Source organism: Brevibacillus sp. M2.1A (genome assembly GCF_013284355.2).
Classification (GTDB): domain Bacteria; phylum Bacillota; class Bacilli; order Brevibacillales; family Brevibacillaceae; genus Brevibacillus.
This window is the reverse complement of sequence record NZ_JABSUY020000001.1, coordinates 1761182-1876524: the sequence shown is the minus strand read 5'-3', so window position 1 is coordinate 1876524 and position 115343 is coordinate 1761182. Positions and strand designations below refer to the sequence as shown.

Here is a 115343-nt window from a genome sequence, read left to right as displayed (position 1 = left end):
GATGACAGAGACTGGCGTATGTGGATCGCGTCCGTGCTTGATTAATTGGGTGCGGATCAACGGCAGATTGGCTACTCCCATGTAAAAGGCAACCGTGTCGATACCATTTGCGAGAGCACTCCATTTTTCTACCGCCAGCTCCGGCTTGTCTTCGCGCAAATGTCCCGTCACGACAGCGAATGAAGAGCCGTGATCGCGGTGTGTCACCGGAATACCCGCGTACGCCGAGGCTGCAATTCCAGCTGTTACTCCCGGGACGATTTCAAAGGCAATTCCTCGCTCAGCCAAATGCTGCGCTTCTTCTCCGGCACGTCCAAACACACAAGGATCGCCCCCTTTTAGCCGTACGACGACTTTTCCTTCCAGCGCTTTTTCCGCTAACAGTTCGTTAATCGATTCCTGTCTCATCGTGTGATGATCCGGCAGCTTGCCGCAGTAGATGCGTTCTGCCGTCTGTGGCGCGTACTCCAGCAGGGCTGGATTTGCCAGACGATCATACACAACCACCTCTGCCTTTTGCAGGCATTCCATTCCTTTTACGGTAATCAGCTTTGGATCGCCAGGGCCAGCTCCTACGAGATAGACTTTCCCCGCGCCGCTCATCGGTCACTTACCCCTGCTGATGCAAATGTCGCCATCTCACGGACCATCCGTGTCGCCGCTTCCACGATTGGAAACGCCAATGTTGCTCCGCTTCCTTCGCCCAGTCGCAATTTCAGGCTGAGCAGTGGCTCCTTGCCTAATGCTTGCAGGACAAAATCATGCCCCGGCTCCTCAGAACGGTGACCCGCGATCAAGTAATCAGCAACGAGTGGCTCCATTCGAACAGCAAGCAAAGCCGCTACCGTAGCGATAAAGCCGTCCAGCAGCACAGGGACACGGCGAGAGGCTGCTCCCATGATCGCACCAGCCATTGCTCCGATTTCCAGTCCGCCGACTTTTGCCAAAACGTCCAACGGATTAGTTGCATCCGGGCGATGCAGGGCAAGTGCTTCACGAACAACTGCCTTTTTACGCTGCCAGCCCGCGTCATCCAGCCCTGTTCCTCGTCCGACGATTTGCTCAGGATCAGCTCCGGTTAATGCTGACAGGATCGCACTGCTGGCTGTCGTGTTGCCAATGCCCACTTCACCGACGATCAGGACTTTGGCGCCTTCCCCGATCATCGCTTCCGCCATCTCGAGGCCAACTGCGATGGAGCGCTGCGCTTCGTCTGCGGTCATTGCTGGTTCTTTCAGCATATTGCCCGAGCCTGCTCTGATTCGCTTGTTGTAAACACCCGGTGCTTCGATCTCGACCGCTACACCGACATCGACGATTTTTTGAATGGCTCCGATTTGTCTGGCAAAGACGTTGACTCCAGCTCCGCCATGAATCATATTCAGCACCATCTGCGCTGTCACTTCCTGCGGATAGGCAGAGACACCTTCCCGTGCCACACCGTGATCGGCCGCAAAAACAAGCACGCCCGGCGGGGTTACAACAGGCATCGTCTCACCTGTCATCCCAGCCAGCTCAATAGCCAATTGCTCCAGGCGTCCAAGGCTGCCAAGCGGCTTGGTCAACTGATCCACATGCTGTCTCGTTTGCTCACTTGCTTCCTGATTTCGTGGCTCAATCGCCGGATAAATGACTGCCATTATATTTGCACCTCTTTTTCTTGAAAAGCCTTCATGTACTCTTCGATCGTATCCAACCTCACATGGCGACGAACAGTATCCGCCAACAGATCGTACCCCTGCTCTCGTAGAGCGACAAAAGATGGGCGATCCGTAATGGGTGAGAGTCCTTTTTGCTCACGGATGGCATTCAGCAACAGCGTGCGGAAGTGGTCATTGTGGAACAGCCCATGAAAATACGTACCGATCAACTGCCGCTCCTCCTGACAATAGCCCTCCGTACGCCCCTCCATCTGGATAAAAGGAAAATCATTGCGCGAATAAGCGGATTGCCCCATGTGAATCTCGTAGCCTTCCACCGTCAGCTTTTCCTTCGCAAATACTGCTTCCCCACGGGACAAAACGGTCGTTTTCTTCTGCTCCATCGTCGTGATCATCGGGATGAGACCCAGCCCATCAAGCTGCTGCAACGGAGACTCGACCCCAGCCGGATCATGAATGGCTTCTCCCAGCATTTGATAGCCGCCGCACAAACCGACGATATACGTCTTCCCTTTATGATGAAGGTCTTTGACCGCCGCAGCAAGACCCGTCTCTCGTAAGAAATGCATATCCTCGATTGTATTCTTGCTGCCCGGCAGGACAATCAGGTCAGGTTCCCCCAGCTCTTCCAAACGTGTCACAAAGCGCATCCGGCAATCCGGCTCTACAAAAAACGGGTCCACGTCTGTAAAGTTGGAAATTCGCGGGTAGCGCAAAACCGCAATGTCAATCTCCCGCGGCGTCTCACGCTGACCTTGATAACGGTGCAAAATCAGCGAATCCTCTGCATCGATCCACAAGTCTGGAATAAATGGCACGACACCAAGAACAGGTTTGCCCGTATATTCTTCGAACCAGTCGAGTCCCGGCTGCAAAAGTGTCAAATCACCGCGAAAACGATTGATGATGACGCCGATCACGCGATCCCGGTCTTCGGGTTCAAGCAGTTGGAGAGTACCGACCAAGCTGGCAAACACACCCCCGCGCTCGATGTCTGCCACCAAAATGACGGGCGCGTTCGTGAGACGAGCGACTCGCATATTGACGAGCTCGCGGTCATTCAGATTGACCTCTGCCGGACTGCCAGCCCCTTCAATGACGATCCGCTCATAGGAGCTGGCGAGTCGTTGATACGCTTCCTCAATGATCCGCAAGCCCTCGTCATAAAATTCCGTTCGATAGGCAAAAGCTTTCATGTTGCCGTATGGCTCGCCGTTGACGACAATTTGCGATTCAGAATCTCGTGTCGGCTTGATCAAAATGGGGTTCATGTCAGTCGTCGCCAGAATTCCCGCTGCCTCTGCCTGAACGCCCTGCGCCCGCCCGATTTCTTTTCCATCCAGCGTCACGTAGGAATTCAGGGCCATATTTTGCGATTTGAACGGAGCTGTCTTGTAGCCATCTTGGGCAAAAATACGGCAAAGCGCTGTTGCAATCGCACTTTTTCCTGCATCCGAGCTGGTACCTTGCACCATCAACGGGAGGGATTTAGGCACGAGCGGCCACCTCCGCGCATCGGTTCAGCCAACGCTCAACCAGTTTGGGGTTGGAGCCGAAATGCAAGTGAGTATAGCCTGCGACCAGATTATCTTGGGCATAGCCCTCCGGCTTCGTACCGCGAAGCCCTTTCGTCTCATATGCTGCTGGCAGCTCTTGATCCGAAGCATACGTAGAGTAGTGAAATTCATGCCCTTTTGCCTGTTCTTCGGTACCGAGCAAGAAATTGCCTTCCTTGCCGCGCACTTCCCGATAGCCAAGCGCTGCGAGCTTTTTCTGCATGGTCACCTTGCCTGAGATGAGCCCCACCATTGGATAGCTGTCGCCATCGGTTGTGACGATCGCCTCTGTCAAAAACATGTAGCCGCCGCACTCAGCCAAGGTAGGCAAGCCTTTTGTGATCGCTGATCGGATCGATTGTTTCACCGCTTCATTTTGCGATAGCTCTGCTGCAAATTCCTCCGGGAAGCCTCCCCCGATGTACAAGCCATCTGCGTCCTCAGGCACTCCCTCACCGGCCAGTGGGGAAAAGAACGCGAGCTTCGCGCCATATGCTTCGAGCAGCTCCAAATTTTCCGGATAGTAAAAATGAAAAGCAGGGTCCTTCGCTACAGCAATGGTGACAGTGGCAGACGCTTCTCGCGGAGCAAACAACGTAGGTTTGGCTTGCAGCGGCTCTGCCTTTGCCAACTCCCAGATTTGCTCCAAATCGACTGTCTCCGCAATCAGATCAGCCAGCTTTTCAAACAAGGGAGTCAACTCTCCACGTTCGACAGATGGCACCAACCCGAGATGACGTTCCGGTATTTCCAGCTCGTTCTCCCGTTTCAGGTAGCCCACGACCGGAATCCCACACTCCTGCTCGATCGCTGCCTTCACGATTTTGTGATGCCCTTCACTGCCGACCTTGTTCGCGATGACACCGACGATTCTCGCCTGTGGATTAAGCAGTTGAAAGCCTTTGACAATCGCAGCCGCACTACGCGCCATGCTCTGACAATTGACCACCAGCAGAACCGGAGAGCCAGTCAGAATGCTGATTTCTGCGGTGCTGCCTTTATCGCTGGTCGCTTCCTTGCCATCGTACATGCCCATGACACCCTCGATAATCGAGATGTCTGCACCCTCGCTGCCGCGGACAAAAATCTCCTTCACGATCTCGTGCTCTAGCATAAAGCTGTCCAGATTGCGCGAAGCTCTGCCGGTCACAGCCGTATGATACGTAGGATCGATATAGTCAGGACCACACTTGAAGCCCTGAACGGTATGCCCTTTTCTTTTCAGAGCAGCCATCAGTCCGATGGTAACGGTTGTCTTGCCCGCTCCGCTGCCTGTTCCGGCAATCACAATACGGCGGCTGTCCGTCATGCGCGCTCCTCCTCGTGATAGGGAATCAATCCGACCGAAATGGTAGTGTTGCCCGACTTCTTCTTGGTCAAAACGAGTTCGCCCACGCCAGCGTACAGCTTCGCGGCAGGCTCACTCACTCCGTACGCTCCCGTGAACTTGAAGACGGTATCAGACGGATCGCTGATTTCGACCTTGTTTAATTCTTCAGGCGAATACCAGACGAACGGCCAGCCGTATTTTTCGCAAACGGCGATGAGACCCGCTTCATCCTTTTTCAGCTCGATGGTCACCAGTGCTTTTACACTTTTGATCGAAAATTGCAGTTCATCCAGCGTTTCCTTGATGACTGCTTCGATCTCCTCTGCGGAGGTTCCCCGGTTGCAGCCCATCCCGAGCACGATTACCTTCGGACGATAAAGGACGCCATTGTCCAAAATCGATTGTTCCTCCGGTGTGAGCAGGCGATGAGAAACGACTAGAGCAGCTTGCGGCTGATCGGCTTTGGCCTCAGCGATTGTCGCGTATTCCTTGATGGACGGTGGCATTGGGGTGTCATGCATCCACCAGTCGCGTTCACCGGATTCATTGATGACGGCTACACGCTCCTCGTTAACAACGGAAGCACTGACAGGAGTCAGCTTATCAGCGGAATCCCACTCCCAGCCAAAACGTCTACCGAATAGATCGACGGGAATGGTCTTTTGTACATCCGATGCTGTGGTGATAATCGGACGAGCACCCATGACTGCCGCTACCTCGCGAGCCAGCTCATTGGCACCGCCCAAATGGCCGGACAGCACACTGATGACATTCTCCCCACGGTCATCGACGACGACGACACCCGGGTCTTTCTTTTTGTCTTCGAGCAAAGGTGCGATCATCCGAATAACCGCACCCAGTGAAATAATGATGATCAAACCTTTATAAGCAGGCCAGAGAGCGGGAAACAGCATCCGCACACTGTTGGAAAACAGCTGGATGCCGCGCGCTTCCTCATCTCCGCGTTCGAACTTGCTCATGTAGTACAGGTCTGTCCCAGGAAATTTCTGTGCCAGATCTCGGGCCATCTCTACCCCGTGCTTCGTGATTGCGACAATGGCATAGTCTCCGCGCTGCTCGATAACAGGGATTTCTCCCTCGATCAGTTCGATGATCTTCATTATTCCTTCACACCTTTTCTGAACCCGTGTGTAAATGTTTTATCGTACAGCTTGGAACGGTATTGCTCGCTCTTGTCGTGGATGTTCGGGTCCAATGCCCAGCCAGCCAAAATCATCGCGTGCTTGCGAATGCCGTTTTTGCCCATGTCTTCGTCCAAATTTTTCAGCGTGGTGCGAACGATCAATTGATCCGGCCAGCTTGCACGTTGTACGACTGCTACTGGCGTATCCTCGCTCCAGCCTGCATCGACCAGCTCGCGGACTACTTTTTTCGTCAACGTCGCGCTAAGGTACAGAGCCAACGTGCAATGATGCTCAGCGAGCGCACGCAGCTTTTCTCTTTCAGGCACTGGTGTGCGACCCTCCGCACGGGTAAGGATGATCGTTTGTGTCAGATCAGGAATCGTCAACTCGGCTCCTACTGCTGCCGCTGCCGCAAATACAGAGCTCACACCTGGAACGATTTCTACCTCGATGCCTTTTTCTTTTAACAGGGCGATCTGTTCCATGATCGCGCCATAAATGGACGGATCACCTGTATGCAGACGTACAACTGTTTTTCCACTGCTAATCCGTTCTACCAATTGTTCTACCATTTCTTCCAGTGCCATCCCCGAGCTTTGCAGTACTTCTGCATTCGGATTGCCGAGCGCAACCAAATCCTCGTTCACGAGAGAGTCGGTATACATAATGACGTCTGCCTTTTGCAGCAGCTTTAAGCCTTTTACCGTAATCAATTCGGGGTCACCAGGACCCGCTCCCACTATGTACAGTTTCATTACTTTTTCACCACCATCAGTGTAAGATAGCTGAGCTCTGCCCGCTCCAGTTCACGCATATCGGTCCAAACCATTTCCTCGGAGGAAGTGACCTTGGTCGCTACTGCTGCCTTTTCAGCCAGCCCCATTTCTTTCAGCAAGCCAATGATCATTGGCAGTACTTTTGCTACCTTCAAGAATACGACGGTATCGTGGTTCTCCAGCGCTTTGCGCATGGCTTCCTTGTCTTCTATTGCCGGGATGATGCCGATCTGCTCGTCGCCATCCGCCAGCGGCAGATTGAAGCGGGACGCAGCTCCCAAAAACGAAGAGACGCCTGGTACGGTTACGATTGGCACTTCCGGGTGCTCCTCATGCATAACGCGCATCATGTGGATGAACGTGCTGTAAAACATCGGATCGCCTTCTGTTACAAAAGCGACGTCTTTGCCTTCAGACAGACGCTCCCAGACGATCTCTACCGTGTTGTTCCACTCGCGTTCCAAAATTTCTTTGTCCCGCGTCATCGGGAATACGAGTCCGAGCATTTCCTTGTCTGGAGACTGCACATACAGCTCAGCGATTTGATGCGCGTAGCTTTTGCTGCCCATCCGTTTTTTCGGGTACGCAACCACTGGTGATTGCTGTAATAGACGAAATGCCTTGACGGTAATCAATTCAGGGTCGCCGGGACCTACTCCCAGTCCGTACAATGTTCCGATCTTGGTCACTTGCTGTCTCCTCCTAGTTCTTCTGCCTGCTTGGCCCAGGCCGTAATGATGTAGATCGGATTCAATGCTTCAAAGCGCGTCAGGGACAAAATCGGCTTGCTGCGCGATAGCTGTGCCAGTGTCACCGATGTCTCGAATCCTTCCTGCGCGAATGCTTGTGTCGCTTCGTACAATGTCTCAATAGTCGCCGCGTTCACCACAATCCGGCCTTTCGGACGCAGTCGTGTGCAGCAGATATTCAACAGCTCTCGCAATTCTCCGCCACTGCCGCCAATAAATACGGCATCCGGGTCCGGGAACTCATCCAAGCCATGTGGGGCACGAGCGTTAATCACTGTCAAATCCGTGCGAAACTTCGCCATGTTCTGGCGGCAGTTTTCCAGATCATCCACGTTCTTCTCTACGCCGTACACTGCACCCTCACGCGCAATCCGTGCCGCTTCAATGGCGACAGAGCCTGTGCAGGTGCCGATGTCCCAGACGATACTTTTCGCATGCAATTGCAGCTGCGCGATGCTTAAAATGCGCACTTCTTTTTTCGTAATGAGTCCCTTGTCCGGCTTGCGCTGGGAAAACTCCTCGTCTGCAATTCCAAACGGCCATACCGGGCTTGGACGGCGTTTTTTCAAAATCACGACATTCAGATCAGAAAAGATACCATCTGCCATTTCCTCAAGGGAATACCAGCCTGTCCGCTCTTCCGCACTGCCCAGATTCTCCGCCACGAACGCATCGTACTCGGTCATCTGAAACGAAAGGAGGTACTTGGCGATCGCTGCTGGCGAGTTCTCCCGATCCGTCAACAGTGCGACCTTATCCTTCCCGTCTATCCGCTGTGCCAGACCTTTGATACTACGTCCGTGCACACTAGCCAATGTCGCATCCTGCCATGCTTCGCCCATTTTGGCAAAAGCGAGCTGGATGGAGCTGAGGTGCGGGTAGATCTCCACGTTCAGCTTTTTGGAAAGCAAGCCGCCAATCCCGTAAAAGAGCGGGTCGCCTGACGCCAGAATGACCGTCTTGCGCGTCTCGGTGCGTAGCTCTTCTACCATCGCGGTCAGTCCGCCCTTTAGTACACGCTTTTCCCCTGTATACTCCGGGAAAAAACTGAGGTGTCGCTCTCCTCCAACCAACAGTTCACTTTCTTCTATCCAAGTCCGGTACAACGGCAGCAGGCTCTGCTGTCCATCATCCCCGATTCCAATTACTTTCATCGCCTGTGTCATTGATCGTCACCCTTCCCAACAGGGACCCTTTCATTGTGATGATGATGGTTTCGACCTCGATGCCGCCGCCCACTTCTTTTAATGCAGCGCGACAGCAGTTTTCGCACATGATCTCGAAAAAGGCGGGCGTGTCCACCATCATATCGCCTACCTGCGAAGCGGTGTTGGCTCCCAAAATTTCGTCAATACGCTCCTGAGAAGCTCCTGCATCTGCCGCCATTTGGGCGAGGAAGCCGAAATCGACGGGTGCGCTTTTGGAATGAACCATCATGACGCCTTGCGCTACCTTGGAAAACTTGCCCATCATCCCGACCAAGGTCACTTTGCGCATACCCTTGTTTTTGCACTGCTTGAGAGAAAAGCCGACGAAATCGCCCATTTCTACGAATGCTTCTTCCGACAGCTCTGGATAAGTAGCGACCCCGTAGGATTCACTCTTTCCGCCCGTCGACAGCACAATATGATCGCAGCCGGCTTCCTTGGCGACGTTGACCGCTTGCGCCACACTCGCCTTGTAGGCAGAAGTGGAAAACGGCACCACGATTCCACGCGTCCCCAAAATGGAGATGCCGCCGAGTATGCCGAGTCGTCCATTCAATGTTTTTTTGGCGATTTCCTCGCCTGCAGGCACAGAGATGACGATTTTGATCCCGCGCTGGGTCCCGTACTCATCCAGCACTGCCTGCGCGGTTTCCCTGATCATTTTGCGCGGGACGGGATTGATCGCTGCCTCGCCAATCGGAACGGGCAACCCTGGTTTGGTCACCCGTCCCACGCCGAGTCCGCCATCCAAAATAATGCCAGGCTGATCCGACCATTCCACAGTAGAGAGGATAAGGGCACCGTGTGTCGCGTCCGGATCGTCTCCCCCGTCCTTGATCGTGCTTGCTGTCGCCCTCTCCAAGGAAAACTCACAGCTCTCCAACTGAAAGGTGACATCCTCGCCGATTGGCAGGCGAATCGTCGCTTGGCTCTGCTCTTCCTGAGTAATCAGCGCGATCAAAGCAGCCTTGGTCGTCGCCGTTGCACATGATCCAGTCGTATATCCGTGGCGGAGGGGTTTTGCCTCTTTTTCGTCCGTTGCTGCTTTGGCTGCCATCTGCTTAGCCCAACCGTTCCGCCATGATCGAAATGGCATTCAATGCTGCTACCGTTACTGGACTTCCACCTTTGCGTCCCATGTTCGTAATGAACGGGATATCGAGCTTCGCCAGCTCTTCCTTGGATTCTGCCGCAGATACGAAGCCAACTGGCATCCCGATGACCAGACCTGGCTTTGCTTCGCCTTCCTTCACCATGCGGATCAGCTCCAGGAGTGCAGTCGGTGCGTTTCCGATGCAAAAGATTCCGCCATCCGCTTCCTTGATCGCTTTGCGCATGGAAATGATCGCACGGGTCGTGTTCAGACGCTTCGCCTCTTCCATTACATCGCGGTCGGAGATGTACACCTTCACTTGTCCGCCGAATTTTTCAATGCGGTTTTTGCTGATGCCGACTTGCACCATCTGTACATCTGCTACGACGATTTTGCCGCTGCGGATCGCTTCGATTCCCGACTTTACTGCGTCCGGGTGGAAAACAAGGCTGCGTCCGAGGTCAAAGTCTGCGGATGCGTGGATGACACGTTGTACTACCGGATATTGTTCTTCTGTAAAAGAATGCTCGCCCAACTCATCTGTAATGATTTGAAAGCTCAAGTCCTCAATCTCTTGCGGTTGTACGGTCATCGGTTTAAATTCCGTTTTGAAATCCATGGTTAGTTTCCTCCAGTCACTTGTTTGAGTTCGCCCAGCACGCTGGCGTAATCCGAAAACTTCGTTCCATAATCGATCTTTGGACGACCGATGACGATGGTTTCGATGCCCATTTCCAGTGCCGCTTCCACCTTTTCATCAAAAGCGCCTACCTTGCCGCTCTCTTTGGTGATCATCAGCGTGACACCATAATGATCGTAGAGCGCTTTGTTCAGATCCTTGGAAAAAGGACCTTGCATCGCGACAATGTTTTTTTGCTCGACACCCAGCTCTTCGCATTTCTGCATATTGTCAAGACGCGGCAGCATGCGTGCTACCAAGGTCGTGTCAGGCAAGCCCAGAAGCCGATCCGTGAACGTTTTCAGCGTTTTGCTGCCCGTCGTCAGCATGATGACGCCCCGCTTTTCTGCCGCCAGCTCAGCCGCCTGGACGTAGTCTTCTACCACAATCAGCTTCTCACTGCCCGGTGAGGAGATGCTTTCCCGCTCGTAACGAATGTAGGGAACTCCTGCGCCCTGTGCTCCTGCCATGGCGTTTTTGGAGGCTTCCTCTGCGAAGGGATGACTCGCGTCGATCACGCATTGGACGGCTCTGTCTTGGATCAGCTGCTGAATATCGTCTGCAGTCAGTCGTCCGACCTGAACAGGCACGCCTGCCTCCTCCATACTTTTCGCAGCATTGTCCGTGACGACCGTCGTCAACAGCTCGTAGCCCTTGTCCTTGATTTGCAGAGCCAACTCGCGCGCGTCGCTCGTTCCAGCCAGTACCAGAATCATGCTGTCTCCCTCCTACTTGGTAACGTGGTCGTGCTTGTGCTTGTGATCGTGATCGTGGTCGTGGTCATGGTCGTGATCGTGGTCGTGATGATGATGGTGGTGGTGACCATGGTGATGATGATGTCCATGCTCGTCATCGTGGTGGTGATGGTGATGGTCGATGTGCTCCATCGCTGCGAGCCTGTACTGACAGGTATCACAGTTCAGCTTCACTTCACCGTGCAACGCTTCCTCCACACGATCCTTGAGCACTTCCTTCAACAACGGATGGAAGCCAAAATACTCGGCCATTTCGAACTGGGCTTCTGGATATTGCTCGCGGAACTTCTCCAGCTGGTCGCTCATCCGTTTGATCAACACACCCGTGAACAGGAAGTACGGCAAGAGAACGATGCGCTTCGCCCCCAGCTTCAAGCAACGCTCCACGCCCTCATCGTACAACGGATATGTCACGCCCATGAAGGCGGTCTCTACCCACTTGGCTTTATAGCGCTCCCAGAACAGTCGGGACATTTTGTAAATATCGCTATTGGCATCTGCATCGCTGCTACCGCGTCCGATTACAAGTACAGCCAGGTCATCGTGGTCTTCTCCGGAGGCAAAGCCTGCCTCTTCCATGCGAGCGGTCAAAATATTGATGACTTCGTCGTGAATGCCGATCGGGCGTCCATAGATGAATTGAACGTGTGGGTGCAGCTCCTTCGCCTCGTCGATGGCAGCAGGAATATGAATTTTTGCATGTCCGGCAGAGAACAGGATGATTGGAATCACCGCCACGCGGGTTGCACCCCGCGCCACGCAGGTATTCAAGCCTTGCAGCATGTCAGGACGGGCAAACTCCAGAAAGCACGTCTCGATTATCGGTACATCCAAATCCGGTGTTAGCGTCGCCACAAACTGGCGAATCTCTTCATTGCCTTCCGGGTCTTTGCTTCCATGACCTACAAATAATACTGCGTCCATTTTATGTCCCCCTCGTTTTTACATGTGTTCTTGCATTAATCTCCGCATGCAGCATTCTCGATTTCAGCTTTTGCTGGCTCGTACCATGCAAAGCCCTCCAGCTCACCTACACGTTGGAAAAACTTGTGGAACCGCTCATTCGGAAATGCTTCTTTTTTGAATCGGTTCACGATTCGCTCCACGAGTGGAACAATCTCTTCTTTTTCGATGCCTTCTGCTACCGGAATACCGGAGTGTGCATTGCGTCCTACCGTTTTGGCTCCCAGGAATAAATCGAACTTTCCTTTGCGGAATACGATTCCGATATCCTCTTGAACCGCGCCGTAGCACGCCATCCCGCAGCCGTTGAAGCCGATCTTCAGTTCCTTCGGCATTTCTTTTCCACCCAGCTTTTGATGCAGTTCGTCGGCATAAGGGATGCTGTCTTTTTTCTCGCCGTCGCAGAAATCACACGCCTTTACCTGCAAAACATCTCCAATCGGACTGAGAATCAACCCAAGCTCTCGCAAGCGGCTAGTAATGCTTTCAGGGTTGGCAGTCGGCACGCGCAAAATCATTTGGTGGTGTGGGGTGTATTCGATCTCGCCTTTTTCGCCAGCCACTTCGGCAATCGCCATCATTTGCAGCGGCGTGATTTTTTTGTTGGCAACGCCCGGACTTACCGCGCATTCGAAAATCATCTCCGGCGTAAAGGTAGATACCGGACGGTGGACTTGGCCTGCAGCTGGCTTGGTTTCAATACCTTTCGCCGCATTGATAGCCGTCAACGCCTCCATGGCCCATGCGAATGGAGCTTTTGGTGCGGCTTCTTCTGTTACAGGAGGCGCTTCCAGTACTGCCGTGCTTGTTGCTGCACGATTTGCTGGTTCTGTAGCCGTTACGCTGTCCTCGGTCACAGCTACTGGTCTTTCTTCCTTCGATGTTGCTGGTGCTGCCGGAGCTGACGCTAGGCTCTCCTCGGTGGCCTCGAGCGACCAAGGCTCATTTTCTACACGCAGACGCTGATGCGGCTTCAGTGGCTGCTCATCGGCAGACAGCGTATATTTGCGCTGATAACCGCGCGGCGTAATCATTTTGCCGTCGTATACAAACGTCGATGTATTTCCGATAATCACGGTGGTCAACATGCCGATATCATGCTCCAGCATTTGTGCCAGTGTCGTCACGACAACCGTTTCACGTTCGCGATAAGCACTTTTCACGATACCGACCGGCGTATCTGGTGAGCGGTACTGCAAAAGAATGCGTTGCGCTTCGACGATCTGGCGTGTGCGTCGTCCGCTGCGCGGGTTGTACAACGCGATCACAAAGTCAGCCATCCCTGCTGCGTCAATTCGTTTGGCAATCAGTTCCCACGGCGTCAAGTGATCGCTCAGACTGATCGTACATGCATCGTGCATGATAGGCGCACCGAGGATCGCTCCACAGGAATTGATCGCCGAGATGCCCGGTACGATTTCGATGGGTACGCCGGTAGCTTCTGTCCAGCCTTTTTCCACCAACACTTCGTATACGAGACCTGCCATCCCGTAAACTCCTGAGTCTCCACTGGAAATGACCGCTACCTTTTTGCCTTCCTCTTCCGCCTGACGCACGGCTTCTCGTGCACGCGCCACTTCTTCCGTCATCCCTGTGCTGACGATTTGCTGATTCGTCAAAAGTCCGCGGATCAAGTCTACGTAGGTGGAATAGCCGATAATGACATCGGACTCCTGCAGGGCTTCCCGCGCCCGCTTGGTGATATGCTCAAAACTTCCTGGACCAAACCCGATCACAAACAATTTGCCGCTCATAAGGCCCCTCCCCTTTTCGCTTCCTGTTTATAATAAAATCGATATCATCACGCTAACGAGCAGACATAAGAGCGAAACGAGATACATCAAACGAATCGTCGCGACAATGTCACTTGCCTGCAATGGTCGCTTCGCATCTCCCATTTTTGCCCGATTCGACGCAACGCCTTGGTAATAATTCAATCCCCCGAGCTGTACGCCTAGTGCGCCAGCGACTCCGGCTTCCGGCAAACCGCTGTTTGGACTCGGATGCAAATGCGCATCTCTTCTGATCATTGCCCAGCACTGTTTCCCATCCAATCGTTGCAGCCAGCTTGCGACGACGAGCAACAAAGCTGTCAAACGGGCGGGTATGTAGTTCAGTACATCGTCAAAGCGGGCAGATGCCCAGCCGAGATTCAGATACTTCTCGTTTTTATAGCCAACCATGGAGTCAAGGGTATTGGCGGCACGGTACGCCATTGCCAACGGCGCTCCCCCAATCGCTGCGTAAATTAGCGGAGAGACGATCGCATCGACGATGTTTTCCGCCACGGTTTCCACCGCTCCCCGACATACTTCCGGTTCATCTAGCCGCTCTGTATCACGTCCGACTACCATGGACAAGGAGCGTCTCGCCGCTTCCATATCCCCAGCCACAAGATGACGGGCAATCTCCATCCCGGCATCGGCCAAGCCTTTTATCGCGATCGTCGTGGAAATCAACCAGGCACCCAAGATCCAGGCAAGCACCGGATGGATGAACGTCGCTCCCCACAAAAGCAGCCAAACAACAGCGTAGCTGCCGCCAACGATCACGACCGGGAACAGGACTCCTGCCAGCTTCAAATGCGACTCCTCTTTGACCAGAGAACGTATGACCCGCTCCAATCGTGTAATCCACCAGCCCATGATGATCACTGGATGCGGCAGGCTCCGGGGGTCTCCTACCACCCGATCAATCAAGTAGGCCGCGCATAATATCCATACTTCTGTCATGTTGTCCCTCTCTTACTCTTCAGGGGTTATCGCATCCAATTCTGCCCTTCCGCATCCAAGCATTCCGTTACCAGAGCCTTACCATGCTTAAGGCCCTCGACCTGCCAATATCGGTCGGGATTGTTTTCGAGCCACGCGGCCTGGAACCAGCGGATTACGCCGCCATGTGTGACGATGACGACTGTATTGGATGCCTCCTCCTTGCCCACTCTCTCCAACAAAGAACGTAGCCAACGATCCACGCGCATCCCCAGCTCTTCCAGACTCTCCCCACGTGGAGGTCGATTTCGAAAAGGATCGTCGTACCATCTCGTTGCCCGCACAGGGTCCAACTGCATCAGCTCATCGTACGTCATCAGTTCCCACTCGCCAAAAGACAGCTCTCTCAAGGCTGGTTCCGAAATAACCGATAGCCCCACCATAGCTGCGAGCGGTTCGGCAGTCTGCCTGCATCTGAGCAGGTCACTCGAGTAAATCGCAGCGGGTCGTCCGATGAGCACTGATAATTCCTTGGCCAAATCACTCGCGTGCAGATGCCCGCGCTCATTTAAAGGAACGTCGCTATGTCCCAAATATCGATGCTCACGATTGCTGTCTGTCTCCCCGTGACGTATCCAAACCAGTTTCATAACCACCAGCTCCCGACTAACACCAGCAGAACGACCGCTTCACTGCTTTCGATAACAGCCCCGTAGCAGTCTCCGTTTAGTCCGCCCAGTTTTTTTGCAACCGAGCGTGAAAACAGTAGAGCGAACAACAGCGACAGGAAAATAGCTGTCATGACCTGCAAGCCCCCAAGATACCAACCTGCGGCAAACACGACGATGTAGCTCACGATGATAGCGGAAACGGAAAGCCCAGCACTGATGCCTTTTCCGATTCCTTTGTCCGCCGAAAGATATGGCCAGAGCTTGATCGACAAAAGCACATGTGTCCGCGCTGCCACTGGTGCTACGATCAAAAAGCTGCCCCATCCCGGATGTGCGAGCTCTGCGACTGCACCCGCCTTCATCAGCAAAAGCATAATCGCAGCAAGAACCCCCATTGCACCTACGCGGCTGTCCTTCATAATTGCAAGCACTTGCTCTCGCGGTCTACTACTGCCAAGACCGTCCGCGAGGTCCATCCACCCATCCATATGAAGACCACCAGTCACGTAGACCCATGCGACTAGCGTCAGAATAGCGGCGATCCACGGACTAAACAACACCAGTCCCGCTTGATGCACACCCCATAGCAGTAAACCGATGACGAGACCAACTGCGGGATACCAGTTGACGCTTCTTCTCCACGCCTCCTCGGAAGGACGAAGCCACGGAACCGGAATACGCGTAAAAAACGAGATCGCGTGTAAAAATGCATTCATCCTTTGATCCTCCACGGTATCCCTGACAAAACCGCGTAGACGGCGTCCGCTTGTCGCGCACTTCTCTGATTGACATCCCCCAGAACATCCGCGAACCATCTGCCCAAACGACTCAAGGCTACACCGCCCAATCCGACCTCGCTTGTGACAGCAATGACTTTTTGCGGGGAATTCTGAACGAGGGACAGCCATGCCTCCGCCTCTTGCAACAGGGCTTGCGTGTGTGAAGCACTTCTCCATTCCGCCTCATCCACGCTCATTAATCGATTACTCACCCAGGTGGACAGACAATCGATCAACACCACATCATACTGCTCACGAAATGCGTAGTAATCGGTTAAGCGCTCTCCTACCTCTACACAGCCCCATTCCAGCGGACGACGTGCTTGATGCAGCTCGATTCTCTGCTTCATTTCATCATCCCAAGCCTTGCCTGTCGCCACGTACAGGACTCGACTGCTCAGCTTCATTGCAAGCTCTTCCGCGTAGCGGCTTTTTCCTGAACGGACACCGCCTGTTACCAGCACCAAGCTCATCGCTGTTCACTTCCTTCCGCATGAGCTTCGCGAAGCGCTTCCATAAGTCGTTCATTTTCCTCTCGTCCACGCACTGCGATTCTCACATCATGTGCCGTCAAACCGGGATACATCGCACAGTTGCGGATCAGAACGCCTTTTTTGCCGAGCCGTGCCTGCAATTGTTCGGCTGACAATCCTTCTGGCGAGCGCAGTAGCAAAAAATTTGCCTCCGAAGGCCATACCTGCCAGCCCAACTCACTTCGGATGCTATCAGTTAAATACGCACGTTCTACTTTTATGAGCCTGCGCGTCTGTTCCTCGTATCCCTGCTCCTGCAAGCACAGTTCGCCTGCCAAAAGGGCCAGTGCATTCACGCTCCAGCTCACTTGCTTTTGGCGCATTTTCGCAATGACATCCGGGTGCGCAATCGCATAGCCCAGGCGCAATCCCGGGATCGCGTACATTTTCGTCATCGACCGCATCAAAATCACACGGGGAAAGTGGTCCAGCTGCGTCGCCAATGTATACTGCCGCTTTTCCTCTACAAAATCGAGGAAAGCCTCATCCACGATGAGCCACGTATTGGTCTCTTTCGTCCATTCCGCCATTTGGCGTAGCTCATCCGGCTGATACAGAATTCCTGTCGGATTGTTTGGTGACCCGACAAATACGAGATCACACTGCGTAAAAAGCGTGTACAGCTCGGCAGGATCGGGCTTGTACCCGTTCGCTTCCTTCCCGAAGCAGCCAATGACACGGGCTCCATACTGCTCGGAAAGTTGCGCGTATTCCGAAAAGCAAGGATATACTACTCCAACTGTTTGCGGCGAAAGACCGAGGATGGCCAGTGCCATCGCCTCCGCTGCACCATTGGCAGGCAGCAACCATTCCTCCGGCACTTGCAGCCGTCTCGCCAGTGCCCGACGAAACACACGATGTCCAGGGTCTGGGTAATGCGTAACAGCAGCCAACGAAGCCAGCAGCATCTCACGGACGCTCGCTGGCATCCCCAGCGGATTAATATTGGCACTGTAATCCAGAAACTGCCCGGGCTCTCGACCAAAGCGCTGCGCTGCGGTCAGCAAGTCTCCGCCATGACCATACGTCTCTATTACACCTGCGCTTGTCAAAATTCTACCCCCAGCACAGCTGGAATCCCTTCATCGTAGTAATGCTTGATTGGCTTCATCTCTGTCACCAAATCTGCGATGTCCAAAATCTCCTGCTTTGCTGCCCGTCCCGTAATCACGAGGTGGATATGACTTGGCCTGTTTTGAATCGCTTCCAACACATCGGACAATGGCAACACATCGTCAATCGGGAAGCGGTCAATCGCCAATGCATTATTCAGCTCATCCAGAATAACGACATCGTACGCTCCGGAAGAGAGCTTCTCGCTCGCAAACGCCCAAGCTTCTTTCAATGCCTGACGATGCTCCTCCGGTGTCTTCGTCCAGGTGAAGCCGACGCCCATTTGCACGATTTCAATGCCCAATTTATCGAAAATAATCTTTTCTCCGTATGTACGCTCTGGAGACTTGATGAATTGAACCATCAGCACCTTTTTCCCGCGCCCTGTTGCCCGCACAGCCAATCCGACTGCTGCCGTTGTTTTTCCTTTGCCGTCTCCTGTGTAAACGAGGGTCAAGCCCCGCTTCTTATCGTTTTTCTCCATCGTGACCACCTCAAAAAGTGACGTATTTTACTCCGCTGTTCCATCCATACTTTCCGAAGCAACAAAACGGTCATGACCGTTTTGTTGACCGCAAGCGGTCGCATCCACTTTTGTGAAAAACGTCGAGACGTTTTTCACAGAAAAAAAGCGCTCTGTTTCCCCAGTACGTAAGGAAAAACAAAGCGCGGATAGCTGAAAAGCAACAATCCTCACCTCTTCCTTTGACCCGAAGGAAATCAGTGTAAACATAAAACAGGCAGGTCTCCTGGCTTGAGGATCATCGCTTTTCTTCTCCTTCCCGCTCCCGGATGGGCAGTGGATGGCATGGTGCCTTGAAGAATAGCTACTCTCTTACAGTGGCGGGACCGCGTTGGCTTTTCACCAAACTTCCCTTTTAACCTTGCTCCTGCGAATCGGTTTCGCAAAAACAAGGACCTGTTTCTCTTCCATATGTAAATGTCATTCGTTTCGTTGACAAGCACTTGCTTTAATAATAGCAAAAGCTACCGAGGATTCAAGCAAAAGCTGCGATTCGTCGCAGGTGTCTATTGGCAGAAAAATAAGATAATCACCGTTTACTTACCTGAAAATTTTCGTTACCCTATTGGCAAAACAATCGAAAGTGGTGTGCAGTCATGCTATTTCCTCCGATTCCAAAAATACCCGACATGATTCTGCCCAGCCCACTGCCGATCAAGGAATGCGGCGAACCGATGATCCCCCTCTCTTCCTTTACGGAGAAAATCACGGTCTATCCAGCCTACTACCACGAGGGCTATGCCGGAACACAGCCAGAAGCTTTTTTGCGAGAAGGGGCAGCACGCAGGCTCGCCACGGCAGCCGCCCAACTGCCCGTAGGCTACAAACTCGTCGTGCTGGACGGCTGGCGCTCGTTCGAGGTACAGGCATCGTTGTATGAACGTTTTCGTGAAGCTTTGCTTTTACAAGGCTGGCAGGAAGGACCTGCACTCACGGAAGAATTGAGCAAATTCGTCGCATATCCAACAACAGACCTCTCCAAGCCGTCCCCTCACCTATCCGGTGGCGCAGTCGATCTGACTATCGCAGGACCTGATGGCTGGCTGGAGATGGGAACAGACTTCGATGATTTCAGTGACAGGGCTGATACTCGCCATTATGAAGAGCTCGTACAGCCTACCCCAAAAGACATCGAGATTCGCGACAATCGACGATTGCTCTATCATTTGATGACCGCTGCCGGATTCGTCAACTATCCGCAGGAGTGGTGGCATTTTGAGTATGGTACGCGCACTTGGGGACAAAAAACGCAGCAAGAGCCGATCTATGGCGGTGTCTTGTCGATGTAACCACAAATACTCAAGTATTCAGCCGATAAAGGCATGAGCCCGGTCGATACCGTACTCATGCCCAGATGGCCGCTCACTCCTCAATAAATTCCTGTACCTTTTAGGTCACTGGTATTTCAGAAGATGCTGCTGAAATCAAAAGGCTTTTGTTGTATTCAGGTGACAATACAATATTTGTATAAGTTCCGCGACCAGACACATAGTGATAGGAATGCTCGACCCCTGCTGGGATAAAAATAGCTGCTGGACTCTCAACAGTCTTCTCTTCATCACCGAGTTGAACATGACACACTAGCCCAGTGCCATCAGGTGCATCTCCCCAAAAGAGGAAGGCACTGTCACAATGATGCGCATGTCTGTCTACATGTTTTTCAGGAATACCGGACAAATCGCATAGTCCAAACATCCTTTGGATCACATAGAATGAGGCTCGCTCATCAACACGCGAATCCATCATAACCCAGCGTATCCCTGGACCGTCACGATGATACTGTAGCTCTGAAGCACCTTTGGGAAACGGCTTTCCTACCTGTAAGGAAACAGGTAGCTTTGGACTTCCTATTGGAGGCCGCTTTTCTTCGAGAAGCCGTGTTCTTCCAATTGTTTCGGGAGGAAATGGCTCATACGCTTTGGAATTTCTCTTTACGGCTTGGACATGGTAAGCCGATGTATGCGTAAAGGCATTTTGCCCGGTGATAGGGCGCAATTCGTCCGGCCTATACCCTGTCGTCAAACGTATCGCTTGTACAAGTTCGGGAATTCTATCCAAAGAATAGCGATGATCATTTCGCAGCTTTTGCAACGCAGCAGTAAGCTGGATCAAGTCAGTAATGCCTGCTCTTTCACCGATCCCTAAAATTGTCGTATCAATGACAGAAGCTCCTGCATCAATAGCCGCCAGCGCATTCGCTTGAGCAAAACCGAAATCATTATGAAGATGAACTTCAATTTCGCATCCAAGCTCCTCAATGGCACGAGTTACGATTCTTTTGCATGTATCAGGCTCCCATATCCCGACAGTATCTGCCAGACTAATCCGATCTGCGCCTGCCTGCAAAGCGATATGACCTAATCTGGCAATCTTCTCCCACTCTGTCCTTGAAGCGTCTTCAATCGTGAATCTAACCTTTAAGTCAAGCTTTTTTGCTTCGATAACAGCTTGTCTGACTTTCTCTTGTATGTCACTTTCCTGGTGATGGCTGAATTTTGTTTGGATAGACACATCATTAATAGAAACCCATATACCCACCCAGTCGGCTTTGGCCCGCTTTGCTGCATGTACTTCTTCAACAGTAGCTCTCGCATGCATTAATATTTGCGCTCGCCTTGCTGATTGCGCCACTTTTCGGCAGATTTCTTCATCCAGGGCAGAAATTCCAGGGTGGCCCACTTCTATGAGGTTTATTTGATAGCTTTCCAAGAGATGCAGTATGCGAATCTTGTCTTCGCATGTGAAGCGAACGCCTGCTTGCTGCTCTCCTTCTCGCAGTGTTGCATCCAAAATTTGAAACGGCTTCATATCCAGCACATCCTCACCGGTTTACTTACTTTTTCAGGAATTCGTCTGTTTCACGCAAGAGCTGATCACGATTTTTTTCATACAAAACCCAATGTGTGGCATCTTTGATAACCACTTCTTGTTTTGCCGATGCCTTGGTCAGCTTATGGAAGAGGGACTTATCGGCAAAAAAGTCCATATCTCCTCGAATGATTAACACTGGCGTCGTAATTTTCGCTGCATCAAAAATGGGTCTGTCCGTCCAGATATAGTACAGATCTACTAGCGGTCCCATTGGACGGCGGATGGATTGTTCAGATTGCTTGCTGCTGTTAGGATCAGCGTTGACGAAGACCTTGGATACAGCATTCATTGCCTCATCAGAAACCAGATCACGTTTATCTAGCATCATGTGCCAATGGTGCATGGCCTTGTCAAACTGGACAACCTGATACGCTGGTAATTGGGGATTAATTTCACCTGGCTTCCCTTTTGCTTCAAATGGAGTTGCCATCAAAGGCAAGGAAAAACCATGCATAACACCATAAAGCACGAGTTTTCCAATATCATCGGAATGTTCAGTCGCGTACATTCCTGCAACAACTCCACCCCATGACCATCCTACGATACTGATTTTATCCACTTGTCGGGTTTTCTTTATGTGCTGGACGACAGCCTCCAGATCTTTTACCGCCTCAGTAGCACGGACGACAGGAGCATTCTTTACAGGTGGTTGATCCATTTCAACTGGTCGGGTAGAATGCCCAAACCCTCGGAAGTCCATCGCCCAAGTGTCGTAGCCTTGCTTTGCATATTCCTCCATCCAGGAGAATCCCGGAACATCGAAAGCTTCGGCAGTAGGTACACTAAACGGTTCAAGAAACAACACAACCTCTTTGCTGGCGAACTTTTCCTTGTTTTTGGCACTCATATGCCTCACATATAAGGAGACGTCCTGATCGATGCTTGGCACTTTCAGTTCTTCCGTTACGATCTCACTGGTTGATTCCACCACTGATTGAGCTTGTGTTGTACTATTTTGATGGGGGGAATCAGGAGTTGAACACCCTTGAACAAGCAGCCCTAAAGATATGACTAGTATAAGAAAATGATTTTTCATTTGATGATTGAGATTCATAGTTTGGCACTTCTTTCAAAGTAGATTTAGAGGGCGCTATAAATTGAAGATTCTTGACAGCAACGCAATGCATCCAGCTGCAATGATTAAGCCTGCGGGCAGCCCATTTGACAGTAGCACGGCCAAAAGTGTTCCAATTGTTACGCCTATGAAAACAACCGGTTGATCTGGCAAAATACTTAAGCCTTTTCCCCCGACATAAGAGATGATAAAACCTGCCAAAATGGCTATCGTTGCTTTCCAACTGACCATTTCCTTACCAAGGGAGATGAAATCATATTTTCCTTTGGCAATCGGAATCAACAAGAATACCATTAGACAAAACAGACCCACATGGAAAATTGGTTTTTGGATTGCATCCATGACAGGCACTGCTTTTAGCAGAGATAATCCGAGCAGCAAGAGGGAAGCGTAGACGAGAACCAGATCCTTTGCCACTACTGACAAGAGGGCGATTACCAGTAGGATAATGGTCGTATGCAACATAGGAGTCCTTTATAGTAGCGTGTTATCCCAGCTTCCCTCTGCCGGGGCTTCCACCTGTACCATTTGGACGGAAGCTAAATTGACTTTGATTAGTTTGGGAGCAACGGCTGGCAATAGGTCTGGTCTCTGAATGATTAGTTTGAATGCCTCAAAGCTAGCCAATACGCCGACGATATTCGCTACAGGAGCAAGCACTGCCCATGGAGCCTCTCTTTTTACATAGGCATCTGCCCATTCAGGCAAAGCGCCTTGCGATACGGAATACTTTGCACGCTCGTCTTTGATCTGACTAATTTTTTCACGCATCTCTGGTGTGAGAGGCTGTTGATAAGAAGGATGTCTCATGGCGACCTCATAGGGCAAGGAGTCCGGGGTCATGCACATGACTCCTCCACGGAAAGGTGGTGTTACCGCAATCCAGATGGAGGGAATACCCAGATCGGCAGCTGTTCGATGGATGATTACCCGTGCAACGAGATTATCCGTAGCATCTACAATCACATCTGTATCACCCAGCAGATCATGTGCATTTTCTTCGGTAACAAACTCCCTTGTTACCTTTACTTCCAGCTCTGGATTGATATCGTGAAGTATTTCCTTCGCTACTTCCGCCTTGGGAGAGTTAATTTTGCTGACAAAGCTGAGCATTTGTCGATTGAGATTGCTTTCCTCAAACGAGTCTTGATCGATGACATGAAGCTTCCCTACACCCATCCGGGCGAGTTGAATTAATGTGATTCCGCCCACGCCACCTGCACCTACCACCGTTACTCTAGCATTTCGCAGTTTGGCTTGCTCCTCACTCGTAATGATTCCAAAATTGCGGGTAAAACTATTGTTATATGATTGGCTATTTTCTATCAATGACACACAATCATCTCCTCTGTTCTTTCAAAATCGTTATAGCGTTGCGTAATCCCACGTTCCATCAGGGGGTGTTGTCACTTTTACCGGTGTGTCCGTATCTAGATTAATGAGAACTCCTTTGGGTGCACGTGCCAACGGTTCTCTGCCCGTCAAGATTTGCACGGCTTCATGAAAGCTGAAAAGCGATATGAGATGAGCGCGAACTGGTGTAATAATCCAGCCAGCCTTCCCCTCACAAAAATCCTCTGCCCATTCCTTTGGAGCTCCTTCTTTGACAGAGTGCCAGGCCCTGGCTTTTTTTATGTCAGCAATCTCTTGGCGTAACGCTTCATTGGTCAACTTTTCCCCTGCTCCTGGGATGTTCAATGCTGTTTCGTACGAGATGCCGTCTGGAAAAAAGGAAGAGACAAACCCTCGGGTTGGGGGGCTCCCTGACATGCCCACGCTTGGTATGCCCAGCTCACGCGCGGTGCGGTGGATGATGACGCGGGAGGGTATATCGTCTACTGCTTCAATCACTAGATCGTGCCCTTTCATCAGTTCAAGCACATTGTCTTCATCAACATTTGCCTGGACGCATCGAACCGATATGTATGGGTTGATGGATTGAAGAACTTCTTCCGCCGTGGCTGCTTTTGATTTACCCAATGAATGTACCGTAGCCAGCATCTGACGATTGATGTTAGAAACCTCGAATTCATCAGGATCTACTCCGGTGACATGCCCGATCCCCATGCGGGCGCAAAGAATCGCTTCCATTCCCCCGACCCCACCGAGTCCAAATATGATGATCTTTCCTTCCTTTAAGCGTTTTTGTTCCTCAGTGGTATACACCCCAATATTTTTCTTGACCATTTCCCAATAAAAGGAATCCGCTTCCAATTTTTCTTCCTCCTCTTTTCAAATTCAATTATCCATTTACATTTGACATTATAGAGTTCCAGTTACTAGCAAAAAAATAGCTCGTTCTGACTATTAATTGGGTTTTATTTGAAATTTTCATGAACATAGGAGAAAAATTTTTAGCTAGAATAGACAAAATGAAAAGGCTTGAGTCCGGTACAATACCGAACCCAAGCCTTACACTCCCCTAACCTTACTGCATAAAATCCGCCATGATGATCTCCGTATCAAACGGCGTAATCCCTTCCTCCAAGGAAAATACCGTATCTGCTTCCTCCGCTTGGTCAGTCAGCGTCCCTCTCGCCTGTGCATGAAGCATGAACAACTCATGCAGGGTAGGCTTCACCAACGAGGTGAGCGCTCTTCCCATCAGCTCCACCCCTCCGGCATTGGACTCCACATTGTTGGCAAAACGCGGATCGGAATTCAGGGCGATATCCGTCCAAATCACTTTTCTCTCCACGAGATCCAGAATGACCGGGATACAAATTTGCGTGTTTGCGGCGAGATCAATCTTGTCCTGTACCGTCTGCGGCTCGAAAATTTCTCCTGTCTGTGGCGCTGAACGAATCATCCAGCCGGCAAAGCATTCAGGCAAATCGCAATAAGGTTGACTCGTAAACGAATACAGGTTCATGACGACATATCGACCGCCATAGCGGATGACAGAATTAATGTCGATGTCGATGAACTCGCACGCGCCTTTGGGAGCCTCTACAATATCCCCGCTATGGCACGCTTGATACTTGTCGGAACGCAGATTGGTATAAGAAATATGCTCCATGTACTTCCAGTCTGCGTTATAGAGCACGGCAGACAAATCGATATCGACTCTGCCTGTAGGGACATCGTTGACGATCCCTTCCCTCCACCACAGGAAAAAGCGAATCGTTCCTCCATCCGGGATCGATAGTCGGGAGCCGCGTGCAATCGTGCGCAGTGCTTTGCTGGCAGATCGCATCGAAAACGGAACGAGATGCTCCTGCAGCCGCGGATCGATATAGACGTTGCCCAGCGACGGCAATTGGGCAAAACGGTTCAACAACGATGTCCGGCAAATATCCGCTGCCTTCTGTCTGATGTCCTCTTGCAAGCCTGGCACCCGGTTTTCGATTGCCTTTACTTTCGCCACTTGCCCTTTCGGAAAAAAGGTCCGCCATTCACCGTAGCTGTTCCGTTTGTCGAAGTGATTCATGACCTGCAAAAGAACTGGAGTCGATACACCATCCGCAATTTTCTCGAAGGCAGAAAGGACTGGACTCCCCTCCTCCGTCACACGCAGCAAATGATCCAGACGACGGGCAAATTCCCCAGGACGCTGTTCAAGCAGCTTGATCGCCGTATTCACATCTGCACGGACCAGCGCCTGCTCTACTTGGCTGTTGAACGTTTCGACCTTGTGATTGTTTCGCAAAATATCGAATGCTTCGGCCGCTTTCGGATAGCGATCCTTATATTCAAAAGGATGCAAGATTTCCCCGAGACGAATCCATCTGTTTTTGTAACGATTCATATCTTCTACGATATTCGAGCTGGCTTCCAGCAGGCTAAGGAGCAGTCTTCGTTCCCCGCGTTTAAACTTGCGAAATTTCGCAGGCTCCGCCAAGCTCACATCCCCATCAGACAGCGCCACCGCCAGACGCAATACATCTGTCGCGGTCTTGCAATAGTGGGCAAAAAAAGTTGCGGGAAGCTTGTCATACTTCAGCAACAAGCTCGCAGCGATTGCCACGTTTTCCTTTTGCGGAATCTCTGCTGGCAGTGCTTCTGCAATTCCTTCATAGCTCTGTATCAAGCCCTCCAGGTCTTCCTTGTCGGTAGCGGATAGCGAGCTATTGGAGCGCAGCAAATTCATTCCTATCTGAAGCAACTCTTCATCTGTGCCCAAATGAATCAGCTTCAGGCGAGATTCTCTCAGCAAGGGCAAACGTTTTTTCACTTCGTGCACAGGCAGGTCCAACGTCAAATAATGAATGATCGCATTTACAAACAGCTCACCCTCGCCAGCCTCCATGACTTGCTTGGGAAAATTCGGATACATCGGCTTGTACTGACGGGATGCCCCGATCTTGACTTTTAGCACAGCTACCACATCCGAATAGAGCGAGAAAAACTCTCCTTCCGACAGCGTGCGGATTCTTTCTAGCAATTCCAGTGAAAAGGTATAGCCCAAGCTCTCTATATTACGCAAAGCCGCAGCTAAATAAGAGGTAGGCAGTTCATGCTGCCCCAGATGTACGATGATTTTATTTTTCCTACGGAGGTAAATTTGATTTTTCATTGGCATCACGAAAAAAATCAGGAAAGCAGTACCCCTAATGGTGAACCAAACCTTTTGCTTAGAAGGAAGGTGTACAATAGCCTGATTTTTTATTCCCTTTTGTAATTTTTAACCATCTTACTTCAATTTTGTCAGATGGTAAAGCTCTCTTTCAGAACGAGACATAAATCCGTCCCCGGACCTAATTCGATTTCATTCCGCTGCCCGTTATTCTGTATTCTTCCTCCCTGTAAAGTGAGTAGCAGAGTACCAAAACTTTACAGGAGGGAGAATTCCATTCATGAATCCATCTGTTATGAAAAGTCATACTGCACCCCCTTTCTTTCAAGGGGAGAAATGGTTAGTGTATACCGGCTTGCTCGGCTTCTTGCTCGCTGCGCTATGCGCAATCTGGGTCATGCTGTACGGAGGACCCGTCGCTCCTAATGGCGATGTCTCGAAAGCGTTTTCCTTTAATGCCGCACTCGGAATATTTTTATTAACGACAGCCGCAATCATTCCGTTATCTGCCCTGGGCACGCGAAGTAGAGCTTTCTTTCGCTGGTCTTATATCCTGCTTGCTTTATACTCTTACGGAGCGGAAACGGTACAAAACTTCCGCGGCGTGGACCCGAGGTTCGTCAAAAATGGCACACCCTTCGATGTTGCTGTCGGTTCCATTTTTACTTTTGTGGCTCTTCTTCTGGTCCTTTTTTATGTATTCATTGCCATTCAGTTTTTCCGTAGAAAAGCTTATTCCCTACACCCAGAGCTGGCCGTTGGCATCCGCTATGCCATGATTGCGATTATGCTCTCGTTTGCGGCAGGTCTCTGGATTTCATTCAACGATGGTCGAGTGGTTGGACACGAAGGGAATATCATTTGGCTTCATGGCATTGGCTTTCATGCTCTGCAAGCAGTACCTTTTGTCGCTTGGTTAGCGGAACGTAAAAAACATGTGTCCAATGCTCGTACTGGATTCATCCATCTCGCCGGTATCGCCTACTTGTTCGGTTTAGCTGCAATTGGCTGGCAAACCTATCTCGGTCGAGCCGTTTTGGAAATGTCCGTATTTCCGATTCTCGCCGCCTTCTGTTTCTTGGTCGCCTTCTATCCAATCGTTTTCTTCCTTCTCCAAAAGAACGATGCAAAAAAACTCCACAACACTTTTGATATTCCGAACTAATTGATTCTCCTTATCATTCGTGATACTTTGTTACCAGTACCTGACATACGGTAACAGAAACGAGGAGATCGATTTATGACAGCACGTATTGGACTTCCTGCACCTGATTTTACGATGGACACCGTGACGTTTGACAACGGATTTCCCCTGCCAAAGAGCTTGGTTGACTATCGTGGAAAATGGCTTCTTTTGTTCTTTTATCCGTTTGACTTTTCGAAAGTATGCCCGACAGAGATCCTCAGCCTGAACCGTCGGATCAAGGAGTTCGCGGATTTGAATGTCGAAGTGCTTGGCATTAGCGGCGACAGCATACATACACACAAAGCATGGATGAGATCGAGCGACGGCATCGGTCCACTCTCGTTCCCCCTCGCTTCGGATTACAGCAAAGAAGCGACCCTGGCATACGGTGTGCTGGACGAAGCAACCAAAGCGCCGCTGCGCGGCAGCTTCATCATCGATCCAGAAGGCATCCTGCAATACGCAGTCATCTCCAATTCCAAGGTTGGCAGAAGTGTAGATGAAACGCTCCGTGTGATCGAAGCTCTGCAATCAGGCGGATTGTGCCCAATGGACTGGAAGCCTGGGCAAAACACGATATCCTAATCGATAGACAGAAACAAAGGCCGCATGATCGCTTGTACAGGATCATACGGCCTTTTTCATTTTTTCATAGACATAAGAAAACCTCTATCGAGGCCTATTCATGGAGGAGCGATCGCGTTTTAGCGGAAAGTTTTCATGCGCTCCGGAATTCATAAGCGTACCGCTAATAAATTCCTATACGTAAAAAAATCAGGAAAGCAGTACCCCTAATCTCAAGTTATGTTAGAAGGAAGGTGTACTATAGCCTGATTAATTCACCATACCATTATTTATCTTCTTTGTAAATACTTATCTTGACGCAGCCGGGTACGGAAACAAGTCAACCACACGTATTGTCTCCCCGCTTTCGTTGGTAAACACGACATGCTCTCTCCGAAGCTCAGTCGGACTCTCCAAGCCACATGCCGCCGCAAGCGAGAACAAGCCTTCCCTCAACTGCAAAATATAGTTCATAACACGCCACTGCTTTTCCGCCGGAACCAATGCTTCCTGGTACTTGGAATCCGTCGTAGTGACTCCTGTCGGACATTTCCCTGTATGGCATTGCATCGCCATGATGCAGCCAGTTGCAATCATGAACCCGCGCGCAGAGTTGACGCAATCCGCTCCCAATGCCATGGCGATCGCTACTTTGTCAGGAGTAACAAGCTTGCCGGAAGCAAAAATCCTGATACGGTCCCGGACACCGAATTTCCGCATCGTATCATCGAGAATGATGAGCGCAGCAAAAAGCGGCAAGCCCATGCCATCTGCCATTGCCTTGAACATTGCGCCTGAACCGCCCTCAGAGCCATCAACCGTAATGAAATCCGGGTAAATGGACAGCTCCAGCATTTTCTCAAAAAAATGCTCCAACCGCTTTGGATCGCCGACGACGATTTTTACTCCCACCGGCTTGCCTCCCGCCTCCTGCAAACTACCGATGAAACGCAAGGCTTCATCCGGATTGCTGAGGAACTCGAAGCGGTTCGGTGAATTGACTGTTTGTCCCACAGGTACCAGCCTTGCTGCTGCGACTTTTTCCGTGACCTTGGCGCCCTCGAGGTGCCCTCCACGTATTTTGGCCCCTTGATGAAATTTCAGTTCAAACGCTTTGATGTTCGGGATGCTTGCCTTTTTCTTGAATTCTTCGATTGAAAACTTGCCCTTGTCATCACGGAATCCAAACATCCCCGGTCCGATTTGCGAAATAATATCTACACCTGTAGAAAGGTGAACTTCTGCAACGCCACCCTCTCCTGTATTGATCCAAGAGCCGCCTGCCATACGCGCCCCATACCCAGTGGACATGATATAGTTTTCTCCCACTGCTCCAAAGGAGGTAGCTGAAGCACCGAACATCCCTTTTAGCCGCCAGGGCTGCCTTCTGTTTTCGCCCACGACAATGACATCCTCGTCATGCAGCATCCACGGCTTAACCTCTTGTTCTTCGATAAACTTTTCTCTTCTTGTAAACAGTCCCTCATGGGTAATTTCATACCTTTTGCCAGGGACGACTTTCTCGTTATCTACCCGCAGCTCACTCGTCAGCCTCGGGAACATCGCATTGGACAAATAGAAGCCGGGCTCCTCGTAATCGCGTTTTCCACCAAACGAGATCAGGTCGGTCCTGTATTTGGCCGCATAAACCATACCAACAAAGTCAGAACGGGAGAACGGCTTCCCTTCTGTATCCGATTCAAACCAATACTGACGAAACTCAGGCCCGAGCTTTTCCAGCAAATAACGCATCCACCCCAAAAAAGGGTGGGAACGAATAATGGAGTGCTTCGGCTGTTTAGACAGAGCGTACATATAACCGAAAAATACAATGGGTGGCAAAAGAAGGATGATGATAATGACGCATAACAGAGTAGGTACCACTTGTGCTTACCCTCCCCAAACACAATATTCTAGTAAATCATGTCAAGGATAGGATGCAACAAGTTCTCTGTTTTTAATCGTATTTCTCATCATCCTCCCGAATTTGCCCATCTACGATCAATTCCAGCTCCGTTTCAAAATTCAGCATGATCTCTACAGGCAGCTGCTCTGCAACCTCTGCCATGTCTGGAAGAAGCAGTGCATCCTCTAGTGTATCAGGCTTCGCTTCCAGCTGATTGTACCAGTCGCGGATGTGATCCATCATGCGGTAAAACGAAGCCTCAAACTGATTCGCATCGTCCTCCGCGTCGTCCTCGTGGCTCTTTTTCATCCGATCCCAATATTCCAGCGTCGTGCGCAGTGCTTTTTCTATGTTTGTATCCATTTATCGTCTCTCCTTTTCGTCTCTACCATTTAGTATGACTGCTTTGCGTGCACAATGCCACCTCAGGTGTAACCCTCTCGACCCTTCCATTTTTTCATAATCGTTGCGTTTTTTGACACGTTTTATAGCCCGGTTGAGTCATACGAAAATGAAAAGAGGCTGTTATCCTAAATGTAGCTAGCAGCCGATGATCCGGCAATAAACAAGAGAGCTCTCTAGTGGAATAGGGGAGGATGCACCCTGTCATTACGATGGAAAGATCGAAAATTATCTCTCCCGCTACTTTTCGTCTCCGTCATTTGTATCGTTGCTCTACAGCTGCCTATCACAGCCAAGGCGACGCCTGCGGATTCTGACTCCTTGCAGGCGATGATTGATCAAGCACGTCCTAACGATACCGTAACCATCCCGTATGGTTTGTACAAAGGTCCTATCCGCATTACCAAGCCGATTCAATTGGTAGCCAATGATCCCGTGAAGATCATCAATCCGACCGAGGAAGAGGCAACGCTCACGATTGAAAGCGACAATGTGAGCGTGCAAGGAATCCATATCGTGGACAAGCGAATCAACAGTGACGTAGCCGCCCTTGTCATCCGTGGCGATCAAAACTTCCTGGAAAATGTCATCGTTGAAACGAAAGGGATCGGTATTCAATTACGACAAGCAGACTACAACACGCTGCACAACGTTCAAGTCATCGGAAAAATCAAAGGTGATGGCAGCCCAACGACCAGTACAGGACATAATCACGGAGCACAGCCCGAAGTAAAGCCAAAGCAAACGGAAAAAGCGAAACGAGGAAACGGAATTGACGTGCGTGAATCGGATCATAACCGTTTCATTAAAAATCAGGTGACGAATGTCGAAGATGGCTTTTACGTCGAAAATAGCGATCGAAACCATCTGGAACAAAATCTGGTGACGAACTCGCGGTACGGCTATCACTTCATGGGTACCTCTGATACGACGGTCATCAACAACATTGGAATGGAAAATGTGACAGGCTCCCAGCTTATGGAGTCGCGCAAATTGACGGTTACCGGGAATCAATTTTTGAAACAGCAAAAAAATCCTGGTTCACAAGGAATTCTACTCATTACCGTACAGGGTACGCTGATTGCCAACAACACGATTGAGGGCAACCGGGTTGGACTGTATTTAGAGCAATCATCCGGAATTACGGTCAAAAACAATTTACTCAGTCTCAACTTTATCGGCATGCAGTTTTTGTCCTCTTCTGACAACGTATTAACCGATAATCAATTTGTCTCAAACGTCATCCAAGCGCAAGCCCAAGATAGTCAGAACAACAACTTAAACAAAAACTACTGGGACAATCTGCAAGGACTCGATGTGAACGGGGATTCCCGCAGTGATTTGCCGTACGAAATGAATCCTTTTTACCTGGGTTTGACCGATGCGGTTCCTGCCTATCAGTTGTTTTTCCAAGCCCCGGGATTTGTGTTTCTGGAAGGCTTGTTTACTAGCGGAGCCGGCTCAGCAATCAAGGATGCATCTCCTTTAATGCAACCCTCGGACACCGTGCTCATTGAATCGGGGCAAACGAGCAGTTGGGGCGCAGGCATTCTTGGACTTATCTTGTTAATAGGAAGCTGTTCGATCATTTATATAGGAGTGAGAAAATCATGAACAAAATGAAAAAATGGGGTACAACAATCGGAGCAATTCTCGGCATTAGCCTGCTTATGGTCGGCTGCGGAAGCGAAGAGCCAAAACCTGTAGATATCGCGGAAGGCGTAGACAAATGTGACCTTTGCAAAATGCATGTCCCTAACGATCACAATGCTACTGAAATCGTCTTAAAAGATGGAAAAGCACTGAAATTCGATGATCTCGGATGCATGTACAACTGGACGAAAGAGAATGGCACCGATAACGTGGCTGTACAATTTGTCCGCGATTACTACACAGCAGAATGGACAAAAGCAGAGCAAGCTACCTACGCTTACGACAAAGACTTCAAAACGCCAATGACCTATGGCATCTATTCTTTCAAAGAGAAGTCTGCTGCAGACAGCTTCGTTCAGGAACAAAAGAAAGGTATTGTCATGAGTGCGGATGAGTTGAAAAATCATAGCTGGGAAAATGGTATGAGCAAGCACATGAACAAAGACGGTCATTCTTCCGAAGGTCAACATAATGGCGGTCACGAAAGCAAGCCAGCCGATCACGGAAGCAACAGTACTGCCCCAACCACACATAACTAACAGAGGGAGTGGAGTCTTTGCACATCAATCTGATTGCCAAACGAGAAGTGAAGGTAGGCTTTCGCAATCCATGGTCCTACTCGTTTATGGCTCTGTTCTCCCTGTTTAGTTTGGGACTCTTGATCATCCAATCGCAGTCCTACATGAAGGGTTATACGTACACGACAGGTACCATGCTGAATCTGATTTTGTATTTGCTGCCACTGATGACGATGCTTCTCTCCTCTTTTTCTTTGACGGCGGAAAAAGAAGAGGGAAGCTGGCAGCTCCTCTCTACCTACTCCATGACGACCTTTTCGTTCTTGGTGGGGAAATACTTGGGACAAGCACTCGTGTTAGTCGCGATTGTCAGCTTCGGGTATGGGTTGTCTGGTGTGGCAGGCATGCTGTTAGGAAAAAGCTTTGCATTCTCGACACTTTTGTTTTTGCTCGCCTTTTCCATCTGTCTCATTCTGCTATTTTTAGGTATAGCCATGCTGATTGGCGCCATCAGTAAAAACCGTTGGCAGGCTTTGACAATGGGGGTCAGCATCTGGTTCTTCTATATTCTGGCATGGCCTACTCTTCTCATCTCTGTGCTCAGCTTCGTCCCTTATACATGGATCAAGCCCCTGCTTCAGCTCGCAACGTTTCTCAACCCAGCGGAGTTTGTACGAATCTTTTCCGTTGCCAGATTAGGCGGTGGCTCGATCTTTGGACCTGAATACTACAAATGGGTGTACTGGGCTGATTCTCCGCTTGGTGATCTCATCTTTGTCGCACTCAGTCTGCTCTGGATCAGCGCGACCTTGTTCATAGCCATCCGGGTATGGGAAAGAAGGTAATGCAATGAATATGTTAGGACTTACTATCGACCAGGTCACCAAGGAAATCAATGGAAAAACAATCGTCCACCCATTCAGTATGAACATTGAACCCGGTCAGGTCGTTGCCTTATGCGGCGGGAACGGCGCAGGAAAAAGTACGATCCTGCGGATGCTGGTCGGTATTCTCCCTCCTTCTTCGGGAACCATTCAGCTAAATGGGTTGAACTGGAACGATAATCGCGTAGAGTATCTGCAAGAAATCGGTTATATGCCAGATCACTTTACATTTTCTGCCGGACTTACCGCCAAAGAAACGCTCGAATTTTACGCTTCCCTACGCAATCGCACCGCAGAAGAGGCAGATCGCCTACTGAAAATGGTGGGACTGCATGAAGTGAGAAACAAACGGGTGTCTCAGTTCTCCAAAGGCATGCAGCAGCGTCTCCTGTTTGCCCAAGCGATATTGGCCAAGCCCGCACTCGTCGTCCTCGATGAACCGACCAACGGACTCGATCCGTATTGGATGGATGCCTTCGTCGATCTCGTGCGGGAAGTAAAGCTCGCGGGTCAATCCGTTCTCTTTACGACGCATCAGCTACAGGTGGCAGATGCTGTGGCTGATCGAGCGATTTTCTTGATGAACGGGAAAATCGTGCGTGATGGCTTGATAAAGGAGTACCAGCAGCAGTATGGGGCAATTGGTTTATATGGTGCCTTTTCCGAACTTGTGAATCAGGCAAAGGCATGAATAAAAAAACGCGGGAGCTTTGATCGTTTAGATCGGCTCCCGCGTTTTTGCTATTTATAGCGCCTTTGCTTCCATATAAAAGACAGATAAAAACTTTTTCACACTAATCCGGCACTTCGTCGTTTTTTCGCCCGCCTCCAGTTCTTGCATCCGTTGGCGAATTTCTTGAAAGTCAAACAGTCTTGGTGCAAAGTGTTCAAAGGTCGGGTTGGCATAATCGGTCAAGCCTAATGAGGAAAGATGCGTAAAGGCTTGCAGGACCATCCGGCGAATCCGTTGTTCCATGGCACGCACCTCTTTGGTAATTCCATGCTCATCCAAGCTGGCATGTACCTTCAGCAGAATTTGTGTGTACAGTTCCTTGAGCTGCAATTCGTGCAGCTTGTCTCCTTGTCGCTCATCCTGTTCGAGCCATTCCATGATCAATAACAGATCAGGAGCACCAGCTTCACTCGCAATCCCTAGCTGCAACAGCAGTTTTCTCGCTTTTTGAGCAAGGATGTCCTGATCGGACGACTGACTTTTCAAGCCGCTGGTATGCGGTTCTTTTGCTTTGACGTCCAGAATTTGCAAGGATTTGCGGATCGTTTGCAGAGAGGCTTCCAGCGACAAGTAATCCGATACCCGTTTCAGTACAGCCATCACTTCGAGGCGGTTGATCGGCTTTTGAATAAAGGTATCAATCCCTTGCAAATAAGCCTCCCCGATCATTTCCTTGTTCTCTACCTGTGACACCATAATGAAGCGGCCCGCGAAGCCATCTGCCTGCAACTTTTTGATCGTTTGAATGCCATCAAGCCCCGGCATCAACAAGTCGATCAAAATGACATCGACCCCATATAGCTGATCAATCGATACGTGACTGCCGTCGCTGGCTTGTCCTACAATTTCTCCCAACCCGCTGTCTTGAATAATCCGTTCGAGCATGCGGCGCACTACCGCATCGTCTTCAATTAAAAAGAAACGTATCATACCTTACACTCCCTCCTTTCCGAGCAATTGGTCGGTCGGAATTTGCACTTCTAAATGCGTCATTTGCTTCTGATCAGGTAAAATACGCAAGCTTCCTTGCAGGCTTTGGACAATTCCGCGGGCATGCGTCAGTCCAATTCCGGTAGAGGCATTTCCCTGTTCATCGTATTTCGTCGTATACCCGGGCTGAAACACCCATTCCTGTTCTTCCAGCGGGATTCCCGGACCACTGTCAAGTACACTGAACACCAGATGACGATGAATCAGTTTTACATTCAGCTCAATCCTTCCCGACGTGGGAATCGCCTCTACTGCATTGGCTACCAGGTTGTTTAGCACGGAGAGCAGCGCATAGATTTGGCTGGTAGACAGGCTGACGTTACAGCTCCACTCGATCCGAATATCCTTTCCCAACATCTCTGCGTATTTCTGATTCGCCCGAGCAACCAACTCACACAGTTCTTTGATCGGCAGCTGTGGTGCCAGTCCCTCCTGATTGATCAGCTTGGAAATGCCCGCCAGCATCCGTTGTGAATCTTTTTTCACTTCATGCACATTCTCGGCAATCGTCAAGGCCGTCGGGGATTCCGTATGATCCGAGGTGAGCAAACGCCTGTAAAGCTGGTAGCTCTCGCGCGTGATTTCCTCCAGATGCGTCATCGATTTGCGCAAGTAAAAGGCTTCTTCATACAGCTCCGTATTGATCATCCGCAGACGCTCCAACTCTTGCTGACGCACCTCTCCCACAGCCCGCAACTGCCTGATCGAAAAGCTATTGTACAAGCCGACAGCAAAAAAGCTGCGCAAGACCCCAAAGAAGAGAAGCATCAAAAAGCTCTGCCAAGTAATCGGCGGAAAATCAGTGAAATACTGTCGTACCTGAATCTCTACCACATTGGAGATAAAATCAATGGATGCACCTATCAACCCCAACCATAGAGGGAACTCGCGATATCTACGTGCGCGGAGCAAATAAAACAGAACGGTAAAGCTGAAATAGTAAAAGGCGGAGGGAAGATGCGCAGCCACACTCTCCATGTATGGACGGTACGCAAAAAAGACATCCATTACGACGCGAAATCCGAAGATAAACGTCCCTGTAAAAAATCCCGTCAACAATACAGGTACGGACGAAAACCACAGCAATCCAAAAAAGAAAGCAGCGATGCCCAAGGAAAAACGAAAAGACCCTCCTACGGGGTTTACCTTCATCTCTCCAAAAAAAGCAGTTGCCAGCATGATAATAAACAGGATCAAAAGGCGTTCTCGCATAGCTGCTCCTTTCATACGGAAAAAGATCTCCTATTCTTATTTTACTAAGAATCGGAGATCTGCAAAGATAAAACGCTTAAGCGTGCTTGTTTTCCAGTCGCTTGGAGACGACTGACAACGCGTAGTTGACGACAAAGTACATCACTGCCACCATCAGGAAGGTCGGGATGACGTAGTTGACATTGCGTCCGTTGATGATTTGCGCATGGTTCATCAGCTCAGGCAAAGCGATTACGACAGCCAGCGACGTATCCTTCAAGAGCGAAATGAATTGGCTCACAATCGGCGGAACCATTCTTCTGAGAGCCTGTGGCAGGACAACATGCCACAGTGTCTGGACATAATTCAGACCAGAAGAACGTGCAGCTTCAATCTGTCCTTTTTCGACCGAATTTAAACCGCTTCGCACGATTTCCGACAACATCGCTGCTTCGAAAATAACCAACGCCAGAACAGCGGCCCAAAACTTGTCCAGCTTGAATCCCACTTCCGGGAGAGCAAAATACGTAAAGAAAATAATCAACAAGAGCGGCAAATTGCGAATCAGCTCTACGATTGTCCCGAGAACTTGTGAGACTCCGGGAATTTTTGCGTAACGCAAAACCCCTACGATAATCGCAATAGTAAAGCTGAAGACAATTGACAAGAAAGCAACCTGCAAGGTGACCCAAAAGCCTTCGAGCAGGAAGGTCAAATGACTGGGCGCATAAGCTCCGGTAAAGTCCATGATGTCCCCTCCTTCTTAGCGGCTTCCAGCCAAGCGTCGCTCCAAATAACTGACGAACGCGCTCAACGGAAGGGTCAGAATCAGATAGAAAACAGCTACAAAAATGTACACATCAAAGGTAACAAACGTGTCAGCGGAAATCAGATCCCCAAAATACATCAGGTCAAGACCTGCAATCACACCTAATACTGAGGAGTTTTTTACGAGATTGATAAACTGGTTGCCCATCGGCGGGATCACGACCTTGATCGCTTGCGGCAAAATGATATAGCGCATCGTTTGTCCATACGTCAATCCCGAGGAACGAGCGGCTTCTGTCTGTCCTTTTGGAATCGCCAGAATGCCTGCGCGGATCGTCTCCGCGATAAATGCTGCCGTATACACTGTCAAGCCAAGCGTACCTGCAATAAAAGGCTCCAGCACGATACCAATTGCCGGTAGACCCACAAAAAAGAGGAACACGACGAGAATCAACGGGATATTACGCACAAACTCAACATAAGCCGTAGCGATCCACTTGAGTGGTCGAATCGGAGAAATCCGAAAGATCGCAAAGAGCGTCCCCAGTGCAAAGCTCCCGACGAGAGCAAGCAGGCTCGCCTGCAAGGTGTTCCAAAAGCCTTCGAGATACATATCCATGTGATCAAACAAGATAGAAAAATCGATCATCTCTTATGCGATCCTCCTTGTGTGCAAAATTCAGTTGGGGATATAAGGGAATGAGCGGCAGAGTAAACCGCTCATTCTTTATGGAGTCGAACCGCATTATTTTTTAGGTTTTGTTCCGATCCATTTTTCATAAATCTTGTCGTATTCACCGTTTTCTTTCATTTCTTTCAGCAAATCGTTCACTGTTTTCACGAATTCAGCGTCACCCTTGCTGATTGCAATACCGTATGGCTCTTCCGTGAAGGTTTCTTCTGTTACACGGTAGTTCGGATCTTGCTTCGCCATACCGTACAGGAGAGCGTTATCAGTTGTCAGCGCGTCACCTTGACCAGCTTTGAGTGCTGTGAAGGCTTCCGCGTAGTTTTCGAATTCCAGTACTTCTACGTCAGGAGCACTCGCTCTGATGTTTTTTGCAGAAGTAGAACCTTTTGCGGTCACGATTTTCATGCCTTTTTGCATGTCTTTCAGACCGTTGATTGAGCTGTCCTTTTTCACCAGGAAAGATTGACCCGCCAGGAAGTACACGTCAGAGAAGTCTACTTCTTTTTTACGGTCTTCCGTAATGGTCATCGTTGCGATGATCGCGTCAATTTCTCCGTTTTTCAGCATCGGGATACGTGTTTTGGAGGTTACTTCCTTCAGCTCGATTTTGTTTTCGTCCCCAAGCACTTTCTTCGCAATTGCCTTCGCAATATCGATATCGAAGCCTTCTACATTTCCGGTTGCCGGATCTTTCAAGCCGAACAAGTTCAGGTCGTACTTCACTCCGACTACGAATTTGTCTCTTTCTTTGATTTTTGCCAATGTGCCTGTACCTGCTGCAGCTGGTGTACCTTTTGCACCGCCTTCTGTTGCACTACCCCCACCACAGCCTGCCAACGCAGTTGCACTCAGCATGAGTACGAGACCCATACCTGCTACTTTTTTCCACAGCTTGTTTGCTTTCATCTGAATTCCCCTTTTCTCTATCGTTTTATTTTTTAGTGATTCAAAATCCGGCTCAAGAACAAACGCGCACGCTCTTCACGCGGACTTGCGAAAAACTCCTCTGGTGTAGAATCTTCGAGAATCGTTCCCTGATCCATAAACACGATGCGGTCTGCCACTTCGCGGGCAAAGCCCATTTCATGCGTTACGACTACCATCGTCATGCCTTCCTTCGCCAGCTTCTTCATGACGTCGAGAACTTCGCCGATTGTCTCGGGATCCAGTGCAGAGGTCGGTTCGTCAAACAGCATGATTTTTGGTCGCATGGCCAGTCCGCGTGCGATTGCGACGCGTTGCTGTTGACCGCCAGAGAGTTGCGTTGGGAACATTTCTGCCTTTTCCGGAATCCCTACCTTTTCCAAATAGTAGAGAGCCGTTTCTTCGGCTTCCTTCTGCGATACGCCCAGTACCTTGGTTGGTGCCAGCGTAATGTTTTGCAGTACGGTCTTGTGCGGATATAGATTGAAGTGTTGGAACACCATGCCGATGTCCCGACGCAGCTTGTTGATATCGGTGTTTTTATCGTTCACTTTCACCCCGTCTACCACCAGTTCTCCGCTTGTAACCGTTTCCAATCTGTTGATGCAGCGAACCATCGTGCTTTTACCCGATCCTGACGGGCCAATGACCACGACGACTTCTCCCTGGTTGATATGCAGGTTGATGTTCTTGAGGACATGAAAGCTTCCGTAATGTTTATTTACTTGATGAAAACTGATCAACCTTAAATCCCCCCTGCTCTATGTCTTATTTTGTATACTAATGTCGAACTACTCAAAACTACTGAAAAAGACAAAGAAAAGTTTTTTTGTTTACAATTTTCTAATAACACACAATAAAAAAACAAAGTGAACCTATCAGTCGAATGGGAGCCAATATATCATGTAAGACCTGAATGGAGGCCGGCCTATGCTTCCTGATAGCTTCTCATTCCTTGAGGGCAAACAAGGTACTCCGTATGGTCTCATGATGGGTCAAGAAGGCCAGCAGTGGCTGCATGAGCTTCAAGAAGAAAGCAAGGAAACAGGTAAAAATGTCGTATGGAAAGTTGTTCCACGGACGACTTCTCCTATCGAAGCCTATACGAGCGTGTATGAGAACGAGCAGAAAGAACGCATCTTTGTCACGGTCGAGAAATTCCCGAAAGAACAGCTAGATGTACAATTGAGCAGAAACAACAAAATACGATGCAGTAACTATCAGTGGAAAAAAAGCGCATTACACGAAAAATGACCAGTTCTTGTTCAGTGAATCCGGTCAGTATCAAGAGCTGTCTTGGTTGGATCAAGATGGAGATCAACCGATTATGTATCGTGTAGCTACCGATTCGCCAACGGTTTCCAAAGAAATGCTGCTCCAGGCTGCAAGAGCAAGCCAGCAGTAACAAATAGGAAAAAAGATAAAAAAACCAGTTAAACGCTCTTTATGCGATGACTGGTTTTTCCCTTTTACCCTATTACGCATTCAGATCATACAGTCCTGGACTGTGTTCATTTGGCTGTTCCGGCATGATAGGAACCGGGAAGCCCTCAGGTGGCGGAACTACTTCCAAACTGCCGCCATTTCTACTCGGTGACTGTCCGTTGAAGATTTCTCCAATACGAGTGTTATCCAATCGGAAATTGAACTGAGCATTGTGGAAGCCCATTTCGACATACTTGCGGCACTCAGGATACTTGTTTATGTCGTAGTTGGGGATAGGGAACAGCTTGCCCCAGTTCACGCCTAATGTCTCCAATGCCTTTGCGAAGGCGTTTTGATGGGCGTTATCCCGAACGATTAGGAAAGCAAGCGTTTCACGGAATGTTTTGTTCGAGCTCATTTCGTAAATGCGTGACTTTTGCAGGACACCGGTTGATTCCAGCACCAGGTTGTCGAGAAGATCGCTTATCAAATTTCCATGATTATACACATAATTCCCCATCCATGGATTTCCTGCTGCATCGACGGGTAAGGAGCTTTGCGCACCCACGATGAAATGGTGCGGGTTCGCGTGCTTGACTGCCTCATCAAGCGGTGCTCCGTCAACCCCCGCATTACCGGGAACATCTTCACCACTCCCCGTCAGCAATTGATTAATCGTGTGCTGTACAAGTTCCACGTGCGCTATTTCTTCCAAAAAAACACCCCGTAGCAAATCACGATACGGTATGGCATTCCCACGGAAGTTGTTCGCCTGGAAAAAATATTGCATCATGGTGCGCATTTCTCCAAAACGACCACCCAAAATCTCCTGGATGACTTTAGCTGCCGCCGGGTCTGGTTTATCTGGAACAATCATGTTAATCAAATCTTCCTTGTAAAAGTACAAAATGGATGACCTCCCACCATAGTAGATGAATGCTAGGTCTTAGTTTGGATGATGACGATCTACTTTAACCGGAAAAAGCAAGAAAACGGCACTTGAATAAACCCGACTATTTTGTAAAACAGTAAGCACCATAAGGACTATAAAGGAAGGAGAATAAAAATGACTCGATTTTTAATTAAGGCTGCTGTTAACGGTATTATTGTTGTCGCTTGTTTATGGTGGTTTGCAAATGCATCCTGGACATCCGCCATTTTAACGGCACTCGGCTTAACCGTCATCGCCTATCTGATTGGCGATCAATTGATATTACGAGCTACCAATAATGTTACGGCCACGATTGCAGATGCAGTGATCGCTGGGATTTATTTATGGGCAGTTGCCAGATGGCTGAATTGGCCACTAAGTTTTGGCGAGTTAATCATTACGGTAGCCCTTTTAGGTGTGGCAGAACTTGTATACCATCGCTATTTGGGGATATACGATCATAATCGTGTCCAGAAAGAACCCGGTAAATAATTCTCCTCTTCCTTTGAGGGGATATATCCTGTCTCCCTTGTAAATCTTATCTATGGGTTACATCACAAAGTTAGGAGAACCCGAATGGATATCAAAACTCTATTGAGTACCGGGAGGACGTTAATGGGTATTTTATCAGGCAATCCGCAAAATGAACCTATGCATTATGGCGAGGTATTTGGAGTATGGATGTATCTTTCAACAACAAAGGGCTTGCTTGCTAGTTATCAAACAGCGCTCAACCATACTGGTGATCATGATCTGAAAAGCTTTCTCGAGGACATTACGCGAAGCATGAAACAAGAAGTAGAGCAACTGGATGAATTGCTCAAAGTGAATGGGATTGGATTGCCACCTGCACCACCGGATCGACCAGTAGCGAATCTGGAAAGCATTCCAGCTGGAGCTCGTATGAACGATCCAGAGATCGCTGCCGGTGTTTCAAGAGACATTGCAGCCGGATTGGTTGCCTGCAGTCAAATCATGGCTCAGTCCATCCGGGAAGATATCGGAATGCTTTTTGGTCAGTACCATGTTGCAAAAGCCCAATTTGGCCTCAGGTTGCTCCGCATTTTAAAAGAAAAAGGCTGGTTAGTTCCGCCGCCTCTTCATATGCAAGCGCCAGAACTTGTCCATGCCTAATCTTGGTGATAAGCACTGTCTGATTGGCAGTGCTTATCGTTTTTACCTATTTTGAACTGGGGGATGCACGATTGAAAAAAACAATGATCGGTGCCTTTCTCTTTGGAGTAGGTATCATTGGCATGCTGGACGGCATTATCTTTCATCAAATCTTACAGTGGCATAGTGTCGACATGTATGGAGATCGACACCATCAGATCATGAGTGACGGTTTCTTCCATTTATTCGTGACGGTTATCATTTTCATTTCGGGCATTCTTCTGTGGAAAAGCAATCCTATAGGGACTGCGTACTATTTTTGGAGTAGTTTTTTCCTCGGAGCTGGTATATTTAACTTGATGGAAGGAATCGTTAACCACCATCTCTTGCAAATTCATCACGTTAAGCCGGGCCCGTCTCAATTCTTATACGATATTTATTATGATGTATTCGCACTTCTGCTGATTGGGATTGGATGGCTGCTGTATAGGCGCACAAAATCCAAATGAAGCCATTCCATTTTGTCGGTTAGCGAGTAGCATGCTCGTACAATTTCCGCGCGAACTCCTCCATCAACTCTCGCTTAGCCAACAGCTTGCGCATCTGTTGAGGTAAGCCCTCTACTCCGTAATAGGCACCTGCCAATTGACCGTAGACAGCTCCCGTCGTATCCGCATCATCCCCGAGGTTTACCGCCAGGAACAGGCCTTCTTCAAAAGAACTACTGCTATAAAAAGCCCAAAGCGCCGCTTCAAGCGAATCGACGACATACCCCGATCCTTTGATCTCTTTTCTCGTTTTCTCTTTATAGGAGCCATTCGCAACACGGGCGATACCAGGATCAAGCGGTTGCTTTTCCCATAGACCCGCTACAGGAGAAAACGAATCAGCAAGCAACTCCTCTTTAGAAATACCTTGTAGAGCACCCACAAGCAAAGCCCCCAAAAAACGACAGCCGTCTACTGCCTTTGCCGTCGCGTGTGTCGTGCGAGAACTTTGCGCGCAATAATCAATGGCAAGCTCCGGTTGATCGGCATAATAGAGTGCGACAGGTGCTAGCCTCATCATGGAGCCATTCCCTGCCGACATCGGATGATCCGATCCGCTAAATGGATTTTTTGTCTGCTCAAATCGCCACAGCGCTTCTTTGGTGATATTCCCGATATCGAAGCAATGATCCTTGCAGCTCATGTAACCCTCACGAAACCAAGCTACATATCGGTTCATCTGATCAACCGGATCGAAGCCGTTCTGCGTAATCAAGCTCTCAGCTAAGCAAAGAGCCATCGACGTATCATCCGTCCATTCCCCGGGTTTTAAATTGAACGGTCCTCCGCCGACCATTTCTGTAAGCGGCTCGAAGGTCCCCGGTTTGCGAAATTCTAAAGTAGTTCCGAGTGCATCTCCAACGGCCAACCCTAGCAAACTTCCCGTATAGCGGTCACGTAGTTCCACACCTGCACACACCCTTTTTCAGAATTATCTGTTCATATCAAACAAAACATCTGGCAATGACATTTTGACCAACGTATTGTTCATTCAATTCATCTGTCGCTACCTTTTCTTCTGTGCTCGCAAGCGTGATAATCTGCGGCAGAACCAGCTTGTAACGGTCCTCCATCACGGTTTCAAGAACGTACTGTTCCTCTTCGTCCCACAAAAGAATTCCTGCCAAAATTCTGGTCTCCACACAGATCCCCTCCATTTTTTCTCTTTTGAATATGTACGAAAGACGGGTACAATGACCCGCCTTCTAGTGCCTTACGTAATGTGTATACTTACTGCTCTTTTTTCAGGCGTGCATCCAGAACAAAGTTGCCGAATGGCAGTAATGAAGCGATAAATGCCCCGATTACTTTCAGGAAAGACCATTTATTGGTCATTGTAACATGTGCTAACGCCAAAATATACAGGACAAAAAACAATCCATGAAGCGAGCCAGCAATTTTTACTGCGGCTGGATAATCCCAAAAATACTTGAGCGGCATAGCAATCCCGAGAAGGACCAAATACGAGACACCTTCGATCAGGCCGATGAGACGGAAACGTCCGAGGGCAGAGTTCATCATGTGCGGGTACCATCCTTGCCATTGAAATTACCACTATTATAAATGAAAAACTATCATAATGATGAAAATGGTCCAATGTTCATAATATAGTCAAAATCAACGGCCCCAAGCTTCTTCTCGGATGCGTTCCATCCAGCGCATCTCTGCCTGCAAATGCTCAATGGCACCGATCAGAATCGCTCGTGCTCCCCAGCTGAGCCTCTCTCTTTTTTCCTCCTGGATCGATTCCAATAATCCAGCTAACCGTCTTACCTCCCGGATGTTATCTTCCAAGGCCTCATCCATTTTTTGCGGATCACCGTACGAAGCAAAAGTAAGCGCAGCGTAAATCGGATTGGTCAGCTGCATCGGTTTTTGCAGCTCTTCCAAGAGAAGCTGTTGAAATTGCTCTTCGCCTTTTGGCGTGATCCCATACATCTTCTTATCTGGGCGGCTAGTTTCACGAATGACTTCTTTGACCTCAATCATCCCGCTCTTTTCCAGTTGGTCGAAGGCGTAGTAGAGGGAGCCTTTGGCGTATTTCATGTAACAATCCATCCCTCTAGCCTTCACCTGCTGCTGAACCTCATAGGGATGCTTCTCTCCTTCCATCAGCAATCCCAGAACAAGCAATTTTAGACTCATGACGATTCTCCTCTATCCACGTTCCGGTTTCGGTGCGGAAGGCGATTTCCCCAGCGCCCGATCATTTCCCATCAGCAAAATGCACACGAGAGCAAGAACAGCAGGAACGAGTGCCCACATAAACGTATTCGCTATCGAAGAAGCGAGAATATCGATCATTTGATCCAAAACAGGAGCCGGAATGGATTCGCGCGCTTCTGGTGTCAAAATCGCTCGTGGGTCTGTCATGGCATTCGTCATCCCTTGACCCCCGAAGGCAGAGAACAAGCCGTTTTCAAACGAGTTACGTTGCAAGATCCCAAACACGGTGATCCCCAATGTCATCCCCAATGAACGGGAAAAAGAGTTCGTTGAACTGGCCGATCCTCTTTGACGCATATCAAAGCCATGAATCGCTGAAATTCCCAAGGTGGAGAAAGAGAAGCCCACGCCAAACCCTGCAATCACCATATAAAGCGTCACGATTGAACGAGGAATATCAGGCGTCAGTGTACTCAAAAGAAAAATACCTGGTATGAAAAAGGCAGCGGACAGAAGCATAATATTGCGGAAGCTGGTCTTCGTCGTCAGAAATCCTCCTACTTGGCTGCCAACAACCGAACCAAGCATCATCGGTGTCAACAGCAATCCGGCATTCGTCGCTGACCCGCCATATACCCCTTGGATAAAAATCGGCAGGTACACAGTAGCAATAATGAAAGCAGATCCATACAACAGTGCAATCGCATTTGTCGTGGCAAATAACCGCTTCTTGAACATGGAGAACGAAATAATCGGATCAGATGCCCGCTTCTCGACAAATAGAAAAATCACAAACAACAGGAAAAAGGAAGAGAACAGGCCAATAATCTGCATCGAATCCCATGCATATTGATTGCCGCCCAGCTCCAGTGCAAACATCAGACTCACTACAGCACCGACAAGCGTAATCGCTCCCCACCAGTCAATGCTTTGCTTGCGGTATTCCAACGATTCCTTGTAATACATCGAGATCAACCAGAGGGACACGGCACCAATTGGTACATTGATGTAAAAGATCCAGTGCCAGCTGACATACTCGGTAATATACGCCCCAAGCAAAGGGCCAAATACGCTGGACGTACCGAATACAGCTCCGAATAGTCCCGTCATCTTTCCACGTTTCTCCGGCGGGAATACGTCAAAAATAATCGTGAAGGCAATCGGCATCAGCGCTCCGCCGCCAATCCCTTGAATCGCCCGATAAATGCTCAACTCGACGATGCTGTTTGCCGTCCCGCATAAAATGGACCCTAACAAAAATACAATGAGACCAAATACGTAAAAACGTTTTCGCCCATACATATCGGAGAGCTTACCAAATATCGGCATCCCCGCCATCGTAGCGACCATGTACGCTGATGTCACCCAAACAAATTTATCCATGCCGCCCATCTCACCGACAATCGTACCCATCGCTGTCGCGACAATGGTGTTGTCCATGGAAGCCATCAGGAGACCTAGCAGCAGCCCGGCTAACACCATATTCACTTTACTTTCTCTTGCAATCATTACTTCGCCCTCCTGAGTGGTCAAATCAAAGTACTATACGTTATTATATTCAAATTTGACTACATCCCGAAAAAAATGCTCCTTATTCTCGGAGCATTTTTTCTGTTTATTATCGCCCGAATGGTGACGGGCTAAATGGGGATGGCTGCTGGGCTTGATTACCCTTCCACATTTTATACGCCGCTTCTGACATCGGCTCCACTGTCGGCTTAATCTCTCCAGTGAATGGATTCTTATTATAGGGGAGGTTAAATGTCCGTGTCCCGTCGCTCTTACGCAACAAAGAACCATCCGACAGCTCCACCCAACTGCTTCCTGGTCCTCCATCGTCTACGACATAGAGGCCGTTATCATCCCAGGCCGGGTTAATTGGCACGTTATTTACCGGAGGACGTGTAGTCTGCTTCTTGACTGATTTTGTTGAGGTTTTCGTCTTTTGTGTTTTCTTCTTCGGTTTACTCGTTTTTGCAGTTGCTACCGCTTTTGTTTTTGGCTTCCCTTCGCTTTGTTTTTGCGCTGAAGCTGGTGCAGGTGCTGACACAGCCACAGGCTTTTCAACCGGATAGGCGGAAACGTTTGCGGCCCGCGGACTTTGATTGGCCAAATCCATAGCACGTTTGGTGATACCTGCTTTTTGGGAAATAGACGCTGTTTTTGTATCCGTTCGTCCATCGGTTTTTACCGCGTGAATCAATGTCGGCCACAAATAGGCGTTGAAGCCTAGTAAAGCGACCATCAAGGCAATACCTATGATTTTTTTCATAATAAGGACTCCTATGACTGAATGATTGTGGTAATAAAGCAATGACTTCTGGCCTATATCAAAATTTTAGACGATTGGAAGAAAAAAGAAAACACCTTACATAAACAAACTCCTTCTCATGTTGGTTTTGAGAAGGAGTTTGTTTTGCAGGAGTTCCTTTGACAATTCATTTCTGAGCAGCTTCTTGCTTCTCGGAATGTTGTTTGATTAGCTCCATAGTGTGATCAAGCAAATTTTTGCCTCCCGTTTTCCCATGTCCGGGTACAACGGTTTCGATATGTGGATATTTTTCGATTACCTTCTGAACGGAGTCATCCCACTCCTCTACATTGGCATCAGAAAGATTTCCGAGATCCTTGGCACCCAATGCTTTGACGAAGCATCCACCAAATAATATTTTGGATTGGGGAAGCCAAACGGTAATGTTATCTTTCGAATGCCCTTCCCCAGGATAAAAGGCTTCTAAGATAGTGTCGCCTACCTTTATTACTGGCTTTTCATCAAGAGTCGGATTGGGGGAGGGATATCCATATTCTTTCGCAAGTTTTGCCGTCAAACGTGTACTGCGTACCTCTATTTTTTGATCGAGTAACGCACGGATACCTGAAATGCTGTCATCATGTGCATGTGTAATCAGCGCCAACACAACGTCTTTCTTCCAATGCTTCTTGATCATCTGTAAGAGCTCTTCCGTTTTTTGGGTGTCGCCCCAGGCTGTATCAATCAGGACAACTCCTTTGGAAGTAGAAACGATTAAGCCATTGTGGTCATAGGTTGTGCCATTCCATTCTTGATAGGATGTATGTAACCATACTTTGTCATTTAATTTTGTTAACACAATGCTTTTCCCTGGATTGGTAATCTGGGTGGGAGATGATGTTGTCGTTTGGGCAATCGTTTGATTAGAAAAAGCTGTCAAGACTACGGCCACTGTCAGGAACAAACTGCAAATCGTTTTACTTATCCATCCCTTATGAATCTTCAACCGAATCTCACCTTTCTAACGTCGATTTTACTTTTGCCTGTTTCAAACATCCAAGCGATATCCATATCGCGGAATCGTCGTGATTTGCTGCCCGTAGTGCCGAAGCTTTTTCCTTAATCGATACACGAGCGCATTGACTTCCACCCGTCCGACATCCGGGACATTCCCCTCATGTATTCGTTCCGGCCAAACGGTCAGCATAATTTCTTCAAAACTAACGGCCTTGTTCGCCTTTTGGTATAGAAGCTTCAGCAAGTCCATATCTTTTCCGGTTAAAGGCAGTCTATTTCTGTCGATACGAACTTCTCTTCTCTCCAAATGAAAATCCAAACCTGGCAAAAGCGATGCGTTCTTCAGCTGCGTGAAAGGGAGCTCTACCGTATCATCCAGTCTATTGACCTCTCGTAAAAAGACGAGCTCGGCTACCCCTTTTGACAAGCTGATTTGATCCCCGTGACGAAGAATGTGAGAGGAGTAATGAAGCGGCTTCCCGTTTACCTCTGTGCCATGCTTGCTTTCCAGATCGATAATTTTGTAATCGTTCCCGATCCTTTGAAAGGCTGCATGCATTCTCGAAATGTACGGACTGGAAAAGGTAATGTCCAGTTGAAAACTAGTCCCCCTCCGCCCGATTGTACAGCGATCCTTCGTGAGATATTTGCGCGTGGCAAATTGGCTGGGGTCCCCTTTTTTTACGAGTAAGTATGCACCATTATCTATCATCTGGTGATCACCTCACGTGTTGATCGTTTACGGTTTTGCAGCCGTCAGTGCGTCAACAACAATCTTGGTAGCTTCAGCAATGAGCGCATCATCATAAGTGGCGTCCTGCTTATCTCTGCTAGACAGTACTGCAATGACAATCGGCTTTTTATTCGGTGGCCATATGATCCCTATATCGTTTCGCGTTCCGTAACTTGCCGCTCCGGTCTTATCTCCGACCTTCCATTCTTTAGGAACGCCCGCTCGAATCAGCTTGGCTCCCGTCGTGTTGCCTTGCAGCCACTCGATAAGAATCTTCTGCTTGTCAGACGACAGCGCATCCCCTACCGTATAGGCTCGGAGGCTCGTTGCAAGTGCTTTAGGTGTGCTTGTATCGCGAATATCTTCTGGTTTTGCCTCATTCAATTCAGTCTCAAATCGCTCGGATGTCGTTACGCTATCACCAATCTGTCTCAGAGCTGATTCAAAGCCTTTAGGTCCACCCAATTCCTTGAACAACAGATTTCCCGCCGTGTTGTCGCTATAACGCACCGCAGCGTCTGCAACCTCGCGAAGAGTCATCCCGGTCGCGACGTGTTTTTCTGTGATAGGTGAATATGTAACGAGATCGTCCTTAGTGTAGGTGATGACTTTGTCGAGCTCTCCCAACGGTTTCTGATGCAAGATCGCACCTGCCGCTAAAGCCTTGTACGTAGAAGCAAAAGCGAACCGTTCATCTTCTCGGTAAGCAACTGCCAAATCTGTTTCGGTGTCGATCGCATATACGCCAAGCCTCGCATCAAACTTGTTCTCTAACGCTGCGAACTTTTGGTCCATTGCAGATGCCGGCGTTTCCGTTTTTCCGACAGGCGTTTCAGCAGAAGAGCAGCCAGTAAGCGTGAGAAGCGTGAGTAAAACCGTTTTCACTGTGAATCCGAACAGTCTCGATTGATGAACTTTCATGGATGTCAAACCTCTTTCTTGAATAGTATAGCCTTTGTATTACACACGTAATATCGTACTACATTTGTAATCAACTGATTTCACGATAATATTACACGTGTAATCCGTTGCTGTCAATCACCTTTTTCTTGCAAGATTCTTGAAAAAAAAGACGCCCTTTCAAGCAAACTGGATAACCGTAAATGGTTTTTCCAAGTCAGCTAGAAAGAGCGCACTCTATTTTTTGGGATGATCGGTCGATGATTGTTTCGCATCCAATATAGAACGAAGCTCCTGAATCTCCTCGTCCGATAAAGATTCCTTCTGAATGAACTGAACAAGCATTGATTTTAGAGCCCCGCTGTAAATCCGCTGCAGAAAAGACTGTGCCTCGGCGTGCTGGCATTCATTTTGTGAGTACAGCGGATAAAACGTATAGACTTTTTGGTTTTGATTGACGCCAACAGCATTTTTTTGAACCAAACGATTCAAAAGAGTACGTATTGTTTTTGGGTTCCAATCCGTTTGACCTTCCAAGGAGGAAATAATTTCGTTGGCCGTCAGCGGTGACCTTTCCCATAGCACATTCATCACTCGCCATTCCGCTTCTGAAATACTTGGCATGGATGTAGACACTGAAGTCTCCCCCTTTCGAAAATAATGACTGTAAGAGCAAAGGCTAGTAGAGACCTTTCGCTTTCAAAATAGATAAGGTTATTTCTGCTGCTGCAGGTCCATTCGCGTCATCTTCGCTTTGTATATTGGTAGCAAAGAAGTAGGTGCCTTCCTCGTTCTCTACATACCCGACAAACCAACCGTTCACATCTTTTTGATTGACGGTGCCCGTACCTGTTTTCCCGGAAAGAATCGCCCCCGCCTTTTTCGATAACCGGATGGAATCTTTCACCGTCTGGATATTATGTTCTTGAAAGCCAAACTGGTTCGTATAGAACGCTTTTAATAATTGTACCTGCTCCACCGGAGAAATCTTCAAGGAAGATTCTATCCAATATTCGCCGATTCCACCAGATGTATTGGCGTTCCCGTAGTTCAATTGTTCCAGAAAAGCTTGAATCATTTCCGGTGAGATGTTCTTATCCATCTCTTTGAAATACCAGGTCGTCGAGTTTCGCATCGCCGTAAATAGATCTTGATCCCGGTTCCACTGCTCATATGGATAGTGGATTCCATCCCATTTTAGCTGGGAATCTTCTCTCGAAATCACACCGGTCTCCAGACCAAACAAGGAGAGAAAAATCTTGTAGGTAGAGTTGGGTGAAACTCGTTGTGTACTTCCTGCCTCGTTATAAATTCGATACTGGTCGGCTTTCAAATCATATAAAACAAAACTGCCTTCAAAGCCACGGAAATAGTTGTCCAAATCCTCGTAAATAGTTCGATCATCTTGGAAATGATAGCGGCTGCGATCGTCGGCTAATGCGGAACCAACAAGAACCTGACTGGCAACCAACACGACCACGATGGAAAAAATGACTGTGCTTTTCAGGTGCAACAGCTTTGTTTCCGCCTTGTGAGATGCGATTTTCTCGATGCGTTTTTTAACTGCCTTTTTGGAACCGTTTAGCTGATTGGCCAAAACGAGATTCCCGGCTCGACTTTCTTTATCCAAAAACTTAATGATGGTATGACCATATTCCAAGTAATTTCGCTTGTCTAAAAAGTTCAATACCGCTACATCACAAGCAATTTCACGGTCCACTCTCATTTCCCGAAAAGCCAGCCAAACCAATGGATGGAACCAATACAAAAGCTGATACACGACGGTCACATAGTTCATGACAATATCATGGTTTTTTTGGTGCATGAGTTCATGCAAAAAGATATATTTCATTTCATTGATCGACAACCATTCATCAAAATGACTGGGAAGGACAACGTACGTCTTAAAAACGCCAAACGTCATCGGAGATTTGACCTGATTGGATTGTGCCAACACAATATGCCGCGTTATTTTTACATCCTTCTTGCATTGTTCAAACAAATCGATGATTTCTTGGTTGGTGATCACAGATGCTGTCCGCTTGATCTGCTGGATTTTTAGCCAGGCTGATAACGTGAAGGAAGCACAAACGAGCATCCCGACTACCCAAAAGCTGACGAAAATCGTAGAAAGGGAGTCTGATGTATAGCGACTTACCGACAACGTTAAATCCTGTACCCAATTCGCATTTTCAAACATAGGAGCTTGCGTGGCGAGCGTCGAGCTGCCAGCTTCATTACGTTGATGCATGCCTGAAACAAAAAGATTTCCAAAATCAAAAAAGTAGTTCGGGATGAAAGCTGGCGTCAAAGCGACCAACAAGAGAAACCACAAATTGTATTTCCATTTCGCCGATAGCTGTGAGCGAAATACTTTTCGAATCAAGAAAATAAGCGCGATCGTGCAGGAAGAAACGATCAAGCTTATCACCACATGATTGACGAACATGCTACTTGTCTCCCTCCCTACTTATACCTAGATAAAATAGAATCCGTATCAATTCTCCAGAGCAAGAGGAACGCTCTTCAACCTGACAGGATTCTTCATGTCAATTAGCACAGTAGCTTCATTATGTCAAAAACGAGACCACGATACAAGTTATCATCGATTGGGTGAAAAAGGAAAACACCTTCTTTACAAAGGTAAGAAGGTGTTTTTAACATTGATTTAGTTTGTTTTCAAAACATCGTGATCGACGTAACGCTCGCCATTCAATTCGCTGATGATATTGATTGCAACCTTGGCTCCATCACCAGATGTAATAATCGTATGTACGCTTACTCCCGCGCACGTACCTGCTGCCCAAATTCCTTCAATGTTCGTCTTTCCTTGTGCATCGACATCGACAACGGTTTTGATCCGTGGCTCCGTGCCTTCTTTGGTTTTTACCCCAATCGCTTCTGCCAAAGTCACGAGCGCTCCAGTTGCAAGAATCACATGCTTAGCCTCAAAGCTACCTTTTTCCGCTGTCTCTACAAGTAAGCCTTGCTCTGTTTTGGTAATATTGCTCACTTGATCGGCTACCAGCTCCGCACCGAATTTCGCTGCTTGCTTTTTCCCGATCTCAATGAGGTCTGGGCCTGAGATTTCCATGATGCCGTAGTGATTTTCCATCCACGCGCGCTTGGTCATGCTTTTGTCATTATCAATCAACAACGTCTTCTTCCCTGCTTTTGCAGCAAACAACGCTGCACTTCCTCCTGCCGGGCCTGCTCCAATAATTACGATATCAAACAAAGAAATCTCTCCCTTCAAAATAACTTTCACAACATAATTATATACTAAGTATGGTAAATGTGGCAACATCTATTAACTAGTTTATCCAGTGATTTTTATTTAGCTCCGAACGGAATACACCTTTATTTATTTTCAATGCAAGACCATATTCAAAAAACAATTGATATAAGCATAAGTTTATATTATTCTATTAATTGGTAAATATTTGAAAAAAGAGGATTAGAATGATTGATTTTATCAAAAAAGGAAAAAGATTGTTTTTAACCTCTCTTGCCTCAATGATGCTATTCAGCACTGTTCTTACCTCTAGTTTTGCTGCTGAGACAGATGTATTAACCAAATCATCCGTGAATGAAATGCTTCAATACGAATTTTCAAGTGAGGTCATGTCAGAAGACAAAAATGATCTTGAAAAATCACTTACCGATACTTTCGACAACCTAGACCTTGTTCTAAAAGGTATGAAATCCGATAGGGATCTTCAAGAAGCATTTTTAGAAAAGACTTCACTCGAAGATGACGTTAAAAGGGATCTGGAAGTGTATTTTTCCACCAATCAAGATGATGAAAATGAGCTCAACAAATTGGTTAATGACGTAAAAGAGCAAATAGCTGAAAAGCATTCGGTATTGCCTGAAATAACAGAAACTCTACTATTGCAAAGTGGCACAAGTTTTAGAAGCGAAGAAAAAGTTCAACCTACCATATTACCCATTTTACTAAGATTTGCTCTTAAAGAAGCAGTCAAGAAAAAAATGGGGAAAAGGATACAAAGAATGGCTTATGATGAATTTGAAGAAAGAATAGAGTCTGAAATATGGGCAGAAGTTGAAGCCTTGCACGAACAATATGATGGAGATATTGATTATGACGGGCCGGAGTCGAAAAAGCGCTAGAAATGGCATTATCCAAGGAGAAAAAGTTTTCGATATTATTGACAAGAGAACGGGAAAAGACTTATTGAGGTTCCATATGAAAAGAGTAGATAGAGGTAAAAGCATTGACTTCCATTGGCATAAAAAAGATGATAATTTTAAGTGGCATCATGGTCAGACTCAAATTACGAGAAAAAATCAATTTCCAGAGTATTGGGGAGAAGATTAATGAAGTGGTAGTTTAGTTAGCCAGATTTTCTCTTCTTTGAATAAGGAGTGTATGACAATCGAACTGCGAATAGGTTTTTTGATTGGTAAAAAGTTGGATTTGAAAAGAATCGACGAGATTTTATACACCCATGAAAACAAACAAGCTCCATCTTGCAAGGTAGTATTAGACTTTATGGAGATGGACCCAGAGATTTTTTTAAATCGCCCTTTCTCTTCCACAGAACAGGTACCCATTAAAGATCCCGATCTCCTTGAAGCTGAACTTTCCCAATTGTACGATTTTGTATGGGTTGAAGTATTAGGGGGAATTGAGAGGCACGGGCACCCTTCTGTCACTATCTCTGGTACAGAATATGAAGGTAAGCTCATCCATACATTAGACAAGCGAATGTTCATCTTTTTACGAGATATCATTAGTGACGATCAAGGGATACAACTTCTTGAGAAAATCCTTCATGTCCCAAAACCATTACAATGGCTCGTCCTCCCAAAAAAAGACGGAAAAACCCCACCCCCAGACTATATTCTTGACGAGATGGAGCAATGGGTACGCAAGTTGATTGCATACAAGGTAGACGAATAAACAGGGAAAGGGCTATCTCAAACGTCTTGTAACGGACAATGAGATAGCCCTATTCTTTTACGAAGATCGTGTAATCCAGAAGCGACGAATTAACAATCCATCGTCGTCTGTACATTCTGACTCAAAAACGCCCCCGTTCTTCCGAATCGTTTTCTCCGATGCAACATTATCATAATCGCAAATCACCAATACTTCGTTTATACCCAACTCGCTTGTGATGTTTAGGGCTTGCGCTAAAATTTCCGTCGCATATCCTTTGCGTCTCTCCGAAGGGCGGATTCCATATCCGATGTGCCCGCTGTTTTTTCGTAGACGCTCGTTGAGACGATGCCGAATATTCACCGCCCCCACTATGCGTCGCTCCTCATTCACGAGCCAATACGTCGAATGAGGAACATAGCCATCCGGAAGATTGTCCTCGCTGCTTTCACTCTCCAGAAATTCCAGATACGCAGGAAAATCATAGGGCTCTCGATCCACTACCCACGGTACGATAGGTTCTCCACTTTCTTTCCACTCTTCGTAGAAGGAAATATACTCTGCTTGAAGTTCTGCACAAGGCTTCGTTATATACAGTTGCCCAGCCATCGACTTCACTCTCCTTGCATACTTTTGCGTAAAATTCTTTCTATTATAGCGGCAAGAAGATATTGTTACCAGCTAAATAATTTTCTACCTTCTTGCATCACTTGCATTGGATGACGAAAAGCCACGTAGGAAGAAGCGCATTTCCAGTCCAAGCGCCTCTGGAGCCCAGCTCAGCTTCGGAAAAAATGGCGGGGAATTTCAGCTTCACTTATGGAATACTTCCTCGAAACTTCTACGTTTGAAGCGCTCCCGCCATTTTTTCCGAAGCGGACAGTCAATCCCCCTTGCGGGGCGTAGGCCGAAGCGTAGACTGGAAATGCGTTTCTTCCGTTCACTACCGCTACTATCAAAAAACAAAAAAACGCGGCACAAGCAACGAATCGCCTGTGCCACGCTCTTAACTGATTAATATTTGTTAAACAACATGATCCAGAGGGAACCTGCAACGATTGTAAATACAATCACAAGTCCAAGAATCAATGTTTGTACGTTGTAGCGCGGTTTTTCTCCTTCGCGGATGTGCATGAAGAAGACCAACTGAATTACGAACTGCAAGACCGCCATTACCAAGATCGCGATCATGGTCGCCGTTTTACTCAAAATCGAGTTCATGACCAGCACGAGTGGGATAATGGTGAGCACGATCGACAGGATAAAACCGATTACGTACTCTTTCATCGATCCGTGACTATGATGTCCGCCATGGTTTTGATGTTGTGCCACCTTACATCACCCCCATCAAGTAAACGACTGTGAAGAGGAAGATCCACACAACGTCAAGGAAGTGCCAGTACAAGCTAAAGTTGGTAATTTTGCGGCGAGTAACCGCAGAGATTCCACGACGCTTCAGCTGCATCATCAACGCAGTCATCCAGAACAGACCAAGCGTTACGTGCAATCCGTGTGTACCAACCAGTGTGTAGAAAGCGGACCAGTAGCCGCTAGTCGCCATGGTTGCGCCTTCACTCATCAAGTGCATGAACTCAGTGACTTCCAACACTACGAAAGACAGTCCCAAAAGACCAGTTACAGCCAGCCAAGCAATCAGCTGCTTGACATTACCTTTGTTCATTGCCAGAACAGCGAGACCACTGGTAAAGCTACTTGTCAACAAGATGAAGGTTGAAGCAATAACGCCTGGCAGCTGGAACAATTCCTGTCCAGTTGGTCCACCAGCAAAGCTATTCATCATTACTGCATATGTTGCAAACAACGTACCGAACAACACGCAGTCTGTTACAACGAAAATCCAAAAACCGAGAACCTTAAGTTGCTCATGCTCTTCATGATGGTCGTGGTCGTGGCCGTGACCATGGTCATGATTCGTAGCCATCGTTACACCACCCTCCCCAGTGAAGCCTCAGTGCGACGCACTTCCTCCACCGGTACGTAATAATCCGTGTCGTATTGGAAGGAGCGTGCCCACATGCATGCGAATACTCCAATGAATCCAATAACGGCCATCCAAACCCATCCAAATGTGAAACCAAAACCTACCAGGAACCAGAAGTTCGCCATGATAAACGGAATTCCAGAGTTCTTCGGCATATGAATCGGCTCCAATTTGGCCGGTTGTTCTTTATAGGTGCCATTTGCTTTTGCTTCTTTTGTTTCCCACCAGTCATCGAGCTCTTTCACTTGTGGAACAACAGCAAAGTTGTAGAACGGTGCAGGTGACGGAATCGACCACTCCAGCGTACGACCATTCCATGGATCGCCTGTCGTGTCGCGCTCACCATGCTTGATGCTGTAAGCGATTTGCCATACTTGGAAGATGAAACCGATACCCATCATGAATGCCCCTACAGTGGATACCAGGTTCAGGTCTGCCCAACCGCGATCCCAACCGTACGTGTAGTAACGGCGAGTCATACCCATGAAACCGAGCGCGTATTGCGGCATAAAGCACACGTAGAAACCAATATTCCAGAACCAGAAGCCCCATTTGCCCAGTTTCTCGTCGAGCTTGAAACCGAACAGTTTTGGCCACCAGTAGTAAATACCAGCCAGGTAACCGAACACTACCCCACCGATCAATACTTGGTGGAAGTGGGCAACCAGGAAGTAACTGTTGTGATACTGATAGTCTGCCGGAGCTACTGCCAGCATTACCCCTGTCGCTCCACCAATTACGAAGCACGGGATAAAGGCAATGGTCCACAGCATTGGTTGTTTAAAGGATATCCGACCACGATACATTGTAAACAGCCAGTTAAAGACCTTAACCCCGGTCGGGATCCCTACAATCATCGTTGATATCGCAAAGAAGGCGATAACACTTGCGCTCGTACCCATTGTGAAGAAGTGGTGAGCCCATGTAAAGAACGATACAACGGCAATGATCATCATCGCCCACACCATTGATTTGTAGCCGAAAATCTTTTTACGTGAGAACGTAGCCACGATTTCGGAGAAAATACCGAAAGCTGGTACTACTACGATGTATACCTCAGGGTGACCCCACATCCAGATGAGGTTGAGGTACATCATCGGATTACCGCCGCCGTCCATTGTGAAGAAGTGGGCACCTGCGAAACGGTCAAGGAACAACAGAGCCAATGTTACAGTCAAAATTGGGAAAGCGAAGATAATCATAATGCAGCTGGACAATACGGACCAGCTAAACAATGGCATTTTGGAAAGCTTCATGCCAGGTGCACGCATTTTGAGAATCGTTACGATAAAGTTAATCCCTGTCGCCAAACTACCGATACCGGAGATTTGAATCCCCCAAATATAGAAGTTCTGACCTGGTCCAGGGCTGAATTCATTTTGTGACAATGGCGGGTAAGACAACCAACCAGCGTCTGGGGAGCCCCCGATTACGAACGAAAGGTTGAACAGCATCGCACCGAGCATAAACAGCCAGAAGCTGAGTGCGTTCAAGAACGGATACGCTACATCTCGAGCACCGAGTTGAAGCGGTACTACCATGTTAAACAAGGCAAACATCATCGGCATCGCCATGAACAAAATCATGATCGTACCGTGAGTCGTAAAGATGGCATTATAGTGATCCGAGTGCAGGAATTCTACGTTCGGGAATGCCAGTTGTACACGCATCAGCAGGGCATCAACCCCACCGCGGAACAGCATCAGAAGCGATGCGATCAAATACATAATACCAATACGCTTATGGTCAACTGTAGTCAACCATTCGCGCCATAGCCAACCCCATTTTTTATACTTAGTCAGAACGAATAAGATTGCAATGATAGTCAGTACAATCGATACGTCCGCACCGTAAATCAGTGGGTCACCTGTTACAAAGAACGTGGATGCAAAATCCTTAATGTTCTCCCACACGTGGTATTCCTCCTCCCTCTCGCCTAGTGGTTCATACTGGAATGATTCATTCCAGGCATGTTGTGCGATTCAGTCTTATGCTGCGTATTTAGCGAAGTCTCACTAGAAGACTTGTCACCTGCAGGCGCAGGCATTTTCTCCATCACATAGTCCATATCGTGACCATGGCCATATTTCGCAACGATCTCTTCAAACATACCTTCTGGGAATGCAGAATACGTAAACTTATCTGTCACGCCAGGCTTGCGAAGTTCTTCATAATCTGCCTTCGTCATAGCTGGTGTCGTACCTTTTACTTCTTTCACCCATTTATCGAACTCATCTTTTGGTTTTGCGACTACATCGAACTGCATTTTAGCGAAGCCTTCACCAGAGAAATTGGAGCTAAATCCAGCGAATGTACCTGGTTCATCTGCTTGCAGATACAACTCAGTAGCCATTCCCGCCATCGCATAAATCTGTCCACCCAATTCTGGAACCCAGAAAGAGTTCATCGGTGCATCAGCAGATACCTGGAAGCGAATCGGTACGCCTGCTGGAATCTCCAAATGGTTAACAGTTGCGATATTTTGTTCTGGATACGTGAACATCCATTTCCAGTCCAAAGCCGTAACCTGAATGGTCATAGGGGCAACTTCTTTATTCGGGTTTTCTTTTAACACATAAACATCACGGACAGTAAAGTAACCCAGCAATGCAACGATAACGATAGGAATAATCCACCAAATTACCTCTAGGGTTGTACTGTGTGCCCACTCCGGCTTGTAACTTGCTTTATTGCCCGGTGTATCCCGATAGCGGTATACAATGAAAGCGGTAAGCGCAATAACCGGAACGATAATGACAGCGACCAATATCGTGGAAATAATAATGAGATTGTACTGCGTTTCTGCTACAGGTCCTTTTGGATTCAAGACGAGGTATTCGCTACCACAGCCTGTCAGCAGAACGGTGCCCAACACTGCCAAGATCCAAAACTGGATATGCCTCAGCATTTTTCCTCCGCTCATTCTCCTAATCCCTCCTAGTCACAAACAACGAGCATGTAATACTTTGAGAGCGCAGTTCTTTTCGGGTGAACTTTGCCTCACGTTTGTCGATAGTGCAGTCACTCTCTATGGAGAGGTCTCGAACGAGGTTTTGGAAAACCTTCTTTTTTTACGTGCATTCACACTTTTCGAGAGTTCCTCACAATAGGGGTTTTTTAACACAAGTGAACTTCACTATTTGCCGCATATACATACTATCAGAGTCTGCGAGCTTTTGTACTTGTTTTTAACGACGTTCAATATTTCGTAGCTTTTCTGTTACAAAGTGTTCACATACCAGTCACGAGTTGATCATATTCTTGTTAGGATTCTCCTGTAATGATCTTTGACACCCATTTTTGGTCATACCACCCAATTTGGATTGTCAAGATTTCTTTTCACTTTCAATAAAAAAAACAAAAAAACGCCAGCCTTATTTGGCTGACGGCAAATTTCCGTATAAATAAAAAACCTCTCATTATAATGAAGAAAATGAGAGGGATTATGGGACTATTTTTAACTAACTTAAGCGTCAGTTCTTTTTAGTGTCATCAAGCGAAACACCGTGCTCATAATGAAGATATTCATGCCAGCGATCAAAAATCCGATCGACACCATCAACGGCAAGTTCTCTGATCTGAAATCGTTTGCAGTGAAAGCCATAATAACGGCACCTACGAATAATACTGTCCAAGCCATCCATCTTAATACATCTGCTGCTTTTCGATCGTTATTCATAACACAAAACCCCTATCATCATAGATTTTTTGCGTGACCGTTTTTGTTTTATGCTCCTATTGTAACATAATATTCACTTGTTGTTCATATTTTGTTCAATTTTTTATAAAAAATTTGTCAAAACTTTTTTCATAAACCTATTGGCTATCGTATTGTTACAAATTTACTTTGTGTCACAAATGTGAAAGCGTTATTGTTATAATGAATAGAGTAAACGGTTTCATTCATTTATCGCATCTTGATCTGTCATCGAAGGTGGTTTGCCCATGGTTCATACACCAAAAAAAGCCCGCATCAGCCTCTTGACCCAAATGGTTCTCCTCATTTCCATCGTTGTCCTGATCAGCATGGGGATAGGAACTGCCTTATTTTCCCTCATATTAGATGACATTTTGGATCGCTATATTGGACAGCAAGCCATGACGGTCGCCAAGCTATCTGCCATGGACGAACGCATCATTGCAGCCTTTGGGACCGATCATCCTTCCAAGGTGATACAACCGATAGCCGAAACCATTCGAAAGGAAACGGGCGCCAGCTATGTTGTGATTGGAAACAAGGACGGTATTCGGTACTCTCACTACGACCCAAAGCAGATTGGATTACCAATGGGAACCAGCAATGACCCCGTCTTTTTAGAAAATCGATCGGTCATTTATCGTGGGACAGGCATTTCAGGTCCAGCTATCAAAGCGAAAACACCGATCGTCAACAAGAAAGGCGAAACCATTGGCGTCTCCTCTGTCGGCTATGTCATGAGTGATGTAGAGAAAAAGGTCGCGGAATACAAGGAAAGGGTCGTCGCCTTGTCTCTTATGCTGCTAGTTATCGGAATGATTGGCGCTTTTATCATTGCCAGAAGAGTCAAGCGATTGATCTTTGGTCTTGAGCCAGAAGAAATCTCATTTTTGTTTACGGAAAAAACAGCTATTCTTGAATCGATTCGCGATGCTACGGTAGCAGTCGATATGCAAGGGCGTGTCGTCTCGATGAATAAACGCGCACGTTCCCTCCTCCAAGAGGATTTGGCCGTAGGGAAATCGATTGCTAGCCCGCAATTGCGCGACATCATTCATTCTGTCAATCGAAATACACAAGAAATGAACTACAAAATTTTGCTGGGACACGAAATTTTTATAACCGACTACTCTCCTATTTTGAGCAATAATGAAATCAGAGGGGTGGTCTTCACATTTCGTCCAGAGTCTGAAATCGAGCAGCTGACCGAAGAAATTACCAAGATCAGTTCCTCTTCGGATAATATGCGTGCGCAAAATCACGAATATTTAAATCGTTTGAACACCATTTACGGTCTCCTCAAGCTAAAGGAGTACGACAAAGCAATCGAACTCATCACCGATGAAGTAAAGGAACGGCAGGATATTCTCGCCTTCATTATGAGTTCAGTCAAAGAGCCCTTCATCGCAGCTTGTCTGCTAGGGAAGATCAATCGTTCCAAAGAACTGAAGGTATTACTCGAAATTGATCAGGATAGCTATTTGGGAAATGTACCTGACAGCTTGGATACAAAGGTATTGGTCACTATTCTCGGCAATTTGATCGACAACGCGATGGAAGCTGCCCTCGAATACAAAGGCTCTGACGCAATGGTTCATGTGTCCTTTACTGATTTGGGTGGCGATATCATTTTCGATATCGAAGACAATGGACATGGGGTATCAAAAGAATTGGAGCCCCGCATCTTTGAAAGCGGTGTCACTACGAAATCAGGTGAAAATCGAGGACTCGGTTTGGCTATTGTGAAAAACGCCATCGAGCTGTTAGAGGGGCAAATCTCACTCGGGAAAAGTGATCTTGGCGGAGCGCGTTTCACCGTAGTCGTCCCCAAGAAATGGGACAAAGCAAGTAGATGAGGAGGCCATCCACCATGTCTGAGAAACCTATTACCGTCATGATCGTGGAAGATGACGAAATTGCAGCTAGAATCTATGAACAATTCACAAGTAAACTGGAAGGATTCCAGATTATTGCCACGGCCACGACCGGAAAACAGGCGCTGGAGATGCTTCACGTCGTTACGCCAGATGTGCTGCTCTTGGACATTTATTTGCCGGATATGAACGGGATTGACCTGTTGCGTGAAGTTAGGAAGCATTTTCGCGGGATCGATGTCGTGATGATCACAGCCGCAAACGATGTGGAAACCGTGAGAGAAGCGATACGTGGCGGTGCATATAGCTACATCATCAAGCCGATTATGATCGATAAATTCATGTCTACCTTGGAGCAATATGCAAATACGAGACGTCAGCTGCAGCAGCATACAACCATTGATCAGACAGCAGTGGACAAGCTGTTTACGAAAGCCGCACACACTCCTGCTGCCAAAACCGTTGAGACTGTCACTACGCTCCCGAAAGGCATCGACAAGCTGACATTAAAGCTAATCCGGGACAAAATGCAGGAGACCACCCAAAGCATGAATGCCGATGATCTGGCTGCACTGGCTGGCATGAGTCACTCGACCGTGCGCAGATACCTCGAATTTCTCGTCTCTATTAATGAAGTGACTGTCGAGACGTTCTATGGAACAGTCGGGCGTCCGGAACGAAAATACCGCTGGGTTCCGCAAAAAACGGCAAAATAATGCCAGATGGCAAAAAGAAGGGAAGCCTCATTTATGAACCTGAAGCTTCCCTTTTTCTTTTCTTGCTACCGGTTGTGTCGCACCTGGACTCTTTTCCCGAAACATCGTGATGATGACAACGGATGCGATGATCATGACAGCAGCAATCAAGGTTTGGCTTGTCAATTGTTCATCAGCGATCAGCCAACCTAGAAATACTGCGACAATCGGGTTCACATAAGCGTACGTGGAGACCAGGGAAGGCTCTGCATTTTTCAAAAGCCAAATGTACGACGTGTAAGCGACAATGGAACCAAATCCAACTAAGTAGCCAAAGGCAATCCAGGAACGAAGGGTAATCTCCGATAGATGCAGCTTCGTCCAATCGTCGAGAAACAGCGACACGATCCCCAACAAAATTCCCCCGATGATCATTTGCAAGGCCGTTGCCATTACCGGTGATGCTGGGAGCTTTGCATGGCGCGAATACAGCGATCCCACTGCCCAACTGATTGAGGCAAACAGGAGCGCCAAGATTCCAATGGTATCGATCCCTTGATTGCTTGTGCTCTCGGGATGGATAACCATCACAGCGATCCCCGCCAATCCAAACAGGATTCCTCCCATGACTCCAACTGTTGGCTTTTTCTTGCTGCCACCGATCCAGTTGAAAACGAGAATCCATAATGGAACCGTAGCGATCAGCAAAGACGCGATTGCTGACGGTACCTTGAGTTGTGCCCATGCTACTACACCGTTACCCCCGAGAAGCAGCAACGCCCCAACAATCCCCGCTCCTCTCCATTCTGCAGCACTGGGTAGGTCTGCCCCTTTCCAACGCCCAATCAGGAACAGGATCGATCCCGCCAGAAAAAATCGCGCACCAGCCATAATAAAGGGTGGCATCGACTCAATGGCGATCTTCATTCCAAGATACGTGCCTCCCCAAAACAGGTAGACAGCTAGCAACGCAATCGTAACGACAAATAATTTTGAATCTTTTTTTCCTGTCATTGTGTTTCCACCTTGGTTGTCAAATTTCTTTCCAGCCATCCTCGTAGATCGTCGACAAGATGAAAGTCGTAGAGGTTTCCAGTATTTCGTCATACTGAACCATTTCATCGATCAGATTAGTGATATCTTCCGGTGCCGTCGCACGTACTTTTAGCATCATACACCACTCTCCAGCGAGCCGCTGGCATTCGATGATGGTCACGTTCGGTACCTGAACGTTCATAATCTTTGCGGTGATTCCTTTGAAGTCCTGACATCTTGCTTTGACGAAGATCAATACCTTGAGCCTTTGCTCTAATTTTCTCCAGTCAATGATGCCACGGTATCCCTTGATAACGCCATTCTTTTCAAGCTTGGCAACCCGTTGGTGGACAGCCGGTCGCGAGATGTGCAGCAGCTTGCTGATTTCCTCATGAGATATCCTTCCGTTTTCCTCGAGCAATTGAACAATTCTCAGGTCAACCTCATCCATCACATACCTCCTGTGGTTATAGTAGCATATTTTCCTTCATATAGACCATTCGTACTTTATATTGACCGAATTCAAACGAATAGTAAATACAGATGCAAAAAATTAAAAATATAATGCCAAAAACCGTCTCGAAAACCTCTTTATCATTACGAATCGTTACTTAGGTACCCATACAAAAAAAGAAAAAGCCCCCGCTTGATTGTAAGCGGGGACCAGCTTGGAAACATCGTCCGTATCATTCTGGTTTCTCAAACAACGCCATCCACTCATCAACTTGAATGGAAACGACTTGCTCTCCTTCTTTTTCAACCGCGAAGTAGGCTTGGATTACCTCATCAGCACTAGTGATATGGGCGGTTACTTGCTCAACCTGCTCCTCAGTCTCAGTCGTACGTCTGACCCAAGTCGCATACGGGAACGTCTTTTTACGGATGCGCGAATGACTCTCCACCAATCCCTCTTGCTCGATCCACGTTAACCATTCGGACCGTGAGTAGCTTCGTACATGACTGTGATCCCGAAGTTTCTCCAGCGTATTTACAAATCGATCGAGCTTTTCATCCTCTGCTGCGATATTGTCGATCAGCACGAATTTTCCACCCGGCTTCAGGACTCGGGCCACTTCTTTTACAAACGCCTCTGGGTTCGGGAAATGATGGGCCGCGATTCTGCACCCGACTGCATCAAAGGATTCACTCAAAAACGGAAGTGCCTCCGCATCCGCAACCACATAGAAGACATTGCTTGTGTGGGATCTCAGATGGTTTCGCGCCGCTGCAAGCATCGGCTGTGTCAAATCAGTCGCAAAGACTTGACCGACATGTGGAGCGATTGCCTTGGAAAGATGACCGCCGCCCGTTGCCACATCAAGAAACACCCAATCTGGCGAAGGATTCAGCCAAGGCGTGAGGAGAGAGAGATCCTCTCCCGTAGCATGCGTCTGGCTATTCACATATTTTTCAGCATTCGTACCGAACTGCTGTTTGACTTCCTCTTTGATCTTTTTGTCATCGCGCATGAGAATCTCCCTCCTCTATTCTTCGTTCACGATTACTTTCTTCCCTCTCATTTTCATGATCAAGGGAACGGTGATCCAGAGAACCGCAATGATCAGAAACACTAGCGAAACTGGTTTTTGAATAAAGATAGAAAAATCACCATTGGACGTCGTCAGCGCGCGTCGCAAATTATTTTCAATCATCGGACCCAAGACCAAGCCAAGAACGAGTGGAGCCATTGGGAAATCGTTTTTCGCCAAAAAGTAACCCACGAGTCCACAAAGGAGCAGCAAGACCAGATCAAAAACGGAGACACGGACTGCGTAAACACCGAACACGGAAATGGCAACGATCATCGGGATCAAATATTTAGGCGGCGTCTCAATCAGCTTCGCAAACACCTTTACGAGCGGCATATTGAGGATCAAGAGCATCACGTTTCCGATGAACATACTGGCGATCAAGCCCCAAGCGATGTTCGGATGGTCTTCAAACAAGAGCGGACCTGGCTGCACGTTGTACATAATCAGTGCGCCCATCAAAACCGCTGTCGTCCCTGTACCCGGAATCCCCAAGGTCAGAAGTGGGATCATCGCCCCGCCAGATGCTGCATTGTTCGCTGACTCTGGAGCCGCTACCCCAGCGATTGCTCCTTTGCCAAATTTTTCAGGCGTTTTACTGATTTTCTTTTCCAGTAAATAAGCAAGGAAGGATGCCAGTGTTGCACCAGAACCAGGAACAATTCCTTTAAAGAATCCAACCAGTGATCCACGGAGAATCGGTCCAGCACTTTCCTTCAAGTCTTCCTTGGTCGGTATGATTCGGGAGATTTTGGCGATCTCTCCCTCATTCACATCGCGCTCGAGGATCGTCTTGAACACTTCTCCAAGCGCAAATACCCCTACGGCGATCGTCAAAAATTCCAAACCGGAATATAGCTCAGGCATATCGAAGGTAAAACGCGCCACGCCAGATACATTGTCCAGCCCGATCGTCGCGATCAATAAGCCAAAAACCGTCATCATCAATGCTTTGGTCACGGACTTGCCTGCCAGCCCGCTCAGTGCACATAGCCCCAGGATCATCAGCGAAAACTCATCTGCCGGACTGAGCTTGAGCGCTACTTCTGAGAGTGGCTCTGCCAAAAATACCAGACCGATAAGCGAGACAAGCCCTGCAAAAAAAGAACCAATCGCAGCAATGGAGAGAGCGACTCCCGCTCTTCCTTGCTTCGCCATCGGGTATCCGTCCAGTACGGTAACGACAGAAGATGACTCACCAGGTGTATTCAACAAAATCGAAGTGGTAGAGCCACCGTACATCGCTCCGTAGTATACCCCTGCCAGCAAAATAATGGCACTGGTCGCCGCTGCTTCTGGCGGCAGTCCACTCGTCAACGAAGCTGTCACCGGAATCAACAAGGCCACGCCGCTGATTGGCCCAATCCCTGGCAATACACCGACTACTGTCCCGATCAAGACGCCGACAAACGCAAAGATGATATTTTGCCATTGCAGGGCAGTGGCAAATCCGTTCAGCAAATAGTCAATCGCACCCATTTCATCCACCTCCTACAAGCCTAACCATGTTGGTAAACCGGGCAATGTGCCATCGAGAACTTCCACGTACAACAAGTAGACACCGAACGAAAACGCACTGGAAATGATCACGCTGTTGAGCCATTTCCCTTTCTGCATCGTCTGGAATCCAACGAAAAGGAACAGGAAGGTGCTGATCACGTAGCCGATTTCCTCCATAAGCAATACGTAGAATAATGCCGCGACAAGAACGATGAGGAACCGTTTGTAATCGAGCTTTTCCTTCTCTTTCTTGCCCTCTTGCTTGTATTTGAACGTCTCATAAAATAATCGCAAGCTGAGCAGGATCAGAAGACTTCCAAGTCCCATCGGAAAAATGTTTGGTCCGACATTGCTGCCGTAAGCGCTCGCCGAGATGTTTTGGCTCCCGACCACAAATGCTACGCCCAACACGAGAAAAATCAGACTGGCGAAGCGGTCAAATGTTTTGCTCACGTATGTTCCCTCCTGTTCGTACAAGAATCCAGAATGAAGGAGGAGAAGAATCGCTCCTTCTCCATCCCCCAGCAAAACTTTTTATTTCGCCATTCCGAGCAAGCCCAGGATTTCCTTGAACATTTTTTCTTGCTCACCCAGGTAGCTCTTGAAGTCTGCACCGTTTTTGTAGCCATCGTCCCAGCCATTTGCCTCCAGCTCTGCTTTCCACTCAGGAGTCTCTGTCATCGCTTTCAATTTTTGCTCCCAGTAAGCAACAGCATCTGGCGTCATGTCTTTTGGTCCAAATACACCGCGCCAGTTGATCAGCTCCGTGTCATAACCGGATTCTTTGTACGTCGGGATGTCCTTGAACATACCTTTCAAGCGCTCAGGGGAAGATACACCCAGGATTCTTACTTTGCCGGATTTCAAGTATTCACCCGAACCGGATACATCTGTAGCCAGTACATCAGCATTGCCACCCAAGAGAGATGCGATCGCTTCCCCACCGCCATCGTAAGAGATGTATTTCACTGATTTCGGATCAATTCCCGCTTTAACAGCAGGCATCAAAAAGGTCAAGTGATCAAGCGAGCCAGGAGCAGAACCGCCTGCAACCGTTACTTTGGTTGGATCAGCTTTGATGGCATCCATTAACGATTTCAGATCCTTGTATGGAGAATCGGCAGCTACTACGATCGCGCCGTAATCTTTCGTCAATTGTGCCAACGGAGTCATATCATTGTAAGAATGCGGGCTGTTTCCTTCTTTTTTCACATTGTTGATGACGATTGGTGTAGAGGGAAGCAGGAGCTTGTAGTTGTTTTTCTTGTCCTGCGTTACGAAATCAGCCAAGCCTACTGCCTGTCCGCCACCTGGTTTGTTTTCGACCGAGATCGTCTTGTCTACCAGCTTCGTTGCTGACATCACCTTTGCGAGAGAACGCGCTGTTTTATCCAAGCCTCCGCCTGCGCCCGATGGTGCGATAACCGAGATAGGTTTTTCTGGGTAGGTAGAAGCTTCTCCAGAGGAAGCCGTCTGCCCACCGCCGCCTCCACAGGCTGCGAGGCTAAGTGCCATTGCCGTAGTGAGGAGTACTCCGCTCCACTTCGTCCATTTGTTTGATTTTTTCATCTTTATGACCCCCTCTGTTGATAGCGTTTTCAATTATGGTAAGGAGATCATAGCATCCGATGAAAACGCTTCCTAGTTTGTTCAGATAATTTGGATAAACGCTATATTTATGATTATTTTCATTTTTTTCACGCCAAAAAGACCTGCCGTTCCGATCAGGGAACGTACAGGTCTTGCTATTAATTTGACTGTAATACTGTCTCAGGCGCTGGTCTCCTTTGGCTGTTTGATCCTGCTGTGGCGGTTCGTCCATGCACGAGCGCCGAAGGAAAACAGCGTAAGGACAAGGACCAAACGAAACAGATGAAACGCCGTCACTAAGAGCGGATCGGCTCCTGTCGCCAAGGCAGTCAAGCTCATTTCGGCGAGTCCACCTGGCACCGTCGCCAAAATCGCCGTCACGATATCGGTAGCAGACACGTAAGAAATGCCGATGGCAAGCACAATCACCATGACGAACAAGAACAGGGAATGCAGAAGACCGAAGAGAAAGAATCGGCGGTTTTTGGCGATGTCCTCTCGTTTGAAGCCAAGACCGATGCTGACCCCGATGAATATTTGAGCTCCTTGGACCAAGATGCTTGGCAACGCAGGACTCTCTCCCACAAGCGATGTATTCATCGAAATCAAAGCGGTCACGAGCAAGGCACCTAGCAAGAACGGGGCGGGTATATAACAGCGTGACGCAATCAACGCTCCAATGAGACCAGCCACAAGAATCATGACTGTCTGCCCAATCCCCAGCATGTGTTCTGTAGTAGCCGTCTGTATGGCAGCATGCGTAGGTAGAAATGTCACTAGATAAGGGGTACAAAGCACGACGCTGATCGCACGGATCGAGTGAAAAATCGTGATGACTTGTTGATTTCCTCCCGCCATTTGCCCCACCGACACCATTTCCGATAAACCACCTGGAATATTGCTGAAAATCGCCGTTATTCCGTCTACCCGGCAGACCTTGTAAAATATCCAAGCGTTCACCAAACTGATCAAGATGGTCAAAATCGTGGTGATGAGCATCAAACCAATGTGTCCCGTCATCGTCTCGACGATTTCAGCTGTCATTCGCAGACCCAGGGTGATCCCGATTACTGTCAATCCCGCTTGACGAAACCAACGGGGAATCCAAAGATTTTTGACCCCAAGCATATTACAGATCACTGTCATAACTAGCGCTCCGAGCAGCCAAGGAAGTGGGCTGTGAATGGTAGCAAACAGCCAGCCTCCCAGTGATCCGAGCAGCAATGTAAACAAAATGCGTAACAGCATAAGCGTTCCCTCTCCTACTATCCGACGTTGTATGAAGCTTCTAGGGTGGGGGTACACCTAGTGTAAAACAATTGTTCTCGCAGAAAAAATACAAAATGGTTATCGTTGGCGATTCCTTGTGTGAATAATAAAAACTGCTGGCTCCCATTCAGGAATTCCCAGCAGTTCCTTTTTCCTTGCTTAATCGATGAATGCTATCTCACCCTGCTCTATGAAGCGCACAAATGCCTTGACCATTTGCAATTCCATCGAGTCGGCATGATAAAACATCCAGGTACTTCGTTTGATCGGCTCCCCCTCGGCTGTGGTCAGCTCGATCATGTGCAGATCGTCTTTGCCATTCAGCACGCCTCGTGGAAGGATGGCGTACCCCAAACCGTTTGCTACCATTTCACTACATGTATCCGCTTTGTCGACCTCCATGCCGATCAGTGGTGGTTGAGAAAATCGTTCCGTCCACCAGCTGTCCACTAATGCCAGCAGCATAGGATCCGTCTCATAGTCGATTCGTGGCAGAGTGGGCAGGTCGTCGATATGAATACGTTCCGTGGAAACGACATAGACCGATTCCTCGAACAGCAAGTGCTTTTGATCGGACCAGTTGTAGCTTCCCCGGACGAAGCCTACGTGCACGTCCTGATTATACACGGACTTGTAGACGTCTTTGCTCCATCCGGTCATTACCTTGTACTCGACATTTGGATAAGCTTCCTTGAACTTTTTCAAGATCATCGGGAGCTTGTACCGTGCAAAATAGTTGGAAACCCCCAACCGGAGCGTCCCATTGACCTCGTTGCCCATGTTCAAGACATGCTCCTTGATATTGCGCAGTCTAAGGAGCATTTCATCCGCACATTTGGCCAAATACTCGCCTTGAGGAGTGAAATGAACGCCTCTGCTCCCCCGTTGCACGATCTGTACGCCAAATTCTTTTTCAATCTGCCGCAATCTTTTGGTCAGCGCAGGCTGGGACAAATACAGGCTTTCGGCTGTCTTTGTAATGTTTTGTTCCTGGTACAAGGTTTGGAGAATGTACCAATCTCGATATTCCATAGCTATAGTGTCTCCGCATGGTTATTTGTCACTTCTTTATTTAATACATTTTTCCCCTTTCTTTTCAAATAGTTTCCAATCACAATGACCAGAAGTGCCAATGCTACCGGCAAAATCATATGCAGCGAAGGCATTACCCCCTCGAGGAAGCTGCCTACTGCTTTGTCTCCTACAATCATTTCTCCTGCTGTATATCCGAGCAAAGCCGCCCCCAACAATACGATGATGGGAAAACGGTTCATCAGCTTCATCAGCAACTGGCTTCCCCAAATGATGAGCGGAATGCTGATGGCAAGACCGATGATGACCAAAACCAGGTTTCCGTTCGCTGCCCCGGCTACAGCGATGACATTGTCCAGACTCATAATCAGATCGGCAAAAATAATGGTTTTGAGTGCCTCAACAAAACTCGCTCCCCCACCAATGTGACTGTCCTCATCTTCACCTTTTAACAGCTTGACCGCAATCCAGATCAGCAAAAGCCCTCCGACGACCTGGACAAACGGAATTTTCAACAGCCAGATGGCAATGAAGGTAAGGATGATTCGCAATCCAATTGCACCGAAGCTCCCCCAAAAAGTAGCTTTTTTCTGCAGCTCTGGGCTCAGGTTGCGGCAGGCAAGAGCAATTACAACTGCATTGTCTCCGCTCAACACCAGGTTGATCATAATAATTTGTAGTAAGCTAAGTAAGTAATCTGTCATGATGTCTCCCTCCAAAATTGCTAATACTGACAATAATAGACCTATCTTTTCCTTCGTGCAGTATTATTTCTATTATTTGCATATATTTTTTTGAAAGACAGGCTACTTCTTGTATCCATACACCGAATAATCCGCCCGCACTTTTCGAATTGCTAGCCAAACTGGCAACCCTCTCGCTACCCAGCGCAGGGCAGACATAATATTTTGTTCATTTTCAAACTGCTCGACAATGATGACGGTCTTTTCATTGATGTACGTCTGTAGCTCCTCCCATCCCATTGTCGAATAACGGTCATTTCCGTACGTTTTCAGCGCCAGAAAGTCTTCGCGTTTTGGGTCCTTCAGTTGGAGGAGATGTTGAATGGCTCTCGCGCATTCTGGGTGAATGGTATTATTCATGATGTCATGCCTCACTTTGGTACGGGATGACTTTATGTTAAACGATTGCAGCAAGCTTCGCACGCAAATAAAAAAGGCCATCATCACTTTGGTAGGATAACGACCTTTTGTGTTTCTGTTGATTCAGTTTTTCTGCTCGGGTCTTCGTCGTCCGTTGTCTCATATCAGCGAATGCGAAAATGCTTCTGTTGAGCTCCGGGTTTCTTTTGCCTTCACGGGCCAGCTTTTCCCGTTGCTTGCGTGCTGGGCTTTTTGCCATTGTCTTTCACTCCTTTTTACGGCTCTTACAATGAATACCGTCCTTGGTGTTATCATAGAACCTTTCCTGTATGGTTGCAACGAAAATAGTAAAATCGCCTACACCTCTTGTCCATTCCTTTTTCTCTTCCATGAATAGGATAGATTGACAGGAGGTGTTGTTACTCGATGAAAAACAAAAGAATCACCGCGAGACGCGTAGAAAACCAAGTGTATTCCAATCGGGTTCTGCGCTCTGAATTCGATCGCAACTGGCGTACGGTAATCTCCCGAAGTGGTTACGTTATTTATATTGCAACAGCGAATCGGGCTAAAGTCACAGTACTGCTCTCAGATGGATCTAGGAAATTGCTCATCTTCAGACAAGGTGGAAGAGTTTTGGTTGGCGGTGGGGGTACCAGTCATTATAGCAAACCGCACATTGCAAGAAATTTGTAAGATGAGGGAATCGCCCTGCTCAGCTCAGGTATTGCTTGTGACAGGGCGATTTTTATTGAACGGGCCGCTTACCTCGTCTTAATGATTACCTTCATTTTTTGCTTCATTTTTGTATCCTGAATGATTCCGATGATCTCCGCTCGTTTCCATACAACAAATTTATGCTCTTGTCCGTTATGCATCTTGATTTTCATTCCGTTTGGGATCACGAATAGTGTATTTCGCTTTTCAACGGATGCAATATCATTCAAGTTTAATTCGAGAGGCTGTGTTTGAATATTGAGACTGTGTGGTTGAAAATAGAGTCTCTCACTCGTAATCGTTAACCTCCCACCTACTCCTTCCATTCCTCTGAATAGGTTTGCCGCTATATTCTCTTGCACGATCGATTCATTTCCCCTGAGTTCCATTGCTTCTTTTTTCCCCTCCGACATGCGATTCCATTTTTTCTCGAATTGGTAGGCAATTCATAGTACCATAATTAGGAATCATTAACGATCCCTACCTATTCAAAAAATGCACGAGAGTATTCAACAACTCCAGAAACATTGGCCAAGGCATTTTCTTGGAGCTCCAATGCCATAAATACTTCATCTGGTACTTCGAAAGGTGCTTTTATTCCCCAACGGGAGGCTTTTTGGAAGCCAAACTTCGGGTAATATTCAGGATGCCCGAGGACAACAACAGATTGGTATCCCAGTTCTTTGGCTTTTTGGAGGGCTTCGAGAATTAGTTTCTTCCCTATGCCTTTGCTTTGGTAATCGGGCAGGACTGACACTGGGGCAAGCCCGAGTGACTCTATGCTCTGATTGTCATTGCGAATGTTTATTTTCGAGAGAAGAATATGTCCCACGGTCTTTTGATTCTCATCATCAATCGCGACTAGAGATAACGCGGGGATGAATGCATCCGATTTTCTGATGCGAGACACCAACTCATGTTCTTTGCGATCGCTGAACTCAGCATTCGCGAATGCACTTTTTACGACCTGTTCAGTAACGGAATAATCATCTACTTGTTCTATTCTGATCCTCATGTTCATCGTTCACATCTCCTCCCATATCGCTTGTGTTGCCAATATGGTATCACATCTATACAGCAAAACGCCCTGCTCGTTTGCAAGAGACAGGGCGCTTCGTTTGTTTTCGGACACAGATTAATAGGTAAATTTATTGAGCAATACTTTCAGCTCTTCCGCCAGTGACGACAAGGATTGAGCGGAGGATGAGATCTCTTGCATGGAGGCGAGCTGCTCCTCGGTAGAGGCTGCTACTTCCTCGGCTGTTTCGGCGTTGCTTTTCGCGATGGTGACGAGCACATTGGCTGTCGCAGTTACTTCCTGAACAGCAGCCAAGATTTGCTGTGCGATCAAGGATACTTCTGCGATATGTGGGTTGGTCATTCTGGTGCTTTCCATAATGCCTTCAAACTTGTGAATCGTCTCCTCTGAAACGTTCAAGCCTGCTTCAACATCCAGTCTGACTTTTTCCATGTTGTCGACGGATTGCTTAGTTTCCCGTTGAATCTCTGTGATCAATTCAGAAATTTGCTTAGCCGACAATTGTGATTGCTCAGCCAACAGTCGCACCTCTGTAGCTACAACCGCAAAGCCTTTGCCATGCTCACCAGCCCGTGCCGCTTCAATCGCTGCATTCAATGCCAGCAAATTCGTCTGCTGGGCAATCCCGCTGATGACATCTGAGATCGTCCCAATTTCTTTCGAACGATCATAGAGCGATTTGGTCATGCGATCAGACTGTTCTACTGATTCATGAATCGACTTCATTTGACTCATGACTTGTTCGACAAAGCTGCCACCTTCTTCTGCCTGAACCGTCGTTTGCTGAGCAGTATCCGACAACACATTGACACTCTCTACAATCCGTGTGACCCCTTCCGCAATGTCCTGCAGTGAGCGCACATTTTGGTCGATTCCGCTTGTTTGTTGTTCCGCGCTGCCAGCTACCTCCTGAACAGCAGTCGTTACATGCTCGGTTGCAATGCTCGTCTGCTGCGCGCTCGCAGTCAATTGCTCCGAAGACGCGGCTACTTGCTCTGCTCTAGTCTCGACATCTGAGATGAGCGCCCGCAGGTTATCCTGCATCGTATTAAACGCATGGCCGAGCTCACCGATTTCATCAGTTGACCGTACTTTAATCGGGTCAGTCAAATTACCTTGGCTCACTCTAACCGCATGTACCTTCACTTCCTGGATGGACCGGAGAAGAGAACGCAGTACAGCTGCTACAATGAGTGCTCCCAGCAGCAAGCAGATCGTAATCGTCCAAAACGTTTGCGCGAAAATCGGCTGTGCAGCATCCTCAACCTCTGATAAGTACATCGAACCAGCAATTTTCCAGCCAGTAGCCGGATTCGTTACATAGTAAATCTGTTTCGGGATGCTTTGCTCCTCGTAATTGAAATGACCTGTTTCTCTTTGGTACAAGTTGTCGTAAAAACTCTCTTGTGCCACAGTTCCTGCCTGATTTTCCGGGTGGACGACATACTTCTTATTGCTGTCCACTACGATGACATCTCCATCCGAACCGATGCTGACTGAGTTTGCCAGTTGTTTGATCTGCTCAATCCCAACTGTAATGCAGATAACCCCAGCGCCATCCTCCGTCGTTCTTGCTACCGCTACTAAAACCTCACCTGATACCGCCGAAATATATGGGTCCGTAACGACGACAGTTCCCTTGTTTTCCATCGCTCTCTTGTACCAGTCTCTCGTACGCGGATCAAACCCTGCCTGTACTTCTTGCTTGGGAGCGCGGAAGTATTGTCCGTCAACTGTTCCCAAACTGATACTGGACACGTCCGCATGCATACCCATATACATATCCAAATGGTGCATGATTTCTTTTTGAACATCAGCTGATTTCACGCCAGGTGTGATATCTTTTGCCAAATAGTCAGCATCCTTCTTTTTGCCCTCAAACGTACTGCTGACGATGGAGTTGACCAAATCGACGTTTTCGTTGGCACTATCCAAGATCTGTTTGGCAATTTCTTGTTTCGCTTGATTGTAAGCCAGGCTTCCAACGACAAGGGAAGGGACTAACAAAATCAAGAGAAATGTGATTATGAGTTTGGTTCGATAGCTTCGAAACCAATTTCGCAAGTCAACTTTCACTTCATTTCATCTTCTTTCTAAGTTGTATTTAGGGAAACGTTTCATGTTGGTGAAGTCCTAATTTTTTATATCGGTAACGAAGGTTGGTTAATTAAGCAAAAAATATATAGAACTGTAATAGGTATAAAAAAGCGGGGCCTATACCGCCCCCAAGGCCATAGAAAAACCGCCCTGCTTACGTATGATAGACAGGACGGTCGGTATTGACTGCTATTTAGTAGCGAAATTTATTGTAAGTTACTTCAAACGCGCTTCATTTTCGCTAAACGGATAAACTGTTCGTCACGTACACGCAGCTTTTCTGAGACAGATGCATCCTTATACGAGTAAATCCCTGCGCCCGTCTTGGTGCCGAGATTGCCTTCTGCTACTCGTTCCTCAATGATGGCGGGTGCTTTTGTCGAGCCATTCAGCTCTGGCGCCAGGTTATCTATCACGCGCTTCCACGTATCGAGTCCACCTAAATCCGCCGTCTCAATAGGCCCGACAAAAGCCCAACGAAAGCCAATTCCGTTCTTCATTACCATATCGATCTGGGCTGCATCTGCCACACCTTCTGCGAGCAAATGAAAAGCTTCTCTCATCAAAGCTGTTTGCAGCCGATTGGCGATAAAACCCGGTACATCCTTTTTCAACAAAACCGGAGACTTCCCGATCTCTTCCATCAGTTGTATCGTTTTTTGAACCACTTCCTCCGCGGTCTTCTCGTGCCTGACTACCTCGACCAACGGAACCAATTGGGCTGGATTGAAAAAATGTGTAATGATAAAGCGCTGAGGCGTGGTTGCTTTTTCGATCAGTCGCGCAATCGAAAACGTAGACGTATTGGAAGCAATAATCGCATCTGGTCTCGCGTATTGCTCCAGCTTTTCAAACAGCTCCCACTTTAGCTCGATGACTTCTGGTACCGCTTCTGTGATGATTTCAGCAGCAGATACTGCCTCTTGCAAATCCGTGGTCAGGACGATTTGCTCGAGCGCTGCTACTTTAGACTCGTCTGCAATCACTCCCTCTGCAACCAGAAGGGAAAGGCTGTGCTCAATGCTAGCTCTTGCTTTCAGCAAAAACTCTTCCTGCAAATCGTAAAGAGAAACACGAAATCCAGCCAACGCGAATAGCTGCGCGATTCCATGTCCCATAACACCTGATCCGATGACAGCCGCATGCTTTTCCATAGAAAGAGCCCCCCAGGGTGAATTAGGTTTACTTACTAAGCTTTCCACGATGAAATACCTAGTTCCTGCCCAATAAACTCCTACTACTTTTATCGAAATTCATTCCTATGGCGCTTGTTGGCAGGAATAAAGTTTTGTACCATTAAAAAACGTTTAGTAAACCCAGTTATTGGAATGGACGTTTTATATACGGAGGCACACATGAAACTACTGAATAAAATCGTGGTCATCACAGGAGCCAGTCAAGGATTGGGCCTTGAGATGGCAAATGTTTTGGCAAAAGAAGGAGCGATCGTTTGGGCAACCTCTCGAACCGCGCCACATCCGAACGAAATTGCACAAGCTGAGCCGGGAAGTGTGACGAATGTACAGCTAGACGTGACCGACGAGCAAAGTGTCCTTGCCTTATTTGCGCAAGTACAAAGGTTATACGGACGTTTAGATGTCCTTGTCAACAATGCAGGAGTCGGCGTGTTTAAACCTGTCGAACAAACAAGCGTAGATGAATGGGAGCATGTTTTTCGCACCAATGTAACTGGACTCTTTCTTTGCAGCCGCGAAGGATACAAGGTAATGAAAGCTCACGGAGGCCGTATCATCAATATCTCTAGTGTCTCAGGGTATATTCCCATTGCAGAAAACGGTGTTTATGGAGCTTCGAAATTTGCCGTCCAAGGCTTTTCCCAAATTTGCAATGAAGAATGGAAAAACGACAATGTAAGAGTCTCCACCATTTTTCCCGGTGCCGTTCATACAAACATGACGGAGGAGCGGCATTTTTTTGATCCGAGTGCGATGCTCGTACCAAAAGATGTGGCGGATACCGTGTTAGATATCGCCTCCCGTCCGCTCCACGTTCGAATCGATGAAGTCAAAATCCTTCCGCCTAAAGGCGTTCTCTAAATGACAGATGAATAAGGAGAGTTTACAAATGCACCAAGTAGCAATCATCACAGGAGCAGGCAATGGGATCGGGGCAGCAACCGCAAAGCTTTTGGCTCAGCATGGGGTACGCGTCGCTGTTCTTGATGTACAAGAAGAAAAGGCACAGCTAGTCGCCAAAGAAATTAATCAGGCAGGCGGTCAGGCCTTGTCTATTCGCTGTGATGTCGGTCAACGAACGCAAGTAGAAGAAGCCATCCAGCTAGTAGAATCGCATTTCGGAGATATCACTATCTTGGTCAACAATGCCGGAGTTGGCGGTCCATTCCACCGAGTCGACGAAGTCTCCGATGAAGAGTGGGATTGGATCATGAATACCAACTTGAAGAGTGTATTCCTATTTTGCAGAAACCTGCTGCCCAAGATGAAAGATAGGAGCTACGGGAGGATCGTAAACATCGCTTCCATTCAGGGCTTGCTAGGCTCTGCACATTCATCCACCTACGTCGCTTCCAAGCATGGCATGATCGGTTATACAAAAACAATTGCTGCGGAATGGGGAGAGCATGGAATTACTTGCAATGCCATCTGTCCCGGATATGTGGATACCGCAATGGGCGTACGTCCGGAGGATATTTCGGATTACATGAATCGGGTCATCGCCAAAAGCCCGGTGAAACGGGTAGCTCAGCCGATGGAAATCGCCCAGATGATTTATCATCTCGCCGGGCCGCATAGCGGGTACATCAATGGAGCGAGCATCACCATGGACGGCGGGATCAGCAGTCATATTGGAATTACGGATCAGTTGTCCTAGTTCGGACACGTAGAAAAGGCCGCACGCTCGATCAGTTTCCACCGGGCATGCGGCCTTTCTTTCCTCTACCCTTATAGTCCAAATAAAACATCCAGAAAGCCACCGCAACTGTGATGACTACTGAAACCTTTCTATTTATTCCCATGCTAACGTCTAGATCGAAAAATCTGAATGCTAACAGCCCAAGAAGTAAAACCAAGAGAATTTTTCTGATAGTATCACCTCATTCATCAGTCTTCTTCCTTATATTAATGGTAATTGTTTGAAATTCACACAAAAAATTCAACCCATTTTCAAATAATTAGTGTAAATACCAATCCGAAGTCTGGCAACTTTCTTAGACCACCTCATATGTTATTGCAGGAGGTGGTCTAAGTGGCTAACAGATGTCTTTGTCGAGGCAATAGATGCACGATCTTTTGCAGATGTGGATGCAGGCGAAGAAGGAAAATAGCAGCGAATTAGGAGGATTATATGCTATTCCTAAACATGATTTTTCTCAGTTTAGTGACGGTTAGCAGTATCCTTTATACCTACAAAAATCGGTCCGAGCTTGCCTGTATGGATGGCATGATCATCGCTGTCGCAATTGGTATGGTGGTTGGGTTTATCTCGGGGAAAATGATCTCTCTTACCGCTTCTATTGAAGGAGTAATGGCTGGAGTAATGGGCGGGTTGATGTCACCTATGCTAGGTGCCATGCTTTCTCATCCCTTGGGGCTTATCTGGTTTCTCGACTTTGCCTACATCTTTGTTTTCATCCTGATTGTTTTCCTAGTAAAAGAAGCAAGGCAAGCCTTTTTGGAAGAAGCGATCGAGGTTGAGAAAAAAACAAGCAGTTTATCTTGAAACTCCTTAAAAATACGGATGCTCTCGCTACTTTGCGAGCTTTTTCCACCTCTTCAGGATTGAATAGTTGGTAGTTAACGTTTTAAAGCATTTTCATTCCACGTGTACTTAATAAGCGGTTCGGACACATAGAAAAAGCCGCGCGCTCGGTTAGCTTCCACCGGGCATGCGGCCTTTTCCCTATAAAAAGCGGCGATGCACTTTCTTGCCATCGTACGTAAACAACACTTGTCGATCCTCCACCATCGATTCCAGGTGAACGGATTTTCCCCACATGGTATAGATGTAAGGCAATGTTTTTTCTACGTATTTGACGTCCAGCTCCAGCCCCTCGAAATGATGCTTCAAGTACAACTCGCCGGAGCGTAAGTAATCCCCATCGTGCACGAGTACATAAGGGAACCCCCCGTTAACCCGTGTGCCCGCCAGACCATCGCGTACCTTCTCCCACTGCTTTTCCGCGACAACCCAATCGTTGCCCTGCTTCCCGAACATATACAAATCCAGATCACTGACGAGTTCCTTCGTCAGGAAGTTGCGTATAAAGCTGATGTCGGACTCCAGCTCGCGCACCTCGAAAATTTTCGCGCGTCCCTCTCCTGGCTTGCGTCCGAAACGCTCCTGCTCTTCCTTCGTCGGATTATCCCATCTCTTTTCAATGTCCTCCAAAATTTTCAGGCCCAAATGATACGGATTAATGCTCGTCGTCGAAGGCTGAATGACGGAGGAATGCAGCTTGGCAAACTCGATCGTCTCCGATTCTGTCAGCTCCATTTCCCGCAGGATGCGCATATGCCAGTAGGTAGCCCAGCCTTCGTTCATGATCTTCGTCTCCATCTGCGGCCAGAAATACAGCATCTCATCCCGAATGATCGTCAGTACATCCCGCTGCCAATCGTCCAGGATATTGCTGTATTCCATAATGAACAGCAACAGGTCTTTTTCCGGCTCCGGCGGGAATTTGCGTGGTGCTTTTACCGGCTCGGCTTCCTCTTTTGCTTTGCGGTCCAGTCCCCAGAGATCGTCATAAGGGGAGTGCCGTTCGTTCTTCGTCTTTTTGTTCGACTCCTCTGGCTCTCGTTTCCAACGCAGCTTCGGACGCAGCAAGCTCGGATCGATGTGCTCCTGAATCGCCAAGCTCGCATCGAGCAAATTCTCCACAGCTTCCTTGCCATACTCGATCTCATACTGGCGAATCCGCTCTCCGCTGGCCGCCATGCTTTCGACCATATCCCGATTGGTGTTGGAGAAGCGCACATTGTTTTTGAAAAAGTCGCAGTGAGCAAGGACGTGAGCCACAATGAGCTTGTTTTGAATCAAGGAATTTCCATCCAAAAGAAATGCGTAACAAGGATTGGAGTTGATGACAAGCTCGTAGATTTTGCTCAGATTCAGGTCATACTGCAATTTCATCCTGTAAAAGGACTTCCCAAAACTCCAGTGCGAGAATCGTGTGGGCATTCCATACGCGCCAAATGTATAAATGATGTCAGACGGGCATATCTCGTATCGCATCGGGTAAAAATCGAGATTGAACCCTTTGGCGATCTCGGTAATTTCGTCAATGGATCGCTCCAGTTCTTTTCGCTCGTCGTTGGTCAAATCGTTTCGCCTCCCCCTTTTGCCGTCGGTCTACTTTATGTATATGGGGGAGCGCGCCAAAAGACGCCAGCCTTTCGAAGAAAAAAGGCATCTCCGACTGGAGACACCCTTGATTTGTTTTTTGTCCTACCTTCTTAGCCTTGGAACCAGTCGCGTACACCAGAATAAATAAGAGCTCCCGCGAATACGACCACAGTGATCAGACCAACTCCATCCACCACCGGGTCCAACCCAGTTAGGAAGGAACCTTCCAGCGGCGCTTTCAACAATGCGTAGCCACCAAGAAGCCCTCCTACGTTGGAAATCCATTTGTTCATATTACGTCACCTCCCGTCGCAGTAGCCTGTAAGCGTTGCCACTGCGATACTTTACTCTATGTAGGAGGTTGACAAGCGGCTTGTATGGTAGTCCAAGGCGTGTTCACCAAATTACAATTGGGCAATGTCTACCTTTTTACGATAAAATAGAGGTCGGACAGATGTACAGGTTATGCGAAAAAAGGAGTGACGCACTCATGAAGCTGTTTTTGATGCTAGGCAGTATCAGTGGATTTCTTTCGGTTGCGTTGGGAGCATTCGGGGCACATGCACTGAAAGAAAAGCTGGACGAATATTCGCTGGGCATTTTCCATACGGGCGTGACCTATCAGACGACACATGCGCTGGCTCTCGTGCTGGTTGCTCTATTGCTCAAGTGGTACCCGGATTCTTCTGGCCTCGTCTGGGCAGGCTGGTGCTTTGCAGCCGGAACCGTGATCTTCTCCGGCAGTCTCTACACGCTGGCGATGACTGGTATTAAGGTTCTCGGTGCGATTACGCCGATTGGCGGAGTCTTGTTCCTCGCTGGCTGGGCGCTGCTTGCCATTCATGCCTGGAAAACGGTGTCGTAAACGAAAGAGTTCATATGCTTGCAAAAGGTTGGGATCTTGCTCCCAGCCTTTTTTCTATGCAAAAAATCGAAAGCCAGTTGTGTCGATTCTCCAACGCTTGACGTCTAATTCTGTTGAAGAAGGGAGGGAGAAAATGGAATCTACACCTTTTGATGAGAAGTACTGGATTTCGCGTGCCAAAGAAAATCGAGAGGACTTTGCTCCTATTTATGATCATTATGTAAAGCGAATTTACCGTTATTTTTCATTCAAAGTGGGGAAATTGCTAGCCGAGGATCTGACACAGCAAACCTTCTTAAAAGCAATGAGTCGGCTTGACAGCTTTCGGGAAGAGTCGCTTTTTTTCACCTGGCTGTTTCAGATTGCCAAGTACACGCTCATGGACGAACAACGCAAGCAAAAGCGGCGCCCGAGAGAATGTGAGCTTGATTCTCTCTCTGCCAATTCGTCTGCCTGCTATTCAGAGTATGCAACCACTCAACTTGATTTAACTTCTGCCCTACAGCAAATCAATGAGATCGAACGGGAAATTATCATGCTTAGATTTTTCGGTGAATGTACCTTTGCCGAGATCGCACAAATCATGCAAATGGGCGAAAGTGCCGTAAAAAATCGCCTGTATCGCGCCTTAGAAAAGGTAAAAGGAAATCTACGAGGATCGGAGGATTCTTATGAAGCGCAATTCAGACGAGATTGTTTCTGAACAAATCGAGAGCTTTGCCAAGTGGCTGGAGGCGCCTCACTCGGAGTTGCGCAACGGGGCTCTGGCCTATGACGCATCTGAGCTTATTGACATCGTCAAACAGCTTGAACGAGAAAACGGAATACACACCCCGGACGAAGAAACCGTAGCACGGATGAAAAGCAATTTATTCACAACCATGCCACAAGAGCAGTCATCCGGTTCCCGTATCCGCATGAAAAAGATTTTCATGGCCTCTGCTAGCGTTGCGTCCTTCCTGCTTTTCACCCTCCTGGCGCTCGGATTTTCCTCACCCACATGGGCAGAAAAGTTGAAGCATGTACCGGTCATCAGCTCTGTCTTTGAACTGTTTCAAGAAGATGCTCTACAAATCGCCAACGAAAAAGGGCTAATTACCGCAGTCAACCAAAGCGCAGTGGTCAATGGCATTACGATAACGGTCAACGAAGTATTTTACGATGGGATACAATTGAGTATTGGCTATTTGATTCAGATACCCAAAACGACCGAAAAATCAGCCGCCAAGGAAATCGCAGAAAGAATCGTGCTAAAGGATTTTACCTTGGCTGAGCCCATCGATAGCACTGGAGCTGGCTGGAGCAGTAAGGTCAAACAGATGGAGGATTATTTGTTTGCAGGTGTTACTTCCATTACCCTCAATGGAACTTGGCCCGATCAGTTTACGATGCAGGCGCAGTTATATGACTATCAAAATGCACAAAGCACATGGAACCTGAAACTTCCCGTTGTAAAGCAGTTTGCGAAGATTGACAGTAAGACCCTCACGCCTAACATCAGCCAAACCTTGCGGAGTAATTTTGCTTTTCAAGTCAAAGAGGTTACACTCACGCCGGTATCCACAACGGTTGTACTAAAAGAAATTCCGCCTGACGACAAACTATATGAGCCTTCGTATACTCTCCTCGATCCCAATGGTAAGGAAATTCATATTGAGGAGGAAAGCACTGATTACGACGAGAATGGGATTTCGCGAAAATTTATCGTTTCCTTCAAGGAAAAACCCGCTTACATCCATTTAATCCCGCATATGAACGGGGAAGCAGAACCGGATAAAGCAGTAAAAATTTCGTTACAGTAAAGGAGATCGACCATGAAAATACAACCTTTTCAAGCAATCGGCAGTTTATTGTTGGCAGCTGTTATCGGTTTGTCAGGAGTCGCGACTGTAAGTTCGGGGCATGCTCCCGCCGCGCAGCCAAGTGATGCAAGCAAGCAGGAATCATTACCTGCTCTCGTAGAGGCCAGTTTTCAAAAGCTGCTTGAAGTGGAGCCCTCGCTGAAAACGTGGAAAATCATGGGGATACATAAGTCTCCCCTGTCTATGTCAGGAGACATTCGGGGAGTATGGACGATTACCCTGCATGAGACAGGGAATGCAACGGATAGAGGGAAACGTTTTGCCGAAATGCAATTCGACAGCACGACAGGCATTTTGCTGCACTATCATGGTGGTCCCTTTCCCGCAGCGAAAGTAGCGTCCCGCCAAAAGGATTACTACCAGCAACGTGGACAAGAGCTTATGAACCAAATACTTGGCAGCGAAAATACGAAGCAGTTTAAAACCGTTAGCAACCAATTCATTGAAACAGGAGATACGAACGGATTTACACGAGAGCTAGGCGGGATTACTTTTAAAGCCGAGAAGGAGCAAATTGAACTGTCCATCGACTCAGACGGCCGCCTGGAGCAATACCATCGCGTTCGTCTTCCTAGCCAGAAAAAGTAATCCATTTCAAACTCGTTCAGACACCAGCTACAATGGTGTCTGTTTTTTGCTTCCTGACACCCTCCATGGACGATTGCCATATGCTGTAGGGTTAGCAGTTACCCTACACACAAGGAGAGGAAATCATGACGAAGCCCTCCTATACTCGCCCCTCGTACTTTTTTGGCGGAATACCGGATGTCTACATGCAGATGGGGTACTATCCGTTTCCCACTCCTTCTGCTACGGAACAGCTGAGCCGGAATGTTCACATTCCGTATGCGATGTCGATGGCGGATCAATGCAAATACTTCATGGGGCAATCGGATAAAATCACAGTGAGCGATGGAGCTCACGGGATCGCTGCCTTGTCGAACCCATTACGCTCTGGCGTTCATTTATTTGTCAACCACTGGATGATCACGAATCCATCCCCGCACCCGATAGAAGCACATTTCTTGTTTGGCAAAGCCTCCTCAATCACAGGTACGACTCTCTCACGTCAAGTGACTTCCGGCTATGTTCAACTCCCGTCTTGTCCCACCGCCCAAGGGCAACTTTTGCATGGCGCTGGTATGGCGGATACACTCTCTGATCACATTCATACCTCCACGCGAATCATTCCGGCCTCCTCCACCGTTGAGGCGACCCCTGGCGGACAGTGGATTCTCGGACCTGGAATGGCTCTCATCGCTCGCGTTCCAAACGCAGGTGAGAAGACATCCTTTTACTTTTCAATAGACTGGTGGGAACAACCCGTATATGGGTAGCTCTCGCCGGAATCCTTGGCGGACAAGTCTAACCGCAACAAAAAAGGGAACCCCCAAAGGAGTTCCCTGTCATTTCACTTTGTATTTTTCCTATACCATGTTGAAAAGCCAATTATCACATGATAAAATGAGAATTGGTCTGTCGGTCAATCGATAATATGTAGCTATTTTATCTCCAATATAATAGTATCACATTCACTTTCGATTGTCAAACCTTCAGGTCAAAAAATGGGGAACGAAAAAGGAGCGGTACCATGAGCGTGACTGATCAAGATAGGCAAAACGAACAACAACGTGTTGAACAAGTCATCTCAGAGATAAAGAACCGAATAGATGACCTCAAAGAGCATGTGAATGTCGTGAGCGAGGATATCATCGGAATTCGCAAGCATTTTTGGGACGACGTGACAGCCAACTTCGAGGATGCGATCGAAGCTGTAGAGACTTACGCCAGTATCAAGCAGCAAGCGGAAGTCCTGTCCGAGCGTGAACGCATCCATCGCCATGCCCAAAATCAGTTGCGTACGCTGCAGCGCTTGTTGCACTCTCCCTATTTTGGCAGGATTGATTTTCAAGAAGAGCTGGAATCGAAGCCAGAAGCCATCTATCTCGGCATTGCTTCTTTGCTGGATAAAAACGACGAGGAGTTTCTCGTCTATGACTGGCGCGCTCCGATTTCCAGTCTGTATTACGACTACTCGCCGGGGCCAGCAACGTACAATACCCCGAGCGGAAGCGTTAATGGAGAGATTACGTGCAAAAGACAATACATCATTCGCGACGGCAAATTGCTGCATCTGTTTGATACGGGGGTGACGATTGGCGACGAACTGCTTCAGGAAGTACTCGGCAAACAGGCTGATTCGCAGATGAAAAGCATCGTGGCCACGATCCAACGGGATCAAAACCGCATCATCCGAAATGAACGCAGCCGACTCGTCATCGTCTCCGGAGCTGCCGGTAGCGGAAAAACTTCTGCGGCCTTGCAACGAATCGCTTATTTGCTATACCGTTATCGCAAGACATTGACGGCAGAGCAAATCGTCTTGTTTTCGCCCAACTCTTTGTTTAACAGCTACGTCTCGACCGTTCTTCCTGAGCTCGGCGAGGAAAATATGCAGCAAACGACTTTTCAGGAATACGCGGAGCATCGTCTCGGTGACGACTTCCGCCTGGAAAACCCGCTTGAACAGATGGAGTATGTACTGACAGCAAGTGATCAGTCAGGATACGCGGCGCGGCTGGAAGGAATCCGTTTCAAATCAAGCTCCTTGTTTTTGCAGGCCATGGATGAATACGCGAATAGCCTGAAGCAATCTGGAATCATGTTTCGCCCCGTTACATTTAGAAACCAGACTCTGATCAGTGCGGCTCACATCCATGAGCTGTTTTATTCTCTCGATACGAGTCTGCCGATCCCCAATCGGATGGTACTCGTTGCGAAATCACTGCTGACAGAGCTGAAAAAACTGGAACAACGCGAACGCTCGAAACCATGGGTAGAAGATGAAATGGAGCTGCTAGACCGAGACGCTTACGTGGCTGCCTATCAATCGCTGCGCCGCAAAAAGCAGTTTCGGGAGGATACCTTTGATGACTTCGAACGCGAGCAGGAGCTCTTAGCCAACTGGATCGTCAAAAAACAGTTTCAGCCTCTGCGCAATTTTATCCGGGAACTCCAATTTATTGATACTCGCGCTATTTACCGCCAGCTCTTCTTGTCACCTGACTTGCTCGGGACGCTTGCTCCAAATACTCTCCAACATGATGGATTAGACAAGTGGCCCGCAGTGTGCGAACAGACAGCAGATCGTTTAGAGCAACAGTATTTGGCATGTGAAGATATCCCTCCTTATTTGTATTTGCAGGAACGATTGGAGGGCAAGCAGACGAACAACCTCGTCCGTCATGTCTTTCTCGATGAAGCCCAGGACTACTCCGCCTTTCAGTTTGCTCTCATCAAAAGCTTGTTTCCCCGTGCCAAAATGACCGTGCTGGGAGACTGGAATCAGGCGATTTACGCCCATGCGTATCACCAGAATAGCTTTGATGCTGTCACATCCCTGTTTGAGCCTGAAGAGACGGAGACCTTCGTCCTGACCAAAAGCTACCGCTCCACCTATCCCATCGTCTTGTTTACACGACAATTGCTACGAGATGGGGATATGATTGAGCCTTTTATGCGTGAAGGTCGCTTGCCAACGCTAACCAAAGTGACATCACCTCAAGCTCATACCGACCAAATCGAAGCACGCATACGTGAGCTCACAGATCGCGGTCATCAAACGATCGCTGTTATCACAAAAACACTAGAGGAAGCCCAAGTCGTTCATGACGCTTTGCAGGAGAAATTGCCAATTCGCCTGATCAAGCCCGCTACTCTTTCCTTTGAAAAAGGAATCTTGATCATACCCTCTTACTTGGCAAAAGGGGTGGAGTTCGATTCGGTCATCCTTTATGATGCTTCCGCTGCATGCTACGGCGAAGAAAGTGAACGCAAGCTTTTTTACACGGCATGTACACGAGCCATGCACGAGCTGCACCTATACTATTCGGGTGAAAAAAGTCCGTTTTTAGATAACGTTTCTCCTGCGTATTACGAGCTGTTTGTTTAAAAAAGAGATCCAGCTGACCGCTTACTGGTTCAGCCGGATCTCTTTTTCACCTTTTTAGCCCCACACAAATCGTGACAAGCAACAGGATCAAATCCATCTCATAACCGCCGACAAAGCCTTTCGCCCATTTCACTGTCACAATCGCACCTGCCATGATCGCAGCTAATCCCCAGGCAGCATATCTCGCCCCGACTCCGATGATCAGAGCGAGACCGCCGATCAATTCTACGATCAAAACCACATACGCCAGCCACCCCGGCAAACCGAGATCACTAAACGTCGTCACAACAGCAGCCATCCCTTTTTGAAGTTTGGCTATGCCATGGATGAAAAACAAGATTCCCGTCGCGATCCGCAATAAAACAAACGCTTTTTCGTAAGCCATCTTCTCTTTTTCTCCCTCCCCTCCACCACTACCTTATGCCCACTTGCGTACAATCAGTCTTGTGCTCTTCGGCGGGACAACAGCTCAAAGCTTTGGTGCTTGCAACGAGGGCAGCCGCGTTTTTTCAATTGTTCGATCGTCACTATTTTTGCCTGTGCCCCTACCTGAATCGATCTTTTGCAGCGCTTGCATTGATACTCACGCTTGGAAGGAGTCTCTTCGCCTGTGTACAGCGACTCCAGAAATGGATGCTTGATCGTCGGAGCCGTCAGCTCTGTTGTGGTAAGCACGATCATCTGTCCCTTGTTTCCAATTATTTGCGCCGCTTCGTATTCATTGAAATGACTGAGTACCTCTCGTACGGTCAAGCCTGCCCGCACGAACTCCCGTTGCATATTCAGCGTGAAATCAGGCGATTTATGTGCAAAGGACAGGAAGATGGACAGTCCTTTTTGTTTTTGCAGCCCACTAATTCCGCGGGATAAAAACAGAGCCATTCCTTGCAGCGTGTAAGGTGGATCAGTAAAAAAGCAATCGTAGCCACCCTGCAGCTTCTTCGGCAGCGGATGCCGCAAATCAGCCTGATGGCAGGCTACGGACAATGCATTTTGCTTTGACACATCCGTAATGTACTGGAGAAAGCGTTCATCGATATCGACTACGTCAATTTGCCCTGGACGTTGTTGATTCCCTGGAAACAAGCGCTTGAGCAAAAGCCCCAGTGAGATGCTGACCAAATCATCATCCCCGACGCATAATATTTTTTTGCCCACCAAACTTTGATGCCGCAAGCATAAGATTGCCCTGCGTAAGCTCGTCTCGACTGTGCATTTGGACTGATCGATCTGTACATCGACTTGCGGACGCCCAGCAAAAATCGTCTCCATCTCCGCTTGCAAGTCAGCCAGTTCTGTTTTCCAAGCTTCATCGTCTCTCATCAGCTTTTCGTACAGCTCTCGATCCAGCCCACCATACCCTAGCTTTTGTTCAATGAACGCCTCCCCTTCTGAGGTGCATCTCACCCCGCTCCCCTGCTGTATGGCACCTGCCTTGATCAGCTCTTTTTTGATCGCAGTCGCCACAGGTACAGGCAAGAGTACCTTTCTCGCCAGCTCTTTCGTAGGCAAACCCGGCTGAAAATAACACGCAAGCAAAAATTGTTCGATCACTCGTTGTCCTTCTTGTAAACGGACTTTTTTATAGGTGTCTTCGATATAATTTTTCATGTAGAGAACCTCTTTTCAAAAGGGATGGACCCATCGATGCCATGCAAAAAGGCAGAGCATGAACATTCGTTCATCTCCGCCTTGAGGGCATACGTTCGCTACGTGCGCGTGGATAGTCACGCAAAAAAACCGTGCGTAAGAGCACGGTTCCCGTAGTCGAGCAAATGGGTAGATGGATGACCGTAAGTTCTTAACTAATCAAGGCCTCCTTTTTCCATAGCAAATAAGCCGACATGAAATGTGGTTTTTGCCAAAATACTGGGAGTACCCTATCCAGTTGCTTAGTTAAGAACACACACCGACATCAAAACGTCCCCTTTTGAAAAAGATACTTTCTATTATACGGCAATCGCAATCAATCGGCAAGAAGCTACATGGAAGTCTCTACAATTGCATTTCTGGGCTGCTTCCGCTTTTCATGCAAGCTGCGCCCCAGCCAATAAAAGATCAAGCTGACCAGCGCCAATACTGCCATGACCATAAACATCACAGGGCCACCATATGCGGTGAGCACCATACCACCTGCCCATGGTCCAAGAAAACTGCCGAGCATCGTTGCGCTTTGTGCCCCGTAGTAAGTCCCTCTCATATTCGCGGGACTGATCTCGTCGATTTGCGCATACTCCGCCGGTATGATCAAGATTTCCCCAAGCGTAAAAACGATCATCGCTGTAATAAACCACGTCCAATCTGGCGAAAAAGCAAAGCCGACCTCTCCTATGGCCATCAATACAGCACCGCCTGCTATCCTCGCAAACAAGGAAAAACGCTCAACCAGCCTCGTTAAAGGAATTTGCAAAAGCAGGACAGTAAATCCGTTGACGCTCATCAAGGTTCCAAACAAGGCGACTCCCTCCGAAAAGTTTTCCCGCAAGTATTGGGAGAGAGTAACAGACATCTGACCGTACACTGTCACTAACAGGATTCCGCCTGTAACAAAGGTAAGAAGAACGACATCCCTTCTGAGTACTTGCCAGATCTCACCCAAACTGGCTCTCTCTACCTCTCCGTTCCCCCCACCGTCATCAGTGACGCCACATCTTCGACATGCCACTAATAAAATGACGGCAAAGCTCACCAAAGACACCGCAGTCAGAATAAACGCCAGATTGCTGCCGGAAATCCCCAAAAAAGCACCGAGCATAGGACCAATCGCGAAACCTAGATTGTTCGCAAGATAGCGATTCGAGAACACACGAAAACGTTTATGCTCAGGGGTCAAGTCTCCCATCAGCGCTTTTGAAACCGTCGCAAAAATAGATGCCGCCAATCCCATAACCAAACTGATTAACAGCAAACTGATCGGATGAGCCACTGTAATGAAGCCGATCATCGAGCACGCCATAGCAAGCAAGGAAAAGAACATCAGCTTTTGTCTGCCAAACAAATCCGAGAGAATCCCGCCAACAAATCCCCCTACTGTTCCAGCCAAAGGACCTGCCCCGATAATCAGTCCAATATAGGCGTGAGAGAGCTTCGTCGTTTCACCGAGATAGATGGCCAGAAAAGGGATACTCATCGATTGGGTGAGCTGAACGAACACCGTCCCTGCCATCAACAGATGAACAATCGGGTGGTACGCCTCCCACACTTGCCTCATTTTGCTCATACTGCTCATTCTGATTCAACCTACCCTCTCAACAAAATCATGCTATTTTCAAAAGCAAAATTACTCTGATGTATGGAAGAAGGAACGAAGCAAGACCGGGAGACGCTCGACAAAGGCTTCTCGCAGACTGTAGTAGGAAACCGTCGTACTTCCTGTGTAATGAGCACGAATCAGTCCCGCTCTGCGCAACGCGGTTACATGATGATGGACGGTGCTTTTTGCTAAGGATACTTGCTTCTGTAGTTCCCCGAGAGTGCACGTCTTTTTTGCCAGGCAGCGCAAGATTTGCAGGCGCTTCTCATCAGCCAGGCACTGTGTGATGGGCAACAGCTCGAGGATCGGCTGTGGTTTGGCTGTTGCCGCATCTTTAACAGGGTACATACAAGTGGCAAGCCCCCGATAAAAGTCGAGGACAGAAGAATGGGCACAATGGTATTGCGGGATCAGAACAACCTCTCGCAAATCTGCCATCGGCTCAATCCAAATGCCGTTCGTAACATGATCGACCAAATCAATTGGAGGCGTTTCTTTGGCGCGGACTGTCAGCTCATCAGCGCTCCGTTGCAAACTCTCCAAAATGCGTGGGTCCACCTTCGAAAAATAATGGTCATTCCACTGGGTAAGCAACAATAGGCTGCGATCACGGATTTCCCCCAAGTTCAGCGGGATCGTCTCCACCCATGGCGCGAGACGCTCATAAATTTCACCGGGAGGAATGCTTTCCAGCCACCCAAGAAATTCTTCAACGGATTTGGTCTGGGGTGATTGCGCTACTAGCAGCACCAAGCGGTGAAGTACTTCCCAGCGTTCATCTGCGAGTTCATCTGCAAAAGACGCCGGGAGCTTTTGTTTTGTCTCCTCAAACCAAGCCGTACCAAGCAAACAATGCTTGCGCTCCTTTTCGTGAATGTAAGTGTAGAGGCTAATGATACATTCATACGCAGGAGACCATTCTACTCTGATCGAATACAATCCATTCATTCTATCACCATCGAACATTTAGTTTTTTTCAGTGTATCACTCTTGTTAGATTTTGCCTAGCGCCATTTCGTTAGAATAGCTATAAAGGTCCTTAATGGGGTCAACATAGTGGAGGAGAAGAAAAAGCACAGTGCTCTTCGACTCTGACACGCCAGCAGGGGGGATTCACTGTCCGTCTCCACTTCCAAAAGGGGAGGCGTTGTCAAGGTCTACGAGCCCTGTGCTTTTTCTTCTTACCAGCTTTGTTGGTTTATCGATACCACTTAAACCTTTGGCAAAAGCTTTACTGAAACAATGTAAGAGGCAGACGCTGAGGTGCCTTGTTCACACAAAAAAAGTAAGCCCCCAGCTTCACTAACTGACGAGGCTTACCTATACTAGCTTCCCTTATACAAACGGCGGGTCCCACGCTTTTTTTCGCCAACCCAACCGATGATTAACGACGTTCAAATCACGATCCAAGACAACATCTACGCCAAAAGGCAGCTTGCGGTTGTACCAAAAGCGCACATCGCTCCATGTGACTTCGTAACCGTCGGCAATCTCCTTCCACGTGACGTGGATTCGTTGAGCAAATCCGAGAAAAGCACGAACACCATCCACACCGACAGTAGCCTGAATGATTGCATCACGCTGCTGCTTCGGATACATATCCTCCACTATTACGCGTGCATACTCGATTCTCCCTGTGTAAAACCGTTCTTCCGTCTCTACGACGAATCGCCAGTGAAAAGGATGTATGCTCGGGAAGACATGGGATATGCCGCTTGTTTCCAATGCCCTTGCTACCCGTCTGACGTTACGGTGATGCTGCCAAGCCCGCACGCCAATATACACGAGCGTCATGCCATATGCTACCGGAAACAGCACGCTGGGATCTCCTCTAAAAGCTATCCACCATATCGCCGCTGCCAGATGGATCGCGAACACCAGTGGCTCAAAAATCGCAAGTACATCCAAATGCACCCAGCGCCTGCTAATAGGGCGAATACACTGGACTCCATAGGCGTTTAGCATATCGAGAAAAACATGCAGCACAACAGCCAACAGCGTCCATCCGTACAAAATCCCGAGCTGCCCCATGAGACCAAACCCCCAGGCAAGAGGAAGACTGATAATGAGGGGCCATAGAAACAAGGCGGGAATCGAATGGGTAATTCCCCGATGAAAGCGAATGTAAAAAGAAATACCGCGAAGTCTGGCCACAGTGTCGAAATCCGGGGCATGAGAACCCACTACCGTTGCGACCATCAGCGCCTGAGCAAGCGCCGGATCATGCGCCACTGCCGGCGTGATATGAGCTAACCCCGCCAGTGTGACACCCAACAAAAGATGACTACCAGTGTCCATTACGATGCCTCCCTTTACAAGTACTCCCTCCCCTTTTACTGTACGAAAAAATAGCGAGGATTCTATAAACCGCAGGTAAATGTTATCCGAAGATTTCTTCTGCAACATTAACAATCTCTCAACGAAAAAGCAGCCTGTCAGAATAGTGACAGACTGCTTGGTACTTATTTATTCGTGAATTTATGCTTCTTCTGTCAGGCGCAGGAATTCGTCGATGTCTGCCACAGCCAGATCAACAGCTTTTTGCCAGAACTCAACTGTCGTCATATCCTCACCGAGATGCTTCTTCGCCAAGTCTTCCACCATCAGGCGGCCCGTATCTTGGAGCAGTGCATCGTATTTCGGCGCGAAGCTCTCACCTTCTTCGAGCGCACGCGCATAGACACTCATGCTGAACAAGTACCCGAATGTGTACGGGAAGTTGTAGAACGGATACGACGTGATGTAGAAATGCAGCTTGGATGCCCAGAAGTGCGGCTCATAATCTGCCAAAGCGCCGTTGTACGCTTGCTTTTGCGCCTCTTCCATGATTCGGTCGAGATCAGCCGCGCTAACGAGACCTTCTTTGCGCTTCTCGTAGAAATTTTTCTCGAAAATAAAGCGAGCGTGGATGTTCATGAAAAACGCAACGATGGATTGCAGCTTATCTTCCAACAGCACCAGTTTCTCATCGTCATTCGCTGCATTTTTCACAGCAGCGTCAGCGAGGATCATCTCTGCGAAGGTCGATGCTGTTTCCGCTACGTTCATCGCATAGTTTTGGTTAAGGGCTGGCAAATCCCACATGACTTGCTGGTGATACGCATGCCCCAGCTCATGTGCCAGTGTGGATACATTGCTTGCGCTTCCCGCATACGTCATGAACACGCGGGACTGCTTGCTGACTGGGAAGCTCGTGCAGAATCCGCCTGGGCGCTTGCCAGGACGATCTTCTGCCTCGATCCACCCCTCATCGAATGCCTTTTGCGCAAACTCAGCCATGCTCGGATTAAAACGATTGAAGTGCTCAACGATCAGCGCAGCCGCTTCATCGTAAGACACTTCTTTATGTACCTTGCCGACTGGAGCTCCTACATCGTACCAGCTCAGCTTGTCTACCCCGAGGAGCTTTGCCTTGCGCTCCAGGTAGGCAACCAGACGATCCTTGCGATTGTCGATGGCCTGCCACATCGCGTCGAGTGTTTTTTCCTGCATCCGTCCAATATCCAACGGTTCACGCAGGACGGAATCCCAGCCGCGATGACGATACAGAGAGAGACGGAAACCACCCAAGTGATTCAGCGCCTGCGCGCACAACTCCGTTTCCTTGCCCCAAGCTTCTTTCCACTTTTTAAAAACCTGGGCACGAACAGCACGGTCAGGACTGCTCATCAGGTTAGAAGCTTGCCCGACGGACATCTGCTTCGTCTCGCCATTGACCTCAACCTCAATACTCATTCGTCCCACGACAGCATTGTACAAATCTTGCCAAGCGTGATACCCGTCTACGGCTAAATCGTTTGCCAGCACTTCTTGTTCAGGCGACAGCTTTTCCTGTGCACGGCGGCGGCGCTCATTCAGCACAAAAGCAAGAGGTTGCAAGTCTTCGTCTGCCAACAGATTCTCCCATGCAGCCTCGTCGATAGCCAGCAGTTGCTCTTCCCAGCGCGTCAATACTGCACCAAACGCAGCCGAGATACTCTTTACACGACCACCCAGCAGCTTGGCTGGCTCATCCTTTACATTTTGAGCAGTCAGGCAGGAAATAAATGCACCTGCTTGTCTCACACGGACTGCAATGCTTTGAACATGAGTGATCACTTCCTTGAAAGCGACTGTTTCATGCAAACCAGCGCCAGATTGCTCGAAACGCGCTTTTAGGTTCGCAATATCCCCTTCCACAGTCCCTAAAAACGCTCGAAAATCCTCTGATTCACTGCCACCAGGAAAAATTGCATCCATATCCCAGCGTTGTGGCAATGCTTTTGTCATATGTACCCCTCCTCAAAAAACTCCTTCGATAAAAATATTTCTATAATAAGGTAGCTATTCCCTCCCCATTTATTCATATCGTTAGAAAAGCGACTGCCATATAAGCAGTCGCCAACTTTTCACACCTATTGAACAGGGATCGAAAACGTCTCCCCTTGTTTTTCAACAACGATCCTATCCCTCTCGTCCCCCGCTGCTGCCAACAAACGCTCGAACGGCTCATCAACTGGCTCACGCGAGAGCACAAACGTATTCCAGTGAATAGGCACCAGCCACTTGGCTTTGGTCTCCTTGAACATCTGCCATGCTTGCTCTGGCGTACAATGCGCGGCTTGATAAGAGTCCGGCTTGTAGGCGCCGATCGGCATGAACACCAGATCAATAGGCCCGAATTGCTTCGGCAAATTTTCCATGGAGATATAAGCCGTATCGCCTGGATAGAGGATACGCACGCCATTTTTCTCAATCATATAGCCGTTGTAGCCATACTCATGATTCCATGGAAAGGGGTTGCCCCAGTGTCGGACAGGAATCGCCGTAATCGTCATTCCTTCTTTCGTTGTAATGACTTCTCCCGGCTGCATTTCCTCATACGAACCAAATGGCATATGCTTGAACAGTTTGCTCGTCTGGTGCGCTGTAATGACATGTGTGGAGCGATTCGCTAATTTCTGCAAGGTAGGCAGATCGACATGATCCAAATGAGCATGCGAGAGCAAAATAATATCTATCTCGCCAATTTCAGCAAAGTCGAGGGCAGGAGGCGTAAAGCGTTTGGGACCAAAATGGACACCCGCAAGCTTAATCCCGAGCTTCTCGCCCAAAACCGGATCCGTCAGTATTTTCGTACCAAACATATTCAACAGAATCGTCGAGTGGCCGATCCATGTAAATGTAACCTCATCATGACTCCAGTCGGCAGGCATTGGCTTTTTCGTGTCCAGATGACGAAACTCCGGCTTCGGAAGCTGTCCCATATGGTACCAGTAGCGGTAAGCCACATAGCCAATCAATCCGAGCGTGAGTACCCCCACTACGAAGCCGACCCATGTAAAAAAGTTGAGCATCAGACAACTCCCTTTATCCATCTGTGATTTCCCCATTATAGCAAAAGGCATTATTGCTGTAGCAAGCCTAAAAAAGCGGCAAACTGCTTTTTACGCTTGCTTACTTCCTCTTGCCGGGCTTGCTATAATTGCTAGAGAAAAACGTAGAGAATCGAGGAGAAACCCATGATCCTGCACAAGGGAGAAGTCCTGTTTCGACAAGGAGAAACAGGACCGCTCTATCATCTGAAGAGCGGTCTGTTAAAAATCGTTCGGGTACATGCAGACGGAGCATTGACGCTGGTCAACATCATCGTTCCAGATGAGATCATTCCGCATCATTCATTGATGAGCCCGAATCCCTATTACGGGACAGCAATCGCTCTCGTGACCTGTGAGATCGAAGTGCTGTCTGCCCCGGATTGGTATCGCCATCTGGATGACAATCCTGAAAAGTGTCGTGATATCGCGCTACAGCTGCAAGGGAAGCTACGGATGATGCAGCAGCGTATCGACCAACTGACCGAAGTCTCTCCTGCTGAAAAGCTTCGCAAGCTCCAGCTTTGGTTTCAGTCATTCATCCCTGTCGCCTCGCTTTCGGAGTTACTGACTCAGGATGAAATCGGTCAACTCATCGGGCTTCGCCGCGAGACGGTAAATCGACTGCTGCGGGCTCAAGCTGCGAATCGCGAGTAAGCTTGAGTTTTTTTCGTGAGAGCCTCTTTATGCCAAGGTCGCTGCCGGACCAAAAAACTCAAAATGAATGTCTTCTGCTGGCACTCCCCATTCCAACAGAGCACCGTTGATCGTCTTCATGAATGGAGTTGGACCACAGAAATAGTAGCTCGCCTCTTTTGTATCGATGACCTTTTGCAGCCACGGCAAATCGATATATCCTTCTTTCTGGAAAGCACCGTTCAATCGATCTTGTTCGGTCGGCTGTGTATAGCACCAGTGAACAGAAAGCTGTGGATGTTTTGCGGCCAGCTCCTCCACTGCCTGCTTCATGGCATGCACTTTTCCGTTTTTGGCTGCGTGAATGAAGGTGATCGGACGGTCTGTTCCCGATTTGATCAGTGTGTTCAGCATGCTGATCATTGGGGTCAATCCTACACCGCCACTGAGCAGCACAACCGGACGGCTGTCCTCTTGCTGCAAGGTAAAATCTCCTGCCGGAGCAGACAGCTGCAGGCTATCTCCTTCCTTCACTTCTTCAGACAAATAAACGGATACTTTTCCTGCTGGCTTATCCTGCATCGCATCCTCGCGTTTGACAGAAATGCGGTAGTACGCATTCCCTGGCGCATCAGAGAGACTGTACTGGCGAATGTGAGTAAATTCCTCACCCGGTAATTCTACCTTGACGCTGATATACTGCCCTGGCTCATAGCTGGAAATCGGTTGACCATCTGCCGGAACCAGATAGAAGGAAGTGATTACGTCACTTTCCTTCACCTTGCGTTGGACGATAAACTCTCTGAAATCTCCCCATCCTCCGGGCTGCCCGCTCGCTTCTTCATACATTTCGTGTTCTACACCGATGAAGGCATCCGCAATGACGCCATACGCTTCTGCCCACGCCTGTAAAATCTCGTCCGTAGCGGCATCCCCAAGTACGTCCTTGATCGCAGCAAGCAGGTTTTCCCCGACGATTGGGTAGTGTTCGGCCTTTACTCCCAAGCTGCGGTGCTTGTGTCCAATCTGCTTCACAACAGGCAAAATTGTTTCCAGCTTATCAATATACAAAGCCGCAGCATACACCGCATTGGCCAGAGCTGTTTGCTGTCTTCCCTGCTTTTGATTGGCATGGTTGAAAATATTAAGAAGCTCAGGGTGCTTGGCAAACATCATTTGATAAAAACGTTTTGTAATGGCAGTTCCGTGCACCTCTAGTACAGGAACGGTTGATTTTATGATTTCAATGGTTTTTTGGCTTAACATTGTAGAACCTCCTTGAAGTGCTTCGTTCTTTCTATATTTCAAGTGTACGGGAGGTTCACGCATGCACATGTGATTCTGGTCACAGGAAATAGAAACGATTTGTGACAATTTCAAAATGTCTTAAGAAAAAGTCGTCCCCCAACCGTCTTGTTGCAAAAAAAATGTTTGCCATGTTAGCATATCAACCAATGGATTGTTATTAAATTCCATCAAAAATACTGAAGGTGAATGAATGCTAACCGTAAACCGAGATGACAAGCGTCCAATCTGGCAGCAACTGCTGGACCAAGCGATCCATAATATTACCTCTGGAAAATGGCAGCCAGGTGAATTGCTACTACCCTCCCGCGAACTCGCTTCTCTAATTGGCGTTTCCCGTTCAACCATACAGATTGTTTATGAGGAGTTATTCAGCCGCGGCTACACTGTCACCTCTCGCCGCGGTGGAACGAGAGTTAGCGAATGGATTTATGCAACTCGTCCTTTAGAGGTTGCTGCGCCCGAAGGACCTGCCCCTCCCGAATTGCCTTTATTAAACGCTACAATCGGTCATTTGCAAGGTTGGTTCGGGGACAGAGATCGTCAAAAGGTTGAGGTCGATTTCAGTCCCCATGAGCCATATCTGGACGAACATTTTCAAAAAATTTGGAGGCGTTCGTTTTTACAGGCTTCCACAGAAACGAATCTGGACAGTTGGGCTTATGGCAATGCCTATGGATACCAACCGCTACGAGAACAGATTCAACGTTACTTGTCACTTGAACGGGGCATTCATGTAAATATCGATCAAATCATGTTAACCTCAGGTGCACAACATAGCATCGATCTGATCGCCCAAGCCCTTTTACATGAAGGGGATACCGTTTCTGTAGAAGATCCTGGCTTCCCTGCTGCCTGGATGGCAATGAAGTATCGGCGTATGCAGGTTGTCTCCGTTCCAGTTGACGAGTACGGGTTATGCGCAGACCAGATTCATCCGGGGTCCAAGCTTGTCTATGTTACGCCATCGCATCAGTGTGCGGTTGGAGTCATTATGTCCGAACCTCGCAGGCAACAATTGTTACACATGGCTGCCGAGCAGCAGTTTTGGATTGTTGAGGATGATTACGACAGCGAATTTCGCTATCGCGGCGACCCACTTCCGACCTTGTTCAGTCAGCGACCTCAGAACACGTTGTATATGATGAGTTTTTCCAAAATGATTGCTCCTGGTATACGGATATCGGCAATCGTTGGTCCCAAAGAGGCCATTCGTCAGCTCGCCCACGTCCATGAATTAACCTATCGACATCTTCCGATTATGGAGCAATTAACGCTTACTCATTTTATTGAGCATGGTCATTTCATGCGCCATATGAGACGGGTTCGAAATGTTTATCGGCGCAGACATGAAGCCATGACGAAGGCCATCATCACGACAGGTCTCGTCGAACACTTCACACTAAGCGGCGTAGAAACGGGATTGCATATCCTTCTTGAAGCTGATCAATCGTTTGATGAAAAAGCCGCGACGATCCTGGCACTGGAAAAAGGAATCCGTGTTTATCCTCTTAGCAAGTATTGTTTGAGATGCGATCGAAAAGGATGGGTGCTGGGTTTTGCTAAAGTAGATGAATCCACCATTCAAGAAGGCATTTTTCGTCTTGCGGAGATTATACGTTTTTACCAGGTTTGAACATTTTTTCTTCTTCTATTGGGTTTTCTTTCGCAGTGATATGCTGTGGATCTATCCGGTACACCTGAACCGGACCACCGAATACTGCTGAACGGTATTTGTCTACGTGCTGCTTGGGTAAAGGCCGATTATAGTAGCCTGGCACATACTTATTCATCATTTCTTGCAGCATGTATGTAGCTTCATCCAGATCAACGATAGGCTGTGCCTTGCCAAAAATCATTACACTCATATACGCTGTGTCCGTCTTAGCTGGCACCGGATCAGTAATCGTTCCATATTCTTCGCAAACCGTAAAACAGACCTCTGGATTAGCATCCATAACCTGATTTCTTCTCCCGCCGGTGGCACCATGGAAATAAAGCTTCCCATTTGTCCAAACAAAATTGAGCGGAACTACATACGGCAGATGACCATCGACCATTCCAAGATGCCCGATTCTAGCTTGCTGCAAAAATGTCTCAATCTTGCTCTTATCTAATACTTCTCTTATTTTGTAACGCACTCCATCCATTGTTATCACTCCTATTTTTTTGAAATATGCTGCAAGTTTATCAGCCATTGGATTGAATATATACGTCCAAAACTGCCTAATTGAAGCAATCCATAAGCTATCGTCTAAGTCATGAGAAAACGAAAAAGCTGCCGGAACATCCCGGCAGCAGGCATTTTCTGATTACTCGGTATGATTGATGAAATGAGCAATTTCTTTCACTCTCTCCATTGTAATTCCTTCTCTTTGTTCAACCGCAAGTGGATGATTCGTTTGTTCTAATTCTATGAAGGGTACCACACCAACTTTTTGTGTATGTACCCATGTCTTTAAGGATAGGGTGGTTTCTGGATAGATGGAAAGTTCAGTCGATAACCAGCCAAAATACGGTTCTTCACTTTCTCTTCCTTCTACGTGCAGCAATTCATTCGATCTCAAAAAGTTTTCTTCACTAAGAGAAACCCAAACACTCCATATAAATTTCTCATGACTATCTATTATTGGTATTTCAATATGTCCTCTAATAAAGAAATGCTGTTCATCAATTACACAAAAGTCTCTGATTAATTCTGTTCGTTTCTCTTCTGGTACCATGTAAAAATAATGTGGCGCTTCTATTCCATAACAGAAAGGCAGTTCATTTAATTCGTTGTGACAATGAGGGCATTTCATGTTCTTTGCTCCTTATCATTTCTCGCCGATTTTTTATTTACATTACCACATTTTTCATTACATGGATCATCTGCCATGCTACAAAAAAAGATCATCCCCAATCAAGCTGGAATGATCTCAATGTTTCTAATCAGTTTTGACAACGCCAAACGGAAACCCGTTCCCTTACAAAATTGGCTATGTTGTCTATGTCATTAATATCGAAAAAGGGCAACCCCGGCTGAGGCTTTTCCGACCAACCTACGATCCCTACCAGATGCGTAACGATAGATAAGAGCTCTTCATCTTCTGGCCTGCGAAGCAGGACGAGCTTTGGATAGCCTTCACGCTTGAAGCCTTCGACCAAAACGAGCTGGGCCCCGGCATCTGCCAGACGCTGGATCAGGACGGACAGCTCTTGCGGCTTTTGCTCCACGATGGCCGTTTTCGTTTTGGATGTGATAGCCACTAGCGAGGCCCCGGCTTCACGATAACGCCAAGTGTCCTTCCCAGGTTGATCCCACTCAAAATCGTGTCCGCCATCATGCTTGATGACCCCAACTCTTATCCCAGCCTTTTCGAGAATCGGAATGAGCTTAGTGAGCAGCGTCGTCTTGCCACTGTTTGAATAACCGACCATCTGCAAAACACAAGGTGGCTTGACCATACGCTATCCCTCTCTTCTCCAGGTTGGGGCCGCATGGGTAAGAACATCAACCAGCTCTCCTGCTGTTTTCCCGCTTCCCCCGGCTGGTATGATCATAAAGCATTCGCTGTCCTTCAACGTCCCCAGATTCCCTGCCTTTTCATTGAAATCAGGGATTGCGTGCAAAGTCCCGTCTTTTTCGAGGAGCTTCCCTCGCAGATAACGCGGGTATGGACAAGGCTTCGTATAATCGACGCCGAGTCTCGCCTTAATCACCTGTTGCACGACGTGGGCTTCTCCCGAGATGCGACGAATGGCTGCTCGCGCAAATAATTCAAACCCGAGAAAACAGGCACCCGGATTCCCTGATAGGGCAATAAAAGGCTTGCCTTCCATAATCATGGCCGTCGTCGGACTTCCTGGACGTATTGCGATCCGGTTGAACAAAAGCTCCACCTCAGGCTCATCCACTAAAGCCGCGATCACATCAAAATCCCCAACGGACACACCGCCGCTTGAAATGACCAGATCCACGTCCCGCAAGCATTCACTAATTTTCGCCTTCGCCACCAACAAATCATCCGGCAATCTTGAAAACGAAACAGGGATGCCCCCTGCCTCGGCAATCAAGGCAGTCAGCATCACCGTATTACTGTTGCGAATTTTGCCTGGAGCAAGCGGCTGATCAATCTCCAACAGCTCGCTTCCAGTCGAAATCAGACCGACACGCGGCTTGCAGAACACCTCTACCTGCGAATAGCCAAACGTAGCCAAGCTGGCGAGAGTACCTGCGTTAATCCGCTCACCCGCCTTGGCAATGATCGTTTCTTTGGCCATCTCTTCACCGCGACGCGATACATTTTCCCCAGGCTTCATCTCACGCTTGATTCGCACAGCATCCGCCTCTTCGGCTGGGTTGTACGTTTGCTCAAACATGATGACCGCATCCGCACCCGCAGGCATCATCGCGCCTGTCATGATCCGAGTCGCGCAGCCCTTTTTCAATTCTTTGGTAGGTACTTGCCCGGCCGCAACCGTCTCTAGCACTGTTAGCGTAATCGGGTGATCAACGGAGGCCCCAACCGTATCGTCAGCTCTCACGGCAAATCCATCCAGCGGCGAGCGGTCAAAGTGCGGCAAATCGTATGTTGCACGTAGATCAGTGGCAAGTATTCGCCCGTATGCCTCCCCGATCTGCACTTGTTCCGTTCTCCCCGTTAGCAATTTAGCCAACAGCTTGCTCATCGCTTCCTCAACCGAGAGTGTTTGTCGCGAAAAACGCATGGCTTGTTCCCCCTAATCTTGACCACCCATTGCTGCAGCTCGTCAGCCGACGTTTACTTCCAAATCTTCTACTTCTCTCTCCACATATTTCAAATCTTTGTTGGCGTGGAAAGTGTCCGCTTTTTCAACCTTCACGGCTGTATTGTATTCGGGAATACCTGAGTATGTCTCGTATACACCCTTCGGAATGAGTACATTCCCTTCCGGCCAGTGCACTTGAATGTTTCCGCGTCTGGTGTCCTCGAATTTGGCACGTCCTTGGAACGTACCATATTTATTGTAAACGACGATGTTTTCGCCTTCTGCAATGCGCAGTTCTTTTGCATCCTCTGCATTGATCAGGATATCATAACGGTCTGCATTGTTGAACGGGTCTTTCTTGCTATAAATCATCGAGTTGAACTGCTTACCGCGACGAGTTGTTACATAGAAGTGTCCCTCTGGCTTGTTCAAATCCGGAATCTCAATCGGAATCAGATTCGCTCGGCCATCCGGTGTCGGGCATACGCCGCCTTCACACAACCATGCACCGCCCCATTGGAAAACATCTCCACGGTTTTTCAGATGCTGGATACCATCGTAGTTCGGATTGGCCAAGGCAATCTCTGCGCGAATTTCAGCTGCGCTTGAGAAGTGCATCAGATGCTTTTTCTCTGGATTGACCCGTGCCGCCAGATCTACGTAAATCTCCCATTCAGAACGAGCTTCTTCAATACGAGGCCCTTCCACTTCGGCACTGAAGTAAACCATACGCTCTGTACTTGTCGATGTACCGCCACCCGGCTGCTCGTAGCGAGTCATTGCTGGCAGTACGATGACTTCTTCCTTCGCATCCACCAGCGTGGATGTGTTGAAAATGATGTCCTGATGTACACGCACTTCTATGCTCTCCAAGCATTTTTGCATGAAGTCCGGATCTGGCATCGTCTCCAGGAAGTTGCCGCCACTCGTATAGAACAATCTCGTCTTACGCTCATGTCCATCCGGCAACACTGCATTTTCCAAAGAAATACCGACGATATCTCCTTGCCATTTCGGGATCGGGAAGTTCCAGATCTTTTCAATGCGGTTCCAGGATTTTTCTTCAAAATCTCCACCTGGCAAGCTGAACGGATCGGCACCCATTTCACCGGAGCCTTGTACGCCGGAGTGTCCGCGAATCGGCATGAGACCAGTGTGCTTGCGACCCAAGAATCCACGAAGGATGGCCAGATTGGCTACTTGAGAAATATTGTCCGTACCGAATTTGTGCTGGGTCAGACCCATACTCCATACGAATACACCATTTTTGGAGTTGGCGAGCAGTTCTGCGAATTCTTTGATACGCTCGCGGCTGAGACCGGAGGATTCTACGATCTTATCCCACGATTCATTCATCACATGCTTGCGCAGCTCCTCGATTCCGTTCGCGTGCTCCTTGATGAATTCATGATTGATCGCAGAACCTGGCTTGGCTTCCTCCATCTCGAACCAAATCTTCATCACACCGTTCATGAATGCGATGTCGCCGCCAATGTTCACTTGGTAGAAATCGTCCGCAATCTTCGTCCCGAACAAAGCACTATCCGGTACAGATGGAATCCAGTACTTCTCCATCGCTGGCTCTCTGTACGGGTTGATCAGGATAATTTTCGTTCCTGCTTTTTTCGCAGCATACATGTATTTCGTTGATACAGGCTGGTTGTTGCCTGGTACAGAGCCCCAGAATACGAGCACATCGGTACCGATCCAATCCTGATAGTTACAGCTCGATGCACCAATCCCAACCGACCGCTTCAGTGCTGTCTTACTCGGCGAGTGACAAATACGTGATGCGTTGTCGATGTTGTTGGTTCCGAGGAAACGAGCCATTTTAGCTGCTGTGTAGTATACCTCGTTGGTAATCCCACGAGCGGTCAAGAAAAAGGCCAGCTGTTTCGGGCTGATGTTTTTGATTTTTCTCGCGATGCGGTTTAACGCTTCATCCCAACTAATGCGGGTGAACTTGTTTTCGCCTGGTTTTCTTGAAAGCGGATACGGAATTCTTCCCAGCTTGCGCAATTCTGCGCTGGATAGCTTACGCAGCGCATTTACATCCTCAAACCATTTGGCATCCATGGCAGGCATGGTATTGAGACGCAGGACGTTCAGTCGCGTGGTGCACAAATGCGGACCAGTCAACGTCTGATCGTAGAGGCCGGATACGCCGAGAGCGCAGCCATCACATACCCCTTGGGTCAAAATGCGATAGGCATAACCCAAATTATCGCGATTGTCATAGGCCACCTTCATCGTATCCCGAATGTGATGCGGCTTGATTTTCCCGAGCCCCATCGGCATCAGTGAAGCCCATAAGGAAGGCTTCCACGAAGTATCCAGCTTAATTGGTCCGCCATGCTTGGTCTTGCCCATTTCTTTAGTCTCCCCTCTAATAAACTCCATTGAGACGAAAAAAACCACCATGAAACCGTCCCTTGTCCTATAGGAAAAGAGCGTGTTCACGGTGGTTGTCTACGGCAGGTTCGCTACCTAGTCTCAACTTCGTGTTTGCTTTTCGCGAATTCCGTTACGTCTAAGCCGGTGAACAGGGACGCTGCTTCGTTTAGACTTACGGTTCGTTTTTCATTTTCTTTTCGATGTCTTGATCAAAAACAAAGATCGACATTCCAAAATCCCGTTCGATGTCAATATCAACGAATAGATCAACGAGTTTTGCTCCAAGAAACGCTTCCATGTCAACTGGCTGGTGTTTCCGATAGATCTCTTTGACCATTTCGGTTCGGGCAGCTCGTAATGTCTGCTTTCCGTCTTCCGAAGTGGCGATGAACTTTTCCACCGGAGAAAGGTTGCCTTCCATCTCGCAGATCGCCCAGTTCTTGCAGAACGTGGTGCTGATCTTGCTAGGTCCCTTTCCCATATGGCGCTTTCGGAAAGCCCTGACCAAATTACTGAATTCTGCTTCGAACTTATTCATCGAGGAAAATCACCTTTACTTCAAATCATTCTCTATTTAAACTTTACCATTGATTAACTAGCCAATTCAACAGACTTTTCTCTTTGTTTGGCTTCTTCCTTCAGTTTTTTGATATCCAGACGGATTACTAGCGAGATCACCAGAGCGACAACGAACATTCCTGCGAAAACACTCATGGTTCCTGTATAGCTTTCTGTCGTCTTGCGAACCCATGCTGCAAAGATCGGTCCTGCCAAGCCGGCAGCAGCCCATGCCGTCAAAATATACCCGTGAATTGCGCCCAATTGCTTCGTTCCAAACAGGTCACCAATGTACGCCGGAATGGATGCAAAGCCACCACCGTAACAGGTCATAATGATGAACATCGCTACCATGAACAAGATCGGATTGGACATATTCGGCAACAAGAAGAACAGTACCATTTGGATAGCAAAGAAAGCTGTGTACGTATTTGGTCGTCCAATGAAATCAGACAGAGACGCCCAGCCGATTCGTCCACCACCGTTGAATAAACCGTTTAGCCCTACCATCAGTGCTGCTGTTCCGACAGACATCCCCACCATTTCTTGCGCCATCGGCGATGCTACCGAAATAACAGCAATCCCACATGTCACGTTGATAAACAGCATCAGCCACAGCCAGTAAAAACGGCGTGTCTTGATCGCTTCGTTGGCAGTCAATTGGCACAAATCTTTTTTGATTTGCTTGCTGCCAACTGTTCCCTCAGCGGAAAATCCAGCCGGTACCCAGCCTTTAGGAGGTGGAGCCAAATATTGAGCAGAAGCCAACATTACAACGAAATATATAAGGCCCAAAATATAAAAGGTGTTCGCGATTCCTACATTTGCAATCAAAGCGTTCATAATCGGACTGGCAATCATGGAAGCAAAACCAAAGCCCATAATGGCAAGACCCGTTGCTAAACCGCGGCGATCCGGAAACCATTTGACCAGAGTCGATACTGGCGTAATATAACCTACCCCAAGTCCAATACCGCCCAGCACTCCATAACATACGTACAACAGAGGCAAGCTGCTCAATTGAATCGCCAAGCCAGCCCCGACAGTTCCTACTCCAAAAAAGATCGATGCGAGAATACCAGCTTTACGCGGGCCGTGCTTTTCGACATAATGACCGAGGAAGGCAGCAGACAGCCCCAAGAACAAGATCGCAATGCTAAACGTAAATTGAACATCCGGCAAGTCCCAGCCGAATTGCTCGGTAATTGGCTTGGTGAATACACTCCAGGCGTATACCGACCCAATCGAGATGTGGATGCCTACCGCAGCCAACGCGATAAGCCAGCGGTTTTTCACTTTTTGTTCCAAATCATTCATCTCCTTTGCAATGGTCTTGAGCATGCTGTGGATCCATCAACAGCCTTCTCGAAAAAAAGAAAAACTGCCGATTTCACCGACTCACCCAGGTCTCCACAAATGGAAACGAGGACTACGATGAAACACAGCAGTTAATCATCAGCAGGAACGCTACATCAGCATCAACAAGCATTGTGTTCACTATGTAATTTTCGCTGCAAGGCTACAAAATAATCGGTGGCAGGGTCGCTGCTCCGTGTCAATCTGTCCTTACGCTATGAATACATGGAAAGACGAAAATTTTATGACACTTTTCATCTCACATAGTATACTACCATGTAAGCGTTCACTCGACAATATTTTCCTCACAAAATAGCCATGAAAACTTCATAAATTCGACAAAAAGGAGGCCCGTATGTCCGATCTAACCATCACCACCCGACTGCCCGTGTTGAAAATTTCGGCTGACCAACATGGCTGGGAAGACGACGAAATCGTCACCGAGTACCCCCTCACGATTTTTCTCAACGATGAGGAATTCGCTACAATCGTATGTACTCCGGCCGACCTGGAAGAGATGGTCATCGGTTTTCTCGCAGCCGAAGGCGTCATCAAGAGCTACTCGGAAATCAAGCAGCTTACGATTAATGAGGCCCAAGGATTTGCTTACGTTGATTTGCATAAAGAAACAATTTTGTCCCAGAGCTTTTACTCCAAACGCAGAATTACTTCCTGCTGCGGAAAAAGCAGACAGTCCTTTTACTTTTTTAGCGATGCGCGCACAGCAAAGCCTGTTGAAAGCACAACAACTGTCACCCCCGCTCAATGCATGCGCCTGATGAAGGAATTGCAAGCGTCGTCTGAGATTCACCGCCAAACAGGTGGTGTCCACAATGCAGCCCTCTGTACACCGGATGAAGTTTTGCTTCAGTACTCCGATATCGGGCGTCACAATGCGCTCGACAAAATCTATGGGAAATGCTTGCAAGATAACATTTCCACCACGGACAAAATTCTAGTATTTAGTGGACGCATCTCGTCTGAGGTGCTGCTCAAGGCTGCCAAGATTGGTGCTGGCATCATTTTGTCCAAGTCCGCTCCAACTGATCTCGCCCTTCAACTGGCAGATGAGCTGAAGCTCACCGCAGTCGGATTTATCCGCAATGACAAAATGAACGTGTATACACAAGCCGAAAGAATTCTTCTGCCTTAAAGAAGGAATCAATCAAAAGCGGGACAAGCTTAGAGCCTTCCCGCTTTTCTATATTTTTTCATCTGGTAATCTCAAAGCCCGAGTTAGCATCTCGGGCTTTTGTTCTTTCTTTCAACGTGGGAATTTTTTATTTGCAGCAGCAGCGTTTCTTTTTATGCTTGCAGTGGCCGTGGTCGTCTTCGTCTTCGTCTTCGTCTTCGTCCTCATCATCTTCTTCATCTTTGTCTTCGTCGTCGTCCTCTTCTTCGTCTTCATCATCTATGTCTTGCTTCTTGCAACAGTGGTGGTCATGTTTTTCAGTGCCTTTGCAATCATGGTCATTGCAGTAACAGCAGTGATCGTGGCAATGTTCATGCTTTTTGCAGCAGCATTGTGGCTCGTAATAATCGTCGTGTTTCTTGCAACAGCAGTGGTGACCGTAATACTTGTCACGTTTTTTGCAGCAGCAGTGGTGGTCGTAATATTTGTCGGTTTTTTTGCAACAGCAGTGGTGGTCGTAATTCTTTTCGGTTTTTTTGTCGCAACAGTGGTGGTCGTGTTTGTCGGGTTTTTTGCAACAACAGTGGTGACCGTGGTGTTTGCCTTGTTTTTTGCACTTTCTTGTCATTGCGCTCCCTCCTTTCGTTAGCCATCACTACTATTCATACGGTTTGTCCAGAGAAACGCTTGTATGATAGCCCTTTATGAAAAGCCCCTTTTTTCCAAACAAAAAACAGGACACGTTTCAAGCATGTCCTGTCTTTCTGCGTTTTTCTTCAAGTTTTGCCTGTTCGTACTCTTCAGGTGTGTTGACATTATATACAGCCCAAGGGTCCAAGCATTCATCAGGCAAGGGCACCACTCGCAGTTCATCTAAAGTTCGCATTAATCTTCGCTGTCCATTCAAAAGAGCCTGCTCCCAATTACTCTGCGTTCTCCGATGGTACACAGCACATAATGGATGGGTTCGGCCTTCTGATTGGGCAACAATCACATCCCACTCGTCCCTCTCTCTGGCAAATTCAATGAATTTCGCTATTTGTACACGATCCATAAAAGGTAGGTCGCAGGACAACACCAGCAAAGCATCCTCGGTACTTACGCGAAAAGCAGTAACCAACCCACTGACAGGACCGCAGGATGGTACCAGATCAGGAGTTATTGTGACGGGCTGTTCATCAATTTGTTCCTTTTGTGTCACTTGAGTGCCCGAAAAATCGTTCGCTACAATGAAACAAGACAAGCCAATCGCTTGTACCTCCTTTACCAACTCTGTTAAAAAGGTTCCGTCCCTCCATGGTAATTTTTGCTTTGGAGAGCCCATTCTGCTGCTTTTTCCGCCTGCTAAAATAACCGCACCGATACGCAGCTGCGACATAAATTTCCTCCTGGGTGTTGACAATAATCCTTATTAGTTTATAATAAGTTTAAACAAATAATAATTATAAATAAGGAGAGATTCTCGATGGAAAACACACTCTACAGCGTTCTCAATAAACAAGTGGCGAACTGGACAGTCCTCTATACGAAACTACACAATTTTCACTGGAATGTAAAAGGACCTCACTTCTTTACACTCCACGCAAAATTTGAGGAATTGTACAACGAAGCAGCAGCAAATCTCGATACCCTTGCTGAACGCGTCCTCTCCATCGGTGGAAAGCCTGTAGCGACTCTGGCTGCATGTCTGAACACTGCAAGCGTCACCGAAGCAGAAGGAGGCGAAACAGCTGAGCAAATGGTAGAAACGATCACGAGAGACTTCTCCATTCTTGTAGACGAGTTGAAGCTGGCTATGGAAACAGCTGATCAAGCGGACGATGAAGGGACATCCGATATGCTGTTGGGAATCCGCAGCAGCCTGGAAAAACACATTTGGATGCTCAAATCCTTCTTGCAATAAGCAAGACAATCATAGACACCAAAAGGCGATTGTGCATAGACACATCGCCTTTTTTGGGTCTTGCCTCCCGTGAAACTGCCTCTCTCACCCTGATTGCCTAGAGTGAAAAAATCAGTTTCCGCCCGTCCTTTTCTACTTTTACTTGGGGCAAATACTTTAATGACTTCTGTACACCAATGTAGGGACTCGCAAACTCTACCTGGTGCCGTGCTTTCAACACGGAGCAGAGATCAGCCAATGACATTGGAGACATCGCTTCCCGTAACAGGTTTTCGATGTGCTTCGCAACTTCCACATAATCATGACGAATGTGCGCCTTTCTCACCTTCATTCGCTTCATCAAATCATCCGAAAATTCCTCTGTTGCCAAAGTTACATCGTCAGGGCTCTCTTCGTCTCCGATCCCGGCTTCGTTATCCAACTCACGAATGCGGCTCAAAAGCTGCTTGATGTCAGCTCCCAACTGCTTGTCCTGATCGACGTAATGTCGACGCAGTGCCATACGCTGCTCTAGCATGGCCTGCAATGTCATTTGTAACGCTTTCCGTTCGTTAAACATTGCGTTATGTATTCCCCTTTTCGCAAAAAGTAGAATGATGGAATTATATCCAATGATAATATAATTCGAACTAGTTGGAAACGGGGGAATTTAGAGTTTAGCCAGTCGCATAACAGTGCACTCCCATTAATAATAAATGTATTGAGATCCTTTATGTAAAGTAGTAATGAAAAAATACCTCTAGTCTCTTTGTCACTGTAATCACGTTTCCCTAGTCAAAGAAAAAAGTTAGCTTTTCACTAAGCCAAGATCGACTAAAGTGAAAAGCTATCTTTTTTATTACTAGATCTTGAAGCTGCCGATTATAAATTATTGACCGAGAGATTGTAACTGGAAGTACCGATGATTCCCATAACTTTTATATAATAAGTTTTACCAGCAACGACATTAATATCTAATGGTACACCAGATCCGGAATCTCCAATCATTGTAGTTTTATCGGATTCAAACACACCGTATATGCTTACACCTTTAGAATTGTTATCTATAAGAGAAGTACGAACTTTTCCAGTCTTATTTGCTACAAAAACAAAAAAATCCTCATCACTACCATTGGTTTGTCCTGAAATGGTTGAGTTAATAGTCAAGAAATCTGCCGTTTCAAAGGTATCGTTTGGCTCAGATTCCGTACTTGCAGCAAAAGCAGATGATGATACAGCGAATACTAGAGTTAGCGCTAATAGGATTTTTTTCACAATTATTACCTCCTATAATTTGGGATAAAAGGAATATACCATTTTGAGATAAAAATGTCAAAATATAGATTATTTTGGCTTTTGCTGGTACATTTTGTTTTTTATTAGTTTTGCTGTCGAAAAACACTAGCAGCTTTGATCGCAGTGTTTTTACCAAGAAATAGATTAAACCCTAGGGGGTACCTTGAATTCCCACATAAAAAAAGACCTATCTATAAGTGGACAGGTCTGTTTCAATTAGGTTCGTAGCGAGATTATCACGCCGCCTTCTCCTCACTCAATCGATCCGTAATCACCGCAATCGCACCATCACCCGTTACGTTACAAGCAGTACCGAAGCTATCCTGCGCGATGTACAAAGCAATCATCAGCGAAGTCAACGTAGTAGTAAATCCAAGCATGGACTCCATCAATCCGAGTGCTGCCATGACTGCACCACCCGGCACACCTGGTGCAGCGATCATCGTTACGCCCAGCATCAAGATGAACGGAAACATCACGCTAAAGGATGTCGTCATGTCATTTAGCATCATGACTGCCATGGAACAGCTGACAAGCGTAATCGTGCTTCCGGAAAGATGGATTGTCGCACAGAGTGGAACGACGAAATCTGCGATCTTTTCGCTCACACCGTTTTTCTTGGTCTGATTCAGTGTCACAGGAATAGTGGCCGCAGATGATTGCGTTCCAATCGCTGTGAAGTAAGCGGGGAGCATATTTTTTATCAGCGTGAATGGATTTTTGCGTCCCATCTGGGCTGCTATCATGTACTGCACGAACAGATAGAATAGATGCAAGGCGATAATCATGACGAAAACTTTCACAAAGACGGACAGAATCATGGTGACTTGTCCACCATAGGTCAGGTTGGAAAATACAGACAGAATATGTAAGGGAAGCAACGGGATAATGACGGAAGCAATCAGCTTCTCGACGATATCTCTCAAGTCTACCATCACATTTTGGAGGGCATTCCCTTTGATGACAGTCGCTCCAAGACCAAGGGTAAAGGCAAGCAGTAATGCTGTCATCACACCTACAATCGGCGGCATGTCCACGGTAAAGAATGGCTTCACCAGTGCTTCCTCCGGGTTGGCATACTGATTCACCAGTCCACCTACCTCAAGAATGTGTGGAAAAATACTCGTACTGACCCAATAAGCAAGCGTTCCTGCAAGGATCGTTGACAGGTAAGCAACCCCTGTGGTTACCCCAAGCAAACGCCCTGCCCCTTTGCCCAGCTCACCGATGCCTGGCGCGATAAATCCAATGATAATCAACGGAATCGCAAATCCGAGGAAATTTCCAAACAGGCCACTAAATGTAGCCAATCCTTTCACAACCCAAATCGGCGATATAGAACCGATCCCGATCCCGAGGACAATGGCGATCAGGATTTTGGGTAGTAAACCTAGCTTTTTCATTAATAGTAAACCTCCATTAATTTTTAATAAATAACGTCCACGTGGAATGGACTTTGTCTCCTTTACGCGGACTAATGAATAACAAGGTAACACATCCGGGATGAGATTGTCATGAGTCATAAAAAAGTAATAATATTCAAATTAAAGAAAACCCCCAATGAGCATTACTTACTCACTTGGGGGAACAATATTATTTGGCGCAAAGCACGTAGCGAAATTCCTCTTCGATGTCTGCCAATACGCGCATGGCATTCGCTAGCTCTTGCTCATTCTTTTCCACGATCAGTGTGTGACAACGTCCGAATTGCTTCGCTTGTTTCTCTTTAATTGCCGCCAGCTCTGGCGCATGTTTCGAGAAAAACACAGCGAAATCCATGGCTCGCCTCGCCCCTAATTGGAAAGCAAAATAGGAGAGATGACCAATTTCTGCTGGGGGGAGTCCACCCTCCTCTTCTATCCGTTTCACTACCCGCAGGATCGCTTCCTTTCCGTATAGGAGCGAAGCGCTTGGTTTAGCCGATGCACTTTCCTGATAAATCCCTTGGAATAAACGAAGGGCATTTGCAGCTTGTTCCTCCTCTGACGGACTGCCTACACGCTTTGGTGCTGTCCAGTAGTGATAAGAAAAGAGGCGATCGAAGATTTTTTCAGCTTTCCATGCCAAGACAAACTGGGACAATGGCAAGCTCACAAAAGGGAATCCTGCTGGATCATGCAGGTAGATTGCTTGCTCATCCATCCTGTATGCGAGAACAAAATGGTCAGCGCCCCCCAAATAAGCAGCATTGGGATTATACGTCAAATAGCCCATATCAAGTGGTCCGAGCAAAACGGGTCCATGTTCCACGTCACGCCGTAATTCCTCCAATGGTGGCTCTCCCTCAGCATCCGCTGACTTTTCCGTCCAGCTAAACCCTAGCAGCTCCAACGCATGACTGACACCACGGTCGGGAATCTCTTGACCGAAATAAATGACTTTCTGCTCCTCATGCCACATCGCCCCGATGCCTACGCCGGAGAGGACTTCGAGTACGGCAGGCGATACCTTCTCCCCGATTGTCTCCAAAAGCATTGATGATGAATTTGCGTAGCAGTAGTGGCCACTTCCGATGTACGATAGCATGCTTTTCTCCCTCTTTCTCGTCAATGTATGGCTTACCTATCATTGACTTCGGGCCGCATGTTTTTCTGACAACGCTTTGCAAAACGCTTCTCGTTCACGCGAAATATTTTTTAAAAAATTCCATCTTCTCACTCACGAAAGCATCATCCGAATCGCTGCTACCCATGATATGAGGATCATGCATGCACAGCCCCATTAGCCACAATTGGCGAATGCCTGTCATGAGCGACACCGCAGCCTGATCGTTTTCAGATAAAGGACGAACCTCTGTATATCCTTTTAGAAAAGCACTCCATAGCGCCTCGACCAGTTCGTCATCTTCTTCGATCAATATTCGGCTCAGCTTGAAAGCAGCCAGATCATACGCCCGCCAGCCATATCCGCACAGGTCGAAATCAAAGTGAGTATAAGTGTTGTCCTCACAAAAGTTCGTATTAAAATTCCCTTGAAGGTCTCCGTGGCAAATCCCCCAGTCGAGTCCGGCAAGGATATGCTCGTTCAGCTTGTCTTCCAGCTCCATCGCCAGCTTTTGGAGAAATTGAAAATCTTCCTTCCGATGCTGCAAACGTGTCTCGATAATGGCTAACGGGCGATGAATCAGCGCCTTGGCGTCCCAAACCTCGTGAG

Annotated in this window: 122 protein-coding genes and 1 riboswitch (2 of these 123 running past the window's edge); of the genes, 31 read left to right on the top strand and 91 right to left on the bottom strand. The window is 47.9% G+C overall.

Annotated features, from left to right (window positions below; translation table 11 throughout):
* From cobA to HP567_RS09230, 20 genes are all read right to left on the bottom strand, one after another.
* Positions 1-603, bottom strand: the 5' portion of a protein-coding gene (gene cobA / locus HP567_RS09325) for a uroporphyrinogen-III C-methyltransferase (RefSeq protein ID WP_173608961.1). Its footprint begins 180 nt before the window's first position; the window shows 603 of its 783 coding nt (coding positions 1-603); its start codon is at positions 601-603; the stop codon falls past the left edge of the window.
* Positions 600-1640 carry a nicotinate-nucleotide--dimethylbenzimidazole phosphoribosyltransferase gene (gene cobT, locus HP567_RS09320; protein WP_173608962.1) on the bottom strand — a complete coding sequence of 347 codons (1041 nt, stop codon included), beginning with the start codon at positions 1638-1640 and terminating at the stop codon, positions 600-602. The genes cobA and cobT overlap by 4 nt, the downstream gene beginning before the upstream one ends.
* Positions 1640-3157: a cobyric acid synthase gene (locus HP567_RS09315; RefSeq protein ID WP_173608963.1), complete on the bottom strand. Its 1518-nt coding sequence runs from the start codon at positions 3155-3157 to the stop codon at positions 1640-1642. The genes cobT and HP567_RS09315 overlap by 1 nt, the downstream gene beginning before the upstream one ends.
* Positions 3150-4526 (bottom strand): cobyrinate a,c-diamide synthase, encoded by a 1377-nt coding sequence (locus HP567_RS09310; protein ID WP_173608964.1) that lies wholly within the window; start codon positions 4524-4526, stop codon positions 3150-3152. Before HP567_RS09310 ends, HP567_RS09315 begins: the two co-directional genes overlap by 8 nt.
* Complete coding sequence (locus HP567_RS09305; protein ID WP_173608965.1) at positions 4523-5668, bottom strand: cobalt-precorrin 5A hydrolase; 1146 nt, start codon at positions 5666-5668, stop codon at positions 4523-4525. Before HP567_RS09305 ends, HP567_RS09310 begins: the two co-directional genes overlap by 4 nt.
* A complete protein-coding gene (gene cobM / locus HP567_RS09300; protein ID WP_173608966.1) occupies positions 5668-6447 on the bottom strand; it encodes a precorrin-4 C(11)-methyltransferase in 780 nt (259 codons plus the stop codon). The genes HP567_RS09305 and cobM overlap by 1 nt, the downstream gene beginning before the upstream one ends.
* A complete protein-coding gene (cobI, locus tag HP567_RS09295) occupies positions 6447-7157 on the bottom strand; it encodes a precorrin-2 C(20)-methyltransferase (RefSeq protein WP_173608967.1) in 711 nt (236 codons plus the stop codon). Before cobI ends, cobM begins: the two co-directional genes overlap by 1 nt.
* The gene (gene cbiE, locus HP567_RS09290) at positions 7154-8383 is read right to left on the bottom strand and encodes a precorrin-6y C5,15-methyltransferase (decarboxylating) subunit CbiE (protein WP_173608968.1); all 1230 of its coding nucleotides are present in this window, start codon (positions 8381-8383) and stop codon (positions 7154-7156) included. Before cbiE ends, cobI begins: the two co-directional genes overlap by 4 nt.
* The gene (locus tag HP567_RS09285; protein ID WP_173609145.1) at positions 8346-9482 is read right to left on the bottom strand and encodes a cobalt-precorrin-5B (C(1))-methyltransferase; all 1137 of its coding nucleotides are present in this window, start codon (positions 9480-9482) and stop codon (positions 8346-8348) included. The genes cbiE and HP567_RS09285 overlap by 38 nt, the downstream gene beginning before the upstream one ends.
* A 4-nt stretch (positions 9483-9486) precedes the next feature.
* Entirely contained in the window at positions 9487-10137 is a 651-nt protein-coding gene (locus HP567_RS09280; RefSeq protein WP_106655678.1) for a precorrin-8X methylmutase, read from the bottom strand.
* A gap of 2 nt (positions 10138-10139) precedes the next feature.
* Positions 10140-10913: a precorrin-6A reductase gene (gene cobK / locus HP567_RS09275; protein ID WP_173608969.1), complete on the bottom strand. Its 774-nt coding sequence runs from the start codon at positions 10911-10913 to the stop codon at positions 10140-10142.
* A gap of 12 nt (positions 10914-10925) precedes the next feature.
* The gene (locus HP567_RS09270; RefSeq protein ID WP_173608970.1) at positions 10926-11876 is read right to left on the bottom strand and encodes a sirohydrochlorin chelatase; all 951 of its coding nucleotides are present in this window, start codon (positions 11874-11876) and stop codon (positions 10926-10928) included.
* 35 nt (positions 11877-11911) lie between these two features.
* Entirely contained in the window at positions 11912-13669 is a 1758-nt protein-coding gene (gene cobJ, locus HP567_RS09265) for a precorrin-3B C(17)-methyltransferase (protein WP_173608971.1), read from the bottom strand.
* Between the two features lie 27 nt (positions 13670-13696).
* A complete protein-coding gene (cbiB, locus tag HP567_RS09260; protein WP_173608972.1) occupies positions 13697-14647 on the bottom strand; it encodes an adenosylcobinamide-phosphate synthase CbiB in 951 nt (316 codons plus the stop codon).
* Positions 14648-14673: 26 nt separating this feature from the next.
* Positions 14674-15276 (bottom strand): histidine phosphatase family protein, encoded by a 603-nt coding sequence (locus HP567_RS09255; protein ID WP_173608973.1) that lies wholly within the window; start codon positions 15274-15276, stop codon positions 14674-14676.
* Positions 15273-16013, bottom strand: coding sequence for an adenosylcobinamide-GDP ribazoletransferase (gene cobS, locus HP567_RS09250; RefSeq protein ID WP_173608974.1), 741 nt, complete (start codon positions 16011-16013; stop codon positions 15273-15275). The genes HP567_RS09255 and cobS overlap by 4 nt, the downstream gene beginning before the upstream one ends.
* Positions 16010-16549 (bottom strand): bifunctional adenosylcobinamide kinase/adenosylcobinamide-phosphate guanylyltransferase, encoded by a 540-nt coding sequence (gene cobU / locus HP567_RS09245; RefSeq protein WP_173608975.1) that lies wholly within the window; start codon positions 16547-16549, stop codon positions 16010-16012. Before cobU ends, cobS begins: the two co-directional genes overlap by 4 nt.
* Complete coding sequence (cobD, locus tag HP567_RS09240) at positions 16546-17661, bottom strand: threonine-phosphate decarboxylase CobD (RefSeq protein WP_173608976.1); 1116 nt, start codon at positions 17659-17661, stop codon at positions 16546-16548. The genes cobU and cobD overlap by 4 nt, the downstream gene beginning before the upstream one ends.
* The gene (cobO, locus tag HP567_RS09235) at positions 17658-18206 is read right to left on the bottom strand and encodes a cob(I)yrinic acid a,c-diamide adenosyltransferase (protein WP_017247397.1); all 549 of its coding nucleotides are present in this window, start codon (positions 18204-18206) and stop codon (positions 17658-17660) included. The genes cobD and cobO overlap by 4 nt, the downstream gene beginning before the upstream one ends.
* Positions 18207-18233: 27 nt before the next feature.
* Positions 18234-18455, bottom strand: a complete 222-nt coding sequence (locus HP567_RS09230) for a hypothetical protein (protein ID WP_173608393.1) — start codon at positions 18453-18455, stop codon at positions 18234-18236.
* A riboswitch (cobalamin riboswitch) is annotated at positions 18445-18660 on the bottom strand. (Overlaps the previous gene by 11 nt.)
* Positions 18661-18841: 181 nt before the next feature.
* Between HP567_RS09230 and HP567_RS09225 the strand changes: the two genes are divergently transcribed.
* The gene (locus HP567_RS09225; RefSeq protein WP_173608977.1) at positions 18842-19534 is read left to right on the top strand and encodes a M15 family metallopeptidase; all 693 of its coding nucleotides are present in this window, start codon (positions 18842-18844) and stop codon (positions 19532-19534) included.
* Between the two features lie 100 nt (positions 19535-19634).
* Here HP567_RS09225 and HP567_RS09220 read toward each other — a convergent pair whose 3' ends face one another.
* The 6 genes from HP567_RS09220 to HP567_RS09195 all read right to left on the bottom strand — a co-directional run bounded on the left by HP567_RS09220 (position 19635) and on the right by HP567_RS09195 (position 26707).
* A complete protein-coding gene (locus tag HP567_RS09220) occupies positions 19635-21053 on the bottom strand; it encodes a homocitrate synthase/isopropylmalate synthase family protein (RefSeq protein ID WP_173608978.1) in 1419 nt (472 codons plus the stop codon).
* A 25-nt stretch (positions 21054-21078) separates the two neighbouring features.
* Positions 21079-22170: an alpha/beta hydrolase gene (locus tag HP567_RS09215; RefSeq protein ID WP_173608979.1), complete on the bottom strand. Its 1092-nt coding sequence runs from the start codon at positions 22168-22170 to the stop codon at positions 21079-21081.
* A gap of 36 nt (positions 22171-22206) precedes the next feature.
* Positions 22207-22656, bottom strand: coding sequence for a DUF441 domain-containing protein (locus HP567_RS09210; RefSeq protein ID WP_173608980.1), 450 nt, complete (start codon positions 22654-22656; stop codon positions 22207-22209).
* Between the two features lie 9 nt (positions 22657-22665).
* Positions 22666-23526, bottom strand: a complete 861-nt coding sequence (locus tag HP567_RS09205) for a HesA/MoeB/ThiF family protein (protein ID WP_173608981.1) — start codon at positions 23524-23526, stop codon at positions 22666-22668.
* A gap of 30 nt (positions 23527-23556) precedes the next feature.
* The gene (locus tag HP567_RS09200; protein WP_173608982.1) at positions 23557-24405 is read right to left on the bottom strand and encodes a HesA/MoeB/ThiF family protein; all 849 of its coding nucleotides are present in this window, start codon (positions 24403-24405) and stop codon (positions 23557-23559) included.
* A 214-nt stretch (positions 24406-24619) separates the two neighbouring features.
* Entirely contained in the window at positions 24620-26707 is a 2088-nt protein-coding gene (locus HP567_RS09195) for a TerD family protein (protein ID WP_173608983.1), read from the bottom strand.
* Between the two features lie 280 nt (positions 26708-26987).
* Here HP567_RS09195 and HP567_RS09190 point away from each other — a divergent pair, with 280 nt between their 5' ends.
* Positions 26988-27872: a hypothetical protein gene (locus HP567_RS09190; protein ID WP_173608984.1), complete on the top strand. Its 885-nt coding sequence runs from the start codon at positions 26988-26990 to the stop codon at positions 27870-27872.
* A 75-nt stretch (positions 27873-27947) separates the two neighbouring features.
* Positions 27948-28478, top strand: a complete 531-nt coding sequence (locus HP567_RS09185) for a peroxiredoxin (RefSeq protein ID WP_173608985.1) — start codon at positions 27948-27950, stop codon at positions 28476-28478.
* 288 nt (positions 28479-28766) lie between these two features.
* Here the strand turns inward: HP567_RS09185 and HP567_RS09180 are convergent, their stop codons facing one another.
* Positions 28767-30341 carry an FMN-binding glutamate synthase family protein gene (locus tag HP567_RS09180; RefSeq protein ID WP_173608986.1) on the bottom strand — a complete coding sequence of 525 codons (1575 nt, stop codon included), beginning with the start codon at positions 30339-30341 and terminating at the stop codon, positions 28767-28769.
* A gap of 73 nt (positions 30342-30414) precedes the next feature.
* A complete protein-coding gene (locus HP567_RS09175; protein WP_173608987.1) occupies positions 30415-30726 on the bottom strand; it encodes a hypothetical protein in 312 nt (103 codons plus the stop codon).
* Positions 30727-31086: 360 nt separating this feature from the next.
* Here HP567_RS09175 and HP567_RS09170 point away from each other — a divergent pair, with 360 nt between their 5' ends.
* From HP567_RS09170 to HP567_RS09155, 4 genes are read left to right on the top strand one after another with little or no spacing between them, the layout of a single operon-like run.
* Positions 31087-32379, top strand: coding sequence for a right-handed parallel beta-helix repeat-containing protein (locus tag HP567_RS09170; protein WP_173608988.1), 1293 nt, complete (start codon positions 31087-31089; stop codon positions 32377-32379).
* Positions 32376-32957: a nitrous oxide reductase accessory protein NosL gene (locus tag HP567_RS09165; RefSeq protein ID WP_173608989.1), complete on the top strand. Its 582-nt coding sequence runs from the start codon at positions 32376-32378 to the stop codon at positions 32955-32957. The genes HP567_RS09170 and HP567_RS09165 overlap by 4 nt, the downstream gene beginning before the upstream one ends.
* A 17-nt stretch (positions 32958-32974) precedes the next feature.
* A complete protein-coding gene (locus HP567_RS09160; protein WP_064201759.1) occupies positions 32975-33781 on the top strand; it encodes an ABC transporter permease in 807 nt (268 codons plus the stop codon).
* Between the two features lie 4 nt (positions 33782-33785).
* Entirely contained in the window at positions 33786-34511 is a 726-nt protein-coding gene (locus tag HP567_RS09155; RefSeq protein ID WP_173608990.1) for an ABC transporter ATP-binding protein, read from the top strand.
* A 54-nt stretch (positions 34512-34565) separates the two neighbouring features.
* On the opposite strand, the gene HP567_RS09150 is transcribed toward HP567_RS09155, so the two are convergent.
* From HP567_RS09150 to HP567_RS09125, 6 genes are all read right to left on the bottom strand, one after another.
* Positions 34566-35483, bottom strand: coding sequence for a response regulator (locus tag HP567_RS09150; protein ID WP_173608991.1), 918 nt, complete (start codon positions 35481-35483; stop codon positions 34566-34568).
* Positions 35484-35486: 3 nt separating this feature from the next.
* The gene (locus HP567_RS09145; protein ID WP_173609146.1) at positions 35487-36755 is read right to left on the bottom strand and encodes a sensor histidine kinase; all 1269 of its coding nucleotides are present in this window, start codon (positions 36753-36755) and stop codon (positions 35487-35489) included.
* Positions 36756-36831: 76 nt separating this feature from the next.
* A complete protein-coding gene (locus HP567_RS09140; RefSeq protein WP_173608992.1) occupies positions 36832-37482 on the bottom strand; it encodes an amino acid ABC transporter permease in 651 nt (216 codons plus the stop codon).
* Between the two features lie 15 nt (positions 37483-37497).
* Complete coding sequence (locus tag HP567_RS09135) at positions 37498-38151, bottom strand: amino acid ABC transporter permease (RefSeq protein ID WP_088906220.1); 654 nt, start codon at positions 38149-38151, stop codon at positions 37498-37500.
* Positions 38152-38247: 96 nt separating this feature from the next.
* The gene (locus HP567_RS09130; RefSeq protein WP_173608993.1) at positions 38248-39099 is read right to left on the bottom strand and encodes a transporter substrate-binding domain-containing protein; all 852 of its coding nucleotides are present in this window, start codon (positions 39097-39099) and stop codon (positions 38248-38250) included.
* Positions 39100-39131: 32 nt separating this feature from the next.
* Positions 39132-39860, bottom strand: coding sequence for an amino acid ABC transporter ATP-binding protein (locus tag HP567_RS09125; protein ID WP_007715956.1), 729 nt, complete (start codon positions 39858-39860; stop codon positions 39132-39134).
* A gap of 187 nt (positions 39861-40047) precedes the next feature.
* Here HP567_RS09125 and HP567_RS09120 point away from each other — a divergent pair, with 187 nt between their 5' ends.
* A complete protein-coding gene (locus tag HP567_RS09120) occupies positions 40048-40371 on the top strand; it encodes a hypothetical protein (RefSeq protein ID WP_229087969.1) in 324 nt (107 codons plus the stop codon).
* A gap of 223 nt (positions 40372-40594) precedes the next feature.
* Here HP567_RS09120 and HP567_RS09115 read toward each other — a convergent pair whose 3' ends face one another.
* Positions 40595-41449, bottom strand: coding sequence for a manganese catalase family protein (locus HP567_RS09115; RefSeq protein ID WP_173608994.1), 855 nt, complete (start codon positions 41447-41449; stop codon positions 40595-40597).
* 159 nt (positions 41450-41608) lie between these two features.
* On the opposite strand from HP567_RS09115, the gene HP567_RS09110 reads away from it, so the two are divergent.
* The 3 genes from HP567_RS09110 to HP567_RS09100 all read left to right on the top strand — a co-directional run bounded on the left by HP567_RS09110 (position 41609) and on the right by HP567_RS09100 (position 43095).
* Positions 41609-41965 carry a DUF2512 family protein gene (locus HP567_RS09110; RefSeq protein WP_173608995.1) on the top strand — a complete coding sequence of 119 codons (357 nt, stop codon included), beginning with the start codon at positions 41609-41611 and terminating at the stop codon, positions 41963-41965.
* A 123-nt stretch (positions 41966-42088) separates the two neighbouring features.
* Positions 42089-42607 carry a DUF3231 family protein gene (locus tag HP567_RS09105; RefSeq protein ID WP_173608996.1) on the top strand — a complete coding sequence of 173 codons (519 nt, stop codon included), beginning with the start codon at positions 42089-42091 and terminating at the stop codon, positions 42605-42607.
* Positions 42608-42678: 71 nt separating this feature from the next.
* Entirely contained in the window at positions 42679-43095 is a 417-nt protein-coding gene (locus HP567_RS09100; RefSeq protein ID WP_229087968.1) for a DUF2243 domain-containing protein, read from the top strand.
* Between the two features lie 19 nt (positions 43096-43114).
* On the opposite strand, the gene HP567_RS09095 is transcribed toward HP567_RS09100, so the two are convergent.
* The 12 genes from HP567_RS09095 to HP567_RS09040 form a co-directional block, all read right to left on the bottom strand.
* Positions 43115-44041: an ADP-ribosylglycohydrolase family protein gene (locus HP567_RS09095; protein ID WP_173608997.1), complete on the bottom strand. Its 927-nt coding sequence runs from the start codon at positions 44039-44041 to the stop codon at positions 43115-43117.
* A gap of 37 nt (positions 44042-44078) precedes the next feature.
* The gene (locus HP567_RS09090) at positions 44079-44276 is read right to left on the bottom strand and encodes a hypothetical protein (protein WP_229087967.1); all 198 of its coding nucleotides are present in this window, start codon (positions 44274-44276) and stop codon (positions 44079-44081) included.
* Positions 44277-44364: 88 nt separating this feature from the next.
* A complete protein-coding gene (locus tag HP567_RS09085; protein WP_047070474.1) occupies positions 44365-44655 on the bottom strand; it encodes a DUF3817 domain-containing protein in 291 nt (96 codons plus the stop codon).
* Between the two features lie 96 nt (positions 44656-44751).
* On the bottom strand, positions 44752-45279 hold the full coding sequence (locus tag HP567_RS09080) for a PadR family transcriptional regulator (RefSeq protein ID WP_173608998.1): 528 nt from the start codon (positions 45277-45279) through the stop codon (positions 44752-44754).
* A gap of 12 nt (positions 45280-45291) precedes the next feature.
* Positions 45292-46809, bottom strand: coding sequence for an MDR family MFS transporter (locus tag HP567_RS09075; RefSeq protein WP_173608999.1), 1518 nt, complete (start codon positions 46807-46809; stop codon positions 45292-45294).
* 109 nt (positions 46810-46918) lie between these two features.
* Positions 46919-47572: a hypothetical protein gene (locus tag HP567_RS09070; RefSeq protein ID WP_173609000.1), complete on the bottom strand. Its 654-nt coding sequence runs from the start codon at positions 47570-47572 to the stop codon at positions 46919-46921.
* Positions 47573-47738: 166 nt separating this feature from the next.
* Positions 47739-48557 carry a subclass B1 metallo-beta-lactamase gene (gene bla / locus HP567_RS09065; RefSeq protein WP_173609001.1) on the bottom strand — a complete coding sequence of 273 codons (819 nt, stop codon included), beginning with the start codon at positions 48555-48557 and terminating at the stop codon, positions 47739-47741.
* Between the two features lie 42 nt (positions 48558-48599).
* Positions 48600-49280, bottom strand: coding sequence for an FHA domain-containing protein (locus tag HP567_RS09060; protein WP_173609002.1), 681 nt, complete (start codon positions 49278-49280; stop codon positions 48600-48602).
* Positions 49281-49307: 27 nt separating this feature from the next.
* Positions 49308-50222: a BBI family class A beta-lactamase gene (gene blaBBI, locus HP567_RS09055; RefSeq protein WP_173609003.1), complete on the bottom strand. Its 915-nt coding sequence runs from the start codon at positions 50220-50222 to the stop codon at positions 49308-49310.
* Positions 50223-50438: 216 nt separating this feature from the next.
* The gene (gene blaI / locus HP567_RS09050) at positions 50439-50837 is read right to left on the bottom strand and encodes a penicillinase repressor BlaI (protein ID WP_173609004.1); all 399 of its coding nucleotides are present in this window, start codon (positions 50835-50837) and stop codon (positions 50439-50441) included.
* Positions 50838-50880: 43 nt separating this feature from the next.
* Positions 50881-52650, bottom strand: a complete 1770-nt coding sequence (locus HP567_RS09045; protein ID WP_173609005.1) for a BlaR1 family beta-lactam sensor/signal transducer — start codon at positions 52648-52650, stop codon at positions 50881-50883.
* Positions 52651-52869: 219 nt separating this feature from the next.
* Entirely contained in the window at positions 52870-53439 is a 570-nt protein-coding gene (locus HP567_RS09040) for an FAD-dependent oxidoreductase (RefSeq protein ID WP_047070467.1), read from the bottom strand.
* A 224-nt stretch (positions 53440-53663) separates the two neighbouring features.
* On the opposite strand from HP567_RS09040, the gene HP567_RS29825 reads away from it, so the two are divergent.
* The 3 genes from HP567_RS29825 to HP567_RS09030 are packed head-to-tail and all read left to right on the top strand — an operon-like array spanning position 53664 to position 55128.
* Complete coding sequence (locus HP567_RS29825; protein WP_255675486.1) at positions 53664-54335, top strand: YpjP family protein; 672 nt, start codon at positions 53664-53666, stop codon at positions 54333-54335.
* Positions 54307-54543 (top strand): YpjP family protein, encoded by a 237-nt coding sequence (locus tag HP567_RS09035; RefSeq protein WP_255675485.1) that lies wholly within the window; start codon positions 54307-54309, stop codon positions 54541-54543. Before HP567_RS29825 ends, HP567_RS09035 begins: the two co-directional genes overlap by 29 nt.
* Positions 54544-54594: 51 nt before the next feature.
* A complete protein-coding gene (locus HP567_RS09030) occupies positions 54595-55128 on the top strand; it encodes a hypothetical protein (RefSeq protein ID WP_173609006.1) in 534 nt (177 codons plus the stop codon).
* A 57-nt stretch (positions 55129-55185) separates the two neighbouring features.
* Here the strand turns inward: HP567_RS09030 and HP567_RS09025 are convergent, their stop codons facing one another.
* The 6 genes from HP567_RS09025 to HP567_RS09000 form a co-directional block, all read right to left on the bottom strand.
* Positions 55186-55716 (bottom strand): GNAT family N-acetyltransferase, encoded by a 531-nt coding sequence (locus HP567_RS09025; protein ID WP_173609007.1) that lies wholly within the window; start codon positions 55714-55716, stop codon positions 55186-55188.
* 405 nt (positions 55717-56121) lie between these two features.
* The gene (gene cyoD, locus HP567_RS09020; RefSeq protein ID WP_069846383.1) at positions 56122-56439 is read right to left on the bottom strand and encodes a cytochrome o ubiquinol oxidase subunit IV; all 318 of its coding nucleotides are present in this window, start codon (positions 56437-56439) and stop codon (positions 56122-56124) included.
* Position 56440: 1 nt separating this feature from the next.
* Positions 56441-57049, bottom strand: a complete 609-nt coding sequence (gene cyoC / locus HP567_RS09015) for a cytochrome o ubiquinol oxidase subunit III (protein WP_173609008.1) — start codon at positions 57047-57049, stop codon at positions 56441-56443.
* Positions 57050-57051: 2 nt separating this feature from the next.
* Positions 57052-59022, bottom strand: a complete 1971-nt coding sequence (locus HP567_RS09010) for a cbb3-type cytochrome c oxidase subunit I (RefSeq protein WP_173609009.1) — start codon at positions 59020-59022, stop codon at positions 57052-57054.
* 23 nt (positions 59023-59045) lie between these two features.
* Complete coding sequence (gene qoxA, locus HP567_RS09005) at positions 59046-60032, bottom strand: cytochrome aa3 quinol oxidase subunit II (RefSeq protein WP_173609010.1); 987 nt, start codon at positions 60030-60032, stop codon at positions 59046-59048.
* Positions 60033-60575: 543 nt separating this feature from the next.
* Positions 60576-60788, bottom strand: coding sequence for a hypothetical protein (locus tag HP567_RS09000; protein ID WP_173609011.1), 213 nt, complete (start codon positions 60786-60788; stop codon positions 60576-60578).
* Between the two features lie 266 nt (positions 60789-61054).
* Here HP567_RS09000 and HP567_RS08995 point away from each other — a divergent pair, with 266 nt between their 5' ends.
* Both HP567_RS08995 and HP567_RS08990 read left to right on the top strand, forming a co-directional pair.
* Positions 61055-62662: an ATP-binding protein gene (locus HP567_RS08995; protein ID WP_173609012.1), complete on the top strand. Its 1608-nt coding sequence runs from the start codon at positions 61055-61057 to the stop codon at positions 62660-62662.
* Between the two features lie 14 nt (positions 62663-62676).
* Positions 62677-63396, top strand: coding sequence for a response regulator (locus HP567_RS08990; protein WP_173609013.1), 720 nt, complete (start codon positions 62677-62679; stop codon positions 63394-63396).
* A gap of 27 nt (positions 63397-63423) precedes the next feature.
* Here the strand turns inward: HP567_RS08990 and HP567_RS08985 are convergent, their stop codons facing one another.
* The 11 genes from HP567_RS08985 to HP567_RS08935 form a co-directional block, all read right to left on the bottom strand.
* On the bottom strand, positions 63424-64389 hold the full coding sequence (locus HP567_RS08985) for an EamA family transporter (protein ID WP_173609014.1): 966 nt from the start codon (positions 64387-64389) through the stop codon (positions 63424-63426).
* Between the two features lie 19 nt (positions 64390-64408).
* The gene (locus HP567_RS08980) at positions 64409-64861 is read right to left on the bottom strand and encodes an Lrp/AsnC family transcriptional regulator (RefSeq protein ID WP_173609015.1); all 453 of its coding nucleotides are present in this window, start codon (positions 64859-64861) and stop codon (positions 64409-64411) included.
* Between the two features lie 235 nt (positions 64862-65096).
* Positions 65097-65879, bottom strand: coding sequence for a class I SAM-dependent methyltransferase (locus HP567_RS08975; protein ID WP_173609016.1), 783 nt, complete (start codon positions 65877-65879; stop codon positions 65097-65099).
* A 15-nt stretch (positions 65880-65894) separates the two neighbouring features.
* The gene (locus HP567_RS08970; protein ID WP_173609017.1) at positions 65895-67418 is read right to left on the bottom strand and encodes a tripartite tricarboxylate transporter permease; all 1524 of its coding nucleotides are present in this window, start codon (positions 67416-67418) and stop codon (positions 65895-65897) included.
* A 12-nt stretch (positions 67419-67430) separates the two neighbouring features.
* On the bottom strand, positions 67431-67892 hold the full coding sequence (locus HP567_RS08965; RefSeq protein WP_173609018.1) for a tripartite tricarboxylate transporter TctB family protein: 462 nt from the start codon (positions 67890-67892) through the stop codon (positions 67431-67433).
* Positions 67893-67973: 81 nt separating this feature from the next.
* Positions 67974-69008, bottom strand: coding sequence for a Bug family tripartite tricarboxylate transporter substrate binding protein (locus tag HP567_RS08960; protein ID WP_173609019.1), 1035 nt, complete (start codon positions 69006-69008; stop codon positions 67974-67976).
* A 201-nt stretch (positions 69009-69209) separates the two neighbouring features.
* Positions 69210-70277: an AbrB family transcriptional regulator gene (locus tag HP567_RS08955; protein WP_173609020.1), complete on the bottom strand. Its 1068-nt coding sequence runs from the start codon at positions 70275-70277 to the stop codon at positions 69210-69212.
* Positions 70278-70457: 180 nt separating this feature from the next.
* The gene (locus tag HP567_RS08950) at positions 70458-71330 is read right to left on the bottom strand and encodes a LysR family transcriptional regulator (protein WP_173609021.1); all 873 of its coding nucleotides are present in this window, start codon (positions 71328-71330) and stop codon (positions 70458-70460) included.
* A gap of 2 nt (positions 71331-71332) precedes the next feature.
* A complete protein-coding gene (locus HP567_RS08945) occupies positions 71333-72034 on the bottom strand; it encodes a TerC family protein (RefSeq protein WP_173609022.1) in 702 nt (233 codons plus the stop codon).
* Positions 72035-72136: 102 nt separating this feature from the next.
* The gene (locus HP567_RS08940) at positions 72137-72433 is read right to left on the bottom strand and encodes a hypothetical protein (protein WP_229087966.1); all 297 of its coding nucleotides are present in this window, start codon (positions 72431-72433) and stop codon (positions 72137-72139) included.
* 37 nt (positions 72434-72470) lie between these two features.
* Positions 72471-72692, bottom strand: coding sequence for a hypothetical protein (locus HP567_RS08935; protein ID WP_173609024.1), 222 nt, complete (start codon positions 72690-72692; stop codon positions 72471-72473).
* A gap of 167 nt (positions 72693-72859) precedes the next feature.
* Between HP567_RS08935 and HP567_RS08930 the strand changes: the two genes are divergently transcribed.
* Positions 72860-73129 carry a hypothetical protein gene (locus HP567_RS08930; RefSeq protein WP_064201727.1) on the top strand — a complete coding sequence of 90 codons (270 nt, stop codon included), beginning with the start codon at positions 72860-72862 and terminating at the stop codon, positions 73127-73129.
* Positions 73130-73197: 68 nt separating this feature from the next.
* Here the strand turns inward: HP567_RS08930 and HP567_RS08925 are convergent, their stop codons facing one another.
* The 4 genes from HP567_RS08925 to HP567_RS08910 form a co-directional block, all read right to left on the bottom strand.
* Positions 73198-73539 carry a GRAM domain-containing protein gene (locus HP567_RS08925; protein ID WP_173609025.1) on the bottom strand — a complete coding sequence of 114 codons (342 nt, stop codon included), beginning with the start codon at positions 73537-73539 and terminating at the stop codon, positions 73198-73200.
* Positions 73540-73634: 95 nt separating this feature from the next.
* Complete coding sequence (locus HP567_RS08920) at positions 73635-74171, bottom strand: GNAT family N-acetyltransferase (protein ID WP_173609026.1); 537 nt, start codon at positions 74169-74171, stop codon at positions 73635-73637.
* A gap of 114 nt (positions 74172-74285) precedes the next feature.
* Positions 74286-76265, bottom strand: coding sequence for a methyl-accepting chemotaxis protein (locus tag HP567_RS08915; protein WP_173609027.1), 1980 nt, complete (start codon positions 76263-76265; stop codon positions 74286-74288).
* Between the two features lie 242 nt (positions 76266-76507).
* Positions 76508-77440: a 3-hydroxyacyl-CoA dehydrogenase family protein gene (locus tag HP567_RS08910; RefSeq protein ID WP_173609028.1), complete on the bottom strand. Its 933-nt coding sequence runs from the start codon at positions 77438-77440 to the stop codon at positions 76508-76510.
* Between the two features lie 201 nt (positions 77441-77641).
* Here HP567_RS08910 and HP567_RS08905 point away from each other — a divergent pair, with 201 nt between their 5' ends.
* The 3 genes from HP567_RS08905 to HP567_RS08895 all read left to right on the top strand — a co-directional run bounded on the left by HP567_RS08905 (position 77642) and on the right by HP567_RS08895 (position 79988).
* The gene (locus HP567_RS08905; RefSeq protein ID WP_173609029.1) at positions 77642-78343 is read left to right on the top strand and encodes an SDR family oxidoreductase; all 702 of its coding nucleotides are present in this window, start codon (positions 77642-77644) and stop codon (positions 78341-78343) included.
* 28 nt (positions 78344-78371) lie between these two features.
* The gene (locus HP567_RS08900; protein WP_173609030.1) at positions 78372-79139 is read left to right on the top strand and encodes an SDR family NAD(P)-dependent oxidoreductase; all 768 of its coding nucleotides are present in this window, start codon (positions 78372-78374) and stop codon (positions 79137-79139) included.
* Positions 79140-79613: 474 nt separating this feature from the next.
* Positions 79614-79988, top strand: a complete 375-nt coding sequence (locus tag HP567_RS08895) for a hypothetical protein (RefSeq protein ID WP_173609031.1) — start codon at positions 79614-79616, stop codon at positions 79986-79988.
* Between the two features lie 180 nt (positions 79989-80168).
* Here HP567_RS08895 and HP567_RS08890 read toward each other — a convergent pair whose 3' ends face one another.
* Both HP567_RS08890 and HP567_RS08885 read right to left on the bottom strand, forming a co-directional pair.
* Positions 80169-81590 carry a SpoVR family protein gene (locus HP567_RS08890; protein WP_173609032.1) on the bottom strand — a complete coding sequence of 474 codons (1422 nt, stop codon included), beginning with the start codon at positions 81588-81590 and terminating at the stop codon, positions 80169-80171.
* 134 nt (positions 81591-81724) lie between these two features.
* Complete coding sequence (locus tag HP567_RS08885) at positions 81725-81907, bottom strand: hypothetical protein (protein WP_173609033.1); 183 nt, start codon at positions 81905-81907, stop codon at positions 81725-81727.
* A gap of 197 nt (positions 81908-82104) precedes the next feature.
* Here HP567_RS08885 and HP567_RS08880 point away from each other — a divergent pair, with 197 nt between their 5' ends.
* The 6 genes from HP567_RS08880 (at position 82105) to helD (ending at position 88293) form a co-directional block, all read left to right on the top strand.
* Entirely contained in the window at positions 82105-82479 is a 375-nt protein-coding gene (locus tag HP567_RS08880; RefSeq protein WP_173609034.1) for a DUF423 domain-containing protein, read from the top strand.
* 133 nt (positions 82480-82612) lie between these two features.
* Complete coding sequence (locus HP567_RS08875; RefSeq protein WP_173609035.1) at positions 82613-83182, top strand: RNA polymerase sigma factor; 570 nt, start codon at positions 82613-82615, stop codon at positions 83180-83182.
* Positions 83151-84281, top strand: a complete 1131-nt coding sequence (locus HP567_RS08870) for a DUF4179 domain-containing protein (RefSeq protein WP_173609036.1) — start codon at positions 83151-83153, stop codon at positions 84279-84281. The genes HP567_RS08875 and HP567_RS08870 overlap by 32 nt, the downstream gene beginning before the upstream one ends.
* 12 nt (positions 84282-84293) lie before the next feature.
* The gene (locus tag HP567_RS08865) at positions 84294-84929 is read left to right on the top strand and encodes a hypothetical protein (RefSeq protein ID WP_173609037.1); all 636 of its coding nucleotides are present in this window, start codon (positions 84294-84296) and stop codon (positions 84927-84929) included.
* A gap of 125 nt (positions 84930-85054) precedes the next feature.
* Complete coding sequence (locus HP567_RS08860; RefSeq protein ID WP_173609038.1) at positions 85055-85678, top strand: DUF6143 family protein; 624 nt, start codon at positions 85055-85057, stop codon at positions 85676-85678.
* Positions 85679-85932: 254 nt separating this feature from the next.
* Positions 85933-88293: an RNA polymerase recycling motor HelD gene (gene helD / locus HP567_RS08855; protein ID WP_173609039.1), complete on the top strand. Its 2361-nt coding sequence runs from the start codon at positions 85933-85935 to the stop codon at positions 88291-88293.
* A gap of 46 nt (positions 88294-88339) precedes the next feature.
* Here the strand turns inward: helD and HP567_RS08850 are convergent, their stop codons facing one another.
* The 7 genes from HP567_RS08850 to HP567_RS08820 all read right to left on the bottom strand — a co-directional run bounded on the left by HP567_RS08850 (position 88340) and on the right by HP567_RS08820 (position 96882).
* Complete coding sequence (locus tag HP567_RS08850) at positions 88340-88678, bottom strand: DoxX family protein (RefSeq protein ID WP_173609040.1); 339 nt, start codon at positions 88676-88678, stop codon at positions 88340-88342.
* Positions 88679-88731: 53 nt separating this feature from the next.
* Positions 88732-89904 (bottom strand): bis-aminopropyl spermidine synthase family protein, encoded by a 1173-nt coding sequence (locus HP567_RS08845; protein ID WP_173609041.1) that lies wholly within the window; start codon positions 89902-89904, stop codon positions 88732-88734.
* 370 nt (positions 89905-90274) lie between these two features.
* The gene (locus HP567_RS08840; RefSeq protein ID WP_173609148.1) at positions 90275-91513 is read right to left on the bottom strand and encodes an MDR family MFS transporter; all 1239 of its coding nucleotides are present in this window, start codon (positions 91511-91513) and stop codon (positions 90275-90277) included.
* A 60-nt stretch (positions 91514-91573) separates the two neighbouring features.
* Positions 91574-92494 carry an ArsR/SmtB family transcription factor gene (locus HP567_RS08835; RefSeq protein ID WP_173609042.1) on the bottom strand — a complete coding sequence of 307 codons (921 nt, stop codon included), beginning with the start codon at positions 92492-92494 and terminating at the stop codon, positions 91574-91576.
* Between the two features lie 387 nt (positions 92495-92881).
* Positions 92882-93844 carry a metal-dependent hydrolase gene (locus HP567_RS08830; protein WP_173609043.1) on the bottom strand — a complete coding sequence of 321 codons (963 nt, stop codon included), beginning with the start codon at positions 93842-93844 and terminating at the stop codon, positions 92882-92884.
* 180 nt (positions 93845-94024) lie between these two features.
* On the bottom strand, positions 94025-95815 hold the full coding sequence (locus tag HP567_RS08825; RefSeq protein WP_173609044.1) for a M3 family oligoendopeptidase: 1791 nt from the start codon (positions 95813-95815) through the stop codon (positions 94025-94027).
* A 125-nt stretch (positions 95816-95940) separates the two neighbouring features.
* Positions 95941-96882, bottom strand: coding sequence for an MBL fold metallo-hydrolase (locus HP567_RS08820; protein WP_173609149.1), 942 nt, complete (start codon positions 96880-96882; stop codon positions 95941-95943).
* A 165-nt stretch (positions 96883-97047) separates the two neighbouring features.
* Here HP567_RS08820 and HP567_RS08815 point away from each other — a divergent pair, with 165 nt between their 5' ends.
* Entirely contained in the window at positions 97048-97557 is a 510-nt protein-coding gene (locus HP567_RS08815) for a Crp/Fnr family transcriptional regulator (RefSeq protein WP_173609045.1), read from the top strand.
* Positions 97558-97584: 27 nt separating this feature from the next.
* On the opposite strand, the gene hmpA is transcribed toward HP567_RS08815, so the two are convergent.
* Positions 97585-98802: an NO-inducible flavohemoprotein gene (hmpA, locus tag HP567_RS08810; RefSeq protein ID WP_173609046.1), complete on the bottom strand. Its 1218-nt coding sequence runs from the start codon at positions 98800-98802 to the stop codon at positions 97585-97587.
* Positions 98803-99034: 232 nt separating this feature from the next.
* Here hmpA and pdxR point away from each other — a divergent pair, with 232 nt between their 5' ends.
* On the top strand, positions 99035-100477 hold the full coding sequence (gene pdxR, locus HP567_RS08805) for a MocR-like pyridoxine biosynthesis transcription factor PdxR (protein ID WP_173609047.1): 1443 nt from the start codon (positions 99035-99037) through the stop codon (positions 100475-100477).
* On the opposite strand, the gene HP567_RS08800 is transcribed toward pdxR, so the two are convergent.
* From HP567_RS08800 to HP567_RS08770, 7 genes are all read right to left on the bottom strand, one after another.
* Positions 100455-100991, bottom strand: coding sequence for a pyridoxamine 5'-phosphate oxidase family protein (locus tag HP567_RS08800; protein WP_173609048.1), 537 nt, complete (start codon positions 100989-100991; stop codon positions 100455-100457). The genes pdxR and HP567_RS08800 overlap by 23 nt on opposite strands.
* A gap of 162 nt (positions 100992-101153) precedes the next feature.
* Positions 101154-101642 carry a DUF2199 domain-containing protein gene (locus HP567_RS08795; protein ID WP_173609049.1) on the bottom strand — a complete coding sequence of 163 codons (489 nt, stop codon included), beginning with the start codon at positions 101640-101642 and terminating at the stop codon, positions 101154-101156.
* Between the two features lie 130 nt (positions 101643-101772).
* Positions 101773-102288 (bottom strand): molybdopterin-guanine dinucleotide biosynthesis protein B, encoded by a 516-nt coding sequence (gene mobB / locus HP567_RS08790; protein ID WP_173609050.1) that lies wholly within the window; start codon positions 102286-102288, stop codon positions 101773-101775.
* A 3-nt stretch (positions 102289-102291) separates the two neighbouring features.
* Positions 102292-103551, bottom strand: coding sequence for a molybdopterin molybdotransferase MoeA (locus tag HP567_RS08785; protein ID WP_173609051.1), 1260 nt, complete (start codon positions 103549-103551; stop codon positions 102292-102294).
* A 42-nt stretch (positions 103552-103593) separates the two neighbouring features.
* Entirely contained in the window at positions 103594-105942 is a 2349-nt protein-coding gene (locus HP567_RS08780) for an FdhF/YdeP family oxidoreductase (RefSeq protein ID WP_173609052.1), read from the bottom strand.
* A 196-nt stretch (positions 105943-106138) separates the two neighbouring features.
* A complete protein-coding gene (locus tag HP567_RS08775; RefSeq protein WP_012684864.1) occupies positions 106139-106504 on the bottom strand; it encodes a DUF2294 domain-containing protein in 366 nt (121 codons plus the stop codon).
* A 53-nt stretch (positions 106505-106557) separates the two neighbouring features.
* Positions 106558-107832, bottom strand: coding sequence for an L-lactate MFS transporter (locus HP567_RS08770; RefSeq protein ID WP_285862619.1), 1275 nt, complete (start codon positions 107830-107832; stop codon positions 106558-106560).
* Positions 107833-108235: 403 nt separating this feature from the next.
* On the opposite strand from HP567_RS08770, the gene fdhD reads away from it, so the two are divergent.
* Together fdhD and HP567_RS08760 are read left to right on the top strand one after the other, a co-directional pair.
* Positions 108236-109033, top strand: a complete 798-nt coding sequence (fdhD, locus tag HP567_RS08765; protein ID WP_173609054.1) for a formate dehydrogenase accessory sulfurtransferase FdhD — start codon at positions 108236-108238, stop codon at positions 109031-109033.
* A 154-nt stretch (positions 109034-109187) separates the two neighbouring features.
* Complete coding sequence (locus HP567_RS08760; RefSeq protein ID WP_173609055.1) at positions 109188-109661, top strand: hypothetical protein; 474 nt, start codon at positions 109188-109190, stop codon at positions 109659-109661.
* Positions 109662-109757: 96 nt separating this feature from the next.
* On the opposite strand, the gene mobA is transcribed toward HP567_RS08760, so the two are convergent.
* On the bottom strand, positions 109758-110390 hold the full coding sequence (mobA, locus tag HP567_RS08755) for a molybdenum cofactor guanylyltransferase (RefSeq protein ID WP_173609056.1): 633 nt from the start codon (positions 110388-110390) through the stop codon (positions 109758-109760).
* Positions 110391-110477: 87 nt separating this feature from the next.
* Here mobA and HP567_RS08750 point away from each other — a divergent pair, with 87 nt between their 5' ends.
* Complete coding sequence (locus HP567_RS08750) at positions 110478-110915, top strand: Dps family protein (RefSeq protein ID WP_173609057.1); 438 nt, start codon at positions 110478-110480, stop codon at positions 110913-110915.
* A 97-nt stretch (positions 110916-111012) separates the two neighbouring features.
* On the opposite strand, the gene HP567_RS08745 is transcribed toward HP567_RS08750, so the two are convergent.
* From HP567_RS08745 to HP567_RS08725, 5 genes are all read right to left on the bottom strand, one after another.
* A complete protein-coding gene (locus HP567_RS08745; RefSeq protein WP_173609058.1) occupies positions 111013-111474 on the bottom strand; it encodes a hypothetical protein in 462 nt (153 codons plus the stop codon).
* 302 nt (positions 111475-111776) lie between these two features.
* On the bottom strand, positions 111777-112169 hold the full coding sequence (locus HP567_RS08740) for a hypothetical protein (protein WP_173609059.1): 393 nt from the start codon (positions 112167-112169) through the stop codon (positions 111777-111779).
* 257 nt (positions 112170-112426) lie between these two features.
* Positions 112427-113593: a dicarboxylate/amino acid:cation symporter gene (locus tag HP567_RS08735; protein WP_173609060.1), complete on the bottom strand. Its 1167-nt coding sequence runs from the start codon at positions 113591-113593 to the stop codon at positions 112427-112429.
* Between the two features lie 190 nt (positions 113594-113783).
* Positions 113784-114716: a hypothetical protein gene (locus HP567_RS08730; RefSeq protein ID WP_173609061.1), complete on the bottom strand. Its 933-nt coding sequence runs from the start codon at positions 114714-114716 to the stop codon at positions 113784-113786.
* A 94-nt stretch (positions 114717-114810) separates the two neighbouring features.
* On the bottom strand, positions 114811-115343 hold the 3' portion of the coding sequence (locus tag HP567_RS08725; RefSeq protein ID WP_173609062.1) for a homoserine kinase. Its footprint extends 445 nt past the window's final position; 533 of the gene's 978 nt are visible here — the last part of the coding sequence; its start codon lies beyond the right edge, outside the window; its stop codon occupies positions 114811-114813.

What these genes read in the sequence shown, in the direction of transcription:
- cyoC (WP_173609008.1), bottom strand. Translation starts at nt 57,049, where the DNA reads ATGGCTACGAATCATGACCATGGTCACGGCCACGACCACGACCATCAT.
- pdxR (WP_173609047.1), top strand. Translation starts at nt 99,035, where the DNA reads ATGCTAACCGTAAACCGAGATGACAAGCGTCCAATCTGGCAGCAACTG.
- cobS (WP_173608974.1), bottom strand. Translation starts at nt 16,013, where the DNA reads ATGAATGCATTTTTACACGCGATCTCGTTTTTTACGCGTATTCCGGTT.
- HP567_RS08860 (WP_173609038.1), top strand. Translation starts at nt 85,055, where the DNA reads ATGACGAAGCCCTCCTATACTCGCCCCTCGTACTTTTTTGGCGGAATA.
- HP567_RS09165 (WP_173608989.1), top strand. Translation starts at nt 32,376, where the DNA reads ATGAACAAAATGAAAAAATGGGGTACAACAATCGGAGCAATTCTCGGC.
- HP567_RS08985 (WP_173609014.1), bottom strand. Translation starts at nt 64,389, where the DNA reads ATGACAGGAAAAAAAGATTCAAAATTATTTGTCGTTACGATTGCGTTG.
- HP567_RS08785 (WP_173609051.1), bottom strand. Translation starts at nt 103,551, where the DNA reads ATGCGTTTTTCGCGACAAACACTCTCGGTTGAGGAAGCGATGAGCAAG.
- HP567_RS08960 (WP_173609019.1), bottom strand. Translation starts at nt 69,008, where the DNA reads ATGAAAAAATCAAACAAATGGACGAAGTGGAGCGGAGTACTCCTCACT.
- HP567_RS09070 (WP_173609000.1), bottom strand. Translation starts at nt 47,572, where the DNA reads ATGAAAAAAATCATAGGTATTGCCTTGATGGTCGCTTTACTAGGCTTC.
- HP567_RS08900 (WP_173609030.1), top strand. Translation starts at nt 78,372, where the DNA reads ATGCACCAAGTAGCAATCATCACAGGAGCAGGCAATGGGATCGGGGCA.
- HP567_RS08980 (WP_173609015.1), bottom strand. Translation starts at nt 64,861, where the DNA reads ATGGATGAGGTTGACCTGAGAATTGTTCAATTGCTCGAGGAAAACGGA.
- cobM (WP_173608966.1), bottom strand. Translation starts at nt 6,447, where the DNA reads ATGAAACTGTACATAGTGGGAGCGGGTCCTGGTGACCCCGAATTGATT.
- HP567_RS09145 (WP_173609146.1), bottom strand. Translation starts at nt 36,755, where the DNA reads ATGCGAGAACGCCTTTTGATCCTGTTTATTATCATGCTGGCAACTGCT.
- HP567_RS08880 (WP_173609034.1), top strand. Translation starts at nt 82,105, where the DNA reads ATGAAGCTGTTTTTGATGCTAGGCAGTATCAGTGGATTTCTTTCGGTT.
- HP567_RS08935 (WP_173609024.1), bottom strand. Translation starts at nt 72,692, where the DNA reads ATGGCAAAAAGCCCAGCACGCAAGCAACGGGAAAAGCTGGCCCGTGAA.
- HP567_RS09285 (WP_173609145.1), bottom strand. Translation starts at nt 9,482, where the DNA reads ATGGCAGCCAAAGCAGCAACGGACGAAAAAGAGGCAAAACCCCTCCGC.
- HP567_RS08885 (WP_173609033.1), bottom strand. Translation starts at nt 81,907, where the DNA reads ATGAACAAATGGATTTCCAACGTAGGAGGGCTTCTTGGTGGCTACGCA.
- qoxA (WP_173609010.1), bottom strand. Translation starts at nt 60,032, where the DNA reads ATGAGCGGAGGAAAAATGCTGAGGCATATCCAGTTTTGGATCTTGGCA.
- HP567_RS09135 (WP_088906220.1), bottom strand. Translation starts at nt 38,151, where the DNA reads ATGATCGATTTTTCTATCTTGTTTGATCACATGGATATGTATCTCGAA.
- HP567_RS09080 (WP_173608998.1), bottom strand. Translation starts at nt 45,279, where the DNA reads ATGAGTCTAAAATTGCTTGTTCTGGGATTGCTGATGGAAGGAGAGAAG.
- HP567_RS08940 (WP_229087966.1), bottom strand. Translation starts at nt 72,433, where the DNA reads ATGAATAATACCATTCACCCAGAATGCGCGAGAGCCATTCAACATCTC.
- HP567_RS08905 (WP_173609029.1), top strand. Translation starts at nt 77,642, where the DNA reads ATGAAACTACTGAATAAAATCGTGGTCATCACAGGAGCCAGTCAAGGA.
- HP567_RS29825 (WP_255675486.1), top strand. Translation starts at nt 53,664, where the DNA reads ATGATTGATTTTATCAAAAAAGGAAAAAGATTGTTTTTAACCTCTCTT.
- HP567_RS09230 (WP_173608393.1), bottom strand. Translation starts at nt 18,455, where the DNA reads ATGTTTACACTGATTTCCTTCGGGTCAAAGGAAGAGGTGAGGATTGTT.
- HP567_RS08780 (WP_173609052.1), bottom strand. Translation starts at nt 105,942, where the DNA reads ATGGGCAAGACCAAGCATGGCGGACCAATTAAGCTGGATACTTCGTGG.
- HP567_RS08995 (WP_173609012.1), top strand. Translation starts at nt 61,055, where the DNA reads ATGGTTCATACACCAAAAAAAGCCCGCATCAGCCTCTTGACCCAAATG.
- HP567_RS08955 (WP_173609020.1), bottom strand. Translation starts at nt 70,277, where the DNA reads ATGCTGTTACGCATTTTGTTTACATTGCTGCTCGGATCACTGGGAGGC.
- HP567_RS09060 (WP_173609002.1), bottom strand. Translation starts at nt 49,280, where the DNA reads ATGATAGATAATGGTGCATACTTACTCGTAAAAAAAGGGGACCCCAGC.
- cobT (WP_173608962.1), bottom strand. Translation starts at nt 1,640, where the DNA reads ATGGCAGTCATTTATCCGGCGATTGAGCCACGAAATCAGGAAGCAAGT.
- hmpA (WP_173609046.1), bottom strand. Translation starts at nt 98,802, where the DNA reads ATGTTAAGCCAAAAAACCATTGAAATCATAAAATCAACCGTTCCTGTA.
- HP567_RS09035 (WP_255675485.1), top strand. Translation starts at nt 54,307, where the DNA reads ATGACGGGCCGGAGTCGAAAAAGCGCTAGAAATGGCATTATCCAAGGA.
- HP567_RS08970 (WP_173609017.1), bottom strand. Translation starts at nt 67,418, where the DNA reads ATGGGTGCGATTGACTATTTGCTGAACGGATTTGCCACTGCCCTGCAA.
- mobA (WP_173609056.1), bottom strand. Translation starts at nt 110,390, where the DNA reads ATGTCGCAGCTGCGTATCGGTGCGGTTATTTTAGCAGGCGGAAAAAGC.
- HP567_RS08735 (WP_173609060.1), bottom strand. Translation starts at nt 113,593, where the DNA reads ATGAAAAAGCTAGGTTTACTACCCAAAATCCTGATCGCCATTGTCCTC.
- HP567_RS08795 (WP_173609049.1), bottom strand. Translation starts at nt 101,642, where the DNA reads ATGAAATGCCCTCATTGTCACAACGAATTAAATGAACTGCCTTTCTGT.
- HP567_RS09140 (WP_173608992.1), bottom strand. Translation starts at nt 37,482, where the DNA reads ATGGACTTTACCGGAGCTTATGCGCCCAGTCATTTGACCTTCCTGCTC.
- HP567_RS09045 (WP_173609005.1), bottom strand. Translation starts at nt 52,650, where the DNA reads ATGTTCGTCAATCATGTGGTGATAAGCTTGATCGTTTCTTCCTGCACG.
- HP567_RS08815 (WP_173609045.1), top strand. Translation starts at nt 97,048, where the DNA reads ATGATCCTGCACAAGGGAGAAGTCCTGTTTCGACAAGGAGAAACAGGA.
- HP567_RS09225 (WP_173608977.1), top strand. Translation starts at nt 18,842, where the DNA reads ATGCTATTTCCTCCGATTCCAAAAATACCCGACATGATTCTGCCCAGC.
- HP567_RS08775 (WP_012684864.1), bottom strand. Translation starts at nt 106,504, where the DNA reads ATGAATAAGTTCGAAGCAGAATTCAGTAATTTGGTCAGGGCTTTCCGA.
- HP567_RS09150 (WP_173608991.1), bottom strand. Translation starts at nt 35,483, where the DNA reads ATGATACGTTTCTTTTTAATTGAAGACGATGCGGTAGTGCGCCGCATG.
- HP567_RS08825 (WP_173609044.1), bottom strand. Translation starts at nt 95,815, where the DNA reads ATGACAAAAGCATTGCCACAACGCTGGGATATGGATGCAATTTTTCCT.
- HP567_RS08975 (WP_173609016.1), bottom strand. Translation starts at nt 65,879, where the DNA reads ATGCGCGATGACAAAAAGATCAAAGAGGAAGTCAAACAGCAGTTCGGT.
- HP567_RS08910 (WP_173609028.1), bottom strand. Translation starts at nt 77,440, where the DNA reads ATGGAAAAGCATGCGGCTGTCATCGGATCAGGTGTTATGGGACATGGA.
- cobK (WP_173608969.1), bottom strand. Translation starts at nt 10,913, where the DNA reads ATGATTCTGGTACTGGCTGGAACGAGCGACGCGCGCGAGTTGGCTCTG.
- HP567_RS09130 (WP_173608993.1), bottom strand. Translation starts at nt 39,099, where the DNA reads ATGAAAGCAAACAAGCTGTGGAAAAAAGTAGCAGGTATGGGTCTCGTA.
- cbiB (WP_173608972.1), bottom strand. Translation starts at nt 14,647, where the DNA reads ATGACAGAAGTATGGATATTATGCGCGGCCTACTTGATTGATCGGGTG.
- HP567_RS08870 (WP_173609036.1), top strand. Translation starts at nt 83,151, where the DNA reads ATGAAGCGCAATTCAGACGAGATTGTTTCTGAACAAATCGAGAGCTTT.
- HP567_RS08865 (WP_173609037.1), top strand. Translation starts at nt 84,294, where the DNA reads ATGAAAATACAACCTTTTCAAGCAATCGGCAGTTTATTGTTGGCAGCT.
- HP567_RS08800 (WP_173609048.1), bottom strand. Translation starts at nt 100,991, where the DNA reads ATGGATGGAGTGCGTTACAAAATAAGAGAAGTATTAGATAAGAGCAAG.
- HP567_RS09025 (WP_173609007.1), bottom strand. Translation starts at nt 55,716, where the DNA reads ATGGCTGGGCAACTGTATATAACGAAGCCTTGTGCAGAACTTCAAGCA.
- blaBBI (WP_173609003.1), bottom strand. Translation starts at nt 50,222, where the DNA reads ATGAAAGTTCATCAATCGAGACTGTTCGGATTCACAGTGAAAACGGTT.
- HP567_RS08745 (WP_173609058.1), bottom strand. Translation starts at nt 111,474, where the DNA reads ATGTTTAACGAACGGAAAGCGTTACAAATGACATTGCAGGCCATGCTA.
- HP567_RS08950 (WP_173609021.1), bottom strand. Translation starts at nt 71,330, where the DNA reads ATGGAATATCGAGATTGGTACATTCTCCAAACCTTGTACCAGGAACAA.
- HP567_RS08820 (WP_173609149.1), bottom strand. Translation starts at nt 96,882, where the DNA reads ATGCTCAACTTTTTTACATGGGTCGGCTTCGTAGTGGGGGTACTCACG.
- HP567_RS08875 (WP_173609035.1), top strand. Translation starts at nt 82,613, where the DNA reads ATGGAATCTACACCTTTTGATGAGAAGTACTGGATTTCGCGTGCCAAA.
- HP567_RS09210 (WP_173608980.1), bottom strand. Translation starts at nt 22,656, where the DNA reads ATGTTGCATACGACCATTATCCTACTGGTAATCGCCCTCTTGTCAGTA.
- HP567_RS09075 (WP_173608999.1), bottom strand. Translation starts at nt 46,809, where the DNA reads ATGATTGCAAGAGAAAGTAAAGTGAATATGGTGTTAGCCGGGCTGCTG.
- HP567_RS09190 (WP_173608984.1), top strand. Translation starts at nt 26,988, where the DNA reads ATGAATCCATCTGTTATGAAAAGTCATACTGCACCCCCTTTCTTTCAA.
- HP567_RS08845 (WP_173609041.1), bottom strand. Translation starts at nt 89,904, where the DNA reads ATGAAAAATTATATCGAAGACACCTATAAAAAAGTCCGTTTACAAGAA.
- HP567_RS08750 (WP_173609057.1), top strand. Translation starts at nt 110,478, where the DNA reads ATGGAAAACACACTCTACAGCGTTCTCAATAAACAAGTGGCGAACTGG.
- HP567_RS09155 (WP_173608990.1), top strand. Translation starts at nt 33,786, where the DNA reads ATGAATATGTTAGGACTTACTATCGACCAGGTCACCAAGGAAATCAAT.
- HP567_RS08730 (WP_173609061.1), bottom strand. Translation starts at nt 114,716, where the DNA reads ATGCTATCGTACATCGGAAGTGGCCACTACTGCTACGCAAATTCATCA.
- HP567_RS08840 (WP_173609148.1), bottom strand. Translation starts at nt 91,513, where the DNA reads ATGAGCAAAATGAGGCAAGTGTGGGAGGCGTACCACCCGATTGTTCAT.
- HP567_RS09030 (WP_173609006.1), top strand. Translation starts at nt 54,595, where the DNA reads ATGACAATCGAACTGCGAATAGGTTTTTTGATTGGTAAAAAGTTGGAT.
- HP567_RS08945 (WP_173609022.1), bottom strand. Translation starts at nt 72,034, where the DNA reads ATGACAGATTACTTACTTAGCTTACTACAAATTATTATGATCAACCTG.
- HP567_RS09195 (WP_173608983.1), bottom strand. Translation starts at nt 26,707, where the DNA reads ATGAAAAATCAAATTTACCTCCGTAGGAAAAATAAAATCATCGTACAT.
- HP567_RS09175 (WP_173608987.1), bottom strand. Translation starts at nt 30,726, where the DNA reads ATGGATACAAACATAGAAAAAGCACTGCGCACGACGCTGGAATATTGG.
- cbiE (WP_173608968.1), bottom strand. Translation starts at nt 8,383, where the DNA reads ATGACACAGGCGATGAAAGTAATTGGAATCGGGGATGATGGACAGCAG.
- helD (WP_173609039.1), top strand. Translation starts at nt 85,933, where the DNA reads ATGAGCGTGACTGATCAAGATAGGCAAAACGAACAACAACGTGTTGAA.
- cobO (WP_017247397.1), bottom strand. Translation starts at nt 18,206, where the DNA reads ATGGAGAAAAACGATAAGAAGCGGGGCTTGACCCTCGTTTACACAGGA.
- HP567_RS08830 (WP_173609043.1), bottom strand. Translation starts at nt 93,844, where the DNA reads ATGGACACTGGTAGTCATCTTTTGTTGGGTGTCACACTGGCGGGGTTA.
- cobU (WP_173608975.1), bottom strand. Translation starts at nt 16,549, where the DNA reads ATGAGCTTGGTGCTGGTAACAGGCGGTGTCCGTTCAGGAAAAAGCCGC.
- HP567_RS08920 (WP_173609026.1), bottom strand. Translation starts at nt 74,171, where the DNA reads ATGAACATGAGGATCAGAATAGAACAAGTAGATGATTATTCCGTTACT.
- HP567_RS09110 (WP_173608995.1), top strand. Translation starts at nt 41,609, where the DNA reads ATGACTCGATTTTTAATTAAGGCTGCTGTTAACGGTATTATTGTTGTC.
- HP567_RS09310 (WP_173608964.1), bottom strand. Translation starts at nt 4,526, where the DNA reads ATGACGGACAGCCGCCGTATTGTGATTGCCGGAACAGGCAGCGGAGCG.
- mobB (WP_173609050.1), bottom strand. Translation starts at nt 102,288, where the DNA reads ATGGTCAAGCCACCTTGTGTTTTGCAGATGGTCGGTTATTCAAACAGT.
- HP567_RS08925 (WP_173609025.1), bottom strand. Translation starts at nt 73,539, where the DNA reads ATGGAACTCAGGGGAAATGAATCGATCGTGCAAGAGAATATAGCGGCA.
- fdhD (WP_173609054.1), top strand. Translation starts at nt 108,236, where the DNA reads ATGTCCGATCTAACCATCACCACCCGACTGCCCGTGTTGAAAATTTCG.
- cobJ (WP_173608971.1), bottom strand. Translation starts at nt 13,669, where the DNA reads ATGAGCGGCAAATTGTTTGTGATCGGGTTTGGTCCAGGAAGTTTTGAG.
- HP567_RS09185 (WP_173608985.1), top strand. Translation starts at nt 27,948, where the DNA reads ATGACAGCACGTATTGGACTTCCTGCACCTGATTTTACGATGGACACC.
- HP567_RS09220 (WP_173608978.1), bottom strand. Translation starts at nt 21,053, where the DNA reads ATGAAGCCGTTTCAAATTTTGGATGCAACACTGCGAGAAGGAGAGCAG.
- HP567_RS08895 (WP_173609031.1), top strand. Translation starts at nt 79,614, where the DNA reads ATGCTATTCCTAAACATGATTTTTCTCAGTTTAGTGACGGTTAGCAGT.
- HP567_RS09305 (WP_173608965.1), bottom strand. Translation starts at nt 5,668, where the DNA reads ATGAAGATCATCGAACTGATCGAGGGAGAAATCCCTGTTATCGAGCAG.
- HP567_RS09270 (WP_173608970.1), bottom strand. Translation starts at nt 11,876, where the DNA reads ATGGACGCAGTATTATTTGTAGGTCATGGAAGCAAAGACCCGGAAGGC.
- HP567_RS09280 (WP_106655678.1), bottom strand. Translation starts at nt 10,137, where the DNA reads ATGGATTTCAAAACGGAATTTAAACCGATGACCGTACAACCGCAAGAG.
- HP567_RS09120 (WP_229087969.1), top strand. Translation starts at nt 40,048, where the DNA reads ATGCTTCCTGATAGCTTCTCATTCCTTGAGGGCAAACAAGGTACTCCG.
- HP567_RS09000 (WP_173609011.1), bottom strand. Translation starts at nt 60,788, where the DNA reads ATGAATAACGATCGAAAAGCAGCAGATGTATTAAGATGGATGGCTTGG.
- HP567_RS09215 (WP_173608979.1), bottom strand. Translation starts at nt 22,170, where the DNA reads ATGAATCTCAATCATCAAATGAAAAATCATTTTCTTATACTAGTCATA.
- HP567_RS08850 (WP_173609040.1), bottom strand. Translation starts at nt 88,678, where the DNA reads ATGGCTTACGAAAAAGCGTTTGTTTTATTGCGGATCGCGACGGGAATC.
- HP567_RS08930 (WP_064201727.1), top strand. Translation starts at nt 72,860, where the DNA reads ATGAAAAACAAAAGAATCACCGCGAGACGCGTAGAAAACCAAGTGTAT.
- HP567_RS09255 (WP_173608973.1), bottom strand. Translation starts at nt 15,276, where the DNA reads ATGAAACTGGTTTGGATACGTCACGGGGAGACAGACAGCAATCGTGAG.
- HP567_RS09105 (WP_173608996.1), top strand. Translation starts at nt 42,089, where the DNA reads ATGGGTATTTTATCAGGCAATCCGCAAAATGAACCTATGCATTATGGC.
- HP567_RS08990 (WP_173609013.1), top strand. Translation starts at nt 62,677, where the DNA reads ATGTCTGAGAAACCTATTACCGTCATGATCGTGGAAGATGACGAAATT.
- HP567_RS08835 (WP_173609042.1), bottom strand. Translation starts at nt 92,494, where the DNA reads ATGAATGGATTGTATTCGATCAGAGTAGAATGGTCTCCTGCGTATGAA.
- HP567_RS09085 (WP_047070474.1), bottom strand. Translation starts at nt 44,655, where the DNA reads ATGATGAACTCTGCCCTCGGACGTTTCCGTCTCATCGGCCTGATCGAA.
- HP567_RS08760 (WP_173609055.1), top strand. Translation starts at nt 109,188, where the DNA reads ATGCTTGCAGTGGCCGTGGTCGTCTTCGTCTTCGTCTTCGTCTTCGTC.